The organism is Variovorax sp. LjRoot130 (assembly GCF_964253755.1).
GTDB lineage: Bacteria > Pseudomonadota > Gammaproteobacteria > Burkholderiales > Burkholderiaceae_C > Variovorax.
The window spans coordinates 1,903,151-2,013,802 of sequence record NZ_CAXURM020000001.1; the positions used below are offsets into that span (position 1 = coordinate 1,903,151).

102 protein-coding genes and 1 tRNA gene (1 of these 103 running past the window's edge) are annotated in these 110,652 nt (G+C 67.4%); 55 read left to right on the top strand and 48 right to left on the bottom strand.

Features of this window, described 5'->3' with window-relative positions; all coding sequences use genetic code 11:
- A protein-coding gene (locus ACSQ86_RS09675; protein ID WP_436308809.1) for an HsdM family class I SAM-dependent methyltransferase crosses the window boundary here: on the bottom strand, positions 1-828 show its start. 840 nt of this gene lie to the left of the window's left edge; 828 of the gene's 1,668 nt are visible here — the first part of the coding sequence; its start codon is at positions 826-828; its stop codon lies beyond the left edge, outside the window.
- Between the two features lie 130 nt (positions 829-958).
- On the opposite strand from ACSQ86_RS09675, the gene ACSQ86_RS09680 reads away from it, so the two are divergent.
- Positions 959-1,897 carry a succinylglutamate desuccinylase/aspartoacylase domain-containing protein gene (locus ACSQ86_RS09680; RefSeq protein ID WP_093102329.1) on the top strand — a complete coding sequence of 313 codons (939 nt, stop codon included), beginning with the start codon at positions 959-961 and terminating at the stop codon, positions 1,895-1,897.
- 14 nt (positions 1,898-1,911) lie between these two features.
- On the opposite strand, the gene ACSQ86_RS09685 is transcribed toward ACSQ86_RS09680, so the two are convergent.
- Positions 1,912-3,705 (bottom strand): glutamine--tRNA ligase/YqeY domain fusion protein, encoded by a 1,794-nt coding sequence (locus ACSQ86_RS09685; RefSeq protein WP_436303480.1) that lies wholly within the window; start codon positions 3,703-3,705, stop codon positions 1,912-1,914.
- A gap of 137 nt (positions 3,706-3,842) precedes the next feature.
- Here ACSQ86_RS09685 and ACSQ86_RS09690 point away from each other — a divergent pair, with 137 nt between their 5' ends.
- On the top strand, positions 3,843-4,205 hold the full coding sequence (locus ACSQ86_RS09690) for a hypothetical protein (protein WP_436303481.1): 363 nt from the start codon (positions 3,843-3,845) through the stop codon (positions 4,203-4,205).
- A gap of 77 nt (positions 4,206-4,282) precedes the next feature.
- On the opposite strand, the gene ACSQ86_RS09695 is transcribed toward ACSQ86_RS09690, so the two are convergent.
- Genes ACSQ86_RS09695 through ACSQ86_RS09710 form a run of 4 tightly spaced genes read right to left on the bottom strand, consistent with a single transcriptional unit; the run spans position 4,283 to position 7,032 of the window.
- Entirely contained in the window at positions 4,283-5,116 is an 834-nt protein-coding gene (locus ACSQ86_RS09695; protein ID WP_093102334.1) for a LytR/AlgR family response regulator transcription factor, read from the bottom strand.
- Positions 5,113-6,174, bottom strand: a complete 1,062-nt coding sequence (locus ACSQ86_RS09700; RefSeq protein WP_436306277.1) for a sensor histidine kinase — start codon at positions 6,172-6,174, stop codon at positions 5,113-5,115. The genes ACSQ86_RS09695 and ACSQ86_RS09700 overlap by 4 nt, the downstream gene beginning before the upstream one ends.
- Complete coding sequence (locus tag ACSQ86_RS09705; RefSeq protein ID WP_093102335.1) at positions 6,174-6,464, bottom strand: 2TM domain-containing protein; 291 nt, start codon at positions 6,462-6,464, stop codon at positions 6,174-6,176. Before ACSQ86_RS09705 ends, ACSQ86_RS09700 begins: the two co-directional genes overlap by 1 nt.
- 40 nt (positions 6,465-6,504) lie before the next feature.
- Entirely contained in the window at positions 6,505-7,032 is a 528-nt protein-coding gene (locus ACSQ86_RS09710) for a DUF6622 family protein (protein ID WP_093102678.1), read from the bottom strand.
- Positions 7,033-7,275: 243 nt separating this feature from the next.
- Between ACSQ86_RS09710 and ACSQ86_RS09715 the strand changes: the two genes are divergently transcribed.
- The 6 genes from ACSQ86_RS09715 to ACSQ86_RS09740 all read left to right on the top strand — a co-directional run bounded on the left by ACSQ86_RS09715 (position 7,276) and on the right by ACSQ86_RS09740 (position 18,356).
- Positions 7,276-8,559 carry an efflux RND transporter periplasmic adaptor subunit gene (locus tag ACSQ86_RS09715; protein ID WP_436303482.1) on the top strand — a complete coding sequence of 428 codons (1,284 nt, stop codon included), beginning with the start codon at positions 7,276-7,278 and terminating at the stop codon, positions 8,557-8,559.
- A 14-nt stretch (positions 8,560-8,573) separates the two neighbouring features.
- Entirely contained in the window at positions 8,574-11,699 is a 3,126-nt protein-coding gene (locus tag ACSQ86_RS09720; RefSeq protein ID WP_436308810.1) for an efflux RND transporter permease subunit, read from the top strand.
- A gap of 49 nt (positions 11,700-11,748) precedes the next feature.
- Entirely contained in the window at positions 11,749-15,006 is a 3,258-nt protein-coding gene (locus ACSQ86_RS09725) for an efflux RND transporter permease subunit (RefSeq protein WP_436303485.1), read from the top strand.
- Positions 15,007-15,013: 7 nt separating this feature from the next.
- Positions 15,014-16,444: an efflux transporter outer membrane subunit gene (locus ACSQ86_RS09730; RefSeq protein ID WP_436308811.1), complete on the top strand. Its 1,431-nt coding sequence runs from the start codon at positions 15,014-15,016 to the stop codon at positions 16,442-16,444.
- Between the two features lie 236 nt (positions 16,445-16,680).
- A complete protein-coding gene (locus tag ACSQ86_RS09735; protein WP_436303487.1) occupies positions 16,681-17,154 on the top strand; it encodes a hypothetical protein in 474 nt (157 codons plus the stop codon).
- Between the two features lie 8 nt (positions 17,155-17,162).
- Positions 17,163-18,356, top strand: a complete 1,194-nt coding sequence (locus ACSQ86_RS09740; protein ID WP_436303488.1) for a hypothetical protein — start codon at positions 17,163-17,165, stop codon at positions 18,354-18,356.
- Between the two features lie 23 nt (positions 18,357-18,379).
- On the opposite strand, the gene ACSQ86_RS09745 is transcribed toward ACSQ86_RS09740, so the two are convergent.
- On the bottom strand, positions 18,380-19,249 hold the full coding sequence (locus tag ACSQ86_RS09745; RefSeq protein ID WP_436303489.1) for a MurR/RpiR family transcriptional regulator: 870 nt from the start codon (positions 19,247-19,249) through the stop codon (positions 18,380-18,382).
- Between the two features lie 124 nt (positions 19,250-19,373).
- Between ACSQ86_RS09745 and ACSQ86_RS09750 the strand changes: the two genes are divergently transcribed.
- The 4 genes from ACSQ86_RS09750 to ACSQ86_RS09765 are packed head-to-tail and all read left to right on the top strand — an operon-like array spanning position 19,374 to position 23,166.
- Positions 19,374-20,702: an aspartate aminotransferase family protein gene (locus ACSQ86_RS09750; RefSeq protein WP_436303490.1), complete on the top strand. Its 1,329-nt coding sequence runs from the start codon at positions 19,374-19,376 to the stop codon at positions 20,700-20,702.
- A 29-nt stretch (positions 20,703-20,731) separates the two neighbouring features.
- A complete protein-coding gene (locus ACSQ86_RS09755) occupies positions 20,732-21,637 on the top strand; it encodes a transporter substrate-binding domain-containing protein (RefSeq protein ID WP_436303491.1) in 906 nt (301 codons plus the stop codon).
- Positions 21,638-21,646: 9 nt separating this feature from the next.
- Positions 21,647-22,288, top strand: a complete 642-nt coding sequence (locus ACSQ86_RS09760) for an aspartate/glutamate racemase family protein (RefSeq protein ID WP_436303492.1) — start codon at positions 21,647-21,649, stop codon at positions 22,286-22,288.
- A gap of 53 nt (positions 22,289-22,341) precedes the next feature.
- Positions 22,342-23,166, top strand: a complete 825-nt coding sequence (locus tag ACSQ86_RS09765; RefSeq protein WP_436303493.1) for an undecaprenyl-diphosphate phosphatase — start codon at positions 22,342-22,344, stop codon at positions 23,164-23,166.
- A gap of 16 nt (positions 23,167-23,182) precedes the next feature.
- Here ACSQ86_RS09765 and ACSQ86_RS09770 read toward each other — a convergent pair whose 3' ends face one another.
- From ACSQ86_RS09770 to ACSQ86_RS09810, 9 genes are all read right to left on the bottom strand, one after another.
- The gene (locus ACSQ86_RS09770) at positions 23,183-23,614 is read right to left on the bottom strand and encodes a hypothetical protein (RefSeq protein WP_436303494.1); all 432 of its coding nucleotides are present in this window, start codon (positions 23,612-23,614) and stop codon (positions 23,183-23,185) included.
- Positions 23,615-23,770: 156 nt separating this feature from the next.
- On the bottom strand, positions 23,771-24,574 hold the full coding sequence (locus ACSQ86_RS09775; RefSeq protein ID WP_093102356.1) for an alpha/beta fold hydrolase: 804 nt from the start codon (positions 24,572-24,574) through the stop codon (positions 23,771-23,773).
- Between the two features lie 5 nt (positions 24,575-24,579).
- Entirely contained in the window at positions 24,580-25,407 is an 828-nt protein-coding gene (locus ACSQ86_RS09780; protein WP_093102358.1) for a proteasome-type protease, read from the bottom strand.
- A gap of 24 nt (positions 25,408-25,431) precedes the next feature.
- Complete coding sequence (gene mutS, locus ACSQ86_RS09785; RefSeq protein WP_436303495.1) at positions 25,432-28,065, bottom strand: DNA mismatch repair protein MutS; 2,634 nt, start codon at positions 28,063-28,065, stop codon at positions 25,432-25,434.
- The gene (locus ACSQ86_RS09790) at positions 28,062-28,457 is read right to left on the bottom strand and encodes a type II toxin-antitoxin system VapC family toxin (protein ID WP_436308812.1); all 396 of its coding nucleotides are present in this window, start codon (positions 28,455-28,457) and stop codon (positions 28,062-28,064) included. Before ACSQ86_RS09790 ends, mutS begins: the two co-directional genes overlap by 4 nt.
- Entirely contained in the window at positions 28,457-28,669 is a 213-nt protein-coding gene (locus ACSQ86_RS09795) for an AbrB/MazE/SpoVT family DNA-binding domain-containing protein (protein ID WP_093102362.1), read from the bottom strand. Before ACSQ86_RS09795 ends, ACSQ86_RS09790 begins: the two co-directional genes overlap by 1 nt.
- 118 nt (positions 28,670-28,787) lie before the next feature.
- On the bottom strand, positions 28,788-29,303 hold the full coding sequence (locus ACSQ86_RS09800; RefSeq protein WP_436308813.1) for a hypothetical protein: 516 nt from the start codon (positions 29,301-29,303) through the stop codon (positions 28,788-28,790).
- 113 nt (positions 29,304-29,416) lie between these two features.
- Positions 29,417-30,256 (bottom strand): siderophore-interacting protein, encoded by an 840-nt coding sequence (locus ACSQ86_RS09805; RefSeq protein ID WP_436303499.1) that lies wholly within the window; start codon positions 30,254-30,256, stop codon positions 29,417-29,419.
- A 140-nt stretch (positions 30,257-30,396) separates the two neighbouring features.
- Positions 30,397-30,951 carry a PadR family transcriptional regulator gene (locus ACSQ86_RS09810; protein WP_093102367.1) on the bottom strand — a complete coding sequence of 185 codons (555 nt, stop codon included), beginning with the start codon at positions 30,949-30,951 and terminating at the stop codon, positions 30,397-30,399.
- A gap of 75 nt (positions 30,952-31,026) precedes the next feature.
- On the opposite strand from ACSQ86_RS09810, the gene ACSQ86_RS09815 reads away from it, so the two are divergent.
- On the top strand, positions 31,027-31,986 hold the full coding sequence (locus tag ACSQ86_RS09815) for an AraC family transcriptional regulator (protein ID WP_436303500.1): 960 nt from the start codon (positions 31,027-31,029) through the stop codon (positions 31,984-31,986).
- On the opposite strand, the gene ACSQ86_RS09820 is transcribed toward ACSQ86_RS09815, so the two are convergent.
- From ACSQ86_RS09820 to ACSQ86_RS09830, 3 genes are read right to left on the bottom strand one after another with little or no spacing between them, the layout of a single operon-like run.
- On the bottom strand, positions 31,987-33,306 hold the full coding sequence (locus ACSQ86_RS09820; protein WP_436303501.1) for a sulfatase family protein: 1,320 nt from the start codon (positions 33,304-33,306) through the stop codon (positions 31,987-31,989).
- Positions 33,307-33,314: 8 nt separating this feature from the next.
- Entirely contained in the window at positions 33,315-34,280 is a 966-nt protein-coding gene (locus tag ACSQ86_RS09825; RefSeq protein ID WP_093102371.1) for a Bug family tripartite tricarboxylate transporter substrate binding protein, read from the bottom strand.
- Between the two features lie 15 nt (positions 34,281-34,295).
- Positions 34,296-35,282, bottom strand: coding sequence for a Bug family tripartite tricarboxylate transporter substrate binding protein (locus tag ACSQ86_RS09830; protein ID WP_436303502.1), 987 nt, complete (start codon positions 35,280-35,282; stop codon positions 34,296-34,298).
- Between the two features lie 91 nt (positions 35,283-35,373).
- Between ACSQ86_RS09830 and ACSQ86_RS09835 the strand changes: the two genes are divergently transcribed.
- On the top strand, positions 35,374-35,865 hold the full coding sequence (locus ACSQ86_RS09835; RefSeq protein ID WP_093102374.1) for a MarR family winged helix-turn-helix transcriptional regulator: 492 nt from the start codon (positions 35,374-35,376) through the stop codon (positions 35,863-35,865).
- Here the strand turns inward: ACSQ86_RS09835 and ACSQ86_RS09840 are convergent.
- From ACSQ86_RS09840 to ACSQ86_RS09850, 3 genes are read right to left on the bottom strand one after another with little or no spacing between them, the layout of a single operon-like run.
- Positions 35,862-36,926 carry a mechanosensitive ion channel family protein gene (locus ACSQ86_RS09840; RefSeq protein WP_093102376.1) on the bottom strand — a complete coding sequence of 355 codons (1,065 nt, stop codon included), beginning with the start codon at positions 36,924-36,926 and terminating at the stop codon, positions 35,862-35,864. The genes ACSQ86_RS09835 and ACSQ86_RS09840 overlap by 4 nt on opposite strands.
- On the bottom strand, positions 36,926-39,160 hold the full coding sequence (locus tag ACSQ86_RS09845) for an FUSC family membrane protein (RefSeq protein ID WP_436303503.1): 2,235 nt from the start codon (positions 39,158-39,160) through the stop codon (positions 36,926-36,928). The genes ACSQ86_RS09840 and ACSQ86_RS09845 overlap by 1 nt, the downstream gene beginning before the upstream one ends.
- Positions 39,160-40,185, bottom strand: coding sequence for an inositol monophosphatase family protein (locus ACSQ86_RS09850; protein ID WP_093102379.1), 1,026 nt, complete (start codon positions 40,183-40,185; stop codon positions 39,160-39,162). The genes ACSQ86_RS09845 and ACSQ86_RS09850 overlap by 1 nt, the downstream gene beginning before the upstream one ends.
- An 88-nt stretch (positions 40,186-40,273) precedes the next feature.
- On the opposite strand from ACSQ86_RS09850, the gene ACSQ86_RS09855 reads away from it, so the two are divergent.
- On the top strand, positions 40,274-41,026 hold the full coding sequence (locus ACSQ86_RS09855) for an RNA methyltransferase (RefSeq protein WP_093102380.1): 753 nt from the start codon (positions 40,274-40,276) through the stop codon (positions 41,024-41,026).
- A gap of 35 nt (positions 41,027-41,061) precedes the next feature.
- Complete coding sequence (cysE, locus tag ACSQ86_RS09860) at positions 41,062-41,835, top strand: serine O-acetyltransferase (RefSeq protein ID WP_093102382.1); 774 nt, start codon at positions 41,062-41,064, stop codon at positions 41,833-41,835.
- 111 nt (positions 41,836-41,946) lie between these two features.
- Here cysE and mog read toward each other — a convergent pair whose 3' ends face one another.
- Entirely contained in the window at positions 41,947-42,543 is a 597-nt protein-coding gene (mog, locus tag ACSQ86_RS09865) for a molybdopterin adenylyltransferase (RefSeq protein ID WP_436290640.1), read from the bottom strand.
- On the bottom strand, positions 42,540-43,196 hold the full coding sequence (gene yjgA, locus ACSQ86_RS09870; RefSeq protein WP_436303504.1) for a ribosome biogenesis factor YjgA: 657 nt from the start codon (positions 43,194-43,196) through the stop codon (positions 42,540-42,542). The genes mog and yjgA overlap by 4 nt, the downstream gene beginning before the upstream one ends.
- A 58-nt stretch (positions 43,197-43,254) precedes the next feature.
- On the opposite strand from yjgA, the gene pmbA reads away from it, so the two are divergent.
- A complete protein-coding gene (gene pmbA, locus ACSQ86_RS09875) occupies positions 43,255-44,625 on the top strand; it encodes a metalloprotease PmbA (protein ID WP_436308814.1) in 1,371 nt (456 codons plus the stop codon).
- On the opposite strand, the gene ACSQ86_RS09880 is transcribed toward pmbA, so the two are convergent.
- The 11 genes from ACSQ86_RS09880 to nirB form a co-directional block, all read right to left on the bottom strand.
- Positions 44,622-45,086 (bottom strand): NUDIX domain-containing protein, encoded by a 465-nt coding sequence (locus tag ACSQ86_RS09880; protein WP_436308815.1) that lies wholly within the window; start codon positions 45,084-45,086, stop codon positions 44,622-44,624. The two genes, pmbA and ACSQ86_RS09880, sit on opposite strands and share 4 nt — an antisense overlap.
- Before the next feature lie 2 nt (positions 45,087-45,088).
- Complete coding sequence (locus tag ACSQ86_RS09885) at positions 45,089-45,553, bottom strand: GatB/YqeY domain-containing protein (RefSeq protein ID WP_093102389.1); 465 nt, start codon at positions 45,551-45,553, stop codon at positions 45,089-45,091.
- A gap of 98 nt (positions 45,554-45,651) precedes the next feature.
- Positions 45,652-45,864, bottom strand: coding sequence for a 30S ribosomal protein S21 (rpsU, locus tag ACSQ86_RS09890; protein ID WP_007833691.1), 213 nt, complete (start codon positions 45,862-45,864; stop codon positions 45,652-45,654).
- A 111-nt stretch (positions 45,865-45,975) separates the two neighbouring features.
- Complete coding sequence (locus ACSQ86_RS09895; RefSeq protein ID WP_436303508.1) at positions 45,976-47,178, bottom strand: NAD(P)/FAD-dependent oxidoreductase; 1,203 nt, start codon at positions 47,176-47,178, stop codon at positions 45,976-45,978.
- 59 nt (positions 47,179-47,237) lie between these two features.
- On the bottom strand, positions 47,238-48,368 hold the full coding sequence (locus tag ACSQ86_RS09900) for a sterol desaturase family protein (protein WP_093102392.1): 1,131 nt from the start codon (positions 48,366-48,368) through the stop codon (positions 47,238-47,240).
- 79 nt (positions 48,369-48,447) lie between these two features.
- Positions 48,448-49,236, bottom strand: a complete 789-nt coding sequence (cobA, locus tag ACSQ86_RS09905; RefSeq protein WP_093102394.1) for a uroporphyrinogen-III C-methyltransferase — start codon at positions 49,234-49,236, stop codon at positions 48,448-48,450.
- Positions 49,233-50,147 carry a DNA-binding protein YbiB gene (ybiB, locus tag ACSQ86_RS09910; RefSeq protein WP_436303509.1) on the bottom strand — a complete coding sequence of 305 codons (915 nt, stop codon included), beginning with the start codon at positions 50,145-50,147 and terminating at the stop codon, positions 49,233-49,235. Before ybiB ends, cobA begins: the two co-directional genes overlap by 4 nt.
- 86 nt (positions 50,148-50,233) lie before the next feature.
- Positions 50,234-53,035, bottom strand: a complete 2,802-nt coding sequence (locus tag ACSQ86_RS09915; RefSeq protein WP_436308816.1) for a nitrate reductase — start codon at positions 53,033-53,035, stop codon at positions 50,234-50,236.
- Positions 53,036-53,044: 9 nt separating this feature from the next.
- Positions 53,045-53,425 carry a nitrite reductase small subunit NirD gene (gene nirD / locus ACSQ86_RS09920; RefSeq protein ID WP_093102398.1) on the bottom strand — a complete coding sequence of 127 codons (381 nt, stop codon included), beginning with the start codon at positions 53,423-53,425 and terminating at the stop codon, positions 53,045-53,047.
- Between the two features lie 10 nt (positions 53,426-53,435).
- Complete coding sequence (locus ACSQ86_RS09925; protein WP_436308817.1) at positions 53,436-54,215, bottom strand: type IV pili methyl-accepting chemotaxis transducer N-terminal domain-containing protein; 780 nt, start codon at positions 54,213-54,215, stop codon at positions 53,436-53,438.
- Positions 54,216-54,238: 23 nt separating this feature from the next.
- Positions 54,239-56,671, bottom strand: coding sequence for a nitrite reductase large subunit NirB (gene nirB, locus ACSQ86_RS09930; protein WP_436308818.1), 2,433 nt, complete (start codon positions 56,669-56,671; stop codon positions 54,239-54,241).
- 58 nt (positions 56,672-56,729) lie between these two features.
- Between nirB and ACSQ86_RS09935 the strand changes: the two genes are divergently transcribed.
- Positions 56,730-58,436, top strand: a complete 1,707-nt coding sequence (locus ACSQ86_RS09935) for a protein kinase domain-containing protein (protein ID WP_436303512.1) — start codon at positions 56,730-56,732, stop codon at positions 58,434-58,436.
- Between the two features lie 32 nt (positions 58,437-58,468).
- Here ACSQ86_RS09935 and ACSQ86_RS09940 read toward each other — a convergent pair whose 3' ends face one another.
- A complete protein-coding gene (locus ACSQ86_RS09940; protein WP_093102404.1) occupies positions 58,469-59,746 on the bottom strand; it encodes an MFS transporter in 1,278 nt (425 codons plus the stop codon).
- 277 nt (positions 59,747-60,023) lie between these two features.
- Between ACSQ86_RS09940 and ACSQ86_RS09945 the strand changes: the two genes are divergently transcribed.
- Positions 60,024-61,277 (top strand): type IV pili methyl-accepting chemotaxis transducer N-terminal domain-containing protein, encoded by a 1,254-nt coding sequence (locus tag ACSQ86_RS09945; protein WP_436308819.1) that lies wholly within the window; start codon positions 60,024-60,026, stop codon positions 61,275-61,277.
- A gap of 21 nt (positions 61,278-61,298) precedes the next feature.
- Here the strand turns inward: ACSQ86_RS09945 and ACSQ86_RS09950 are convergent, their stop codons facing one another.
- The 4 genes from ACSQ86_RS09950 to ACSQ86_RS09965 form a co-directional block, all read right to left on the bottom strand.
- Positions 61,299-62,096 (bottom strand): ABC transporter ATP-binding protein, encoded by a 798-nt coding sequence (locus tag ACSQ86_RS09950; RefSeq protein ID WP_093102407.1) that lies wholly within the window; start codon positions 62,094-62,096, stop codon positions 61,299-61,301.
- A gap of 32 nt (positions 62,097-62,128) precedes the next feature.
- Positions 62,129-63,052, bottom strand: a complete 924-nt coding sequence (gene ntrB / locus ACSQ86_RS09955) for a nitrate ABC transporter permease (RefSeq protein ID WP_436303514.1) — start codon at positions 63,050-63,052, stop codon at positions 62,129-62,131.
- Positions 63,053-63,062: 10 nt separating this feature from the next.
- A complete protein-coding gene (locus tag ACSQ86_RS09960) occupies positions 63,063-64,307 on the bottom strand; it encodes a CmpA/NrtA family ABC transporter substrate-binding protein (RefSeq protein WP_093102409.1) in 1,245 nt (414 codons plus the stop codon).
- A gap of 319 nt (positions 64,308-64,626) precedes the next feature.
- Positions 64,627-65,928 carry a nitrate- and nitrite sensing domain-containing protein gene (locus ACSQ86_RS09965; protein ID WP_436308820.1) on the bottom strand — a complete coding sequence of 434 codons (1,302 nt, stop codon included), beginning with the start codon at positions 65,926-65,928 and terminating at the stop codon, positions 64,627-64,629.
- An 85-nt stretch (positions 65,929-66,013) separates the two neighbouring features.
- On the opposite strand from ACSQ86_RS09965, the gene tsaD reads away from it, so the two are divergent.
- Positions 66,014-67,066, top strand: coding sequence for a tRNA (adenosine(37)-N6)-threonylcarbamoyltransferase complex transferase subunit TsaD (gene tsaD, locus ACSQ86_RS09970; protein ID WP_436303516.1), 1,053 nt, complete (start codon positions 66,014-66,016; stop codon positions 67,064-67,066).
- Here the strand turns inward: tsaD and ACSQ86_RS09975 are convergent.
- Positions 67,011-67,742: an alpha/beta hydrolase gene (locus tag ACSQ86_RS09975; RefSeq protein WP_436308821.1), complete on the bottom strand. Its 732-nt coding sequence runs from the start codon at positions 67,740-67,742 to the stop codon at positions 67,011-67,013. The two genes, tsaD and ACSQ86_RS09975, sit on opposite strands and share 56 nt — an antisense overlap.
- A gap of 219 nt (positions 67,743-67,961) precedes the next feature.
- A complete protein-coding gene (locus ACSQ86_RS09980) occupies positions 67,962-68,333 on the bottom strand; it encodes an Hsp20/alpha crystallin family protein (protein WP_436303517.1) in 372 nt (123 codons plus the stop codon).
- Between the two features lie 122 nt (positions 68,334-68,455).
- On the opposite strand from ACSQ86_RS09980, the gene ACSQ86_RS09985 reads away from it, so the two are divergent.
- From ACSQ86_RS09985 to ACSQ86_RS10105, 25 genes are all read left to right on the top strand, one after another.
- Positions 68,456-69,742: a branched-chain amino acid ABC transporter substrate-binding protein gene (locus tag ACSQ86_RS09985; RefSeq protein WP_436303518.1), complete on the top strand. Its 1,287-nt coding sequence runs from the start codon at positions 68,456-68,458 to the stop codon at positions 69,740-69,742.
- A 20-nt stretch (positions 69,743-69,762) separates the two neighbouring features.
- Positions 69,763-70,920, top strand: coding sequence for a pyridoxal phosphate-dependent aminotransferase (locus ACSQ86_RS09990; RefSeq protein WP_436303519.1), 1,158 nt, complete (start codon positions 69,763-69,765; stop codon positions 70,918-70,920).
- Positions 70,921-71,131: 211 nt separating this feature from the next.
- The gene (gene rpsO / locus ACSQ86_RS09995; RefSeq protein WP_007837783.1) at positions 71,132-71,398 is read left to right on the top strand and encodes a 30S ribosomal protein S15; all 267 of its coding nucleotides are present in this window, start codon (positions 71,132-71,134) and stop codon (positions 71,396-71,398) included.
- Positions 71,399-71,606: 208 nt separating this feature from the next.
- Positions 71,607-73,898: a polyribonucleotide nucleotidyltransferase gene (gene pnp, locus ACSQ86_RS10000; protein WP_436303520.1), complete on the top strand. Its 2,292-nt coding sequence runs from the start codon at positions 71,607-71,609 to the stop codon at positions 73,896-73,898.
- A 79-nt stretch (positions 73,899-73,977) separates the two neighbouring features.
- Positions 73,978-74,976, top strand: coding sequence for an NAD(P)H-quinone oxidoreductase (locus ACSQ86_RS10005; protein WP_436308822.1), 999 nt, complete (start codon positions 73,978-73,980; stop codon positions 74,974-74,976).
- Between the two features lie 11 nt (positions 74,977-74,987).
- Positions 74,988-75,740, top strand: a complete 753-nt coding sequence (tpiA, locus tag ACSQ86_RS10010) for a triose-phosphate isomerase (RefSeq protein WP_436303522.1) — start codon at positions 74,988-74,990, stop codon at positions 75,738-75,740.
- Between the two features lie 39 nt (positions 75,741-75,779).
- Positions 75,780-76,205, top strand: coding sequence for a preprotein translocase subunit SecG (gene secG / locus ACSQ86_RS10015; protein ID WP_436308823.1), 426 nt, complete (start codon positions 75,780-75,782; stop codon positions 76,203-76,205).
- A gap of 119 nt (positions 76,206-76,324) precedes the next feature.
- Positions 76,325-76,409 (top strand) — tRNA-Leu (locus ACSQ86_RS10020).
- Positions 76,410-76,466: 57 nt separating this feature from the next.
- Positions 76,467-76,826 (top strand): NADH-quinone oxidoreductase subunit A, encoded by a 360-nt coding sequence (locus ACSQ86_RS10025; protein WP_093102424.1) that lies wholly within the window; start codon positions 76,467-76,469, stop codon positions 76,824-76,826.
- Between the two features lie 3 nt (positions 76,827-76,829).
- Positions 76,830-77,309, top strand: coding sequence for a NuoB/complex I 20 kDa subunit family protein (locus ACSQ86_RS10030; protein ID WP_021008163.1), 480 nt, complete (start codon positions 76,830-76,832; stop codon positions 77,307-77,309).
- A 13-nt stretch (positions 77,310-77,322) separates the two neighbouring features.
- The gene (locus tag ACSQ86_RS10035) at positions 77,323-77,931 is read left to right on the top strand and encodes an NADH-quinone oxidoreductase subunit C (protein WP_093102425.1); all 609 of its coding nucleotides are present in this window, start codon (positions 77,323-77,325) and stop codon (positions 77,929-77,931) included.
- A 7-nt stretch (positions 77,932-77,938) separates the two neighbouring features.
- Complete coding sequence (locus ACSQ86_RS10040) at positions 77,939-79,192, top strand: NADH-quinone oxidoreductase subunit D (protein ID WP_093102427.1); 1,254 nt, start codon at positions 77,939-77,941, stop codon at positions 79,190-79,192.
- A gap of 8 nt (positions 79,193-79,200) precedes the next feature.
- Positions 79,201-79,725: an NADH-quinone oxidoreductase subunit NuoE gene (nuoE, locus tag ACSQ86_RS10045; protein WP_436308824.1), complete on the top strand. Its 525-nt coding sequence runs from the start codon at positions 79,201-79,203 to the stop codon at positions 79,723-79,725.
- Entirely contained in the window at positions 79,722-81,065 is a 1,344-nt protein-coding gene (gene nuoF / locus ACSQ86_RS10050) for an NADH-quinone oxidoreductase subunit NuoF (RefSeq protein WP_170855467.1), read from the top strand. The genes nuoE and nuoF overlap by 4 nt, the downstream gene beginning before the upstream one ends.
- 20 nt (positions 81,066-81,085) lie before the next feature.
- Complete coding sequence (gene nuoG, locus ACSQ86_RS10055) at positions 81,086-83,239, top strand: NADH-quinone oxidoreductase subunit NuoG (protein WP_436303523.1); 2,154 nt, start codon at positions 81,086-81,088, stop codon at positions 83,237-83,239.
- The gene (gene nuoH / locus ACSQ86_RS10060; protein ID WP_436303524.1) at positions 83,236-84,312 is read left to right on the top strand and encodes an NADH-quinone oxidoreductase subunit NuoH; all 1,077 of its coding nucleotides are present in this window, start codon (positions 83,236-83,238) and stop codon (positions 84,310-84,312) included. The genes nuoG and nuoH overlap by 4 nt, the downstream gene beginning before the upstream one ends.
- Before the next feature lie 11 nt (positions 84,313-84,323).
- A complete protein-coding gene (gene nuoI, locus ACSQ86_RS10065; protein ID WP_093102433.1) occupies positions 84,324-84,842 on the top strand; it encodes an NADH-quinone oxidoreductase subunit NuoI in 519 nt (172 codons plus the stop codon).
- Positions 84,843-84,881: 39 nt separating this feature from the next.
- Positions 84,882-85,529 (top strand): NADH-quinone oxidoreductase subunit J, encoded by a 648-nt coding sequence (locus ACSQ86_RS10070; protein ID WP_436303525.1) that lies wholly within the window; start codon positions 84,882-84,884, stop codon positions 85,527-85,529.
- Complete coding sequence (nuoK, locus tag ACSQ86_RS10075; RefSeq protein ID WP_086922746.1) at positions 85,526-85,834, top strand: NADH-quinone oxidoreductase subunit NuoK; 309 nt, start codon at positions 85,526-85,528, stop codon at positions 85,832-85,834. Before ACSQ86_RS10070 ends, nuoK begins: the two co-directional genes overlap by 4 nt.
- Before the next feature lie 9 nt (positions 85,835-85,843).
- Positions 85,844-87,880: an NADH-quinone oxidoreductase subunit L gene (gene nuoL, locus ACSQ86_RS10080; RefSeq protein ID WP_436308825.1), complete on the top strand. Its 2,037-nt coding sequence runs from the start codon at positions 85,844-85,846 to the stop codon at positions 87,878-87,880.
- A gap of 27 nt (positions 87,881-87,907) precedes the next feature.
- A complete protein-coding gene (locus tag ACSQ86_RS10085) occupies positions 87,908-89,386 on the top strand; it encodes an NADH-quinone oxidoreductase subunit M (protein WP_436303527.1) in 1,479 nt (492 codons plus the stop codon).
- Positions 89,387-89,410: 24 nt separating this feature from the next.
- The gene (gene nuoN / locus ACSQ86_RS10090; protein WP_436303528.1) at positions 89,411-90,898 is read left to right on the top strand and encodes an NADH-quinone oxidoreductase subunit NuoN; all 1,488 of its coding nucleotides are present in this window, start codon (positions 89,411-89,413) and stop codon (positions 90,896-90,898) included.
- A 15-nt stretch (positions 90,899-90,913) separates the two neighbouring features.
- The gene (locus ACSQ86_RS10095; RefSeq protein ID WP_093102441.1) at positions 90,914-91,219 is read left to right on the top strand and encodes a DUF2818 family protein; all 306 of its coding nucleotides are present in this window, start codon (positions 90,914-90,916) and stop codon (positions 91,217-91,219) included.
- 1 nt (position 91,220) lies between these two features.
- The gene (locus tag ACSQ86_RS10100) at positions 91,221-91,811 is read left to right on the top strand and encodes an NUDIX domain-containing protein (RefSeq protein WP_093102443.1); all 591 of its coding nucleotides are present in this window, start codon (positions 91,221-91,223) and stop codon (positions 91,809-91,811) included.
- Between the two features lie 10 nt (positions 91,812-91,821).
- The gene (locus ACSQ86_RS10105; RefSeq protein ID WP_093102444.1) at positions 91,822-92,259 is read left to right on the top strand and encodes a DUF1178 family protein; all 438 of its coding nucleotides are present in this window, start codon (positions 91,822-91,824) and stop codon (positions 92,257-92,259) included.
- A 132-nt stretch (positions 92,260-92,391) separates the two neighbouring features.
- Here the strand turns inward: ACSQ86_RS10105 and ACSQ86_RS10110 are convergent, their stop codons facing one another.
- A complete protein-coding gene (locus ACSQ86_RS10110; protein WP_093102446.1) occupies positions 92,392-94,176 on the bottom strand; it encodes an ABC transporter transmembrane domain-containing protein in 1,785 nt (594 codons plus the stop codon).
- Between the two features lie 76 nt (positions 94,177-94,252).
- On the opposite strand from ACSQ86_RS10110, the gene ACSQ86_RS10115 reads away from it, so the two are divergent.
- The 10 genes from ACSQ86_RS10115 (at position 94,253) to ACSQ86_RS10160 (ending at position 104,877) form a co-directional block, all read left to right on the top strand.
- Entirely contained in the window at positions 94,253-94,780 is a 528-nt protein-coding gene (locus tag ACSQ86_RS10115) for a MarR family winged helix-turn-helix transcriptional regulator (RefSeq protein WP_436303529.1), read from the top strand.
- Entirely contained in the window at positions 94,761-96,233 is a 1,473-nt protein-coding gene (locus ACSQ86_RS10120) for an efflux transporter outer membrane subunit (protein WP_436303530.1), read from the top strand. Before ACSQ86_RS10115 ends, ACSQ86_RS10120 begins: the two co-directional genes overlap by 20 nt.
- Positions 96,234-96,261: 28 nt before the next feature.
- Positions 96,262-97,581 carry an HlyD family secretion protein gene (locus tag ACSQ86_RS10125; RefSeq protein WP_436303531.1) on the top strand — a complete coding sequence of 440 codons (1,320 nt, stop codon included), beginning with the start codon at positions 96,262-96,264 and terminating at the stop codon, positions 97,579-97,581.
- Between the two features lie 18 nt (positions 97,582-97,599).
- Positions 97,600-99,162, top strand: coding sequence for a DHA2 family efflux MFS transporter permease subunit (locus ACSQ86_RS10130; RefSeq protein WP_436303532.1), 1,563 nt, complete (start codon positions 97,600-97,602; stop codon positions 99,160-99,162).
- Between the two features lie 167 nt (positions 99,163-99,329).
- Positions 99,330-100,100: an ABC transporter ATP-binding protein gene (locus ACSQ86_RS10135; RefSeq protein WP_436290620.1), complete on the top strand. Its 771-nt coding sequence runs from the start codon at positions 99,330-99,332 to the stop codon at positions 100,098-100,100.
- Positions 100,101-100,811: an ABC transporter ATP-binding protein gene (locus ACSQ86_RS10140; RefSeq protein WP_436303533.1), complete on the top strand. Its 711-nt coding sequence runs from the start codon at positions 100,101-100,103 to the stop codon at positions 100,809-100,811.
- 22 nt (positions 100,812-100,833) lie between these two features.
- A complete protein-coding gene (locus tag ACSQ86_RS10145) occupies positions 100,834-102,027 on the top strand; it encodes an ABC transporter substrate-binding protein (RefSeq protein ID WP_436303534.1) in 1,194 nt (397 codons plus the stop codon).
- 34 nt (positions 102,028-102,061) lie between these two features.
- Positions 102,062-102,937: a branched-chain amino acid ABC transporter permease gene (locus tag ACSQ86_RS10150; protein ID WP_093102459.1), complete on the top strand. Its 876-nt coding sequence runs from the start codon at positions 102,062-102,064 to the stop codon at positions 102,935-102,937.
- Positions 102,938-102,949: 12 nt separating this feature from the next.
- Positions 102,950-103,936, top strand: coding sequence for a branched-chain amino acid ABC transporter permease (locus tag ACSQ86_RS10155; RefSeq protein ID WP_093102461.1), 987 nt, complete (start codon positions 102,950-102,952; stop codon positions 103,934-103,936).
- Between the two features lie 2 nt (positions 103,937-103,938).
- A complete protein-coding gene (locus ACSQ86_RS10160; protein ID WP_436303535.1) occupies positions 103,939-104,877 on the top strand; it encodes an SMP-30/gluconolactonase/LRE family protein in 939 nt (312 codons plus the stop codon).
- Between the two features lie 15 nt (positions 104,878-104,892).
- On the opposite strand, the gene ACSQ86_RS10165 is transcribed toward ACSQ86_RS10160, so the two are convergent.
- Genes ACSQ86_RS10165 through ACSQ86_RS10185 form a run of 5 tightly spaced genes read right to left on the bottom strand, consistent with a single transcriptional unit; the run spans position 104,893 to position 110,609 of the window.
- On the bottom strand, positions 104,893-105,936 hold the full coding sequence (locus ACSQ86_RS10165) for a lipocalin-like domain-containing protein (RefSeq protein WP_093102464.1): 1,044 nt from the start codon (positions 105,934-105,936) through the stop codon (positions 104,893-104,895).
- A gap of 2 nt (positions 105,937-105,938) precedes the next feature.
- Positions 105,939-107,009: a PLP-dependent cysteine synthase family protein gene (locus ACSQ86_RS10170; protein WP_436308826.1), complete on the bottom strand. Its 1,071-nt coding sequence runs from the start codon at positions 107,007-107,009 to the stop codon at positions 105,939-105,941.
- Positions 107,010-107,036: 27 nt separating this feature from the next.
- Complete coding sequence (locus tag ACSQ86_RS10175; protein ID WP_436308827.1) at positions 107,037-108,824, bottom strand: cytochrome c biogenesis protein DipZ; 1,788 nt, start codon at positions 108,822-108,824, stop codon at positions 107,037-107,039.
- Positions 108,825-108,849: 25 nt separating this feature from the next.
- Positions 108,850-110,166 (bottom strand): sensor histidine kinase, encoded by a 1,317-nt coding sequence (locus ACSQ86_RS10180; RefSeq protein WP_436303539.1) that lies wholly within the window; start codon positions 110,164-110,166, stop codon positions 108,850-108,852.
- A 23-nt stretch (positions 110,167-110,189) separates the two neighbouring features.
- A complete protein-coding gene (locus tag ACSQ86_RS10185; RefSeq protein WP_436303540.1) occupies positions 110,190-110,609 on the bottom strand; it encodes an organic hydroperoxide resistance protein in 420 nt (139 codons plus the stop codon).
- Between the last annotated feature and the right edge of the window lie 43 nt (positions 110,610-110,652).

Sequence of the window (110,652 nt, forward strand, 5' to 3'; positions counted from 1 at the left end):
GAAGAAGGTGGCGGTCTGCAGCGTGGAAAGCTGGTCGGCCGAGAGCTTGTCGCCCAGGCCGCGCAGGTGCGTCTTGCCGTCGAGCTCGGCCTCCGCGATGCCGCCGGGCGAGGAGTTCGCGAGCCGGATCTGGTTGTAGGCCACCACCAGAAAGCCCGCGGTGCCGGCGGCGGGGTCGTAGACCGTCTCGCCGACCTGCGGATCGACCATCTCGACGATGGTTCGGATGATGTGGCGCGGCGTACGGAACTGGCCCAGCTCACCGGCCTGCTTCATCTGGCGCAGCACGTGCTCGAACAGATCGCCCTTGGCGTCGGCATCGGCCTGGTCGAGCCGCAGGCCGTCCACCAGGCGGATGACCTGCGTCAGCACCGTGGGATCGTCGATGCCCAGGCGCGCGCCGCGCATGAAATCGTAGGCCGAGGCTTCGCCGATCTCGGCGAAGAAGGGAAACACCTCGTCGCGCACGAAGCGCACCAGCGCCTCGCCCGACAGCTCGCGCGACCAGAGCGACCAGCGAAAGCGGTTGCGCGGAACGGTCGGCTCGCCGGTGTGCAGCACGGTGGCGGGCAGGTTGCCTTCGCGCGCGGCCGGCACGAAGGCATTCAAGGGATTTCGGAGCTCCCACTCGCCATCGAACAGGCTGATGGGGCGCGTCTTCAGCATGCGGGCGCGTGCCTTGGCCTCGGCGTCGATGCCCTCGACGAGATAGAAGAAGAACAGGAAGGACAGCTGCTCGGCGTTGTTGACCGGGTCCGGGTAGCCACCGCCAAAAAGGTAATCGCGAATCTGGTCGATGGACCGTCGCATGTCGGCAGTCAGGGGCATGAGGGCAAGGCGCTCGAAGAATTTGTGTTTGTGGGTCACGAGTCTACGAGGCAATTGGGAGGGGGTTGACGGCCTCCACCGTGGCGGCGCGGCTGTAGCAAACTCAGGGACCTCTCAAGAACACCCCGCCATGCCTCCCATCCCGCCCCAGCTCGAAGTCACCCAGCCCGATCTTTCCGCCTACCGCCAAGGCAACACCGGCGTCGACTATGTCCACCGCTTCGAATCCGGCAAGCCCGGGCCGCATGTGCTGATCAACGCGCTGACCCACGGCAACGAGATCTGCGGCATGGCGGCCGCCACCCATCTGCTCGACAGCGGCGTGCGCCCGAAGACCGGCACGCTCACGGTGAGCTTCGCCCACGTGGAGGCCTACAACGCCTTCGACCCGGACCAGCCCTTCGAAAACCGCCAGCTCGTCCACAACCTGAACCGCATCTGGTCCGACGAGTGGCTGGACGGCCCCGAGGACAGCCCCGAGCTGCGCCGCGCCCGCGAACTGCGGCCCGTCGTGGCCGCGGCCGACCACATCCTCGACATCCACTCGACCAGCCAGCCCGTGGCGCCCTTCTGGGTCTACCCGGCCTTCGCGCGCAACACCGCGGTGGCGCTGGCGATCGGACGCCCCGCGATCCACCTGCTCATGCCCAAGGGCCTGGGCTCGGGCACGCCGCTGATCCAGCATGGCCGCCACGGCGAGGAGGAGAGCCCGGCCGGCGCAGCCATGGTGGTCGAGTGCGGCCAGCACTTCCTGCAGGCCACGGCCGACTTGGCCACCGCAGTGAGCCTGGATTTTCTGGCCCATTTCGGCCTGATCGAGCGCGACCCGGCCACGCCGGCGCCCGGACCGCAGCAGCGCTTTGAGCTGCTGGAAACGCGGATGGTCAAGACCGAGGAGTTCCGCTTCGTGCGCCCGCTGCTCGGCTTCGAGGTGTTCGCCAAGGGCGAGCTGATCGCGACCGATGGGGCGGAGGAGATTCGGGCGCTCTGCGAGGACTGCACCGTGCTCATGCCGGCGCGGGTGCCGATCGTGGGGCGGGAGGCGGTGTACCTGACGCGGCCGCTCTAGACCCCGGCGACCGGCTACTTGCCCCAGCTGTCCTTCATGCCGGCCGCGCGATTGAACACGAGCCCGTTGCCCTGGTGCGTGTCCAGCACGAAGTAGCCGTGCCGTTCGAACTGGAAGGCAGCGCCGCCGGCGGGCTTGGCCAGCGCGGGCTCGACATAAGCGCTGGCCGTGATCAGGCTCGTGGCGTTGAGGTCTTCCTCCAGTTCGCCGCCGCCCGGCTGGGGCGCAGCGAAAAGGCGTTCGTAGAGCCGCACCTCGGCCGGCACCGCATCGGCCGCCGCCACCCAGGTGATGTTTCCCTTCACCTTGATCGCATCCGCGCCGGGCGTTCCGCTCTTGGTGTCCGGCACCAGCCTGGCCTGCACTTCGACGAGCTTGCCGTCCGCGTCCCGCGTGCCGCCGGTGCATTCGATGACGTGGCCGTACTTGAGCCGCACCTTGTTGCCCGGGAACAGGCGGAAAAAGCCCTTGGGCTGCACGTCCTCGTAGTCGGTGCGCTCGATCCAGACCTCGCGGCCCAGCTTGAAGCTGCGCTTGCCCATCTCGGGGTGGTGCGGATGCACGGGGGCCGTGCATTCGTCCAAAAAGCCGGCGCCCATCAGCTCGTCCCAGTTGGTGATGACCAGCTTGACCGGGTCGAGCACGGCCATGGCGCGCGGGGCGATCGGGTCGAGGGTGTCGCGCAGCGCGGCTTCGAGGCTGGCGTAGTCTATCCAGCCGCCGGACTTGGTGACGCCCGAGCGTTCGCAGAAAAGCTTGAGTGCCTCGGGCGTGTAGCCGCGGCGGCGCAGGCCGGCCAGGGTCGGCATGCGGGGGTCGTCCCAGCCGTCGACATGGCCTTCTTCCACCAATTGGCGCAGCTTGCGCTTGCTGGTGATCACGTGGGTCACGTTGAGGCGCGCGAACTCGTACTGGCGCGGGTGCGGCGTGGCGATCAGGCCGCCTTCGGCCAGGCGGTCGAGCAGCCAGTCGTAGAAGGGGCGCTGATCTTCGAATTCCAGCGTGCAGATGCTGTGCGTGATCTGCTCCAGCGCGTCCTCGATCGGGTGCGCGAAGGTGTACATCGGGTAGATGCACCAGGTGTCGCCGGTGTTGTGGTGCGTCGCGCGGCGGATGCGGTAGAGCGCCGGGTCGCGCATGTTGATGTTGGGGCTTCCCATGTCGATCTTGGCGCGCAGCACGGCGGCGCCGTCGGCGAGCTGGCCGTCGCGCATGCCGCGGAAGCGCTCGAGGTTCTGCTCGGGCGTGCGGCTGCGGAAGGGGCTGTCGGTGCCCGGGGTGTTGAAGTCGCCGCGGGTGGCGCGGATTTCCTCGGCGCTCTGCTCGTCGACGTAGGCCAGGCCGGCGCCGATCAGGTACTCGGCCGCGCGGTACATGAAGTCGAAGTAGTTGCTCGCGAAGTAGACGTGCTCGTTGGGCGCGCCGAGCCGGGCCGGATCGTCGGCCAGCACAGTGTCGTATCCGAGCCACTTCACGGCGTCGCGGATGGCGTCGACGTACTCCTGCTCTTCCTTCTCGGGGTTGGTGTCGTCGAAGCGCAGATGGCACACGCCGCCGTATTCCCTGGCCAGCTCGAAGTTGAGCCAGATGCTCTTGGCGTGGCCGATGTGCAGATAGCCGTTGGGCTCGGGCGGGAAGCGCAGGCGCACCCGGGCCGGGTCCTGCATGCCCTGGGCATGGTGCGCCGCATCGCCGGGAGAACCGCCCCATTGGCGGCCGGCATAGTGGCCCTGTTCGAGGTCGTTTTCGATGACGTGACGCAGGAAATTGCTCGGTTTGGCGGTATCGTGGTCGGCAGGGGAAGTCATCCGTTCATTCTAGGTGGGCCCCTCGCGGCGTTACCTTTTGCAACTTTCTTCACCCAGCAATGTGAACCGAGTTCACAGTTGGCGCGTTCAATACAGGCATGGGCGATTTGCGCCCTCCCAACAAGGAGTCCCACAAAATGAGCCTCACTCGTTCCACTTTCTTCAAATGGGCTGCCGCCGGTGCGGTCGCAGCGGGCGCATTGTTCATGGCGGCCTCGGCCAATGCTCGCGGCGACGTGAGCTGGTCGGTCGGCATCAGCGCACCCGGTGTGGCAGTCGGCGTGGCGGCTCCGCCGGTGTACTACGCGCCGCCGCCGGTCTACTACCGTCCGGCTCCCGTGTACTACGCGCCGCCGCCGCCGGTCTACTACCGTCCGGCCCCCGTGTACTACGGCCCGCCGGCCCCGGTTTACTACCGTCAGCCGTATGGCTACTACCGTCATCACTACTATCGCGGCCACGGCCACGGCCATGGCCATGGTCACGGCCACTGGCGCTGAGCGCAGACAGATACGATTGCCTGCTGTCACATGAAAAAACCGGCCTCAGGGCCGGTTTTTTCATGGGTGCCTTCTTTTCACATGGCGCGAAACAGGTGGGCATAGAGGCGGCTGACCGGGATTTTTTCCCGGCGGCCACGCAGGGCCAGATGCAGTTTGCCGGCCTCGTCGCGGTGCACCGATTCGATGGCTTCGCTGCGCACCACCATGGCGCGGTGCACCTGCCAGAAGGCGCCGGCGTCGAGCTGCGGCAGCAACTGCTTGAGCGGCGTGCGGATCAGGTATTCGTGGCTGGCGGTCAGCACGCGCACGTACTTGTCGGCCGCCTCGAAGTACTGCACCTCGTCGATCGGGACCATGCGCACCGTGTTCCCGGAGGTGCCAGCCTCGCTGGCGGCGATCAGCTTGAGGGGCATCGCGCCCGCCGGAACCGCGGCCGCGCCGCCGGCCGTCGCCAGCAGCTTGCGCCATTGCGAGAGGGTGCTGGCCAGCGCGTCGTCGGCCGGTACCGCGGGGGAATTGCGAAGTTCCAGCGCGTCCTTCAGGCGCGCGACGGTGCGCTGCAGGCGTTCGGTCTGCACCGGCTTCAGCACGTAGTCGATGGCCTGGGCGTCGAAGGCGCGGGCCGCGTACTCGTCGTAGGCGGTCACGAACACCAGCTGCGGCATCGGTGCCTCGTCGGCGGGCCAGGCATCGGCCAGTTCGGCGGCGGCGGCCAGGCCGTCCTGGCCCGGCATGCGGATGTCGAAGAACAGCACCTGCGGCAGCAGGCGCAGCGCCTCACGTACCGCGCTCTGGCCGTCGCCCACGGTGGCGAGCACCTGCAGTTCGGGCCAGGCGGCGGCGAGTTCGGCACGCAGGGCCTGGGCCAGCAGCGGTTCGTCTTCGGCGATGAGGGCGGTGGGTTTCATGCAGGCAAGGGAAGGGTGATGGTGGCGCGGCTGCCGCCGGCTGGACCCGCGCTCAGGTCCAGCGAGCTTTGCGGGCCGTACACGGTGGCGAGCCGCTCGCGCACCTGCGCGAGGCCGAAGCCGCCATCTTCGGAGGGCGGCCGGGTGTTGTCGATGCCCACGCCGGTATCACACACGTCGATGAGGAGATTCCGGCCTTCGCGCCGCGCGCCGACCGCGATCTCGCCGCCTCCCACTTTGGGCTCGAGGCCGTGCCGGATGGCGTTCTCGACCAGCGGCTGCAGCAAGAGCGGCGGCACCGGCACCTCGCGCAGGTCCTCGGGCAGATCGAGCCTGTAGGCGAGCCGTGCGCCCATGCGCACCGACATCAGTTCGAGGTAGTCGCGCAGGCGCTGGAACTCGGCCGCCAGCGGATGCGCGAGCGCGCGCGAGCCGCTGAGCGTCACGCGCAGGTAGCTGTTGAGGCTGTCGAGCATGGCCACGGCGCGCGGCGGATCGGTGGTGATCAGCACGCGCAGGTTGGCCAAGGTGTTGAAGAGCATGTGCGGCTCGAGCTGCGTTTCGATCAGCTTGAGCCGCGCATCGGTGGCGTCGCGTTCGGCGAGGGCGATCTGCCCCTGGAGGTACTTGGCCTTGCCGCGGCTGTAGTAGTAGTAGCAGATCGCGATGGTCGCGACCAGCGTGATCATCAGCGTCGAGACCAGCCTGTCCGGCGAGAAGGTCCGGAACTCCAGCATCGGCTTGCCGGTCCAGGCATCGCCGATCGCGTTGCCGCCCAGAAAGCCGATCACGACGCCCGTGAGGACCAGCAGGATGCCCGGCAGGCCGAGCGGCCAAGGCTTGTCGCTGCGCCCGGCCAGCAGCAGGCGGCCGATGTCGATCACCAGCCAGCTGATCATCCCGATCGAGAACGAATAGATGAGCTGCGACACCCATCCGCCGCGGCCCGAAATGGCCAGCACCACCGCGATGACGCAGGAGAACACCGCGGTGGTTACGCCGTGCCGCAGCAGGTCCTTGAGATTCCCCGGTGTGAAGCTGCGCGTCAGCGCGTCGATCACCGGCGGTCTCCGCCGCGCAGCGCCTTGCGTTCGCGTTCGAGCAAACGGTCGTAGAGATTGCCGCCCGGGGCGACGAAGAACACCACCGCGCCGTGGATCAGGAGGCCCAGGCCCCAGCCGAGCAGCGGGTACATGGCCCAGTCCTGCCCGCGCGAGGTGGCCAGGAGCACGAGGAACAGGTTGACCAGCAGGTAGACGGTGGCATGGATGTACCAGCCCATCTTGGCGCCAGCACGGCGGCGGGCGAGCCGTTCCTGCGGATCATGGTTGGAGGAGTCGTCGTTCATGGTGTCGCCTCTTTGAAAGACAAGAAGATTCTGGCCGATCCTAGGCGCCTGCCGCCGGCAGTTCGGCCTGCGCGCGGTCGTTGCGAAGCGCCAGGGTCCACATCCGCAGCGCACGGGCTGCGAAGATGCCGCTCCCGCCGCCATAGAGCGCGCTGATGCCGAGCGCGAAAGCCGCCTGCTGCTTGAGTTCGGGATGCATCGCGAGCAGCACGCCGACCGCGTACTTGGTGAAGAAGATGCCCATCATGAGCGCCAGCGGCACCGCGCTGCCGGCGACCTGGAACCGGCGCGCCGCGGCGTCGTAGCGCGTGCCGGCGGGCAGCGGCCTCTGCAGCACGGTCCAGAGCATCAGCGCCGCCGCCCCGGCCCAGGCCATGAGCGCCATCGGCGAATCGCCGAAGCCGGAAAGAACGCCGTAGACCGACAAAGCGGTCATGGCGATCGGCATGAGGGCGATGCGGGTCAGGCTCACGCCACCGGCGAACAATTGCTTGGCGCCGAGCCACACGAGCATGGCGAAAAGCGCGAACACCCAGCGGGGGGTATGGGCCAGGATCTGGGCGAGCATCAGCATGTCGTTTCTCCGGGAAGTGGGGTCGGAAGTCGTCGATGGAGCGGACTGTGCCGGCCGGCCGCGGCGCCCGCCACGCCCTTGCGACGAAGCGCATCCGGACGGCGCGAGTTGCAATCCGTCGTCGCCGGATGCATAGGTCAACGCCGGCTTTACCGCGGCTTTACGGTTCGTAAGGACGGAGCGCTACGATTCGGCGCTCCACTCAGGGCTGCCTCCGTACTGCCCCTTTTTCGTCCGATGTCTTCCCCCACCCCCGAGCCTCCTGACGCCATCCCCGCCGGCCAACCCGTTCCCCGGCCGCCATCGCGCCGCCGGCTCTGGCTGGGCAGCCTGGCCGCACTGGTGCTGGTCCTGGCCCTGGGCGGCGGTGCCTGGTATCTGATCAAGCGCTCGAACGAACCGGCCGCCGGCCGTGGCGGCTTCGGCGGCGCGAGCTCTACCGTCGGCCACGCGGCTGCGCGCCGGGCCGAACTGCCGGTGACCATCGAGGCGCTGGGCACGGTGACGCCGCTGGCGACCATCACCCTCAAGCCGCAAGTCGGCGGCGTGCTCACCGAGGTGCTCTACACCGAGGGCCAGACCGTCACCAAGGGCCAGCTGCTGGCGCGCATCGATCCGCGCCCCTACGAGCAGGCGCTGATGCAGGCCCAGGGCACGCGCGTGCGCGACGAGGCGCAGCTCGAGGCCGCGCGCGTGACGCTGGCGCGCTACCGCACGCTGCTCACCCAGGATTCGATCGCGCGGCAGGACGTCGACACCCAGGCCGCGCTGGTCAAGCAACTCGAAGGCACCGTGACCACCGACCGCGCGTCCGAGGCTGCCGCCAGGCTCAACCTCGACTACACGCGCATCACCGCGCCGGTGGCCGGGCGCATCGGCCTGCGCACGGTCGACCTCGGCAACACGGTCACGGCCAATGCGAGCACCGGCATCGCGGTGATCACGCAGATGAACCCGATCGACGTGCAGTTCGCGGTGCCGCAGGACCGCCTGCCAGACATCCAGGCCCAGCTCGCCAAGGGTGTGCCGCTCACGGTCAAGGCGCTGGACCGCACGCGCAGCGCGACGCTCGACACCGGCACCTTCTCCACGCTCGACAACGTGGTCGACACCAGCACCGGCACCGTGAAGGGCAAGGCGCGCTTCGGCAATGCCGCCGTCACGCTGTTCCCGAGCCAGTTCGTCAATATCCAGATGACGCTGCGCACCGTGAACGCGATCGTGGTGCCGGTGACGGCGGTGCGCACGGGGCCCAACGGCAACTACGTGTACGTGATCAACGAAGACCGCACGGTTTCGATGCGCGCCGTCAAGCGCGGCGAGTCCACGGTCGACGTGGTGGCGATCACCGAAGGCCTCGAGGCCGGCGAGAACGTCGTGACCGAAGGTGGCGACCGCATCAAGGACGGCGCCCGCGTGCAGCTCCAGGGCGACAAGCCGGTGACCGGCCCGCGCCCCGGCGCTTCCGGCCCTAGAGGCCCGCGCGGCGAAGGCAGGCGCCAGCGGCCCGCGTCGCCCTGAACGAGGTGCTCTGAATGAGCCCTTCACGTCCTTTCATCGAGCGGCCGGTGGCGACCGCGCTCCTCATGGTCGCGATCGTGCTCGCGGGCCTGGTGGGCTTCCGCTTCCTGCCGCTGGCAGCCCTGCCGCAGGTCGACTACCCGACCATCCAGGTGCAGACGCTCTACCCGGGCGCCAGCCCCGAGGTGATGAGCCGCACCGTCACCGCGCCGCTGGAGCGCCAGTTCGGCCAGATGGCGGGGCTCGATCGCATGAGCTCCACCAGCTCGGCCGGCGTGTCCATCGTCACGCTGCAGTTCGCGCTCGACCAGACGCTCGACGTCGCCGAGCAGCAGGTGCAGGCCGCCATCAACGCCGGTGGCTCGCTGCTGCCGGCAGATCTGCCGGCGCCGCCGGTCTACGCCAAGGTCAACCCGGCCGACGCGCCGATCCTCACGCTGGCCGTGAGCTCCGAAACCATGCCGCTGACCGAGGTGCAGAACCTCGTGAACACGCGGCTGGCGCAGAAGATCAGCCAGGCGAGCGGCGTCGGGCTGGTCTCGCTCTCGGGCGGGCAGCGGCCCGCGGTGCGCATCCAGGCCGACACCAATGCGCTGGCCTCGGTCGGCATCGGGCTGGACACGCTGCGCACCGCGATCGCGGCGGCCAATGCCAACAGTGCCAAGGGCAGCTTCGACGGCCCGAAGCGCGCCTACACCATCAACGCCAACGACCAGCTGGTGGCGGCGGCCGATTACAAGAACCTGATCGTCGCCTGGAAGAACGGCGCGCCGGTGCGCATGAGCGACGTCGCGCGCGTGGTCGACGGCGCCGAGAACACGCAGCTCGGCGCGTGGGCCGCGCAGCGCAGCGAGAAAGCGAAGGACGACAACAGCACGGCGGCGCTGTACCCCGCCATCATCCTCAACGTGCAGCGCCAGCCGGGCGCCAACGTGATCGGCACGGTCGACGCGATCAAGAAGCAGCTGCCCGATCTCGAAGCCTCGCTGCCCGGTTCGCTCAAGGTCGAGGTGCTGAGCGACCGCACCACCGGCATCCGCGCCTCGGTGCACCACGTGCAGCTCGAGCTGGCGCTGGCGGTGGTGCTGGTGGTGCTGGTGATTTTCTTCTTCCTGCACAGCCTGCGCGCCACCGTGATCGCAAGCGTCGCGGTGCCGATCTCGCTCATCGGCACGCTGGGGCTCATGTACCTGCTGGGCTACAGCCTCAACAACCTGAGCCTGATGGCGCTGACCATCGCGACCGGCTTCGTGGTGGACGACGCGATCGTCATGATCGAGAACATCGCGCGCTACCTGGAGGAGGGCGATCCGCCCTTCAAGGCTGCGCTCAAGGGTGCGACGCAGATCGGCTTCACCATCATTTCACTGACGGTGTCGCTGGTGGCGGTGCTGATTCCGCTGCTCTTCATGGGCGACGTGGTGGGCCGGCTGTTCCGCGAGTTCGCGGTCACGCTGGCGATCACCATCCTCATCTCGGCCGTGGTTTCGCTGACGCTGGTGCCGATGATGTCGGCGCGTTGGCTCAAACCGCAGGCGGAAGAGGGCGGGCGCTTCGGCGCGCGGGTGCAGCAGTTCATCGATCGCGTGATCGCGCGCTACGACGGCTGGCTGCAATGGGTGCTGCGCCATCAGCCGCTGACGCTGGTGGTGGCGCTGCTCACGCTGGTGCTCACCGTGCTGCTCTACATCGCCATTCCCAAGGGCCTGTTCCCGACCCAGGACACGGGGCAGCTGCAGGCGCGCATCGAGGCGGCGCAGGACGTTTCGTTCGTGCGCATGGCCGAGCTGCAGCAGGCCGCGGCCAACGCGATCCTGGCCGACCCGGAGGTGCGCAGCCTGAGCTCGGTGGTGGGCGTGGACGCGGCCAACAACACGGCGCTCAACACCGGCCGCATGCTGGTGAACCTGCGCGCCGACCGCGGCAACCAGGAAGAGACCATGCAGCGCCTGCGCGAGCGCGTGCGCGCGGTGGCCGGTGTGGCGCTCTACCTGCAGCCGACGCAGGACCTGACCATCGATGCCGAGACCGGCCCGACCGAGTTCCGCGTCTCGCTCGAAGGCGTGGACACCACGACCGTGAACGAATGGGCGAGGAAGCTGGTGGAGCGCCTGCGCACAGTGCCGCAGGTGCGCAACCCGACCACCGATGCGGGCGCGCAGGGGATGGCCGCCTACGTGGACATCGACCGCAACACCGCTTCGCGGCTGTCGGTCACCGCCAGCTCGGTCGACGATGCGCTCTACAGCGCCTTCGGCCAGCGCATCGTGTCGACCATCTTCACCGAGACCAACCAGTACCGCGTGATCCTCGAGGCCCAGCGCGAGGCGCTGTCTTCGCCGCAGGGCCTGGGCAACCTGCAACTGCGCACCGGCGCGGGCACGCCGACGCCGCTGTCCTCGCTGGCGACCGTGCGCGAGCAGCTCGCGCCGCTGCAAGTCACGCGGGTCGCGCAGTACCCGGCCGCGACCGTGGGCTTCGACACCGCCTCGGGCGTGTCGCTCGGCAAGTCGGTCGCGGCGATCCGCGCCGCGGCCAAGGACATCGCGTTGCCCGCCAGCGTGGGCATGACCTTCCTCGGCGCGGCAGGGGCCTACGAGAAATCGCTGACCAACCAGCTGTGGCTGATCCTCGCGGCCGTGGTGTGCGTGTACATCGTGCTGGGCGTGCTCTACGAGAGCTACATCCATCCGCTGACGATTTTGTCGACGCTGCCTTCTGCCGGTGTCGGGGCGTTGCTGGCGCTGGTGGTGACCGGCAACGACCTCGGCGTGATCGGCATCATCGGGATCATTCTGCTGATCGGCATCGTGAAGAAGAACGCGATCATGATGATCGACTTCGCGATCGATGCGGAGCGCCATCAGGGCAAGTCGCCGCAGGAGGCGATTCACCAGGCGGCGCTGCTGCGCTTCCGGCCCATTCTGATGACCACGCTGGCGGCCTTGTTTGCCGCCTTGCCCTTGATGTTCGGGTGGGGTGAGGGGGCTGAATTGCGGCGTCCTCTGGGTTTGGCGATCTTCGGCGGGCTGGTGGTGAGCCAGGTGTTGACGCTGTTCACGACGCCGGTGATCTATCTTGCCTTTGATCGGATGGGGCGGAGATTCGGAGGAAAGCGTGAAGCAACGCATTCCGCTTGAGCCCCGTGCCCTCACCCCCGCCCTCTCCCAGAGGGAGAGGGAGTAAGGCATGAACCTCTCCAAGCCCTTCGTCGAACGCCCGATCGCCACGGTCCTGCTGACGATCGGCGTCGCCCTGGCCGGCATGGTGGCCTTCTTTGTGCTGCCGGTCTCGCCGCTGCCCCAGGTCGACTTCCCCACCATCTCGGTCCAAGCCAGCCTCGCCGGTGCCAGCCCGAGCACGATGGCATCGAGCGTTGCCACGCCGCTGGAGCGCCGGCTAGGCATCATTCCCGGCGTCAATGAACTGACCTCGACCAGCTCCAACGGATCGGCGCGCATCACGCTGCAGTTCGACCTCAAGCGCAACATCGACAGCGCCGCGCGCGAGGTGCAGGCGGCCATCAACGCGGCGCGCGTCGATCTGCCGGCCACGCTGCGCAGCAACCCGACCTACCGCAAGCGCAACCCGACGGCGGCGCCGGTCATGATCCTTGCGCTGACTTCCAAGACGCGCACGCCGGGGCAGATCTACGAGGCGGTGTCGAACATCGTGAGCCAGCGCCTGTCGCAGGTCGAGGGCGTGGGGGAGGTCGAGATCGGCGGCGGTTCGCTGCCTGCGGTGCGGGTCGAGCTCGAGCCCTTCGCGCTCAACCGCATGGGCATCAGCACCGAGGACGTGCGTGCCGCGATCCAGGCCAACAACGCGAACCGGCCCAAGGGCGCGATCGAGAGCGGCGACCGCCGGCTGCAGGTCTACACGCCCGCGGCGGGGCGACGCGCCGACGATTACCGCGACCTGGTGATCGCCTGGCGCAACAACGCCGCGGTGCGCCTGGGCGACGTGGCGCGCGTGATCGACAGCGTCGAGAACACGCGCACGCTGGGCCTGTTCAACGGTGCACCTGCCGTGGTCGTGCTGCTGACGCAGGAGCCCGGCGCCAACATCATCGAAACCGTGGATGGCGTGCGCAAGCTGCTGCCCGAACTGCGCACGCAACTGCCGCAGGACATCGATATCCAGGTCGCGTCCGACCGCACCAACTCGATCCGCGCCTCGCTGCGCGAGATCGAGTTCACGCTGATGGTCTCGATCGTGCTGGTGGTGCTGGTGGTGGGCCTGTTCCTGCGCAAGGCGCGCGCCACCATCATCCCGGCGGTGGCGACCGTGGTCTCGCTGCTGGGCACTTTCGGCGTGATGCACCTCTTGGGCTACAGCCTCAACAACCTGAGCCTGATGGCGCTCACGGTGGCCACCGGCTTCGTGGTGGACGATGCCATCGTGGTGCTGGAGAACACAGCGCGCCACGTCGAGGCCGGCATGAACCGCATGGAGGCGGCGCTGCGCGGGGCGCGCGAAGTCGGCTTCACGGTGCTGTCGATCAGCCTCTCGCTGGTGGCGGTGTTCATTCCGCTGCTGTTCATGGGCGACCAGGTCGGCCGGCTGTTTCGCGAGTTCGCGGTTACGCTGTCGGCGTCGGTACTGATCTCGCTCGTGATCTCGCTGACCACCACGCCGATGATGTGCGCCATGCTGCTGCGCAGCGAGGCGGAAGAGGGGCCGGCCAAGAAGCCCGGGCGCGTGCGCGCCTGGCTCGGCAGCCGCGCCGAGCGTGCCTGGCAGTGGACCCTGCGCACCTACGCCCACAGCCTGGACTGGGCGCTCGCGAGCAAAGGCGTCGTGATGGTGGTGCTGCTGGCGGTGATCGCACTCAACGTCTATCTCTTCAACGCCATCCCCAAGGGCTACTTCCCGCAGCAGGACAACGGGCAGCTCAACGCGGGCTTGCGGGCCGACCAGAGCATCTCGTCCGCGGCGGTCGCCGACAAGTTGCGCCAGGCCGTGGACATCATCCGCAAGGACCCGGCGGTCGACACCGTGGTGGGCTTCTCGGGCGGCGGCCGCGCGGGCGGCGGCTTTATGTTCGTGAACCTCAAGCCGGTGTCCGAGCGCACCGAGAAGACGGCCGCGGTGATCGACCGCCTGCGCCCGCAGCTCAACCAGCTCACCGGCCTGCGCGTGTTCCTGAACCCGGTGCAGGACCTGCGCATGGGCGGGCGCTCCAGCAACTCGAGCTACCAGTACACGCTCAAGAGCGACAACCTGAACGACCTGCGCGCCTGGTCGACCAAGCTGGCCGAGCGCCTGCGCCAGGAGACCACGCTGACCGACATCGACAGCGATGATGCCGACAACGGCGTCGAGACCTACGTCGAGGTCGATCGCGATGCCGCGGCGCGGCTCGGCGTGACCTCGAGCGCGGTCGACAGCGCGCTCTACAACGCCTATGGCCAGCGCTCGGTGGCCACCATCTACGACGAGCTCAACCAGTACTCGGTGATCATGGAATGGGCGCCGCGCTTCCAGCGCGCGCCGATCGCGCTCAAGGACCTGTACGTGCCTTCGACGCTGAACACCACCACCACAGCGAGCGGCGCGACCAGCACCAGTTCGCTGCAGGCCACCACCGACGCGACCACCGGCACATCGACCTCCACCTCGGCCAACCCGGCGTCGCGGACCTCGTCGGCCGGCCAGCAGATCGCGACCAGCACCACCAACATGGTTCCGCTCTCGGCCTTCGCCAAGCTCAGCGAGCGGGCGGTGCCGACCTCGATCGACCACCAGGACACCGAGCTCGCGAGCACCGTCTCGTTCAGCCTGGCCGAAGGCGTGAGCCTGGCGCAGGCCAAGCGCATCGTCGCCCAGGCCGAGGCCGACATCGCGATGCCGGTCAACGTGCGCGGCAGCTTCCAGGGCACGGCGCTGGCGGCGCAGCAGTCGCAGGCGCAGCAGCTCTTCCTGATCCTCGCGGCGCTGATCGTGATCTACATCGTGCTCGGCGTGCTCTATGAGAGCCTGGTGCATCCGGTCACGGTGCTGACCACGCTGCCTTCGGCCGGCGTCGGCGCGGTGCTGGCGCTGCTGCTGTTCCGCATGGAGTTCTCGATCATCGCGCTGATCGGCGTCTTCCTCCTGATCGGCATCGTCAAGAAGAACGCGATCCTGATCATCGACTTCGCGCTCGAGGCCGAGCGCGCGCGCGGCCTGAGCGCGCTCGAGGCGGTGCGCGAGGCCTGCCTGTTGCGCTTCCGCCCGATCCTGATGACCACGCTGGCGGCTGCGCTCGGCGCGCTGCCGCTCGCGATCGGCTTCGGCCAGGGCGCGGAGCTGCGCCAGCCGTTGGGCGTCGCGATCATCGGCGGCCTGATTGCGAGCCAGCTGCTGACGCTTCTGACCACGCCAGTCGTCTACGTGCTGCTCGACAAGCTGCGCCGGCGCCCGGCCAACGAAAAATACCTGAGCCGTGCCGCGAGCTCGGCATGAAGACCTGATGACGAAGAACAGAAGAACCCATCTGGCCCTGGCGCTTGCGGCCCTGCTCTCGGGCTGCGCCATCGGCCCCGCCTACGAGCAGCCCTCCACGTCCCAGCCCCCCGCATGGAAGGAGGCGGCCGCCGCCGAAGGCTGGCTGCCCGCCGCCCCGGCCGACGCGCTGGACCGCGGCGAGTGGTGGAAGCTGTTCGGCGACGCGGGCCTCGACGAGCTCGCGGCGCGCGTGCAGGTTTCGAACCAGAACATCGCCGCCGCCGTGGCCAACTATGCGCAGGCTCAGGCGCTGGTGCGCGAGCAGCGCGCGGCGCTGTTCCCGACCGTCACCGCGGACGGCAGCGCCCGCCGCTCCGGCGCGCGCAACACCTCGCCCACGACCGCGACCAGCGCCTCGCTGCAGGCCGACTGGGCGCCCGACGTCTGGGGCCGGCTGCGCCAGGCGGTCAGCGGTGCGCAGGCCAGCGCCCAGGCCAGCGAGGCCGACCTGGCCTCGGCACGCCTTTCGGCCGTGGGCGAACTCGCGACCAACTACTTCGCGCTGCGCGAAGCCGATGCCGAGCTGCAGCTGCTGGCCGGGACGCTCGAAGGCTACGAGCGCAGCCTGGGGATCGCGCGCAACCGCTACAACGCCGGCATCGCGGCCCAGACCGACGTGCTGCAGGCGCAGACGCTCTACGTCAACACCCAGGCCGAGCGTGTCGCCCTGCAGCGCACCCGCGACACGCTGGAGCATGCGATCGCGGTGCTGGTCGGCGCCGCGCCGGCCGAGTTCGTCCTGCGCCCGGCCGACTGGACGCCCGTCGTGCCCGGCATCCCCGTCGGCGTGCCCTCGACCCTGCTGCAGCGCCGGCCCGACATCGCCGCGGCCGAACGCGCGGTGGCGGCCGCCAACGCGCAGATCGGCATCGCCCGCTCGGCCTACTTTCCGAGCCTGACCCTGAACGCCGCGCTCAGCAGCAGCGCGAGCCGGGTCGGCGACCTGTTCAATGCCTCGAACATGCTCTGGTCGCTGGGCCTGTCGGTCGCGCAGACGGTGTTCGATGCCGGCGCCATCGGCGCGCGCGTCGATGCGGCCAAGGCGGCGCACCAGGCGGCCGTGGCGAGCTACCGCCAGATCGTGCTCACTGCATTCCAGAACGTCGAAGACCAGCTCACCGCAGGCGCCAGCCTCGCGCAGCAGGAGGGCTTGCGCCGCGAGGCCTCGGCCGCGGCCGACCTCACCGAGCAGCAATTCCTCAACCGCTACCGACAGGGCCAGGTGAGCTACACCGACGTGGTGACGGCGCAGGTCTCGGCGCTCAACGCGCGGCGCACGTTGCTGCAACTGCAGGTCAATCGGCAGAGCGCGGCGGTGGCCCTGATCCAGGCGCTGGGCGGGGGATGGCAGGTGGAATGGGCCGATTCGCAGCCTCGGACGCCGGCTGGCGGCTGAGCTTGCCCGGCCCGGCGCGCGCCGGGAGTCCCCCTCGACGTGGGTAGGCCATTGGCTGCAGGGCTATGCCTGCGCCCATGCGCCCATGCGCCCATGCGTCAATGGGGCAGCGCGGTGGCGCGCGGCTACATCCAATGCCTGCAGCGGACCGGCCTTGTGCACGATAGGCGCACCCCAGGAGACTCTCGACACTGCCTCCGAGCATTCGCCGAACGCACTACGAGAGGAGTCAGCCCATGCAGTTCGATCTCGAGGGTTCCGAAGGCCTGTTTCCGTTCGCGCCGCCGGATCCGTTCCCCTTTCCGCCGCCGTTTCCGGAACCGGGGCCCCGTTGGCCGCCCGACCGCTTCTTCCCGCCGCGCGAACTCGAACAGATTCGCTGGCCGATCAAGTACGGCCCGGCGCAGGTCAACATCCTGGTGGTGATCGACAGCGGCGGCGCATACGACGTTGCGACCGATTTCGGGCTTGGCGTCATGCTGCGGGACGCTTTCAATGTCGGCATGCCCGGTGGAACGCCGTTGCCGGCTGATCACCCGGCGTACGCGCGCTTCGCCTTCACGCTGGCGCACCGTTCGAACGGCGCGGGCACCACGCCCGGTTTCGATTCCTTCACTTTCAGCGACGCGAAGCGCCGTTCCACGAGGTCTGGCTGTTCGGGATCAGCGCCTCCGCGCCGTACCTGCAGGGGGCCGAGCTCGCCGCGCTGACGAAATTCATGGACAACGGCGGCGGCGTGCTCGCCATGGGTGACCACGAAGACCTGGGCCTCGGGCTGTGCGGCAACGTGCCGCGCGTCAAGAGCATGCGCAAGTGGTGGTTCGACGCGCCGCTGCCGCCGGGCGAACTCAAGGCGCCCGACTCGACCGATCTCACGCGCAACGACACCGTGCAATTGATCGCCGGCATCGACCCGGGCTTCGGAGGCCAGAGCGATTCCACGCCGCAGCCGATTTATCCCAGCTACAGGTACGGCCACAACTGGTGGCGTCCCTGGCGGCGCTATCGCTATCCGCACCCCGTGCTGTGCGGGCCGCGTGGCGCGATCACCGTATTTCCCGATCATCCTCACGAGGGCGATTGCATCGCGCCGGCGGCGCTCGATCCCGCTCACTATCCGGGCGGCGTGGCGCCGGAGGTCATCGCTCGCGGCCGCAACGTCGTTGGCAGAACGAAGGGCGGCTACACGATCACCGACCCGCGACAGTTCGGGCTGCTGGGCGCTTACGACGGCCATCGGCCCGCAGCCGGCGTGGGCCGGGTGCTGGTCGACTCCACCTGGCATCACTGGTTCAACATCAACCTGATCGGCCTCGACAACGTGCCGCACACCACGGCCTACAAGGACATCCTGGCCTTTTTCCGCAATGTTGCCGTCTGGCTGGCGCCGCGGGAGCGGCAGGAGCGCATGCGCCTGACTGGCCATGTCATCGGCCTCTTCACGCCGTACATGATCGAGCGGACGCTGACGGTTCGTGACTTGCGGCCGGAGATGTTCTATCCGATCGGCATCGAGGCCCGCGATGCGCTCGGTCGAATCGCGCCGCAGTGCCAAGTGGACATCTGGCTCTTCGAGCTGCTTGCGCCCCATCTGCCTCTCCTGCGCAGGCGCATCGAGCCGCCTGTCCCGGGCGAGCTGCCCGATCCATGGGAGTCCCTGGTGCTGGATCGCGTCGCGATGACGGCCCTGGGCGGCGCGATGGCGTCACTCGCGCTGGCGGCGCGCGAGAGCGACTACCGCGATGGCGACGCCGTGATCAAGTCGGCGGAAAAAATCATCGACAACGGGCTGCGCGAAGGGTTGGCCTACGCCGAGAAGGACCTGGCGATGATGGGCAAGAGGCTGCACGCGGCCGTCGGCAGCGCGCTGCTGCCGAAGAAAAAGGTCGACAAGAAGCCGAAGAAGAAATAGGAGGCCGCCGCGAGAGGCGCCAGTCACCCGCCACGCGGCCGCGGCGCCTGCAGGTAGGCACCCGATTCGAAGAGCTGCGATTCGGCCTCGTCGATGCTCCGGATCACCGGCTTGCCGGCGCGGCTGGCCAGCATCTCCACCAGCGCCTCGGTGACGGCCACGCCCGCCGCGACCGAGGGAAAGAAGGACGGGCTGTCGATCGCGAACAGCAAAGTCTCGTCCGCCAGCAGCGACAACGGCGAGGCGATGCTGTCCGTGATGGCCACGATGCGGCAGCCCACCGCCTTGGCGGCCTGCGCGACCTGCAGCGCTTCGCGCGAGTAGGGCACGAAGCTGGCGACCACCAGCGCGTCGCCCTTGGCGAAGGCGCGCTGCTGCATCTCGAGCGAGCCGCCCTGGCCGTCGACCAGATGCACGCTCGAACGGAACATCCGGTAGACGTAGACGAAGGAGAAGGCGATCGGAAAGCAGGCGCGAAAGCCCGCCGCGTGCACGGCGTTGGCCTTCTCCAGCACCGCGCAGGCCTTCTGCAGCGCCGCCTCGCTCTGGCGATGCGTGTTCTCCAGGTTGCGCCGCTGCACCTCGAACATCTCGCCGGCCAGGCCCTGGTCCTTGGCGCGGCCGATCAGGGTCTTGGCGCGCGCGCCGTAGGCGTCGGACGAGCCCAGGCCCATCTCGGCGGCCACCGCGTCCTTGAACTGCGGCCAGCCCGCGTAGCCCAGGAGCTGCGCAAAGCGCACCAGCGTGGCCGGCGTGCTGCCGGCGCGCGTGCCGACGCTGCGCATCGAGCTTGTCACCACGTCGTTCGGATGGTCGAGCACGTACTTGGCGACCTGCTGCAGGGCAGGGCTCAGGCTCTCGTAGCGCTGGCGGAGATCGTCCTTGACACCCATGGTTTGTCTTTCGTCGTTGGAACGAATGTACCGGATGGAACAGCGGTGTTTCATGGACTTCTTGACGGAACAAATGTTCCAAACAATAATTCAGTCAATACATTAGTTCCAGGCCTCGAACCGCATGACGCACGTCTTCCACCGCCACCTGCGCCACACGCCGCAGGTCGCCGTCGCCGCCCAGGGCATGACGATCCGCGACGCCGAGGGCCGGGAGTACCTCGATGCCTCGGGCGGCGCGGCGGTCTCCTCGCTGGGCCACGGCCATCCGGACGTGATCGCCGCGATGCATGCGCAGATCGACAAGCTCGCCTACGCCCACACCAGCTTCTTCACCAGCGAGGTCGCCGAGCAGCTCGCCGACGAGCTGATTCGCACCGCGCCCGAGGGCATGAGCCACGTCTACCTGGTGAGCGGCGGCTCGGAGGCCGTGGAGTCGGCGCTCAAGATGGCCCGCCAGTACTTCGTCGAGATCGGCCAGCCGCAGCGCACGCATTTCATCGCGCGCCGCCAGAGCTACCACGGCAATACGCTGGGCGCGCTCGCGGTCGGTGGCAATGCGTGGCGGCGCGCGCCCTTCGCGCCGATCCTGGTGCCGGCCACCCACGTTTCGCCCTGCTATCCCTACCGCGAGCAGCGCGCCGACGAAACGCCCGAGCAGTACGGGCAGCGCCTGGCTCATGAACTCGAAGCGGCAATCCTCGGGCAGGGGCCCGACAGCGTGATCGCCTTCGTCGCCGAAACGGTGGGCGGCGCGACCGCCGGCGTGCTGACGCCGGTGCCCGGCTACTTCAAGGCGGTGCGCGAGGTCTGCGACCGCTACGGCGTGCTGCTGATCCTCGACGAAGTGATGTGCGGCATGGGCCGCACCGGCACGCTCTACGCGAGCGAGCAGGAGGGCGTGGTGCCCGACCTCGTGACCATTGCCAAGGGCCTGGGCGGCGGCTACCAGCCGGTCGGTGCGGTGCTGGCGCAGCGGAAGATCGTGGAGGCGATGTCGCAGGGCAGCGGCTTCTTCCAGCATGGCCACACCTACCTCGGGCATCCGGTGGCCTGCGCCGCGGCGCTGGCGGTGCAGCAGGTGATCCATCGCGACGGGCTTCTCGCCAAGGTGCGCGCGGACGGCGAGGCCTTCGGCGCCATGCTGCGCGAGACGCTGGGCGCCCATCCGAACGTGGGCGACATCCGCGGCCGCGGCTTCTTCTGGGGCATGGAGCTGGTGGCCGAGCGCGCGAGCAAGGCGCCTTTCGCGCCGGCGCTGAACCTGCATGTGCGCATCAAGAAGGAGGCCATGGCGCAGGGCCTCCTGTGCTATCCCTTCGGCGGCACGGTCGACGGCAAGCTCGGCGACCACGTGCTGCTGGCACCGCCTTTCATCGCGACGCGGCAGGACCTGCGCGAGATCGCGACGCGGCTCGCGGCGTCCATCGACGCCGTCGTACGCGCCATCTGATTTCTTCCACCCTTCCGAGGAGCTTTCCCATGACCTTCCCACGCCTGTCGACCCTGGGCGCCGCGCTCGTGGCCGTCTTCACCCTGATGCCCCTGGCCGCCGTGCATGCGCAGGACGGCGGCACGCTCGCCAAGGTCAAGGCGAGCGGCACCATCACCTTCGGCTACCGCGAATCCTCCTTCGGCTTTTCGTACCTCGACGGCAATCTGAAGCCGGTGGGCTACAGCATCGAGATCTGCAACCGCATCGTCGAGGCGATGAAGGCCGAGCTCAAGATGCCCAGCGTCGAGATCCGCTACCAGGCCGTGACCTCGGCCAACCGCATTCCGCTGGTGGTCAACGGCACGGTCGACATCGAGTGCGGCAGCACCACCAACCTGGTCGAGCGCCAGAAGCAGGTGGCTTTTTCGCCCGACATCTTCCGCTACAACGTGCGCATGCTGGTGAAGGCCGATTCGGGCGTCAAGAGCCTTGCCGACCTGCAGGGCAAGACGGTGGTCACCACCACCGGCACCACCTCCTTCCGCCTGCTGCGCGAAGCCGACAAGGGCAAGAACCTCGAGGTGACCAACCTGGCCGGCAAGGACCACACCGACTCCTTCCTGCTGGTGGAGAGCGGCCGCGCCCAGGCCTTCGTGCTCGACGACATCCTGCTCGCCGGCCAGATCGCGAACGCGCGCAATCCCAAGGACTTCATCATCACCGGCGAGAGTCTGCGCACCGAGAACCAGTCGCTGATGTTTCGCAAGGACGACCCGGAATTCAAGGCGCTGGTCGACCGCGTGGTGGGTGGCATGATGAAGTCGGGCGAGATGGAGAAGCTCTACGCCAAGTGGTTCATGTCGCCGATCCCGCCCAAGAACATCAACATCAACTATCCGATGAATGCCGAGACGAAGGAGGCTTTTGCCAACCCGTCGTCGAAGGGCATCTGAACCTCGTTCATGACGCGCATCGCCCTGATCCATGCATTGAGCCACTCGGTGGCGCCGATCAACGCCGCTTTCGCGCGCGACTGGCCTGAAGCGCAATTGATGAACCTGCTCGATGACAGCCTCTCGGCCGATCTCGCGCGCGGCGGCCGAGGGCTCGATGAGGCGATGCATGAACGCTTCCAGCTTCTCGCGCAGTACGCGGTCGATACGGGTGCGAAGGGCATTCTCTTTACCTGCTCGGCCTTCGGCCCGTGCATCGAGGCGGTCGCACGGCGGCAAGCGGGCATGCCGGTGTTGAAGCCGAACGAAGCGATGGTCGCGGAGGCCGCGGCGGGCACAGGCAAGCTGGGGCTCATCGCGACCTTCCAGCCGACGCTCGACTCCATGCCGCCGGAGTTTCCGGCCGGCGTGGAACTCGAGCTCGCGCTGGCCGAAGGCGCACTCGATGCGCTGAACGGGGGCGATGCGGCGCGACACGATGCGCTCATCGCGAAGCAGGCCAGCGCGCTGCGCGACATGGGCTGCACGCGCATCGCGCTGGCGCAGTTCAGCATGGCGCGTGCCCGTGTTGCCTGCGAAAGCGCAGCGGGGCTGCCGGTGCTGACCACGGTCGACAGCGCAGTGCGCGCGCTGCGTGCGCGGCTGAGCTGAACGCCAACTGACTCCCGGCCTCGCGATAATCGGCGCTCTTACAAGGAGCGCGCGTGGATATCGTTTTGCTGGTCAAGGCCGCGATCATGGGCATCGTCGAAGGCCTGACCGAGTTCCTGCCGATCTCGTCGACCGGCCATCTGATCCTCGCCGGTTCACTGCTGGGATTGAACGGCGACAAGTTCAAGGTCTTCGAGATCGCGATCCAGACCGGCGCGATCTTCGCGGTCATCCTGGTCTACTGGCAGAAGATCCATTCGACTGTCGTCGCGCTGCCGCGCCAGCCGAAAGCGCGGCGCTTCGCGCTCAACGTGCTGATCGGCTTCCTGCCCGCCGTGGTGCTGGGGCTCCTGTTTGGCAAGCTGATCAAGGCGCACCTGTTCACGCCGGTGGTCGTGGCCAGCACTTTCATCATCGGCGGCTTCATCATTCTGTGGGCGGAGAAGCGGCCGCCGGGCTCGGTGCACATCGAGAACGTCGACGACATGACGCCGTGGGACGCACTCAAGGTCGGGCTGGTGCAGTGCTTTGCGATGATCCCGGGCACCAGCCGCAGCGGCGCCACCATCATCGGCGGCATGCTCCTGGGCCTGTCGCGCAAGGCGGCGACCGATTTCTCCTTCTTCCTCGCGATTCCAACGCTGATCGGCGCCGGCGCCTACAGCCTCTACAAGGAACGGGCGCTGATGTCTGCGGCCGACATTCCGCTGTTCGCCGTCGGGCTGGTTTTTTCGTTCGCGAGCGCCTGGCTTTGCGTGCGCTGGCTGCTGAAGTACATCAGCACGCACGACTTCATTCCCTTTGCGTGGTACCGCATCGCCTTCGGCATCGTGGTGCTGGCGACGGCGTGGAGCGGGGCGGTGGTCTGGGCTGACTAGGGCCTGTTAACAGGCCCTAGGCCGGCTTCGCGCCGATCAAGGTCTTCAGTTTCGCCTTGACGCGGGCGCCGACCGGCGTGCGGGTCTGGGCATGCTCGCGGCGCAGAGGTGCGAGGTTCCGGTTTCTGGGATCGGCCAGCATCACCGCGGCCAGGTAGGCCGACTGCCCGGCGGCCTTGGACAGCTCGCTCAGTTCGCTCCAGCCTGGTAGATGGCCGCAGGGAGCGGAAGGCTCTTCAAGGCGGACCAGCAGCGAACGCGTCACCTCCAGCAGCGCGCTGGCGGAGTTCAGGCAGAAATAGACGGCCGATTGCGCGGTCTGACTGCGATGGTTCGGAGCGTCGAAGAACATCGGATCGAACTCGCCGGACGGAAAGCACGGCGCCTGCCGCGCAGAACCTTCGACCTCGGACAGCATCTGCTCGATGGCCTGCAGCGTGCGATGCATGAGCTCGTTTTCGATCGGCGTGGGTGCCATGGCGAACCTGCTGAACCCTTGTGAACCTCGTGGAATCCGCTTGCAGTGTTGCTCTTTCTCGGGGCGGCGCACAGGGCCTGAAGAGCCAACCGGAGGGCCAAGCGCGCGGGCGTCTCGAATGGCCGTTCAGGCCATCAGGTTGCGCAGCGATGCTTCCGTTGCCGCGGCGGTAGCGATCGGCTTCTCCATCGGAAAAAGATGCGTGCCGTCGAGCATCATGATCCGCCCCTTGGTGACCTGCTGCGTCATCGTCATGCCCACGCGCCGCATCTCGACCGATTGACGCCCGCCGATGAAGGCCGCGTTGCACTTGAGCGGATGGGCGCGCAGCAGCGCGCCGAGGTTGTGGGGCACGGTGTCGTAGATCGCGGTCTCGATGTCGCGGTCGAAGCTCAAGGTGCGGGCGTCCTCCATGTCGAAGGTGCCGTGCTCGATGTAGTCGCGCAGCACGCGTTCGTCCCACTTCGCAAAAGCCTTCTTGCTGCGGAAGTGTTCGAACACCGCCTCGCGGTGCTCCCAGCTGTTGCGGCGCTTGCGGCTCACCATGCCGGGCGAGACGCTCTTCATCCACGGCGTGCGCTTCATGAGGCTCAAGGTGTTGGCCCGCCAGCCGCCGATGAGCGGCGAGTCGAGCAGCACCACGCCGCGCGCGAGCGCGGGATGCAGCGCTGCGCACATCAGGCTCAGAAAGCCACCCAGCGAATGGCCGACCAGGAACACCGGGCCGCCGGCCGCGTCGGCCCGCGTGCGCGCGAAGTCGGCCAGCTGCTGCACCAGGTGCGGCCAGTTGTCGGTGACGGGGTACTTCGGATCGTGGCCGAATTTCTCGATCGCGTCGATCTCGAAGCCGCGGTTGCGCAGGCTGTCGAGCATCACGCGGTACGTGCTCGCCGGGAAGCTGTTCCCGTGCGAGAAGACGATCGAAGGCATGCCCTTCAGATCAGCTTTTCTTCAGGTGTCGAGATCTTGCGCAGCGGGCTGTGGCGGGTCGCCGGCATCTTGAGCGGATGCTCGGTGTAAGCGTCGTCCCAGACCGGGTCCTCGATGCTGTCGAAGACTTCGCGCAGCTTCTGGCCCCAGCTGTTGTGCATCATCCGGTAGTAGGGGTTGTCGGCGTCGATGCAGACCACCTTGTCGGTTTCGAGCCGGTTGGCTTCATAGACCACGAGGTCGAGCGGCAGGCCGACGGAGAGGTTCGACTTCATCGTCGAATCCATCGAGACCAGCGCGCACTTGGCGGCCTCGTCCAGCGGGGTGTCGGGCGTCAGCACGCGGTCGAGCACCGGCTTGCCGTACTTGGATTCACCAACCTGGAAGTAGGGCGTCTCGTTGGTCGCTTCGATGAAGTTGCCGGCCGCGTAGACCAGGAACAGGCGCATGCCTTCGCCCTTGACCTGGCCGCCGAAGATGAAGGAGACGTTGAAGTCGAGCCCGGCGTGCTTGAGCGCCTCGGCGTCGCGGTCGTACACGTGGCGCACCGCCGAGCCGAGCACGCGCACGGCATCGAACATGCTCTTGGCATTCCAGATCGTGATCGGCGGGCTGTCTTCGGTCTCGCGCAGCTCCTCGATCTGCAGGATCTCGCGCACCGACTGCGAGATGCTCAGGTTGCCGGCCGACAGCAGCACCATGACGCGATCGCCCGGCTGCTCGTAGACGATCATCTTGCGGAAGGTGCTGATGTGGTCGACGCCCGCATTGGTGCGGGAGTCGGAGAGGAACACCAGTCCGGCGTTGAGTTTGATGCCGACGCAGTAGGTCATGAGGTCTTCTCGCACGAATCGGGCCTAGCCCTGTTCGCGCGCGTGGAGTGTCTTGAGTGCGTAGAGCGCTTCGAGCGCTTCGCGCGGGCTCATCGTGTCGGGGTCGAGCACAGTCAGCGCGGATTCTACGGCGCTCACAGGCGGTGCTTCCACCGCCGGCGGTGGCGCGAACAGGTCGACCTGGGCGCGCGTCTGGATCTGCTGGGCCTCCAGCGCTTCGAGGGCCTGGCGCGCATGATTGACCACGGCAGCCGGCATGCCGGCGAGCCGCGCGACCTGGATGCCGTAGCTCTTGCTGGCCGGGCCCGGCTGCATCTCGTGCAGGAACACGATGTCGCGGCCGGCCTCGGTGGCGCTCACGTGCATGTTGACGGCGCCGTGGTGCGTGGCCGGGAACTCGGTGAGCTCGAAGTAGTGGGTGGCGAAGAGCGTGAAGGCGCGCGTGCGGTCGTGCAGCTGCGCCGCGATGCCGGCGGCGAGCGCGAGGCCATCGAAAGTACTCGTTCCGCGGCCGATCTCGTCCATCAGCACCAGCGAATGGGCGGTGGCGCCGTGCAGGATCTGCGCCGCCTCGGTCATCTCGAGCATGAAGGTCGACTGCGCATTGGCGAGATCGTCGGCCGCGCCGATGCGCGTGTGGATGGCATCGATGGGCCCGAGCCGGCAGGCCTCGGCCGGCACGTGCGAGCCGATCGAAGCCAGTAGCACGATGATCGCGACCTGCCGCATGTAAGTCGATTTACCGCCCATGTTGGGGCCGGTGATCACCTGCATGCGTTGTTGAGGACCCATGCGGGTGTCGTTTGCAATGAATGCGCCCGATGATTTTTCTGCGAGGCGGGCCTCCACCACCGGATGGCGGCCCTTTGCGATTTCGATGCAGGGGTGGGCGACAAAGCTCGGTGCGCGCCAGTGCAGCGTGTGCGAGCGCTCGGCCAGCGCGCAGAGCGCGTCGAGCGTGGCCAGTGCGTTGGCGAGCCGGCCGAGCGCCGCGACCGAGGGCTGCAGCGCATCGAGCAGCTGCTCGTAGAGCCACTTCTCGCGCGCCAGGGCACGGTCCTGCGCCGACAGCGCCTTGTCCTCGAAGGCCTTGAGCTCGGGCGTGATGAAGCGTTCGGCGTTCTTCAGCGTCTGGCGGCGGCGGTAGTTGTCCGGCACCTTGGTGAGCGCACTCTGCGTGACTTCGATGTAGAAGCCGTGCACGCGGTTGAACTGCACGCGCAGGTTCGAGATGCCGGTGCGCTCGCGTTCGCTCGCTTCGAGCTGCAGCAGGTAGGCGTCGCTGTTCTCGCTGATGGCGCGCAGCTCGTCGAGCTCGGCGTCGTGGCCGTCGGCGATCACGCCGCCGTCGCGCACCAGCGCGGAAGGCTCGGGGCCGATGGCGGCCACCAGCAGTTCGACGCAACCGGACGGCGGCGCCAACTGCTCGGCGATGCGCGCGAGCAGCGCGGCCGAGCCGGGCAGGGCGGGCGCCAGCTCTTCGGCCTTGGCGAGTGCCATGTGCAGCGCGACCAGCTCGCGCGGACGCACCTGCCGAAGCGCAATGCGCGCGGCGATGCGTTCCACGTCGCTGGTGTTCTTGAGCCGATCGCGCAGCGTGCGCCACGGCGTCGCGGTGGCGCCGGGCGCTGTCGACTGCAGCGCGTCGATGGCTTCGAGCCGCGCCTCTGCATCGCCGCGCTCGCGCCGCGGCGCCAGCAGCCAGCGCTTGAGCAGGCGGCTGCCCATGCCCGTCATGCAGGTGTCGAGCAGCGAGAACAGCGTGGGCGAGTCTTCGCCGCGCAGCGTCTGCACCAGTTCGAGATTGCGCCGCGTGGTCGGCGGCAGCTCGATCAGCTCACCGTCGCGATCGACCGAAAGCCGTTGCACATGCGAAAGCGTTCTGCCCTGCGTGTGCTCCGCATAGCCCAGCAGCGCCGCGGCGGCCGCATGCGCGCTGGCCAGCGATTCGGCGCTCCAGGCGGCCAGGCTGTTGCTGCCCATCTGCTCGCACAGCTTGCGCTCGCCGAGGCCGCCGTCGAACTGCCAGGCGGGCCGCACCGAGAGCGTGAAGGGCGCGCCGTTGCGCGCGGCCTTCAGGCGCTGCTCGAAGCCGGGCGTCACCTCGGCGCTGTAGAGCAGCTCGCTCGGCGCGATGCGCGCGATCCAGGCTTCCAGCGCATCGGCGGGGCATTCGGCCAGCCGCAGCTCGGCGCCGGTGACGCTGAGCCAGGCCAGGCCGCAGAAGTTGCGCGTGCCGGCGTGCACCGCGAGCAGCAGCGAATCGCTCTTGTCGTTGAGGAGTTCGGTGTCGGTCAGCGTGCCCGGCGTGACCACGCGCACCACCTTGCGTTCCACCGGGCCCTTGGCCGCGCCGACCTCGCCCACCTGTTCGCAGATGGCCACCGATTCGCCGAGCTTGATGAGCCGCGCGAGGTAGGTATCGACCGAGTGGAAGGGCACGCCGCACATCACCACCGGCTGGCCGGCCGACTGCCCGCGCTGCGTGAGCGTGATGTCGAGCAGGCGCGCGGCCTTCTCGGCATCGGCGTAGAACAGTTCGTAGAAATCGCCCATCCGGTAGAACAGCAGCGTGTCGGGATGGTCCGCCTTGAGCCCGAGGTACTGGGTCATCATCGGGGTGTGCGAGGCGAGTTCGGGTGTGTCGCCTCGGCTCATGAGCGCTCCGTTTTCTGAAAGTACATCGTGTTGCGCAAGCCTTCGAAATGGGCATCGCAGGTCAGCAGATCAGCGCCCTGGTGTCGCGCCGTTGCGTAGACGATGGCATCCGCCGTCGCCAGCTTGTGCTCGCGGTGCAATTCGGCCGCGAGCAGTGTGATGGAGGTGTCCAGCGGCACGACCACGCATTTTTGCGTATAGGCGATAACCTGGTCCGCTTGTTCTTCGCCGACCTCGCGCATCAGCCATTTCGACAGTTCGAGCTGGACGATGGTTGGAACGATGCAGCGCGCTTTGTCGGGGAATTCCTTGCCGAGTTTCTTGCCGAGCGCGCTGCCGGTGAGCCATTCGATCCAGGCCGAGGTATCGACCACGCGCGTTGACGCGGCCATCAATAGCGGTCCTTGCGGTCGCGGTAGCCGTCTTTTCTTGCGCCCTTGGCGATGCCGGACAACTGGTCCAGTTCCGGCACCGGCATGACCAGCACACCTTTGCCCTTGGGAACGAAAACGAACTCCTGGCCTGCCTCCCAGTGCTGTTCTTCACGAACAGCCTTGGGAATGGAGATCTGGAACTTGCTGGACAGCGTCGCGGTGGCGGTCATTTCGTACCTCGAATTGATCGATGGGGATTCGGTAAGAATATACCCGCTTCCCGAGGCACGCCGACGAACGGGCGCCCGCTCGCGGCGGGCGCCCGTCACAAGGAGAACGAGGAGATGGCTACAGCTGCCCGCGGCGCCGGCGCGCGACGCGCACGGCGTCGACCCAGGTGTCGATGTTGAAGCGCTGGCCCGACTCCGCGATCCGCGCGCCGGTGATCTGGTGCAGCGGAATGCGGCGCAGGTCGCCCGGCAGTTCGCCGTGGCCGTGGAGGATCCTCTTCTGCACGTCGAGGTGATCGACCTGCATCGTGCACTCCGCCTTCTGGCCGCGGGGGTCTAAATAACGCACGTGGATGCGCGGCTGTTCGTCGACGATGGCATGTTCGCCCTTGCCCTGGATGAACCACTCGGGCAGGGTGTCGGGCGGCGAATCGCCGCTCACGCTCAGGCCGCCGCGCACGGTCGGGATCTCGAGCGGTATGTGACCCGATCGCACCCTGGCCGCCGCGATGCGGCGTTCGGTTTCGCGCCGCTCGGCGACGCGGTGCCACGCGATCCACATGATGACGAACAGGAGCAGCGCTCCCGTCAACAGCGCCACCAGGAACTGCCATTGCGCAAGTCCGATGTCCATCTGTCGGCTCCCAGGGATATAGCCATTAAGTATTCAACCTGGAAATTCTGGACGCGCGGGCATGGGGTGTCAAACGCCTTCAAGGCATAGGGCGTTCGGCCGGCCGCGCGGGCTCAGTCCTCGTGGGTGTCGTGGGTGGCCACGGCGCCGCGGCGCCAGTAACCCGAGGCCCGCATCCACTTGGGATGGGCGCCGCGTTCACCGACCAGATGGGTGCGCAGCGCCTTGGCGGCGGACGATTCGCAGGCCACCCAGGCATGGAAGTCGCCGGCCGGCAACGTGAGCTTGCGCAGCGCATCGAGCAGGCCGCTGCCGGTGCCCGGTTCGGCGCCGCGGCGGTGCACCCATTGCAAGTCCAGGCTGGCCCGGGTCTCGAAGGGGATTTCGTCGGCCTCGCTGTCGACCTCTGCCAGCACCACCGCGCGCGCGCCGGCCGGCAGCTCGGCCAGCCGGCGCCAGATGGCGGGCAGGGCGGTGTCGTCGCCGATCAGAAGGTGCCAGTCGAAGTTGGTCGGAACGATGAAGGAGCCGCGCGGCCCGCCCACGCCCAGCAGGTCGCCGACCTTGGCCTGTTCGGCCCACTGCGTGGCCGGACCGGCCTCGTGCAGCGCGAAGTCGACTTCGAGGGTGCCGGCCGCGGCATCGTGGCGGCGCGGCGTGTAGTCGCGCATGGTCGGCTTCGGGCCCTCGGGCCAGACCGGTCCGTCGGGGCCGACGGTCGGCACGGTGAGCGCGCCGGTCCCGGCATCGGGGAAAAAGATCTTGGCGTGATCGTCGAAGCCGAGGCTGGTGAAGCCGGCCAGGTCCTCACCGCCGAGCGTGATGCGGATCAAGTGCGGCGCCACGCGCTGCACCGCGCGCACCTCGAGCTTGCGAAAGCGAAGTTCATGGCGCACGCGGCGCGGCAGGCGGTCGGGGCCAGGAGAAGAAGGGGGAGAGGAAAGATAAGTCATGTCGTCGATTTCAGTTGTTGGCCGGTGAAGCCAGGCCCGTTCGGGGAACACCGCGGAACCGGCTTCGCCGGGCCGCTGGTGTTGCGCCCGGCGAGGGGGTTGGCGTAGCGACACGAAGTGCGCGAAGCCTGGGGGTGAACTCAAATCCTTTCAAGTTGTTGAGCGGCGCTGTCGAGCACCGCGGCGAATTCGTGGGCTTGTTGTTCGGTGAGGGGTTCGCGCGCGAGGCGCATGCGCATCGCGAGCTTGAGGTTCTCGATGGCGCGCACCACCTGCGGCGGCCGGCCGTGGCGCGGGCCTGCGCCGTCGACGCCGCCTTTCATGCGCGCCATCATCTCGTCGGTGATCTCGCGGTTGGCGGCAAGGAATTCGCGGCCGGCCTCGGTGATGCTGTAGCGCTTGCGGCCGCCGGCGTCGGCGAGGTCGACGCTCACGCAGCCCGTTTCCTCGAGGAGGGTGAGCGTGGGGTAGACGATGCCGGGGCTGGGGCTGTAGCGGCCGCCCAGGCGGTCCTCGATGGACTTGATCAACTCGTAGCCGTGGCTGGGCTTGTCGGCGATGAGCTGCAGCAGAACGAAACGCAGGCCGCCGTGGCCGAAGATGCGGCCACTGCCACCGCCGCCACGCCCGCCGGCCAAGCCGTCGCCATGGTCGCCGCGGGGATGGCCGTGCAGAAAGTGCTTGAAAGATCGCATTGGAATGGGCTCGATGTCGTTATCTGATTCAATAAAGATATATCTAAATATTATCTTAGTCAAGGCTTGAGACCGATGACCAGCCCGCGCCACACCTATGTCGCACGCATCAACCGCGTGATCGACCACATCGACGCGCACCTGGCCGACCCGCTCGATCTCGCGACGCTGGCTGGCGTCGCGCACTTTTCTTCCTGGCATTTCCATCGCGTATTCCAGGCCATGGCCGGCGAGACGCTGGCCGATTGCGTGCGGCGGCGCCGGCTGGAGGTGGCGGCGGCCCGGCTGCTGGGCCTGCCGCCCGAGCCGGTGCTGGCGATTGCGCTCGACGTCGGCTTCGGCTCGGCGGCGGTGTTCACGCGGGCCTTCAATGCGCACTTCGGCGTCACCCCCACGGACTGGCGGCGCGGCGCCTACCGTTCGTGGGCCGAACGCCGCCGCATCGAACTCGGCAAGATTCATCAAGCCGACCGCAAGGCGCATCAAGCCGTGGCCGAGGCTTTCCGACACGATGAACGTTCCTGGCCCAAGGGGCCTGTTCCTCGTTCAGGAGACAGCGAAATGAAGATCGAACTCAAGACCCTGCCGGAGGTCCGCGTGGCCTACATGCGGCACGTCGGCCCGTACGGCGACTCGGGGATCACGCGCACCTGGCAGCGCTTCGCCGCCTGGTGCGGCGAGCACGGCCTGATGGAACCGCGGCGCACGATGTACGGCGTCAGCCACGACAACCCCGACGTCACGCCGCCGGCGAAGTGCCGCTACGACGCCTGCATCGAGGTCGGCGAGGGGTTCCGGCCGGAGGGCGAGATCGGCGTGCAGACGGTTGGTGGCGGGCGCTATGCCTGCACCGAATTCACCGGTCCGTCGACCGAGATCCATACGGCCTGGATGAATCTGTGCGACTGGCTGCCGGACAGCGGTTACCAGCCCGCCGACGGCGCGCCGATCGAAATCTACGGCCGCGACTTCGAGATGGACGAGAAGACGGGGGCGTTCAACTGCACGCTGTGCATGCCGGTGCGGCCGCTCTGACTAGCGCTGCGGCATGTCCTTGACCGAGTAGCCGAGGCTCACGGTCGCGTCATGAGGGATGGGGGGCATGCCGGCGTTCCAGGCCTGCCAGGCTTCGCGCATCGCGGCCAGCCGTTCGGGCTCGCGCGGCGCCTGGTTGGCGCGTTCGCGTTCGTCGGCCGGGATGTTGAACAGGTACTCGTTGCCGTCGACTTGCAGGTACTTCCAGTCGCCGTCGCGCAGGGCGCGCTGATTGCGGTGGTTCATGCGCCAGTGCAGCGGGCGGCGGAAGCTCGTCGTCGCGTTGCGCAGCACGGGCAGGAGCGACACGCCGTCGAGCGGGTAGCTCGGGTCGGCCTTGGCGCCTGCCGCGTCGAGCATCGTGGTGGACCAGTCCATCGTCATGCAATGCTGGGCGCTCTCGGCGCCGCCGGCAGGTATGAGCGCGGGCCAATGCGCGATCCACGGCACCCGGATGCCGCCTTCGGTCAGGTCCATCTTGCCGCCGACCAGCGGCCAGTTGTCGGAGAAGCGTTCGCCGCCGTTGTCGCTGGTGAACACGACCAGCGTGTCGCTGGCGATGCCGTGTTTCTCGAGCGCCGCCAAGATCCAGCCGATGCCTTCGTCCATGTGGTGGATCATGCGGCGGTAGGTGTGGATGTTGCCGCCGGCCAGGTCGAACAGGTTGTTCTTCACTGTGGGCGCCTTGGCCGCGTCCTCGCGCGTTTCCCAAGGCCAGTGCGGCGCGGTGTAATGCAGGCTCAGGAAGAAGGGTGCATCCTTGTTCGCCATGCGCGCAACGTAGTCGACCGCGCGCCGCGAGAGCAGGTCGGTGAGGTAGCCGTCTTCCTTTTGATCTTCCTCGCCCGACCAGAGGTCGTGCCGGCCGCTCGAATCGCAATGCGTGAAGTAGTCGACGCCGCCCGACATCGAGCCGAAGAATTCTTCATAACCCGAACGCAGCGGACCGAAGGCCGGCGCAAAGCCCAGGTGCCATTTGCCGATGAGGGCCGTGCGGTAGCCCGCTTCGCGCAGCAGCGAGGGCAGGGTGGGATGCTCCGGCGGCAGGCCCAGCGTGGCGCTGCCGCGGCTCTTGCTGTTGATCGGCTCCTCGGCCGCGCCGCGAAGGCGGTACTGGTAGCGCGCCGTCATCAGCGCGAAGCGCGTGGGCGAGCACACCGGCGAGTTCGCGTAGCCCTGCGTGAAGCGGATGCCGTTCGCGGCCAGCCGGTCGAGCACCGGCGACACGGGCCCGAAGTCGGCATCGCGGCCGCCGTAGCAGCCGAGGTCGGCAAAACCGAGGTCGTCGGCGACGATGAAGATGATGTTGGGACGTTGCATGAAAAAGTTCAGGGTTGGTAGCCGGACTTCTGGACCACGGGCGCCCACTGGGCGCGGTAGGCCTTGAGCATGGCCGCCGTCTGCTCCTGCGTGCTGGCCACCGGCGTCATCAGCGAATCCTTGAAGCGGCGCACGGTGTCCGGGTCCTGCATGACCTCGCGGATGGCCTGCGACAGGCGTGCGACCTTCTCGCGCGGCATGGTCGCGGGCGCGAAGAAGGTGTTCCAGCCGGTGGCGACCAGGTCGAGCCCGGCCTCCTTGAAGGTGGGCACCTCGGGCGCGAAGGGCGAGCGCTTCGCGCCCGACATCGCGAGGATGCGGATCTTGCCGGCCTGGTGCTGCGGGATGACCACGTCCAGCGTGTCGACGGCGATCGGCACCTGCCCGCCGATCAGGTCGGTCAAGAGCGGGCTGGAGCCGCGGTAGCCGATCACTTGCGTCGGCACCTTGGCCTTCTCGCCCACCATGAGCCCGAAGAAGTGCGGCAGGCTGCCGGTGGCGGGCACACCGACGTTGGCCTTCTCGGGATTGGCCCGCATCCAGGCCAGCAGGTGCGGCAACTCGCGCACCGGCACGGCAGTCGCCACCGACAGCGCGAATTCGTAGTCGTTGACGTGCGAGACCGGCACGAAGTCGCGTTCGGCGTCATAGCCGTTGTCCTTGAAGACCAGCGGCGCCACGACCATCACGGCCGGGTTGGCCAGCATCAGCACGTTCTGCGCGGCGGGCGTGGCCTTGACCTGCTGGGCCGCGAGGCGGCCGCCCGCGCCGGGCTTGTTGTCGACCACGACCGGCACGCCGAGCTTGGCCTGCAGCTTGTCACCGACGATGCGCGCCACGCGGTCGGTCGCGCCGCCGGGCGCGTAGCCCACCACGATGCGCAGCGGGCTGTCCAGCGGCTGGGCCGCGGCGGCGCAGGCGATGGCGGCCAGGGCGAGGGTGCCGGTGAGCCGGCGAAGAATGTGTTTCAGCATGGAGAGGGTTCCCGTTCAGTCGTTGGCTTGGAAGTTCACGGCTCGCATGATGCCGCCCCAGCGCGCCGTGTCCTCGCGCATGGTCTTCAGCAAGGCCACGGCATCGTCGCCCACGGGGTACATGCCGTTCTGCAGCAGCTGCTGGCGCACTTCGCGCGCATTGACGGCGCGGGTGAATTCGGCCCGCAGCTTGTCGACGATGGGCTGCGGCGTGTTGCGCGGCGCGTAGTAGGCGAACCAGGCAGCTGCGACCACGTCCTTGTAGCCGGCCTCGGCGAAGGTCGGCAGGCTGGGCATCAGCGGCGAGCGCTTGTCGCCGCTGGTGGCCAGCACCTTCACGCGGCCGGTGGTCTGCAGCTGGAGCGCGCCGCCCACGGTGTCGAAGTAAACCGGCACGGTGCCGCCCATCACGTCCTGACGCGCCGGCGTCGAGCCGCGGTAGGCGACGTGGACCATCTTCAGGCCGGCCGCGCGGTTGAGCATCTCGCCGAGAAAGTGCGAGGGTGTGCCGGCGCCGTAGGAGGCGAAGCTCAGGTTGTCGCCCTGGCTCTTGGCCCAGGCGATGAACTCCGGCAGCGTGTTGGCGGGCACCTCCTTGTGGACCACCAGCGCCAACTCGAAGCGCGCTGCATTGATGATCGGCACGAAGTCCTTGATCGGGTCGTAGGAGAGATTGCGGTAGGCGCTCGGGAACATGGTCATCATGCTGGCGGTGCCGAGCAGCAGGGTGCGGCCGTCGGGTGGCGCGGTCTTCACGGCCTCGACCGCGATGCGGCCGGCCGCGCCGGAGCGGTTGTCGACCACCAGCGACCCGAGCGAGTCGCGCACCTCGTGCGCGATCGCCCGCGTCAGCACGTCCTGCGTGCCGCCGGCGGGCACGCCGATCAGCACCTTGATCGGCTGGCCGGGGCTGAAGGCAGCTTGGGCGCCGGCCAGCGGCGCGAGCGCGAGGCCGCCGAGCGCGGCAAGGGCCTGGCGGCGGTCGATCGAAGCAAAGGGCATGGTTATCGTCTCCTGGGTGTGCCGTGGCGCCGCACGACTCTAGAGGCTCGACAATCGATTGATCAAATCAACTGTTCTGCGGAAAAACCCGATGGCCGAAGCGCTCAGACCGCTGGACGACCTGCTGCTGTACCGGCTCAGCCGCCTGCTGTCGGTGGCCGGCGGCATGGTCATCCGCCTGTGCGAAGGCCGCTTCGGCATCACGCGGCGCGAGTGGCGCCTGATCGCGACGCTGGCCAGCCGCGGCGCGCTGGGCTCCTCGCAGCTCGCAGAGCATGCGCAGCTGGACCGTGCGCGCACCTCGAAGGCAGTGGGCTCGCTGGTGGCGAAGGGGCTGGTCTTGCGCACCCAGCCGGGCGGCGACCGGCGTCATGTGCTGCTGCGCCTCACGGACAAGGGCAGCGTGCTCTATGCCGAACTCTTTCCGCTCGTGTCGGCGATCAATGCGCAGCTCATGTCGGTGCTCGACGAGCGCGCCGCCGCGCAGCTCGACGCGTCGCTGTCGCGTCTGCAGGCGCAGGCCGAAGCGATGGCCGCCGACGCGGTGCTGCCCAAGGCCGACCGCGGGCGGCGCGGTCCCTAGGCGGGCGCGGCTTGCGGCGGGGCCGTGTCCTCGATGCGCAGCCTGGGCAGGAACTGCGGGTACTCGCGCTGCATGAAGTCGATCAGCCCTTCGCGCACCGTGCAGCGCAAGTCGAAGGCCAGCGACGAAGACGCCGCGGTGCAGAGCACGCGGATCTGCATGCTGCGCTCGGTGGCATCGGTCACGCGCAGGTTGAAGAAGCGGCCGTCCCATTCGGGCGCTGCCTTCACGATGCGCTCCGCCTCCTCGCGCAGCGGCGCGAGCGGCATGCCGTAATCGGCATGGATGAAGACCGAGCCGAGCAGCTGCGCGTCGTGGCGGGTCCAGTTCTGGAACGGCTTCTCGATGAAGTAGCTGAGCGGCAGGATCATGCGCCGGTCGTCCCAGATCCTGAGCACGACGAAGGTGCCGGTGATCTCCTCGACGCGGCCCCATTCGCCTTCGACCACCAGCACGTCGTCCATGCGGATCGGCTGCGCCAGCGCGATCTGCAGGCCCGCGATGAGGTTGCTGAACACGGGCTTGGCGGCCAGGCCCGCCACGATGCCGATCACGCCCGCCGAGGCCAGCAGGCTGGCGCCGACCTGGCGTGCGCCCGGAATGGTCATCAGCATCATCGCGCCGCCGGCCACCAGCAGCACCGAATTGGCGGTGCGCGCGAGCACGCGCGTCTGCGTGAGCACGCGGCGCGCCTGCAGGTTGTCGGTCACGTCATGGGGATGCTGGGCCAGCACGCCCTCGGCGAAGCTGTTGACGGCCCTGACGGTGAGCCAGGTGACCGCGGCAATCAGCAGCAGCCCGTTCAGGTGCCGGACGCTTCCGATGAAGCGCAGGTCGTCGGGCGCAGCCTGCCACACCATCTGGAGCGCCGCCAGCGGCAGCACGACGCGCGCGGCATTCTCGATGCCGATCAGCATCGCGAACAGCGCGGGCGTGGAACGGGTCACGCGCTTGAGCACGATGCCGCCGAGGCGGTGGACCAGCAGCGCGAGCGGCACGACGATCAGGGCGGCCAGGCAGGGGCCGAACCACGCATGGGCGAGCAGCATTTCCTTGTTCATCAGGCAGCCTTGGGGAGGTTCTCGTCCAGGGGTTGCAGGATGCGTGCCGCATCGTCGCGCAACTGCGCGGCGATGCCAGTCGCCAGGTCGAGCCGGCGCAGCAGCCAGGGGCTGACGTCGTTGTCGAAGGGATCGGGCAGCGGGATCGGCCCGGCCAGCGTGGTGGCGGAGGCGCTCTCCGGCATCACCGGTCCGGTCGTGGGCGCGCTGCCGATGGCGGCCTCGATGCGCTCGGCGGTGCGCGCGAGCGGCCCTTCGATCTCGGCTGGCGTGAGCCGGTCGCGCCTGAGCACCAGCATCGACTTGACCGCACTCAGCTGCGCCAGCAACTGGTAGCTGTGCGCCTGCAGGTGCTCGAGCGGCTCGAGCGGCGGCTGCACCGCGCGCGGTTCCGACAGCGAGCGCTGCGTGGCCTGCACCAGCGCCGAGAGGCTGTCGTAGGCCTCGCGGCGCGCGAGCCGCCATTCGAGTTCGGGGCTGGTGACCACCGAGCGCAGCTGGCCGAGGCCCAGCGCCAGCCGGGCATGGCGCGCCTGCGCCGTGAGCGTTCGCGCCACCAGCGCCGGAATCTGGCTGCGCTCCCACGAGGGCAGCACGTAGCAGAAGGCCCAGGCCAGCGCGGCGCCGATCAGCGTGTCGGCCACGCGCTCGAAGAGCGCGAAGGTCGGGCTCATGCCGACGTTCAGCATGTGGGCCTGGAGCAGGCCGAGCACGGTGGCGGCCACGGAGGTGACCAGGTAGCGCCGCACCGCAAAGCCGTGCGCAATCGCCTGCGCCACCGTCACCGCGGCCAGCATGCCCAGCGGCGAGGGATGCGCGGACAGCAAGGCCACCGCGAGCACGCAGCCCAGCAACGTGCCGGCCACGCGGCTGTTGCGCCGCTCCAGCGTTTGCGACAGGCTGCCGCGCAACACCACCACGATGGTCAAGAGGATCCAGTAGTCGTGCGAACCCCAGGGCAGCATCACCGCGATCGCGTAGCCGGTGGCAATGGCGAGCGCGGCGCGGATCGCATGGCGCAGCGGCGGCGCATCCCAGCGCCACAGCGTGAGAAAGGGGCGCAGCGACCACTCGGTGGGACTCACGAACATCTGCCAGTTGGCCCGCACCACCGTGAGGTCGGGCTCGACATCGCCGCGCGCCATGGCCACCAGGCGCAGCACTTCGTCGTTGATGTGGCCGATGCGGCTGGCCAGGCCGCGCGCAAGCATCGCGGGCGTCGGCCCGATCTGGCCGGCGGGCGGCGGCGCGTCTTCGTCGTCGAGGTGGATGGCCGCCAGCTCGGGACGGCGATCGGGCACCGGGGCAGGCTCGCGGCCCAGCAGCAGCGTATCGGCCAGCGCTTCAGTCTCGTCGGCCAGCTCGTCGAGCACGCGCTGCATCTCGCAGAGCGCCGCGGCATGGCCGGGATGCGCCTTGAGCGCGTCGAGGTCAAGTTCGCTGGCCAGCAGCAGGTCGCGCAGCTCGAGCACCAGCACCAGCATGCCGGCCAGCCGCTGCCGGCGCGGCGTGCGCGGCGATTCGAGCACGATGTCGCGCGTCGCCTGCAGTTGGTCGGCCAGCGCGGCCTGCTCGCGCAGCAGCTGGCCGAGCAGCGAGGCCGGCACTTCGCGCACGTCGCCGGAATCGTCCCTGGGCGTGAACTGCCGGGCCTCGGTGCGCATCAGCGCGGCCAGCGAAAGCAGCACGTCGGCCATCGCCTGCACGCGGTAGCGGCCGTTGAGCGCATGGTTGGCGAGCACCGCGTAGATCACGTAGAGGCCGGCCCCGATGCCGAAGTGCAGCGTGCGTTCGAGCGCTTCGGTCATGCCCGTGGGTGCGGGCGTGGCCATCGAGAAGATCATCGAGAACATGACCGCAATCGCGATCGGAATGCCGCGCTTGCCCCAGGCCATGGCGACGAAGGCCAGGAAGGTCGCCGGCACCAGCAGCAGGCCGAGGCGCAGCGGCGCCGAGTGCAGCAGCTGCACGAAAAAGAACAGCGGCAGCCCGATCAGCGGCGACGGCAGCATCTGCCAGAACTTGCCGCGGCGCGGGCCGGGCAGGTCGGGCGGGGCGGTGACGATCACGCCGACGGCGGCCGCCGAGGCGGCCAGGGCGCCCAGCAGCAGATGCACGCCGCCGGAGATCAGCATCAGCCCGAAGGCGACCGACAGGCCGTTCGCGACGTAATGCGAGAGCGCCACGCGCAGCGCGGCGCGGCCCCGGTCCGCGGTGGCGCGCTGCGCCCGCATCACTTGGCGTCGTCGTCGTCCAGGGCGGGCCCGACAGGCGACTCGCGGCGCAGGCGCGTGAGCTTGCGCGGCGCCGGCGCGGCTGCCGTGTCGGCCGGTGCCTCGGCATCGGTCTGCGCACCGACGACGGTGCTGCGCGCGTAGACGTCGCCCGGGTGGGCCGAGGGATCGACGGCGCGCACGCGGTCGCTGGCGCGCAGCTTGTCGTCGACGCTGGCGAACTTCGAGTACTTGCCCAGGATCGGCACCAGCTGGCCATAGATCCGCGGGGCGCCGGCAAGGCACTCGCGCTGCTCGAGGAAGTCGGGCTCGCCGGTGAAATTGCCGATCAGGCCGCCCGCTTCGGTGACGATCAGCGAGCCGGCCGCCACGTCCCAGATGTTGAGGCCGGTTTCGAAGAAGGCATCGGTGAAGCCGGCCGCCACGTAGGCCAGGTCGAGCGCGGCCGCGCCGGGGCGGCGCAGGCCGGCGGCGCGCGGCATCAGGTCGGCCATGATGGCCAGGTACTGCTTGAAGTTGTCGCCGGTGCGGAAGGGGAAGCCGGTCGAGATCAGGCACTCGTTGAGCCGCGTGCGCTTGCTCACGCGCAGGCGGCGGTCGTTCATGAAGGCGCCGCGGCCCCTGGTGGCCGTGAAGAGGTCGTTGCGGCTGGGGTCGTAGATGACGGCCTGCTCGACCTTGCCCTTGATCGCGAGCGCGATCGAGACGCAGTAGACCGGGAAGCCGTGAATGAAGTTCGTGGTGCCGTCCAGCGGATCGATGATCCAGACGTAGTCGGAATCCTTGGCGCCGTGCTCGGTGCCCGATTCCTCGGCCAGGATGCCGTGCCCCGGGTAGGCGCCGAGCAGCGTCTCGATGATCGCTCGCTCGCTCGCGTGGTCGACTTCGGTGACGAAGTCGTTGACCTGCTTCTGCGAAATGCGCACCGCTTCGACATCGAGCGCGGCGCGGTTGATGATGGCGCCGGCGGCGCGGGCGGCCTTGACGGCCACGTTGAGCATGGGGTGCAGGTTGGGGGACGACATTGGATTGTGGGAAGAACGGCGGGCGGCGCCGGAACGCGCCCTGGAATGCGGCCCGGCGATGCGGGCGGCGAGAATCGGGGGATTTTACATGCGCACCCGATTCATCCTGATCCAGACCAGCCACGCCGGCAACGTCGGTGCTGCCGCGCGCGCCATGAAGACCATGGGCTTCGGCGATCTCGTGCTGGTCGCGCCGCGCTGGGCCAATGTGCTGCGGCGCGAGGAGACCATCCAGCGCGCGAGCGGGGCGCTGGACGTGCTGGCCAATGCGCGCATCGTCGAGACGCTGGACGAGGCGCTCGACGGCGTCACCCACCTGTGCGCGACCGCGATGGTGCCGCGCGACTTCGGCCCACCCACGCGCACGCCGCGCGAGCACCTGGAGCCGCTCGCCAAGGATGAGGGGCAGCACGTGGCCTTCCTGTTCGGCTCGGAGCGTTTCGGCATGCGCAACGAGGATGTCTACCGCTGCCATGTCGCGCTCAGCATTCCGACCGATCCGAGCTTCGGCTCGCTGAACCTCGGCGCGGCGATCCAGGTGATTGCCTACGAATGGCGGCTCGCGCTGGGCGGCTACGCGGTGCGGGATGCCACCGCACCGGTCCAGGCGGCCGATGCTCAGGCCGTGGCTGGCATGCTCGAACACTGGGAGCGCTCGCTGGTGCAGATCGGCTTTCTGGACCCCGAGGCGCCCAAGAAGCTGATGCCGCGGCTGCAGCAGCTCTTCAACCGCGCGCAGCCGACGCCGGAGGAGATTCACATCCTGCGCGGCATCGCCAAGGCGATGGCGGATGCGTCGCAGAAAACCCCATCGCGCGTGCGCGATGACCCGAGCCCTTAGACTGCGCGGCCCATATAGCCATAACAAGAACATCCATGTTCTCGCGCCTGCGCTCCGACATCCAGTGCATCCTCGACCGCGATCCGGCCGCCCGGACGCGCTGGGAAGTGTTGACCCTCTATCCGGGCCTGCATGCCGTGGTGCTGCACCGCCTTGCGCACTGGTGCTGGGGCCATGGCCTGAAGTGGATCGGGCGCTTCATCTCGCAATGCTCGCGATGGTTCACCGGCATCGAGATCCATCCGGGCGCGATCGTCGGCGACCGCGTGTTCTTCGATCATGCGATGGGCGTGGTGGTCGGCGAGACCGCCGAGATCGGCGACGGCTGCACGATCTACCAGGGCGTGACGCTCGGCGGCACCTCGCTCTACAAGGGCGCCAAGCGGCATCCGACGCTGGGCAAGGACGTGGTGGTCAGTGCAGGGGCCAAGGTGCTCGGCGGCTTCGTGGTCGGCGACGGCGCCAAGATCGGAAGCAACGCCGTCGTGATCAAGCCGGTGCCTGCGGGCGCCACGGCAGTGGGCATTCCGGCGCGCATCATTCCGTCGAAGGCGGGCACCAGTGCCGACGTCACGACCGCCGACAGGAAGTTCACGGCCTACGGGATCACGATGGAAGACGACCCGTTGTCGCAGGCCATGAAGGGGCTGATCGACAACGCGTCGGGCCAGGATCACCAGATCGCGCTGCTGTGGCAGGCGATCGAGGCCTTGTCCGCGCAGCCCGGAAAGAAGGATTGCGTGCCGGGCGATGCGGCGCGGGAAGAGTGCTTCGAGGCGGAGCGCCTGACGCAGCTGGTGGGGAAGTGAACTTGCTCCCTCTCCCTCTGGGAGAGGGTTGGGGTGAGGGCGGGGCGTTGGGCCTTCGGTTGCATGCTTTGTTGAGGCCGGAGCCGGGAGTTCGCCCCGGCGAAAGGTGATTCAACGCGACCGGATCGCCGACTTCGGCCGGAACGCCTTGCACACCGATTCGTCGGTTTCCAGATAAGGCCCGCCGATCAGGTCGATGCAGTAGGGCACCGCGGCGAAGATGCCCGGCACCACCTGCGCGCCCTGGGCGTCCTTCAATCCTTCGAGCGTCTCCGCGATCGCCTTCGGCTGCCCCGGCAGATTGATGATCAGGCTGCGATCGCGGACGACCGCCACCTGGCGGGAAAGAATCGCCGTTGGCACGAAGCGCAGGCTGATCTGCCGCATCTGCTCGCCGAAGCCGGGCATTTCCTTGTGCGCCACGGCGAGCGTCGCTTCCGGCGTCACGTCGCGCAGGGCCGGCCCGGTGCCGCCGGTCGTCAGCACCAGCGAACAGCCGGCGTCCACCAGCTCGATCAGCGCCGCGCTGATGCCCGCCTGTTCGTCGGGAATCAGTCGCGGCTCGAAGCGGATCGGGTTGCGCAGCGCGCGCTGCAGCCATTCCTGCAGCGCGGGCAGGCCCTTGTCCTCGTAGACGCCGCTGGAGGCGCGGTCGCTGATCGAGACGATGCCGATGCGCACCGGGTCGAATGTGCCGACTTCGCTCATGCGTCCTCCTCGCGCGACTGTTCCGAGGCCTCGGCCGCATGGTCGTCGGTGCCATGCACGCCCAGCTGCGCGCGCACGATCTGGAACACCTCGCGGTAGGCCTTGCCCTGGCGCGGCGCCTCGCCGGGCGGTCCGGCCTTGATGTCCTTGCGCGCCTGACGCACCAGCGCGCGCAGCTGCTGGGCGTCGGTGCCGGGATGGGTTTCGATCCAGCCGCCGAGCGCGTCGTCGTCGGCAATCAGGCGGTCGCGCCAGCGTTCGGCGTCGTGCAGGATCGCGGTCTCCTGGGCCGGGCCGCGGTTCTGCTCGTCGAGTGCGCTGCGCACGGCGTCGAGTGTCGCCGCATCGAGGCCGCGCATCAGCTTGCCGATGAACTGCATCTGGCGCCGCTTGCCTTCGAAATTGGTGATGCGCTTGGCTTCTTCGATCGCGTCCTTCAGCTTCTCGCCGAGATCGAGTTTGTCGAGCAGGCCGGCGCGCAACGTGAGCAGGGCTTCGCCCAGCGCCTGCAGTTCGGTGCTTTCGCGCTTGAGATCGGTTCTGCTTGCTGCGTCGGTGCCCTTGAGCTCGCGCTTGAGCTCCAGATCGAGTTCGCTGCCTTCGGCCACGAACTGGCCGCGGACGAAGTAGCCTTTTTTGGGTTTGCGGGACATAGAGGCAATCGTTGGCCGCACCATCGGGAACAGGGGGCGCAAGTATCATAGCCAACACATGAGCACATCTTCATCGCGCGCCGATTCCGGCTTCGCCTACACCCGCCCCTTTTTCGAAAACCTGGTCGATTCGGCCCTGGCGCATGCCAAGAAGCTCGGCGCCACCGACGCCGGCGCGGAGGCGTCCGAGGGCTGTGGCCTCAGCGTCTCGGTGCGCAAGGGCGAACTCGAGAACGTCGAGCGCAACCGCGACAAGTCGCTCGGCGTCACGGTCTATGTGGGCCATCGGCGCGGCAATGCCAGCACTTCCGACTTCTCCGAGGCCGCCGTCGCGCAGACGGTGCAGGCGGCCTACGACATCGCGCGCTTTACGGCCGAGGATCCGGTCAGCGGCCTGCCCGACGAAGCGGACATCGTCACCGACCAGCCCGATCTCGACCTGTTCCATCCCTGGAACATCAGCAGCGAGCATGCCGCTGCGCTGGCGCTCGAATGCGAGGCCGCAGCACTGTCGACGGACAAGCGCATCACCAACAGCGAAGGCGCAGGCGTCTCGGCGCAGCAAAGCCATTTCTTCAGCGCCCATACGCGCGGCTTTCGCGGCGGCTATGCGAGCTCGCGGCACTCGATCTCGGTAGCGCCGATCGCCGGCAAAGGCGACGATATGCAGCGCGACGCCTGGTACAGCTCGATGCGCTCGGCCGAGGAGCTCGCGAGCCCGGCGGCCGTCGGGCGCTATGCGGCTGAACGCGCGCTGAGCCGCCTCAAGTCGCGCAAGATCAAGACCACTGAATGCCCGGTGCTTTTCGAGTCGCCGATGGCGGCCGGGTTGCTGGGCGGCCTGGTGCAGGCCACCAGCGGCGGTGCGCTCTACCGCAAGAGCAGCTTCCTGCTCGACTCGCTCGGCACGCAGGTGCTGGCCAAGCACATCGACGTGCTCGAAGATCCGCACATCCTGCGCGGCAAGGGCAGCTCGCCCTTCGACGACGAGGGCGTGACCACCCGCAAGCGCAAGGTGGTCGACGGCGGCCGACTCGAGGGCTATTTCCTGAGCACCTACTCGGCGCGCAAGCTGGGCATGAAGACCACCGGCAATGCCGGTGGTTCGCACAACCTCACTCTGAGCTCGCGGCTGACGAAGAAGGGCGACGATCTCGATGCCATGCTCGCCAAGCTCGGCACCGGTCTGTTCGTGATCGAGCTCATGGGGCAGGGCGTCAACTACGTGACGGGCGACTACTCGCGCGGCGCCAGCGGCTTCTGGGTCGAGAAGGGCAAGATCGCCTTTCCGGTGCAGGAGATCACGATTGCCGGCAACTTGAAGAGCATGCTGCTCGGCATCGAGGCGATCGGTGCCGATGCCTACAACTACGGTGCGAAGACCACCGGTTCGATCCTGGTGAACCGGATGAAGGTCGCCGGAAGCTAAACCGCGTCTGCGAGCAGCGCCTCGCGCACCCTGGCGATGGCGTTGAGGTAGGGCGTGGTGAAGCCGTCCAGAGGCGCATCGGGCGCCAACCAGCTGAAGCTGAAAACGAGCCCGTCTTCTTCCGGGCTGCCCATGGCCACGTGGTCGAAGGTCTCGGGCAGCGGCGATGGTGCGCGCATCAGGAACAGGTGCCAGAGCTGGGCATGCCGGTGCACGTTGCCTTCGATGCCGGCCTCGCATTCGCGGTCCAGCGTGCCCAGCGGCTGCAGTTCGCCGCGATAGTCGATGCCCGACTCTTCCAGCAGCTCTCGCCGCACGGCGTCTTCAGGCGCTTCTCCGGGCTCCACCGTGCCCTTGGGCAACTGCATGCTCTTGTCGCCGGGATGGTGGAAGACCAGCAGGCGGCCGCGGTCGTCCACCACGCAGGCGCAGGCCTTGTGGATCGCGGTGCGTGCCGTCATCCTCAGCCGCCCGAGAGCGCGGCCTTCACGGCAGCACTGACCTGGCCCATGTCGGCTTTGCCGGCCAGGCGGGTCTTGACCGCGCCCATCACCTTGCCCATGTCGCCGGGGCCCGCTTTGCGACCAAGTTCTTCGCCGAGTTCGGCCACGATGGCCCGGACCTCGGCCGCGATCTCGTCCGCGCCCATGCGCTGGGGCAGGTACACCTCCAGCACCTTGATCTCGGCGGCTTCCTTGTCGGCCAGGTCGGTGCGGCCGCCCTGGGTGAAGGCGGCGACCGAGTCCTTGCGCTGCTTGACCAGCTTGTCGACGATGGCCACGACCATCGCATCGTCGAGCTCGATGCGCTCGTCGACTTCCTTCTGCTTGAGGGCGGCGAGCAGCAGGCGGATGGTGCCCAGGCGCTCCGAGTCCTTGGCGCGCATCGCGGTCTTCATGTCTTCGGTGATCTGGTCCTTGAGACTCATGGCAGGCTTTCTTGACAGGCTAAAAACAAAAGCCGCGGCAGGTATCCCTGGCGCGGCTCTGAACCGGACGCTGGCTTCGGCGCCAGCGCGGCGGATGCTCAGTACAGCTTCTTGGGAAGCTGCATGCTGCGCACGCGCTTGTAGTGGCGCTTGACCGCTGCGGCCTTCTTGCGCTTGCGCTCGGCGGTCGGCTTCTCGTAGAACTCGCGGGCGCGCAGGTCGGTCAGCAAGCCGAGCTTTTCGATGGTGCGCTTGAAGCGGCGCAGCGCGACGTCGAAGGGCTCGTTTTCTTTAACGCGGATGGTGGTCATTTAAAAATCGGTCTTTGTTGAATTTGGCCTGGGGAAGATCGGGCCCCGGGCCGGGGTTCCTCAACTGAACATGGGGTAGGCCGTTGAGGGGAGGCCAAAGTTAGCCCGACATTATAGCGCGTGAGCGCAGGCATGGGCGCTGGCCCAGGCCCACTGGAAGTTGTAACCGCCGAGCCAGCCGGTCACGTCGACCACTTCGCCGATGAAATACAGGCCGCGCTGCTTGGATTCCATGGTTTGCGAAGACAGCTCGCGGGTGTCGATGCCGCCGGCCGTGACCTCGGCCTTCTTGTAGCCCTCGGTGCCGCTGGGGGTGATCTGCCAGCGTGCGATGCGCTCGGCCAGCGCGGCGAGCGCCCGGTCGGCCGCTTCGTTGATCGGACGCTGCAGCGCTGCGTCCTGCCCGACCCAGGCGTCCGCCAGCCGCGCGGGCACCAAGCCGGCCAGTTCGTTGCCGATGCGCTTGCGCGAGCGTTGCTTGGCCTCGCCGAGCGAGGCGCGCACGTCCACCCCCGGCGCGAAATCGATGGTGAGCGGGGCGCCCGGTTGCCAGTAGCTCGAAATCTGCAGCACCGCCGGGCCCGAGAGGCCGCGATGGGTGAAGAGCAGGTCTTCGAGGAAAACTGTGCGATCTTTCTTGGCGCCGGTTTCGATCTGCACCGGCAGCGCCAAGCCGGCCAGCTCGGCGTAGGGCGACCAGGCTTCGCCGCCGAAAGTCAGGGGCACCAGAGCGGGACGCGGCGCGACCACGCGCAGACCGAACTGCGCCGCGAGCCGGTAGCCGAAATCGCTGGCGCCGAGCTGGGGAATGGAAAGGCCGCCCGTCGCAATCACCAGCTTGGACGTCTGGACGCTGCCCCGGCTGGTTTCGATCCGATAGCCCCCTCCATCCGAGAACGCGATCTCGCCGACGCTGCAGGGCTGCCAATGCGCGACGCCGCCGGCCGCGCACTCGGCCAGCAGCATGTCGATGATCTGTTGCGAGCTGCCGTCGCAGAAGAGCTGGCCCTTGTGTTTTTCGTGGAAAGCGATGCCGTGGCGCTGCACCAGTTCGATGAACTGCTGCGGCGTGTAGCGCGACAGCGCCGAGCGGCAGAAATGCGGGTTGTCGCCGATGAAATGGCGCTGCGGCGCGCGCACGTCCAGGTCGCGGTTGGTGAAGTTGGCGCGCCCGCCGCCCGAGATGCGGATCTTTTCGGCGATGCGCTCGCCGTGGTCGATGAGCAGCACCTTCAGGCCGCGCTGGCCCGCCAGTCCGGCGCAGAAGAGACCGGCGGCACCCGCGCCGACGACCACCGCGTCGAACGCGGTCATTCAGCAAACCTCCGCGCTGCGCGCTGCGGTGCGAGCCCCTTCGGGCGGCAGGGCGGGACTCATCCCTTCCACACGAACGGGAACTTCAGCTGCTTGAAGAAGCCGTTGGGCACGTAGTCGCCGACCACGCCGTAGCGCTCTGGCCAGAGCCTGGTGCTCTTGACGGCCGTGCCGAAGAGATAGTCGAGAAAGGCGTAGTGCGCGGCGTAGTTCTTGTCGATCGCCTCGTCGTCCTGGCTGTGGTGCCAGTGATGGAAGTTGGGCGTGACGATGAGGTAGCGCAGCGGCCCGAGGCGCACGCTCACGTTGCAGTGGTTGAAGACCGCCTGGAAGCCGACCACCACGATGTAGGCGTCGATCACTTCCTTGCTGAAGCCCAGCACGTAGATCGGCGCTAGCACCAGCGTGCGCGTGATCAGCAGCTCGAGGATGTGCTGGCGCGAGCCGGCCATCCAGTCCATGCTCTTGACGCTGTGGTGCACCGCATGCAGGCGCCACAGGAGCGGCACCTCGTGGTAGGCGCGGTGCGTCCAGTACTGCACCAGGTCGGCCACCAGGATGATCAGCAGCACGCCGGCCCAGAAGGGCAGCCCCGCGATCCAGCCGCGCACGCCGTCGTTGGCGGCCCAGCCGAAGAGCTTGTGCACCAGCAGGTTGGTCGCCAGCAGCACGAAGCCCACGATCATGTGGTTGACGACGAAATGGTGAAAGTCCGTCTGCCACTCGGCGCGGAACACCGGCTGGTCCTTGCGGTGCGCGAACAGTTTCTCGATGAAGATGAAGATCAGCGAAGAGCCCAGCAGGTCGAGGATGAACCAGTCGAGCCCGATGTAGGGCGTGTTGTCGGCGAAGTCGTTGACCGGCACCTTGTGGCCGCCGAGCAGCGCCGCCGCGGCCACCAGCAGGAAGGCGAAGGAGGAGAGCCAGCGCGAGCGGTTGAAGATGATGTTCACCAGCGAGAGGCCGCCGGAAATCACCATCGCAACGAGCAGCACGATGCGCATCACGTCGACGTTGTAGCTGCGGCGCAGCTCGGGCGTGCTGAGGTACTGCGGGAAGTGGAACACGAGCACGCCCAGGAAGCACAGGATGCCCAGCGAGAGCGCGATGGTGCCGGTGACCAGGCCCTTGCCGCGTTGCAGCTCGCCATGGCTTTCGGTGAATTCATTGAGTTTTTCGAGCTCCAGCATCCTGATCTCCCGCCCGTGTTCGAGGGCTGGAGGATTCTAGGGGTGGCGCCGGAACGTGCCGACAGGCCGAACGGCCGATTCAGGTGCCGAAGCGCGTCGCCGGCAGGCCCGCCGCGGCAAGGCCGCGCAGCACGTCGCCGACCACGATCACGGATGGGCTGCCGAGCCCGGCTGCCGCCAGGTCGAAAGGCAGGCGCGCGAGCGTGGTCGCGATGTGGCGCTGCTGCGGCAGGCTCGCATGCTGGATCACGGCCACCGGCGTGTCGCCCGCCAGGCCGTGCAGCAGCTCGTTCTGGATATGGGCCACGCCCGTGACGCCCATGTAGATCACCAGCGTGAGCCGCGCGTCGCGCGCAGTGGCGGCCAACTGCCGCCAGTCGGTCGGATGCTGGTCGGCCGCATGGCCCGTCTTGGCGTGGCCGGTGACGAACACCACGCCCTGCGCGTGGTCGCGGTGCGTGAGCGGCACGCCCAGCGCGGTGACGGCGGCGAGGCCAGCCGTGATGCCGTTGATCACCCGCACCTCGATGCCTTCTTCGCGCAGGTGCTCCACCTCCTCGCCGCCGCGGCCGAAGATGAAGGGGTCGCCGCCCTTGAGGCGCACCACGGTCTCGCCCTCGCGCACCGCGGTGATCATGAGCCGCTCGATGAAGGCCTGCGGCGTGCTCCTGCAGCCGCCGCGCTTGCCGACATGGACGATGCGCGCGCCGGGCCGCGCGTAGGCCAGGATCTCCTCGCTGACCAGGTCGTCGACCAGGAGCACGGTGGCCGCCTGGATCGCCTTGACGGCCTTGATCGTGAGCAGTTCGGGATCGCCGGGGCCGGCGCCGACCAGGGTGCAGCTGCCGTGATGGGAAAGGGTGCTCATGGGTGCTCCACCTGTTGGGCCAACTGCAGGACATGCTCGACCTGCTGCGCGATCGCGTCCGGCACCGGCGCCTGGCCGGCCAGCACGCGCCGCGTGTAGTCGGCCGTGGTCTCGATGTCGATTTCTTTGGGCAGCCCGGGCACCTCGGCTTGCGTGCCGGGCTCCTGGGTCTGCAGTGCGACGCGCCGGCCGCGCACGAAGCCGTCGACCTGCGCGGTGCGGCGCGGGTCGGCCACGCTCTCGCCCTCGAGTCCGCGCGAGAGCAGGGCGGTCATGCCCAGCAGCTCGAAGGTCGCTGCCATGGACTCGGCGTAGGCGGGATGCGTGTAGCTGCCGACCACCACGCAGGCGCCTTGCGTCGGTTGCATCAGCTTGACCACGCTGTGGCCGGGGTTGCGCAGGCCGACCACGCGGCGCACGTCGAGCAGGCGCTTGAGGCCGGGGCTGAGCAGCTCGGTCGGTGCGAAGACCGCCTCTCCGTTCGCGATGGGCCGGATGGCCGCGAGCGGCTGCACGTCGAGGGCCGCGAGCACGTTGGAGGCCAGCACCCGGGTCGATTCGGTGGCCGCGCCATGCACCAGCACCGGCAGACCTTCGCGGGCCAGCAGCAGCGCGAGCAAGGGCGTGAGCACCGGCAGCCGGCGCGCGCCGTTGTAGCTGGGCAGCACCACCAGCGGCCGGCCGGTGGCGGGAAAGCGCGCCAGGCGCGCATGGGTGGCATCGAGAAAGCCGGCCATCTCATCCGGCGTCTCGCCCTTGATGCGCATGGCCAGGCAGAAGGCGCCGGTTTCCAGGTCGGTCACGGTGCCGTCGAGCACCTGGCCGAAGAGGTCCGCGGCCTGCTCGCGGTTGAGCGGCCGCGCGCCGCGCGCGCCGCGGCCGATTTCCTTGATGTAGTGGCTGATTCCCATGGGTAGGCCCATTGTCCCGCAAGGCTTATGCCGCAATACGGCTGCGCTTATGCCCTGGAAGGCAGGAAGGGAAGCCGTCCATGCGCTCATGATTGCTCGGCCAGGGCCGGTGCCGCGCTCGCGCGCACCATGCGCTTGAGCTCGGGCAGGCAGGAGCCGCAATTGGTGCCGCATTTCAGCGCGCCCTGCAATGTGGCGAGGCGATCGCCTTCGGGACCCGAAGCGGCCGCCAGGTGCTCGCCGATGGCGGTCTGCGTCACGCCGAAGCAGCTGCAGATGACCTTGCCGCGCGCCGCCACGCCGGCCGGGGCGGCGGCGCCGGGCTTGAGCAGCTGGCGGCCATAGGCCTGTGCGGGCAACTGGTCCTGCAGCAAGGTCTTGATCCAGGCCTCCGCACGCGTGTCGCCGGCCAGCAGGAAGCCTTCGAGGTGTGCGTCCTGGCCGTCGCGCACCAGCCGCGCAGCGCGCCGCTGCCCGTGCTTGGCATCGGCATAGCGCAAGGTGTCGGCGCCGCCGAGCCCCAACAGTCCCTCGATGCGGGCGAGCACATCGTTGGAAGGCGCGTCGTAGGCGGCCGCGCGAAAGAGGATGCCGGTGCGCTCCGGCCCGCTGCCCTCCAGGGCGCCGCCGGTGCCGAACGGGACGCAGCTGGCAAAGGGGAAGGACGGCATCAGTGCGCGCAGAGCCTCGCGGATGTCCAGGGACGCGTCCCGCGGCAGCCAGGCCACCGCCAGCAAGGACCAGGGCAGTTCGGCCTTGAGGATCTTGACGGCCGCGTGCTTGAGTTCGGGCTGCTTCGAATCGGGGCAGAAGGCCGGCGTCGTGAGCGCATTGACGCCGGCCAATGGCTCGCCGGTGCTGGAGCGGCCGCTGAGATATTCGCCGCCCCAGTGCATGGCGATGAACGCCTGGCTCATCCCCACCTCGGCGCTGGCCGCGACGGGCAGCACGATCGAGCCGCGCCGCGAGGTGACGTGCACCAGGTCGCCCTCCTTCAACTGGCGGCGCGCCATGTCCTGCGCATGCATCTGCACCGTCGGCTCCGCTGCGTGGCCGAACAGGCGGCCCAGCGTGCCGGTGCGGCTCATGCCGTGCCACTGGTCGCGCAGGCGGCCGGTGTTGAGCGAGAACGGAAAGCGCGCCTCGCGGGCTTCGGCCACCGGCTTGTAGGCGACGTCGGCAAAGCGCGCGCGGCCGTCGGGCGTGGCGAACACGCCGTCTTCGTAGAGGCGCGCACGGCCGGTGGTCTCGCCTTCGCGCAGCGGCCACTGCTGCGGCGCGGCCTCGAGCATCGCGTAGCTCATGCCGGTGATGTCGAGATCGCGGCCGCGCGTGGATTCGCGGTGCTCGTTCCACACGGCTTCCGCACTCGCATAGGGGAACAGCGTGTTCGCACGCGCCAGCCGTGTTTCGAGCCGGCGCGCGAAATCCATCGCGATGGCCCAGTCGTCGCGCGTCTCGCCCGGTGCCGCGACGGCCGGCCGCACCCGCGAGACGCAGCGCTCGCTGTTGGTGACGGTGCCGTTCTTCTCGCCCCAGGTGGTGGCCGGCAGCAGCAGGTCGGCGAAGTCGCAGGTGGCGGTGGTCGAGAAGGCTTCCTGCACGACCACGAATTCGCAGCGTTCGAGCGCGCGGCGCACGGTGGCCTGGTCGGGCATCGACTGCGCGGGGTTGGTGCAGGCGATCCAGAGCGCGCGGATCTCGCCGTCGGCGGCGGCCTGGAACATCTCGACTGCGGTCTTGCCGGGCTTCTCCGGCACCGAAGGCACGCCCCAGAGAGCGGCGACCTCGGCACGATGCTGGGGGTTGGCGAGGTCGCGGTGCGCCGACAGCAGGTTGGCCAGGCCGCCCACTTCGCGGCCGCCCATCGCGTTGGGCTGCCCGGTCAGCGAGAAGGGGCCGGCGCCGGGCCTGCCGATCTGCGCCGTCGCGAGGTGCAGATTGATCAGTGCCGCATTCTTGGCGGTGCCCGACGACGATTGGTTGAGGCCCTGGCAGTAGAGGCTCAGCGTCGCGGCCGAGGTGGCGAACAGGCGCGCGGCCTGCAGCAGGTCGTCCTTGGAGATGCCGCAGACCTGCGCCACGCGATCGGGCGTGCAGTCGCGCACGGTGGCCTTGAGCGCCTCGAAGCCGCTGGTGTGGGCGGCGATGTAGCGCGCATCGGTCCAGCCTTCCCACAGCATCAGGTGCAACATGCCGTTGAAGAGCATCACGTCGGTGCCCGGCTGGATGGCCAGGTGCAGGTCGGCGATCTCGCAGGTGTCGGTGCGGCGCGGATCGGCCACGACGATCTTCATCGCCGGGTTGGCCGCCTTCGCATCCTCGATGCGGCGGAACAGGATCGGATGGGCCCAGGCGGTGTTGCTGCCGGCGATGAACAGGCACTCGGCGTGCTTCAGGTCGTCGTAGCAGGCCGGCGGCGCGTCGGCGCCCAGCGTTTTCTTGTAGCCGGCCACCGCGCTGCTCATGCACAGGCGCGAATTGGTGTCGATGTTGTTGGTGCCGATCAGGCCCTTGGCCAGCTTGTTGAAGACGTAGTAGTCCTCGGTGAGCAACTGGCCCGAGACGTAGAAACCGACGGCGTTCGGGCCTTGCTCGCGCACGACCTGGGCGAACTTGTCGGCGGCCGTGTCGAGCGCAGTGTCCCAGCCGACGGCCTCGGGCGCCACACCGCGCTCGGCACGCCGCATCGGCTGCAACAGCCGCGTCTGCCGCGTGACCGCCGCGCTGGCGGTCAGGTGCAGCGTCGAGCCCTTGGTGCACAGGCGGCCGAAGTTGGCCGGGTGCTCCGGGTCGCCGCGCACGCCGGTGATCTGCGCGCCATCGGATTCGATGATCACGCCGCAGCCGACACCGCAGTACGGGCAGGTGGAGCGTGTTTCGTTCATGGCATGCCTTCAGGCTGCGACGGAGCGCTTCGGTCCCGCGACGGGGCGTTCGAGATCGGTGGCATGCGTCGCGAGTTCGCCTGCATCCAGATGGACCACACCGTCCGCGACCTTCACCGCGAAGCGCGGCGTGCATCCTTCATCCGGCGATTTCGCGCAGCCGTCGTCGAGCCCGATCGCCCAGTTGTGCAGCGGGCAGGCCACGCTGGTGCCGAACACGATGCCCTGGCTCAGCGGGCCGCCCTTGTGCGGGCAGCGGTCGAGCAAGGCGAAGACCTGGTTCTCGGCATTGCGGAATACCGCCACGTCCACGCCCGCAGGTCGTGCAACGCGTCGCGCGCCGAGCACGGGGATGTCGTCGATGCGGCAGATGACTTTCCATTCACTCATGGGGGTCTCTCTAGGTTTTGAGGTTGGAATACAGGCCGGTGATGCGATCCATGATCGCCAGCAGGTTCTCGCTGGTGACGAACACGTCGGACATGAGCTTGGGCGACGCGCTCGCGCCTTCCAGACGCTGAAGGCCGTGGTTGAAGAACACCCACTGCGCGTCGGCCAGCACCAGCTCCTCCTTGATCTGCGTCGTGACCTCGGGCGCACTGCGCAGGGTTTCGAGTGCTGCAACGAACTCCGAGCGCGCCTTGGCGATCTCGGCCGCACTGCCCGTCGGGTCGATCTGCAGGGCACTGGCCAGGTAGAACTTGGCCATGCGTTGCGACAGCATGCGCTGGCGGCCCGCGATGTTGACCAGCTTGCCCACCGACTTGCCCGAGGCCGCTTCGTACTGCACCGTGCCCTGGTGCGCCAGGGCGAGCACGGCAGCATCCAGCTTGACGACCTTTGCCGCTTCGCTCTTGCCGGGTGTGGGGCCCGTCAGTTCTCTCTTGAAATCGTTCCAGGCACCGTCGAGCGTGTCGTAGGTGCCGCGGATGGTGGGGGTAGGCGCGAAGGTCTTGAGCTCCACCAGTTGGCGGTCGAACAGGGCGATGGACCGGTCCAGCACCTGCTGGGCGTTGCGCGTCTCCACTTTTTGCACCAGCGCCAGGTAGGCCTTGCTCGCACGCTGCGAGAGCATGCGCTGGCGCCCCGCCTTGTTGATGGCGTCGTTGAGGTCGGCCACCTGGGCGCGTGCGCCCAGGCCGATCAGGGCGGTCGAGGCGATGAAGAGCCGTCTTTTCAAACCACTTCTCCGGCTTGCGGTTTTCATGCCGCCAGCGGCGTGAACTGCCGCACGTCGACCGAGGCCTGGCTCGACTCGAACCACGGATCGGGTTCGCCGTCGAGTGCAAACTGCAGTCGCTCCCACAGCGCCTTGCGGCCTTCGGCGTCCTCGAGAATCTTCTTCTTCACATAGTCCAGGCCCACACGGCCGATGTAGTGCACCGTGCGCTCGAGGTACCAGCCCTCTTCGCGGTAGAGCTGCAGGAACGCCCCCGCGTACTCCATCACTTCCTCGGAGGTCTTGACCTTCACGAGGAACTGCGCCACCTCGGTCTTGATGCCGCCGTTGCCGCCCACGTAGAGTTCCCAGCCCGAGTCGACGCCGATCACGCCCACGTCCTTGATGCCGGCCTCCGCGCAGTTGCGCGGGCAGCCCGAGACCGCGAGCTTGACCTTGTGCGGCGAGTACATGGCCCACAGCGCGCGCTCGAGGTCCTTGCCCATCTGCGTCGAGTCCTGCGTGCCGAAGCGGCACCACTCGCTGCCGACGCAGGTCTTCACCGTGCGCAGCGACTTTGCGTAGGCAAAGCCCGAGGGCATGCCGATGTCCTTCCAGACGTTCTCCAGGTCTTCCTTCTTCACCCCTAGGAGGTCGATGCGCTGTCCACCGGTGACCTTGACGGTCGGGATCTTGTACTTGTCGGCCGCGTCCGCAATGCGGCGCAGTTCGTCGGGCGTGGTGTGGCCGCCCCACATGCGCGGGATCACCGAATAGGTGCCGTCCTTCTGGATGTTGGCGTGGCTGCGCTCGTTGATGAAGCGGCTCTGCGGGTCGTCCTTGGCCTCCTTGGGCCAGGTCGAGATCAGGTAGTAGTTGACGGCCGGGCGGCAGGTCGCGCAGCCGTTGGGCGTGCGCCAGCCGAGGCCGCGATAGACCTCATCGTGCGTGAGCCAGTGTTCCTTGCGGATCGCGTCGCGCACGTCCTGGTGGCTGGCGTCGGTGCAGCCGCAGACCGCCTTCTTCTTCGGCGTGGCCGAGTAGTCGCCGCCGGCGGTGAACATCAGGATCTGTTCCACCAGCCCGGTGCACGAGCCGCAGGAGGCGCTGGCCTTGGTGTGCTTCTTGACCTCTTCGAGCGTGAACAGGCCCTTGTCCTTGATGGCCTTGCAGATGGTGCCCTTGCTGACGCCGTTGCAGCCGCAGACCTCGGCGTCGTCGGGCATGCTGGCGGCCTTGCTGTGGCCTTCGTGGCCGGTGTCGCCGATGTTCGATTCGCCGAACATCAGCTTGTCGCGGATGTCGCTCACGCTGCGGCCGTCGCGCAGCAGCTTGAAGTACCAGCTGCCGTCGACCGTGTCGCCGTAGAGGCAGGCGCCGACCAGCTTGTCGTCCTTGATCACCAGCTTCTTGTAGACGCCGCCGAAGGGGTCGCTCATCACGATCTCCTCGGTGCCTTCGCCGCCCATGAACTCGCCGGCGCTGAAGAGGTCGATGCCCGTCACCTTGAGCTTGGTCGAGGTCAGCGATCCGAGGTAGCGGCCGATGCCGAACTGCGCGAGATGGTTGGCCGCCACCTTGGCCTGCTCGAACAAGGGTGCGACCAGCCCGTAGGCGATGCCGCGGTGGGCCGCGCATTCGCCCACCGAGTAGATGCGCGCGTCGGTCACGGTCTGCATGGTGTCGGTGACCACGATGCCGCGGTTGCAATGCAGGCGCATCTTCTCGGCCAGCTCGACGTTGGGCCGGATGCCCACGGCCATCACGACCAGGTCGGCCGCGACCTCGGTGCCGTCCTTGAAGTGGATGGCCGCAACGCGTCCTTCATCGTTGCCGACCAGCTCCTGCGTCTGCGCGCCGATCAGGAACTTGAGCCCGCGGTCTTCCAGCGACTTCTGCAGCAGCTTGCCCGCCACGTCGTCGAGCTGGCGCTCCATGAGCCAGGGCATGACATGCACTACGGTCACGTTCATGCCGCGCAGCATCAGGCCGTTGGCCGCTTCCAGGCCCAGCAGGCCGCCGCCGATGACCACCGCGTTCTTGTGCGTCTTCGCGGTCTCGATCATGTAGTCGGTGTCGGCGATGTCGCGGTAGGCGATCACGCCCTTCAGGTCCTTGCCCGGGACGGGCAGCATGAAGGGGTTGGAGCCGGTGCACATCAGCAGGCGGTCGTAGGCGGCCTCGGTGCCGTCCTCGGCCCGCACGATGCGCTTGACGCGATCGACCTCGACCACCTTCTTGCCGGCGTGCAGCGTGATGTTGTTCTCGGCGTACCACTCCCAGCTGTTGAGCACGATCTCGTCGACCGTCTGCTCGCCGGCGAGCACCGGCGACAGCAGGATGCGGTTGTAGTTGGGATGCGGCTCGGCGCCGAAGACGGTGATGTCGTAGAGATCGGGCTCGATCTTCAGCAGCTCTTCGAGCGTGCGCACGCCGGCCATGCCGTTGCCGACCATCACGAGTTTCATCTTCTTCATGGGGTGGGACCTTTCAAGCAAAGAGGGGGCTCGCGGCTTGCGCGGACAATCGCGCGCCATGAGCTTCGAAGTAGAGATCGGCTACAGCAGCCACCGCGGGCCGCGCCCGCAGAACGAGGACTTCGCCGGCGCGGTGCATGCGCCGCGCGGCGAGGAGTCGCGCGGGCTGATCGCGGCGATCGCCGACGGCGTTTCTTCGGGCGGCCACGGGCTGGAGGCGGCGCAGACCACCGTCATCGGCCTTCTGGGCGACTACTTCGCCACACCCGACACCTGGGAGCCGACGGTCGCGATGGACCGACTGATCGCCGCCCAGAACGCCTGGCTGGCCGATCACAACCGGCGCCGCCGCCAGGACAGCGCCATGACCACGCTGACCGCCCTGGCCCTGCACGGGCAGAGCTACACGTTGGCCCATGTGGGCGACACGCGCGCCTGGCGCGTGCGCAAGGGCGAGGGCGCGGCCATGCAGTTGAGCGTCGACCATGCGCTGGACCATCCCGACCTGCGCAGCCGCCTGACGCGCGCGGTGGGCCTCGACGACCACGTGCGCGTCGACTACATGCAAGGCGAGCTGCGCATCGGCGACTGCTTCGTGCTCAGCACCGACGGCGTGCACGGCGTGCTGAAGCCTGCGCGCGTGGCCGAGCTCGCGCTGGCCACCAATGCGCAGCAGGCCAGCGACGCGCTGGTCGACGCGGCGATCGCCGCCGGCACCCGCGACAACGCCACCGCGCTCGTCATCCGCGTGCTCGGGCTGGATGCGCGCCAGCTGCACGACGAGCTGGGCGATGCGCGCCGCCTGGATCCGCCCGCGGCGCTGAAGGTGGGCGAGGTGCTGGACGGCTACGCGATCACCGCGCTGGTCGCCGACACCGGCGTGCACCGGCTCTACCAGGCGCGCCATGTGCCCACCCGCGCGCTGGTCGCGCTCAAGACCCTGCACCCTTCGCGCGCCAGCGACCCCGAGGAGCGCGCCATGCTGGCGCACGAGGCCTGGCTGGGCCTGCGCGTGGGCGGGCGCGGCGAGCCCGGCTTCGTGCGCGTGCACGAACGCGCCGACGACGCCAGCGCGCTCTACACCGTGTTCGACTGGCATGGCGGTCGCACCGTCGAACAGATGTTGCGCTCGGGCATGCGCCCGGCCGTGGCGGAGGTGGTGGCCGCCGCGGTCCAGATCTGCAAGAGCCTGGGCCGGCTGCACCGCCACGGCGTGGTGCATCGGGACATCAAGCCCGGCAATCTGCACCTGGGCGACGACGGCTGCTGGCGCATCCTCGACCTGGGCGTGGCGCTCTCGGGCCGCGAGGGCGCGGCGCAGCGCGAGCTGCATGCCGGCACGCCCAGCTTCATGAACCCCGAGCAATGGGAGGGCGTCGCGCCCGATGCCAGCAGCGACCTGTTCGCCCTCGGCGTGGTGCTGTACCAATGGCTGGGCGGGCGCCTGCCTTACGGCGAGATCGAGCCCTACCAGATCGCCCGCTACCGGCGCGATCCCGTAGCGCTCTCGCGCATCCGGCCGGACGTGCCGATCTGGCTCGACCATCTGGTGCGCAAGGCGGTGGCGCGCGATCCGCGGCAGCGCTTCGAGACCGCCGAGGAGATGCTGCTGGCGCTCGAACGCGGCGCGGCCCGCCCGGTCGGCGCGCCGGCCGCCACGCCGCTGGTGCGGCGCGATCCGGCCCTGCTGTGGAAGATCGCGCTGGCCGCGTCGCTGCTCTTCAACGCGCTGCTCGTCTACTGGCTGCTGTTCCTGCCGCGCTGAGCGCAGGAGGGAGGAGGGGTGGCGCATGGGCATCACCGTCCGGCGCTGCGGCGCAGCGGCCGGACCGGCCGGTCGCCCTCGCCGGCTGGATCGACCGGCGTGCTGCGTGCGCGGCCGCCCTTCTCGGCCCAGGTCCGCGTCCAGCGGATCTGCATGACCCGCATGACGCCCAGCATCACCAGGGCCAGCACTGCAAACAGCATGAAGCCCCACATGTAGGTGCCCAGGTACTGCTTCGACAGGCCCATCGCATTGGGCACCAGGCCGCCGCCCAGCGCGCCGATCTCGCCGATCATCGAGCCGGCCACGGCCGTGGTCGTCGGCCAGCGCAGCGGCACCAGCTGGAACAGCGCGCCGTTGCCCGCGCCCAGGGCGGCAAAGCACACCATCAGCAGCAGCGTGGTGATCGCGAGCGAGCCGGAGGAGAGCCCGATCAGCGCCAGCGAGACCGCCGACACCACCAGCACCAGCGTCAGCGTGTTGACGCCGCCCCAGCGGTCGGAGATCCAGCCGCCCATCACGCGCACCGCCGCGCCCATGAACGCGGCCAGCATCGTCAGCTGGCCCGCCTGCACCTTGCTCACGCCGAACTGGTCGTAGTAGTAGGAGGGCAGGAAGGTGGTGAGGCCGATGAAGCCGCCGAAGGTGACGCCGTAGATCAGGCTGAAGGCCCAGCCGTCCTTTTCGAACAGGCAGGCCACGTGCTCGCGCAGGCCGGCGTGGCTGTCGACGTCGGGCGGCTCCTGCGCGAACAGCACCATCACCGCCATCGGCAGCAGGATGGCCACCGCCGCGACGCCGTAGACGGCCTGCCAGCCGAGCCATTGCGCCAGCGGCGGCGCGACCAGCACCGACAGCGCCGTGCCCACGTTGCCGGCGCCCACCAGCCCCATCGCCAGGCCCTTGTTCTGCGGCGGGAAGGAGCCCGAGCCCAGCGACAGGGCCACGCCGAAGCTGGCGCCCGCGATGCCCAGCAGCACGCCCATGGCCAGCAGGTCGTTGAAGCTGTGCACCATGAAGAAGCCGAACAGCATCGCCACCGCGATCAGCCCCATCTCCACCAGCGTGGCGTTCTTGCGCCCGATGTACTGCGACAGGATGCCGAGCGGAAAGCGCATCAGCGCGCCGGCGATGATCGGGATCGACAGCATCAACCCCATCTGCGCGGGATTCAACTGGAAGGCCTCGCCGATAAAGGGCGCCATCGCACCGTTCAGCACCCAGATGCAGCACGAGAACATGAAGTAGAAGAAGGCCGCGAAGAGGGTGGGTGCGTGCCCGGAGCGCAGGAATGATTTGAAGCTGGACATGGCGGTGGCAATGCGTAAAGCATCCGCACAGCCGTGGCGCGGCTGCGTGGATGGGCGATGAATAGGAGTTTCCCGCCGGGAGCCGGCGGAATGGATGGGCGGTGAGCGAGTCCCTGCCGGGACCCGGGTCGGCGCGGAGGCCGAGGACTTCACCAAAGCGGTGCTTCGTTACACCGTGCCTTCCCTTACGCAAGATGCGTGCCTGCCGCGAGAGGCTCGCTTCGCCTATGCTGCGCTCGCCCCCCTCGTTCGCGACCCAACTTCCATGATTCGACTCTTGCTCGTCTTGCCTGACTCCGATGCCGAGGTGCTGAGCCAAGTGCTGGCGGGCGCGGATGCCGCCGCCATCGGCTTCAGCACCTGCGACACGATGGTGCAGGAGGCCGCCATGCTCGCACCGCAACAGGTGCTGATCCACAGGCCCGCATCGATCCCTGACCTGCAGGCCGCCCTGCATACCTGGGCTGGCGCTCCGCCGCATCCGGTCGTGGTGATCAGCGAGCCGCTGTCGCCAGAAGTGCATGAGGCGCTCGTCGAGCTGGGCGTGCACGCCTGGTCGTGCGCCGAAACCCTGGATGCACAGAGCCTGCGCGCCGTGCTGGCGCGCGCGCAGGCGCGCTGGCAACGCGAGGCTGCGCTGCGCGACACGCTGGCGCGCTCGCTCGCCCATCTCGACGAGCGCAAGTGGGTGGACCGCGCCAAGGGGCTCCTGATGTCGGCGCGCGGCATCGGCGAGGACGCCGCGTTCGGCATGCTGCGCGGTGCAGCGATGCACGCCAACCTGCGGGTCGGTGAACTCTCGCGTTCGGTGGTCGAGGCGGCCCAGTGGGCCGAGGCGATCAACCGTGCCGGGCAGTTGCGCATGCTCTCGCAGCGCCTGGTGCGCCTGGCGGCGCAGGCGCTCGCGGATGTGGATGCGCGGCGCAGCCGCAGCCTGCGCGCGCAGTCGGTCGAGCGGGTCAAGGACAACCTCGATCACCTGGCTTCCCTCCCGCTGGATCCGACCTCGATGCAGGCGCTGGCGGCCGTGCGCTCGGCATGGGATGCCATGGATGCGGCGCTGTCCTCGCGGCTGTCCGCGGCCTCGCTGACCGCCATCGACGCCAGCGGCGAAGACCTGCTGGTCGCGGCCGAGGCGCTCACCGACGTGCTCGAATCCTCCGCGGGCCGCAGGGCCTTGCGCATCGTCAATCTCTGCGGGCGGCAGCGCATGCGCGCCCAGCGCCTGGCCAAGGACGCGCTGCTCGCCGCGATGCTGCCCGAGGGCGCGTGGAGCGCGCGCCTCGCGCCCACCATGGACACTTTCGAGGCCTCGCTGCTGGAGCTGGAGCGCGCGCCGCTGAGCTCGCCCGAGATCCGCGACGCGCTCCATGGCGCCCGCGACGAATGGCTGCGGCTGGTGCGCGGCGTGCGCCATGCCGACCGGGCCGAGGGGCGCGCCGATCTGGTGCGCGCCAGCGAGGTGCTGGCCGATACCTTCGACCGGCTCACCGCCTCGTACGAACACAGCCTGCAGGTCATCATGTCCTGAGCCTGTGTTCGGCCTGCTCGCTCAGGCCGCAACCTTCTCCACGTGCGCCTGGCGCGTGTAGAGAAAGTCGATTACGGCCTTGCGGGCGTGCACGTAGACGGGGTCTTCCGCGAGCTCGACGCGGTTGCGCGGGCGCGGGATGTCGACTGCCAGCACCTCGCCGATGGTGGCGGCCGGGCCGTTGGTGAGCATGACGATGCGGTCCGACAGGAGCACCGCCTCGTCGACGTCGTGCGTGACCATCACCACCGTGCTGTGCGTTTTCTGCACGATGGCCAGCAGCTCGTCCTGCAACTTGGCGCGCGTCAGCGCGTCGAGGGCGCCGAAGGGCTCGTCCATCAGCAGCACCTTGGGTTCCATCGAGAGGGCGCGCGCAATGCCCACGCGCTGTTTCATGCCGCCGGAGATTTCGCCGGGGCGCTTCTGCGCGGCCGGCGTGAGGCCGACCAGCGCGAGCGCCGCTTCGGTGCGCGCCCTGAGCTGCGCCTTGTTCTCGGTCGAAGCGAACACGCGCTCGACGGCGAGGTAGACGTTCTCGTAGCAGGTGAGCCAGGGCAGCAGCGAATGGTTCTGGAACACCACCGCGCGCTCGGGCCCCGGGCCCTTGATCTCGCGGTTGGCGCACAGCAGCACGCCCTGCGTGGGCGTGGTGAGGCCGGCGATCAGGTTCAGCAGCGTGGACTTGCCGCAGCCCGAATGCCCGATCAGCGTGATGAACTCGCCCTTGGCCACCTGCAGGTTGATGTCGCGCAACGCGAGGAAGCTGCCCTTGGGCGTCTTGAAGCGCTGTTCGACGTCGTGGATTTCGATGTACTTCATGATGGACCGATCGTCCTGAGCTTGTCGAAGGGTCATGCCTTCACCTCTTCGAACGTGAATGCGGTGGCGATCCGGATCAGCGCGAACTCGAGCACGAGCCCGACCATGCCGATGACGAAGATCGCGATGATGATGTTGGCGACGTTGAGGTTGTTCCACTCGTCCCAGACCCAGAAGCCGATGCCGACGCCGCCGGTCAGCATCTCGGCCGCCACGATCACCAGCCAGGCGGTGCCGACCGCGAGGCGCACGCCGGTCAGCATGTAGGGCAGCACGGCGGGGAACAGGATCTTGGTGAGGATCTTCCACTCGGAAAGATTGAGCACGCGCGCCACATTCATGTAGTCGCTGGGCACGCGCTGCACGCCCACCGCGGTGTTGATGATCATGGGCCAGATCGAGCAGATGAAGATGGTCCAGATCGCGGCCGGGTTGGCGCCCTTGAAGACCAGGAGGCCGATCGGCAGCCAGGCCAGCGGCGACACCGGTCGCAGCAGGCTGATCAGCGGATTGAACATGCGCGAGAGGAACTCGAAGCGACCGATCGCGAAGCCGGCCGGGATGCCGACCGCGGCGGCCAGCCCGAAGCCGAGCGCCACGCGCTGGAGCGACGAGAGCACGTTCCAGCCCACGCCCTGGTCGTTGGGGCCCTTGCTGTAGAAGGGATCGCTGAACACGGTCAGCGCCTGTTGCCAGACGGCGGCCGGCGACGGGAAGCCGGTGGTGCTTTTCAGCGCCACGAGTTCCCAGATCAGGACCAGCAACGCAAAGCCAAGGATCGGCGGCAGCACGCGCAGCCAGATCCAGCTGAAGTCGCGCGGGGCGCGGGGCGTGGTCTCTTCCTGCGCGGGCTCTGCAGGCGGGACGGAGGCGGCCGCGGACTTCCTGGCGGCTGCCGGCGTGGCGAGCTGCCCCTGGGCAGCCTCGAGCGGGGAGTGAAAGACGGCACTGACCATGGCGGGCTCCTCAGGCATTGACCTTGAACGACTCGGCGTACTTCTTCGGATCCTTGCCGTCCCACACCACGCCGTCGATCAGCTTGCTGCTGCGCATCGTGTCCTTGGGAACGGAGGTCTTGGTCGCGGCTGCAGCCTGCTTGTAGATGTCGATGCGGTTGATCTCCGTGGCCACCTTGAGGTAGTCCGGATGCTCCTTCAGCAGGCCCCAGCGCTTGTGCTGCGTGAGGAACCACATGCCGTCGGAGAGGTAGGGGAAGGTCGCCGCGCCGTCGTTGTAGAACTTCATGTGGTTCGGGTCGTCCCAGTTCTTGCCCAGGCCGTTGGTGTAGCGGCCCAGGATGCGCTGGTTGATGGCGTCCACGCTGGTGTTGACGTAGCTCTTGTCGGCGATGGTTTCGGCCATCTTGTTCTTGTTCTGCAGACCGGCGTCGATCCACTTCCCGGCTTCGAGAATCGCGGCCGTCACGGCGCGCGCCGTGTTGGGGTATTTCTTGACGAAGTCGCCGGTGGTGCCGAGCACCTTCTCGGGATGGTCCTTCCAGATGTCCTGCGTGGTGACGGCCGTGATGCCGATGCCGTCCATGATCGCGCGCTGGCCCCAGGGCTCGCCGACGCAGTAGCCGTCCATGTTGCCCACGCGCATGTTGGCAACCATCTGCGGCGGCGGCACGGTGATGACCTTGGCATCCTTCAACGGGTTGACGCCGTTGGCGGCCAGCCAGTAATAGAGCCACATCGCGTGGGTGCCGGTCGGGAAGGTGTGGGCGAAGGTGTATTCGCCTTTCTCCTTCGCCATCACCTTGGCCAGCGAGGCGCCGTCGACCGCGCCCTTGTCGGCCAGTTTCTTCGACAGCGTGATCGCCTGGCCGTTGTTGTTGAGGGTCATCAGGATGGCCATGTCCTTCTTCGGCCCGGCGGTGCCGAGGTGCACGCCGTAGATCAGGCCGTAGAGCACGTGGGCGAAGTCGAGCTCGCCATTGACCAGCTTGTCGCGCACACCGGCCCAGCTGGCTTCCTTGCTCGGCACGATCTTCACGCCGTACTTCTTGTCGATGCCGAGCACCGAGGCCATGACGACGCTGGCGCAGTCGGTCAGCGGGATGAAGCCGATCTTGACTTCCTCCTTTTCTGGCTTGTCCGAGCCTTGGGCCCAGACGGCTGCGCGCAGGGCGGGGTCGAGCCCGACCGCGCCGATGGCGGCGGCTTGCAGCACGCGGCGGCGATTCAACTTCGGTTTCAGCAAATCGGTCATGGGGCGAGCTCCGGAATGAAGAAAAGACAAAAAGCACAAAACAAAAAAGGCGTCCCGACCACGCACGGGCCGCTCGATAACGAGCCCTTGCGGGATGGGGACGCCTTTGTCCGGTTCGGTGGGTCGCACCCGCCGTTGGATGCCACCTGCCTGAAGACCCTTGCAGGTCTATGCAGGTTTGTTAAGCAAACTGCGTGCCAGCAGTTCAGAGGGGTGGTTTGCTATCAAATCGATAGCCTCCGAAGTCCGCGTCGTGAGGCAAGAGGCGCCGAATCCCTTGAACTGCGATCGAAGCACAGTTGTTGTGCAGCGCACCAATTCAGGTGCGAGGCGCCCGGGACGCCGGCTCGCCGGGCAGGTATTCGGCCATCGAGAGCACCGATTCGGCGACGTCGACCAGCCTGCGGTTCTGGCTCATGGCTGTCTGGCGCAGCATCTTGTGCGCCTCCTCCTCGCTGAGGCGGCGGTGTGCCATCAGCAGGCCCTTGGCGCGTTCGACCAGCTTGCGCTCGTTCAGGGCCGCGCGCACGGTGTCGAGTTCGTCGCTCATCGCCTGCAGCCGGTGCGACTGCTCCTGCACCATCTCCAGAATCGATCGCTCGAGCTGCCGGCCATAGGGCGTGGCTGAACCCATGGTTTGCGGGTGGCCCGGCGCGTCTGCAGCGGGCTGCTCGTCGAAGAAGACTGCCGCCGGTGTACCCGCCTCGCGCGCCAGCTTGGCCAGCAGCACGTCATGGGCCTGCAGCTCGGCCCGGGCCTGGCTCGTTTTCTGTTCGCAGATCCGGCGCAGGTCGGCGGCCAGGCGCTCTTCGATCGATTGCATGGCGTCGATGCGCCGGCTGCAGCAGTCGAACCAGGTCTGGCTCAGTTCGGTATCGAGTGCCACGCCGGCGGGTGCCGCGCAGGCGATGCGGCGCAGCCGTTCCTGCTCCGCCAATTGGGCGGGGGATTGACTGCTGCGCCAGAGCTCGGCGATGCGCGCGCCCGAGAACTCGGCGAAGACCTGGAAGCAGCGCTCCTGCGATTCGATCAGATGCAGCCATTGCTGCTGGCGCGCGCTGTCGTTGTGGCCCGAGGCGAAGGCCGCGGCGCCGCAGGCGCGCTCCTGGCCGGCGAACTCCTTGCCCTGCATGAAATTGAACATGGCCACCAGCTGACGAGAGATTTCCGGGTCGGTGGCGCCGTCCGCGGCCTCGAACACGACTGCGAGCAGCCCTGCGATCAGCTTGACGAAGGCGGCCGTCGCCTCAGCCGGGCTGAGCTCCAAGGCGCCGACGCGACGGCGCAGCTCGGGCAGGCCCTCGAGGCCCGGCAGCACCCAGGCGATGCGGCTGAACAGGCGCGCACCGTTGCCGATGCGGCCCGCGTCGGCCTCGAGCTGATCGAACGAAGCGCGCACCGCCTCTTCCACGCGCAGGCATTCGGCGATCTGCTCGCTGCGCTGCGAGACGAAACGGTGGCCACGCGACGCCAGCAGCACGTTCGAGATGCCGCGTTCGCGCTGCAGCGCATGGACCAGGCGGCCGATCGTGCCGACCAGCGCGCTGGTGCGGGCGAGCTGCTCCAGCGCGTCGATTTCGCAGCGCAGGGCGGCCATCAGAAAGCTCAGTCCGGATTTCATCGTGGGGCGGCATGGCTGAAGAGCCATCCTAAGGACATGCAGCAACATCCGTGCCCCGACATCGTGCGCACCCTACACTCGTCGCATGTTTGTATTGGGAATCGAATCGTCCTGCGACGAGACCGGCGTGGCCCTGGTCGAATCCGGCGCGAGCGGCTTGCCGCGCCTGGCCGCGCACGCGCTCCACAGCCAGATCGCGATGCACCAGGCCTATGGCGGCGTGGTGCCCGAGCTGGCCAGCCGCGACCACATCCGGCGCGTGCTACCCCTGGCGCAGACGGTGTTGTCCGAGGCCGCCCGCTCCCTGCCCGAGATCGACGTCGTCGCCTACACGCGCGGGCCGGGGCTGGCCGGCGCGCTGCTGGTGGGCGCCGGCGTGGCCTGTGCACTGGGCGCGGCGCTTGGCAAGCCGGTGCTGGGCGTGCATCACCTGGAAGGCCACCTGCTGTCGCCCTTTCTCAGTGCCGATCCGCCCGAGTTCCCCTTCGTCGCGCTGCTGGTCTCGGGCGGTCACACGCAACTGATGCGGGTCGACGGCGTGGGGCGCTACGAGCTGCTCGGCGAGACCATCGACGACGCAGCAGGCGAAGCCTTCGACAAGAGCGCCAAGCTGATGGGCCTGCCCTATCCTGGCGGCCCCTGGCTCGCCAAGCTGGCGGAGGAGGGCGACGCCGCGGCCTTCAAGCTGCCGCGGCCCCTGCTGCACAGCGGCGACCTCGACTTCTCCTTTGCCGGCTTGAAGACGGCGGTGCTGACGCAGGCCAGGAAACTCGGCGGCGAGCTCGAAGCGCGCAAGGCCGATCTGGCCGCCTCGACCCAGGCCGCGATCGTCGACGTGCTGCTGAAGAAATCACTGGCCGCCATCGAGCAGACCGGGCTGGACCGGCTGGTGGTGGCCGGGGGCGTGGGTGCCAACCGGGCTTTGCGCGAACAGCTCAATGCGGCATGCGCGAAGCGCGGCGTGCGCGTGCACTACCCCGAGCTGCACCTGTGCACCGACAACGGCGCCATGATCGCGATGGCCGCCGCGATGCGCCTGCAGGCCGGCCTGGGGCAGGCGAGCGAGCGCTATGCCTTCGACGTCAAGCCGCGATGGCCACTGGCTTCGCTCTGCGCGCCGGAGCCGGAGTTCGGGTAGTCGCGCCTTTCTTGCCGTGCGAGGGCAGCGGCAGCACCTCGAGCACCTTGCGCCAGAGTTGCGACCACTGCGGCCAGTCGTGGCCGCCTTCGATCGTGAACACGCGCCCGGCAGGCAAGGCCTCCGCCAGCAGGCGGTGATTGGCGGCGAAGCGGTCGGCGAGGCCGAAACCCAGGTACAGCGGCGGCAGGCCCTTGGCGGGCTTGGAGGCCGCGTACTGCTGAAGCCAGGGCCAGAGCTTGCGATCGACCTCCTGGTCCGGCGGCGGGCCTTCGGGCGCCTTCCAGGCGCGCAGGCCGCCGGCCTTGTGGATCTCGGCGCCGACCGGCCGCCGTCCGAGGTAGGGCGCCAGCGCCACGATGCCGTCGACGGCGCCGGGCTTGGCCAGTTCGTGGATCAGGGCGCCGAAACCGCCGATCGAGATGCCCACCAGCCAGATCGACTTGTAACCCGTCGCACGCTGCGGCCGGAGGATGTCGTGATGCAGCCGCTCGATGAAGGTCTGGTCGTAGTAGTACGACACGTCGGCGTCGACGAGCAGGGCGTCGGCCGCCAGATCCCGCTCCCTGACCGCGCTGATGAAGCCTTCGCGCTCGAACTCTTCAGGCTTCAGGAACGCGCCCGGCAGGAACACCAGCAAGGTGTCCGACCGTGAATCGTCGTGAGCAAGTTTCAAGTGCGTTTTCATGGCGCTTCGTCGAGCGCCCGAGACTTCTTTCTGCTGCCCGCAGTCAAGGTATCGAACGCCAATTAGGAGGAAAGCATTTGAAAAAAACGCCACAAATGTGACGTTCTCTGTACTTATTTTGAGTTCAGAAATGAATCAGGTCGGCAACAAAAAGTTACCGGCCCGATTACCTTCTTGCGTCTTCCAAGCTTCTGAAACAATTTCGTATCAGTTGATGGCGAGCTGGGCGGCGTTGCTGACGGGGACCAGCTTGCCCAATTTCAGAGTCAGTACGCCATTCTCGAGCTTGGCTTCGCTGGTGGCGACCTCGATGTCCTGCGGCAGTTCATAAGCGGCCTTGAATTGGCGTTTTGCATCTGCCTTGCTTTCGATGCGAACCACGGCACCTTCGATGCCGATCGTCAGGTCTTCGCGCGAGAAGCCCGGAACGTCCATCGTCAGCGTCCAGGTCTTTTCGTCCTGTTCGACATTGAGCGAGCGGCGCGCGGCGGAAAAGGCATCGTTCACGAAGCGCTCGAGGCGCTGGTCATAGGCGCGCGGCACGAAGCGGGCGGTGCGAATTGCGGGTGCAAAAAACATGATGGGAACTCCTGAATGAACACAATGGGGACAAGAATGTGTGTCCCTTACACTGCGCGGCGTTTCAAACAACACAAGTGCCGCTTGCCACCTCATCTAGGCGCGGCGGGAGGCGTTTCAAGATGAGTTTTTCCAGCTTTATTTGGCGCCGCAAGGCCTTGAAATTCGCCGCTATGGCGCTATGCGCGGCGGCGCTAGCGCCGGTGTATGCGCAGCCCGCGCCGCCGCCGATCCGGCTCGCGCTGATCGAGAGCATGAGCGGGCCCTTCGCCAACACCGGCGAAGCGGTGTTCCGCAACCTGCTGTGGGCCGTGGAGCGCGTGAATGCGCGCGGCGGCGTCAAGCTGCCCGGCGGCGCCCGCTTTCTGCAGCTGGACCGCTATGACAGCAAGGGCCAGAACGAGGAGGCGCTGTCGGCGCTGCGCGCGGCCATGGACGACGGCGCGCGCATCGTGCTGCAAGGGAATTCGTCGGCTACGGCGGCCGCACTGGTGGACGCCATCGAGAAGAACAACGAGCGCGACCCGTCGCGCCGCGTGCTGTTCCTCAACTACTCGGCGGTCGATCCGGTGCTCACCAACGAGCGCTGCAGCTTCTGGCACTTTCGCTTCGACGCGCATGCCGACATGCGCGTGACGGCGCTGATGGACGTGCTGAAGAACGACGCAGCGCTCAAGCGCGTCTACCTGATCGGGCAGGACTACAGCTTCGGCCAGGCCGTGCTGCGCGAATCGAAGCGGCAGCTCGGCGCGCTCCGGCCGGATGTGCAGATCGTCGGCGACGAGTTGCATCCGATGGGCCGCGTGAAGGACTTCGCGCCCTACGCCAGCAAGATCCTCGCGAGCGGCGCGCAGGCCGTGATCACCGGCAACTGGGGCAACGACCTCACGCTGCTGGTGAAGGCGGCGCGCGAGGCGGGTTTCAACGGCAGCTTCTACACCTTCTACGGCAACGCGCTCGGTGCGCCGGCGGCCATCGGCGATGCCGGCATCGGCCGCGTGGTCGCTGTGGCGGATTGGTTGCCGAACGTGCAGACGCGAGAGTCCGAAGCCTTCTACCGCGCCTTTCGCGAGCGCTTCCCCAAACCGGCCGAGGATTACGTGCACATGCGCATGCAGTTGCTGGTCGAGTCGCTGGCCCAGGCGGTCGAACGCGCCGGCAGCGTCGACACCGTGGCCGTGGCGCGCGCGCTCGAAAAGGCCGAGGTCACGCTGGCGGGCCAGAGCGGCCGCATGCGCGCCGCCGATCACCAGTTCCAGCAGGCCCTGGTGGTCGGCGTGATGGACAAGCAGGGCACGCCCGGCGTGAAGTTCGACGTCGAAGGCTCCGGCTACGGCTTCCGCGTCGTGAGGACAATCCCTGCAGAACGGGCCGAGATGCCCACCAGCTGCAAGATGCAGCGCTCCTGAATTTCCAAGGAACAGACACGATGCGCCAAGCCATCCACAACCTCGAAGCCTCCAAGATCCGTGAGGTCGCCAACGCCGGCCTGGGCCGCAGCGACGTGCTGGCCTTCTGGTTCGGCGAGAGCGACGAAGTGACGCCCGAGGTGATCCGCCAGGCGGCGATCGATTCGCTGCAACAAGGAGAAACCTTCTATACCCACAACCTGGGCCTGCCGGAACTGCGCGAGGCCGTTGCGCAGTACATGAGCGGGCTGCATCCGGCGATCGAGGCCTCGCGCATCGCCATCACCTCGGGCGGCGTCAATGCGCTGATGCTGGCGGTGCAGGCGCTGGTCGATGCGGGCGACGAAGTGGTCGCGGTCACGCCCGTGTGGCCCAACCTGACGGCGCAGCCCGCGATCCTCGGTGCGCGCGTGCGTTCCGTGCCGCTGGTGCCGAAGGCAGGGCAATGGACGCTCGACCTCGACGCGCTGCGCACCACGGTCACGCCGGCGACGAAGCTGCTCATCGTCAACGCGCCGAACAACCCGACCGGCTGGACCCTTGCGAGCGCGGAGCAGCAGGCGATCCTCGACCACTGCCGTCAGACCGGCACATGGATCCTGGCCGACGAGGTCTACGAGCGGCTCTATTTCGACGCCACGCCGAAGGGATGCGCGCCCAGCTTTCTGGACATCTCGACGCCGGACGACCGGCTCGTCGTCGCGCACAGCTTTTCCAAGAGTTTCCTCATGACCGGTTGGCGCCTCGGCTGGCTGGTGCTGCCGCCGGTGCTGATGGACGGCATGGGCAAGCTGATCGAATTCAACACTTCCTGCGCGAGCGTGTTCACCCAGCGCGCCGGCATCGCTGCGCTGGCGCACAGCCAGGAGATCACGCCGCGCGTGGTCGCGCACCTCAAGGCCTGCCGCGACACGCTGGTGCCCTTGCTCGCCGACATCCCGGGCGTCCAGGTGGCGCCCGCGCGCGGCGGCATGTACGCATTTTTCAAGCTCGAAGGCTTCGACGATTCGCTGGCGCTGGCCAAGCGCCTGGTGGCCGAGGCCGGGCTCGGGCTTGCGCCGGGGAGCGCTTTCGCACCCGAGGCGCAGGGCTGGCTGCGCTGGTGCTTTGCCTCGAAGGATCCGCAACGCCTGGTGCAGGGCGTCGAGCGGCTCAAGACCTGGCTGGCAGCCCGATAGTCGTTCGGGTTTTCATGCCAGGGATGCCACCGATCCGGCTTTGCCGGTCGGTCGGCATCGCCCCCGGTAGGGGGAAGGCGCGCGCGACACGAAGTGCGCGAAGCCCGGGGGCGGGTTATAATCCCAAGGCTTTGCATGCCGCAAGGCGCACGGCGGGTGCAGTTCCAGCGCCCGCCGCAAGTCAAACATTCCGGAACAGGAAAATCATCAAATGATCGCAGCCTCCATCAAGGCGGAAGTTGTCAAGGACAACGCCCGCGCCGCCAACGACACCGGCAGCCCCGAAGTGCAAGTCGCACTGCTGACCGCCCGCATCAACGAACTCACCCCGCACTTCAAGACGCACGCCAAGGACCACCATGGCCGCCGCGGCCTGCTGCGCATGGTGAGCCGCCGCCGCAAGCTGTTGGACTACCTCAAGTCCAAGGACGCCGACCGCTACACCGCGCTGATCGCCAAGCTGGGTCTGCGCAAGTAGGGCCGAATCGCATGCAAGAACGCCTGGGTTAGTCCGCTAGCTCAGGCGTTTTTTACTTCGGAGCCGCCAAAACAGAGCGAAGCTGTGTCATTCCAACGAAGTTCTCGCCGAATTTCTCTGGAATGGCATCGTGTTCTGGAAAGCGCTCCGGCCCCGCGGGGTCTGTGATCACCACAGGCAAACCCGCTAATCAAAACAGGAGCTAAACATGAGTCTCTTCAACAAAGTCACCAAGACCTTCCAGTGGGGCGGCAAGACCGTCGTTCTGGAAACCGGCGAAATCGCCCGCCAGGCCAGCGGCGCCGTGATCGTGGACATCGAAGGCACCGTCGTGCTGGCCACCGTCGTCGCTTCCAAGGCAGCCAAGCCGGGCCAGGATTTCTTCCCGCTGACCGTCGACTACATCGAGAAGACCTATGCCGCCGGCAAGATCCCCGGCAGCTTCTTCAAGCGCGAAGCCAAGCCCAGCGAACTCGAGACGCTGACCTCGCGCCTGATCGACCGGCCGATCCGCCCGCTGTTCCCCGAGGGCTTTTTGAACGAAGTGCACGTGGTGATCCACACGCTGTCGCTCAATCCCGAAGTCGACGCCGACATCGCCGCCATGATCGGCACGAGCGCCGCGCTGTCGATCTCCGGCATTCCCTTCAGCGGCCCGATCGGCGCCGCGCGCGTGGGCTATATCAACGGTCAGTACGTGCTGAATCCGGGGCAGACCGAGCGCAAGGATTCGCAGATGGACCTGGTCGTCGCCGGCACCGAAGCGGCCGTGCTGATGGTCGAGTCCGAAGCCCTGCAGCTGAGCGAGGAAATCATGCTCGGCGGCGTGGTGTTCGGCCATGAGCAGGCCAACATCGCGATCAATGCGATCCACGAACTCGTGCGCGACGCCGGCAAGCCGGTGTGGGACTGGCAGCCGCCGGCCGAGGACGAAGCCTTCGTCGCCAAGGTCAAGGGTCTGGCCGAAGAGAAGCTGCGCGCCGTCTACCAGATCCGCAGCAAGCAGGCTCGTACGCAAGCCCTGCGCGAGGCCAATGCCAGCGTGATGGATGCGCTGAAGGAAAGCGGCGAGCCCTTCGACGCCGGCAAGGTCAACGACCTCCTGTTCGCGATCGAATCGAAGATCGTGCGCAGCCAGATTCTCTCGGGCGAGCCGCGCATCGACGGCCGCGACACGCGCACCGTGCGTCCCATCGAGATCCGCAACGGCGTGCTGCCGCGCACCCACGGCTCGGCCCTGTTCACGCGAGGCGAAACCCAGGCGCTGGTCGTGACCACGCTCGGCACCGAGCGCGACGCGCAGCGCATCGACGCGCTGGCCGGCGAGTACGAAGACCGCTTCCTGTTCCACTACAACATGCCTCCCTTCGCCACCGGTGAAGTGGGCCGCATGGGCTCGACCAAGCGCCGCGAAGTCGGCCACGGCCGTCTGGCCAAGCGCGCCCTCGTGGCCTGCCTGCCGACCAAGGAAGAGTTCCCCTACACGATCCGCGTCGTGTCGGAAATCACCGAGTCGAACGGCTCCTCGTCGATGGCTTCGGTCTGCGGCGGCTGCCTCTCGATGATGGACGCCGGCGTACCGATGAAGGCGCACGTGGCCGGCATCGCGATGGGCCTGATCAAGGAAGACAACCGCTTCGCCGTGCTGACCGACATCCTGGGCGACGAGGACCACCTGGGCGACATGGACTTCAAGGTGGCCGGCACGACCAACGGCATTACCGCGCTGCAGATGGACATCAAGATCCAGGGCATCACCAAGGAAATCATGCAGGTCGCCTTGGCGCAGGCCAAGGAAGCGCGCATGCACATCCTGGGCAAGATGCAGGAAGCGATGGGCGAGGCCAAGGCCGAAGTCTCGAGCTTCGCGCCGCGCCTGTTCACGATGAAAATCAACCCCGAGAAGATCCGCGACGTGATCGGCAAGGGCGGCTCGGTGATCCGCGCGCTGACCGAAGAGACCGGCACGCAGATCAACATCGACGAAGACGGCACCATCACCATCGCTTCGACCGACCCGGCCAAGGCCGAAGCGGCCAAGAAGCGCATCGAGCAGATCACGGCGGAAGTCGAGATCGGCAAGACCTACGAAGGCCCGGTCACCAAGATCCTCGACTTCGGCGCACTCATCAACCTGCTGCCCGGCAAGGACGGCCTGCTGCACATCAGCCAGATCGCGCACGAACGCGTCGAGAAGGTGACCGACTACCTGAGCGAAGGCCAGATCGTGAAGGTCAAGGTGCTCGAGACCGACGAGAAGGGCCGCGTCAAGCTGTCCATGAAGGCGCTCACCGAGCGTCCGGCCGGCATGGAGTTCAGCGAGCGTCCGCCGCGCGAAGACCGCGGCGAGCGTCGCGAGCGTGGCGATCGCCCGCCGCGTGCCGAGCGTGCACCGCGCTTCGACAACGCCGAACGCGGCGAGCAAGCTGGCGAGCAGGCGGTGGCGGTCGAACAGGACCCGCGGCCGCAAGAGCCCAACGGCGGCGACCGCCAGCCCTGAGAGGCGAGGGCGGTGACGCCTTTGCCGTCATTTCACCGTGCGTCTGCCCGCCAGGGCGGGCGCTGCAGCGGAGAAAAGCATGAAAGCCATTGAAATCACTTCGTACGGCGCCCCCGAGGTGCTGCGCGTGGCCGAGCGTCCCGCGCCGGTCGCGGGCGCGGGCGAGTTGCTGATTCGCGTGGCCGCGAGCGGCGTGAACCGCCCCGACGTGCTCCAGCGCACCGGCAACTACCCGGTGCCGCCGGGCGCTTCGGATTTGCCGGGGCTCGAGGTCGCGGGCGAGATCGTTTCGGGCGATGCCGCCGCGATGCGCGAGGCTGGCTTCGCCGTCGGCGATCGCGTCTGCGCGTTGATCGCGGGCGGCGGCTATGCAGAACTCTGCGTGGCGCCCGTGGCCCAGTGCCTGCCGGTGCCCAAGGGCTGGAGCGATGCCGAGGCGGCTTCGCTGCCAGAGACCTTCTTCACCGTGTGGAGCAATGTGTTCGATCGGGCCCGATTGCAAAAGGGCGAGACTCTGCTGATCCAGGGCGGCTCGAGCGGCATCGGCGTCACGGCCGTCCAGCTCGGCAAGGCCTTCGGCGCGACGGTGATCGTGACGGCCGGCAGCGACGACAAGTGCGAAGCCTGCAGGAAGCTCGGCGCCGACCATGCGATCAACTACAAGACGTCCGATTTTGTCGAAGAGGTCAAGCGCCTCACCGGCGGCAAGGGCGTTGACGTGGTGCTCGACATGGTGGCCGGCGCCTACGTGCCGCGCGAGATCGAATGCATGGCCGAGGACGGCCGGCTCGTGATCATCGCAGTGCAGGGTGGCACAAAGAGCGAATTCAATGCGGGCCTGGTGTTGCGCAGGCGGCTCACGATCACCGGTTCGACTCTGCGCCCGCGGCCGGTGGCATTCAAGGGTGCGATCGCGAAGGCCTTGCGCGAAAAAGTCTGGCCGCTGCTCGAAAGCGGCGCCGTCAAGCCCGTGATCCACAGCACCTTCGCCGCACAGGGCGAGCCCAGCGGCGCGGCGCAAGCCCACGTCCTGATGGAATCGAACCAGCACATCGGCAAGATCGTGCTGACCTGGTGAACAAGACAGACATGACGACAAAGAAAAAGCTCATCGCCGGCAACTGGAAGATGAACGGCAGCCTCGCGGCCAACGAGGCGCTGGTGAAGTCTCTGCTGCAGGGCGTCGGCACGCCTTCGTGCGACATCGCGGTGTGCGTTCCGACGCCGTACCTGGCGCAGGTGCAGGCGCTCGTCGCCGGATCGCCGATCGCGCTGGGCGCGCAGGACGTGTCGGCGCAGCCGCAAGGCGCATTCACCGGCGAGCAATCGGCGGCCATGCTGAAGGACTTCGGCGTGCGCTATGCGATCGTGGGCCACTCGGAGCGCCGCCAGTACCACGGCGAGACGGACGAACTGGTGGCGGCCAAGACCGCCGCTGCGCTCGCGAACGGCATCGCGCCCATCGTCTGTGTCGGCGAAACGCTGGCAGAGCGCGAGGCAGGGCACACCGAAGAGGTCGTGAAGCGTCAGCTCGCGGCGGTGATCCATGTCAATGGCCACTGCATCAGCGAGATCGTCGTGGCCTACGAGCCTGTCTGGGCCATCGGCACCGGCAAGACCGCGACGCCCGAGCAGGCGCAGGCCGTGCACGCGCTGCTGCGCGCGCAACTGCATCACGCGGCGAGCGAACACGCGGCAGGCATCCGCATCCTTTACGGCGGCAGCATGAACGCCGCCAATGCAGCCGAACTGCTGGCCCAGGCCGACATCGACGGCGGCCTGATCGGCGGCGCTTCCCTGAAGGCGCCCGACTTTTTGCAGATCATTGCTGCGGCACGCTGAGACCAGCGCAGCCGCGAACGAATTTAGGAGTTAGAACGAATGAACGTGGTCCTCAATATCCTGGTGGGTGTACAGATGCTCACCGCACTCGCGATGATCGGCCTGATCCTGATCCAGCACGGCAAGGGTGCCGACATGGGTGCGGCCTTCGGCAGCGGCAGTGCGGGCAGCCTGTTCGGCGCCAGCGGCAGCGCGAACTTTCTTTCGCGCACCACCGGCGTTCTCGCCGCCGTGTTCTTCGCATGCACCTTGCTGCTCGCCTATTTCAGCCATGCACGGCCGACGGGCGGCGGCAGCCTGCTCGAGCGCGCCACGATCGGCGCGCCGGCGCCTGCCCCCGCACCTTCGGGCCCGGCATCGCAGATTCCTTCCGGCAACGCACCTGCTGCGGCACCGGGCACGAATGCACCGGCTTCGGCGCCTGCTGCACCGGCTTCGGGCGCTGCGCAGATCCCGACCAAGTGATCCTGTCGTTTTCGATGCGGTCACCGAGCGAAAACGACTTCATTTCAGGGTAAACTCTAAAGCTGTCCGGAAAGCCAAAACCCTATCGGGTTCCTCATGCCATCCGGACACACAAAACCGCGGTCGTGGTGAAATTGGTAGACACGCTATCTTGAGGGGGTAGTGGCGAAAGCTGTGCGAGTTCGAGTCTCGCCGACCGCACCAAATCTCGCCGGCAGGAAGCTTCATCTTCCTGTCGGCGTCAAGCGGTAAAAGACCCCGATGAACCTCGATTCCTACCTTCCCGTCCTGTTGTTCATCCTGGTCGGAGTCGGTGTCGGCGTCGCACCGCAGGTTCTCGGTTACATCCTCGGCCCCAATCGGCCCGACGCTCAAAAGAACGCGCCCTACGAATGCGGCTTCGAGGCCTTCGAAGACGCGCGCATGAAGTTCGACGTGCGCTACTACCTCGTGGCGATTCTCTTCATTCTTTTCGACCTCGAAATCGCCTTTCTCTTCCCGTGGGCGATCGCGCTCAAGGAAATCGGTCCGGTCGGTTTCTGGGCCATGATGATTTTTCTCGCCATCCTCGTCGTGGGCTTCGTCTACGAGTGGAAAAAGGGCGCGCTCGACTGGGAATGAACAATGGCCATTGAAGGCGTCATGAAGGAAGGCTTCGTCACCACCACCTACGACTCGGTGGTGAACTGGGCCAAGACCGGATCACTGTGGCCGATGACCTTCGGCCTCGCATGCTGTGCGGTGGAAATGATGCACGCGGGTGCCGCGCGCTACGACATCGACCGCTTCGGCATGCTGTTCCGCCCGAGCCCGCGCCAGTCCGATCTGATGATCGTGGCCGGCACGCTGTGCAACAAGATGGCGCCGGCGCTGCGCAAGGTCTACGACCAGATGCCCGAGCCCCGCTGGGTGCTGTCGATGGGCTCGTGCGCCAACGGCGGCGGCTACTACCACTACAGCTACTCGGTCGTGCGCGGCTGCGACCGCATCGTGCCGGTCGACGTCTATGTGCCGGGCTGCCCGCCGACCGCCGAGGCGCTGCTCTACGGAATCATCCAGCTCCAGCAGAAGATTCGCCGCACCAACACGATCGCGCGTGCCTGAGAAGCGAGAGACGATGACCGACTTTGCTATTTCTCCCGAGGCACTGCAGACCCAGATCGCCGAAACGCTTGGCGCCAAGGCCAAGAGCGTCACCCTCGCGCTCGGCGAAGTGACGGTGGTGGTCGGCGCGGCCGACTATCTGGAAGCCGCGACCCTGCTGCGCGACGCGCCCGGCTGCCGCTTCGAGCAGCTGATCGATCTCTGCGGCCTGGACTACTCCGACTACCGCGAAGGCGAGTGGGAGGGCGAGCGCTTCTGCGTGGTGACGCACCTGCTTTCCGTGAGCCTCAACCAGCGCGTGCGCCTCAAGGTGTTCGTGCCCAACGAAGATCTGCCGGTGATCGATTCGCTGACCGGCATCTGGAACGCCGCCGGCTGGTTCGAACGCGAAGCCTTCGACCTCTACGGCATCGTGTTCGAAGGCCATGACGACCTGCGCCGCATCCTGACCGACTACGGCTTCATCGGCCACCCGTTCCGCAAGGACTTCCCGGTCTCGGGTCATGTCGAGATGCGCTACGACGCGGAGCAGAAGCGCGTCATCTACCAGCCGGTCTCGATAGAGCCGCGCGAGATCACGCCGCGCGTGATTCGCGAAGACAACTACGGCGGATTGCACTGAGACCGACATGGCCGAAATCAAGAACTACACGCTGAACTTCGGACCCCAGCACCCCGCGGCGCACGGCGTGCTGCGCCTGGTGCTCGAGCTCGACGGTGAAGTCATCCAGCGCGCCGATCCGCACATCGGGCTCCTGCACCGCGCGACCGAGAAGCTCGCCGAGACACGCACCTACATCCAGTCGCTGCCCTACATGGACCGGCTCGACTACGTCTCGATGATGAGCAACGAGCACGCGTACTGCCTCGCGATCGAGCGGCTCATGGGCCTCGACGTGCCCATCCGCGCGCAGTACATCCGCGTGATGTTTGACGAGATCACGCGCCTCTTGAACCACCTTCTGTGGCTGGGTGCGCACGGCCTGGACTGCGGTGCGATGAACATGCTCATCTACTGCTTCCGCGAGCGCGAAGACCTGTTCGACATGTACGAGGCGGTGTCGGGTGCGCGCATGCACGCGGCCTACTATCGGCCGGGCGGCGTCTACCGCGACCTGCCGGACGCGATGCCGCAGTACAAGGTCAGCAAGATCAAGAATGCGAAGGCGATCGAGCGCCTCAACCAGAACCGCCAGGGTTCGCTGCTGGACTTCATCGACGACTTCTGCAAGCGCTTCCCGAAGATGGTCGACGAGTACGAGACGCTGCTCACCGACAACCGCATCTGGAAGCAGCGCACTGTTGGCATCGGCGTGGTAACGCCCGAGCGCGCGCTGAATCTCGGCTTCACCGGCCCGATGCTGCGCGGCTCGGGCGTCGAATGGGATCTGCGCAAGAAGCAGCCCTACGAGGTCTACGACCGCATGGATTTCGACGTGCCGGTGGGCAAGACCGGCGACTGCTACGACCGCTATCTCGTGCGCGTCGAGGAAATGCGTCAGGCCAACCGCATCATCCAGCAGTGCTCGGCCTGGCTGCGCGTCAACCCGGGCCCGGTGATCACCGACAACCACAAGGTCGCGGCGCCGGCGCGCGAGTCGATGAAGGCGAACATGGAGGAACTGATCCACCATTTCAAGCTCTTCACCGAAGGCTTTCACGTGCCCGAAGGCGAGGCCTATGCCGCCGTCGAGCATCCCAAGGGCGAGTTCGGCATCTATCTCGTGAGCGATGGCGCCAACAAGCCCTACCGTCTGAAGATCCGCGCTCCGGGCTTCCCGCATCTGGCGGCGCTCGACGAGATGTCGCGCGGCCACATGATTGCCGACGCGGTCGCGGTGATTGGCACCATGGACATCGTGTTCGGCGAGATCGACAGGTGAGCGAACGAATGACCACCCACAGCATCAACCAGGCGCCGCTTTCGGCCGCCACGCTGGAGCTTTTTGCGCGCGAGGTCGCCAAGTACCCGCCGGCAGGCAAGCAGTCGGCCGTGATGGCCTGCCTCGCGATCGTGCAGAAGGACGAAGGCTTCGTCAGCGTGCAGCGCGAGCGCGAGATCGCCGCCTACCTGGGCATGGCGCCGATCGCGGTGCACGAGGTCACGACCTTCTACAACATGTACAACCAGCAGCCGGTGGGCAGGTTCAAGCTCAACGTCTGCACCAACCTGCCGTGCCAGCTGCGCGACGGCGCGGTGGCGCTGGCTCATCTCGAGAAGAAGCTGGGCATCCAGATGGGCGAGACCACGGCGGACGGCATGTTCACGCTGCAGCAGAGCGAGTGCCTCGGCGCCTGCGCCGATTCGCCTGTGATGCTGGTCAACGACCGCACCATGTGCAGCTTCATGAGCAACGAAAAACTCGATCAGCTGATCGACGGCCTGCGTACCTCGACGGCGGAGGGTGCGCAATGATGACGCCCGAACAAGTGCTCTCGCAGTTCCAGGCCACCGGCGTCCAGACCTGCTTTCACGACCGCCATATCGAGCCGCAGATCTATGCCGGTCTCGACGGCACCAACTGGCGCCTGGCCGACTACGAAGCGCGCGGTGGCTACAAGGCGCTGCGCAAGATCCTCGGCGAAGGCATCACGCCCGAGCAGGTGATTGCCGAGGTCAAGGCCTCGGGCCTGCGCGGCCGCGGCGGCGCGGGCTTCCCGACCGGCCTCAAGTGGAGCTTCATGCCGCGCCAGTTCCCGGGCCAGAAGTACCTGGTCTGCAACTCGGACGAGGGCGAGCCCGGCACCTGCAAGGACCGCGACATCCTGCAGTTCAACCCGCACATCGTGATCGAGGGCATGGCCATCGCCGCCTATGCGATGGGCATCAGCGTGGGCTACAACTACATCCACGGCGAGATCTTCCAGACCTACGATCGCTTCGAAGAAGCGCTGGAAGAGGCGCGCGCCGCCGGCTTCCTGGGCGATGCCATCCTGGGCAGCAGCTTCAATTTCCAGCTGCATGCGTCCCATGGCTTCGGCGCCTACATCTGCGGCGAAGAAACCGCGCTGCTCGAATCGCTCGAGGGCAAGAAGGGCCAGCCGCGCTTCAAGCCGCCGTTCCCAGCGAGCTTCGGGCTCTACGGCAAGCCGACCACCATCAACAACACCGAGACTTTCGCTGCGGTGCCGTGGATCATCGTCAACGGCGGTCCGGCCTACCTCGAATGCGGCAAGCCGAACAACGGCGGCACCAAGATCTACTCGGTCAGCGGCGACGTCGAACTGCCCGGCAACTACGAAGTGCCGATGGGCACGCCGTTCTCGAAGCTGCTCGAACTCGCCGGTGGCGTGCGCAAGGGCCGCCAGCTCAAGGCCGTGATTCCTGGCGGCTCGTCGGCGCCGGTGCTGCCGGCCTCGATCATGATGGAGTGCACGATGGATTACGACTCCATCGCCAAGGCCGGCTCGATGCTGGGCTCGGGTGCGGTGATCGTGATGGACGACAGCCGCTCGATGGTCGAGTCGCTCAAGCGCCTCTCGTACTTCTACATGCACGAGTCTTGCGGCCAGTGCACGCCGTGCCGCGAAGGCACGGGCTGGCTCTGGCGCGTGGTGGACCGCATCCACAACGGCCACGGCAAGCCGAGCGACATGGAGCTGCTCAATTCGGTGGCCGACAACATCCAGGGCCGCACCATCTGCGCGCTCGGCGACGCCGCCGCGATGCCGGTGCGCGCCATGATCAAGCACTTCCGTCACGAGTTCGAGGCCTTGATCCCGGGCTACGTCCCGAAGGCACCCGTCAAAGCCTGAGCGCGAAAACACATACATATATGGTTGAAATCGAACTCGACGGCAAGAAGGTCGAAATCGTCGAAGGCAGCATGATCATGCATGCGGCCGACAAGGCGGGTACCTACATCCCGCACTTCTGCTATCACAAGAAGCTCAGCATCGCGGCCAACTGCCGCATGTGCCTGGTCGACGTCGAAAAGGCGCCCAAGCCGATGCCGGCCTGCGCCACGCCGGTGACGCAGGGCATGATCGTGCGCACGAAGAGCGACAAGGCGATCAAGGCCCAGCAGTCGGTGATGGAGTTCCTGCTGATCAACCATCCGCTCGACTGCCCGATCTGCGACCAGGGCGGCGAATGCCAGCTGCAGGACCTGGCCGTCGGCTACGGCGCTTCGTCCTCGCGCTACGAAGAAGAAAAGCGCGTGGTCTTCCACAAGGACGTGGGCCCGCTCATCAGCATGGAAGAGATGAGCCGCTGCATCCACTGCACGCGCTGCGTGCGCTTCGGCCAGGAAGTGGCCGGCGTGATGGAGCTCGGCATGTCGCATCGCGGCGAGCATGCCGAAATCGAAACCTTCCTCGGCGATTCGGTCGACTCCGAGCTCTCTGGCAACATGATCGACCTCTGCCCCGTGGGCGCGCTCACCAGCAAGCCCTTCCGCTACAGCGCCCGCACCTGGGAACTCTCGCGCCGCAAGTCGGTGAGCCCGCACGATTCGACCGGCGCCAACCTGATCGTCCAGGTCAAGAACAACCGCGTGATGCGCGTGGTGCCGCTCGAGAACGAAGAAGTCAACGAATGCTGGATCGCCGACCGCGATCGCTTTTCGTACGAAGCATTGAACGGCCCCGAGCGCCTCACGCAGCCGATGCTCAAGCAGGGCGGCCAGTGGCAGCAGGTCGACTGGCAGACCGCGCTCGAGTACGTGGCCAATGGCCTGAAGCAGATCAAGACCGACCATGGCGCGCAGAGCATCGGCACACTCGCCAGCCCGCACAGCACGCTCGAAGAGCTGCACCTGGCCAAGCTGCTGACGCACGGTCTCGGCAGCGGCAACATCGACTACCGGCTGCGCAACGCCGAGTTCAACGCCTTCGAAGGCGTGCGCTGGCTCGGCACCTCGATTGCATCGCTGTCGCAACTGCAGCGCGCGCTCGTGATCGGCAGCAACCTGCGCAAGGACCATCCGCTGTTCGCGCAGCGCATTCGCCAGTCGGTGCGCAAGGGTGGCGTGCTGAGCGCGCTGACCTCGCCCGAACTGCTGGCCGACGACGAAGCCTGGGCCATGCCCGTGGCGAACGCCGTGCGCGTGGCGGCACAGGACTGGGTGGATGCGCTGGCCGAGATTGCCGGCGCGGTTGCCGCCAGCACCGGCGTCGCGGCGCCCGTGGCCAGCAGCGATGCGCCTGGCGATGCAGCCAAGGCCATCGCAGCGTCGCTGCTCGGCGGCGAGCGCAAGGCTATCCTGCTCGGCAATGCGGCCGCTCACCATGCCGACGCCGGCGCGCTGCTGGCGCTGGCGAACTGGATCGGGGCCCAGACCGGCGCAACCGTCGGCTATCTCACCGAGGCCGCCAATACGGTCGGCGCGCAGCTGGTCGGTGCCCTGCCCAGGGACGGCGGCCTGCACGCGGGCGACATGCTCGCAGGTGGACTCAAGGCGGTGCTGCTGCTCAACACCGAGCCGGTGTTCGATTCGGCGGCCGCCGAATCCGTGATCGAGGCACTCACGCACGCCCAGATGGTCGTGACGCTGAGCCCCTTTAAGGCCAATCTCGAATTCAGCGACGTGCTGCTGCCGATCGCACCCTTCACCGAAACGCCGGGCACCTTCGTCAACGCCGAAGGCCGCGTGCAGAGTTTCCATGCGGTCGTAAAACCGCTCGGCGAAGCGCGTCCGGCCTGGAAGGTGCTGCGCGTGCTGGCCAACCTGCTGGGCCTTTCGGGCTTCTCCTTCGAGTCGACGGCCGATGTGCTGGCCGACATCGACGCAGGCGCCAGCGTGCCGCCCGACAAGCTGAGCAATGCCACCGCAGCCCGTCTCGACGGTGAACGCGCCGCCCATGCTGCGCCGCCGGTGGCGGCAAGCATCTACCAGCTCGACTCGATCGTCCGCCGCGCGCCGTCGCTGCAACTGACGGCCGACGCGCGCGCGACGCACATCGCGGCCGCGCAGGAGGTGTTCGCATGATCGACACCCTGCACGGCTTCGGCCAGGGCCTGGTCGCGGCCCACTGGTGGACCGGCGTCGCCTGGCCGGTGATCTGGACCTTGATCAAGATCGTCGTCGTGGTGCTGCCGCTGATGGGCGCGGTCGCCTACCTCACGCTGTGGGAACGCAAGGCCATCGGCTTCACGCAAATTCGCCTGGGCCCCAACCGCATCGGTCCGCTGGGCCTGCTGCAGCCCATTGCCGACGCGCTCAAGCTCCTGACCAAGGAAATCATCCTTCCCACGGTCGCGAACAAGGGCCTGTTCCTGCTCGGCCCGATCATGACCATCATGCCGGCGCTGGCCGCCTGGGTCGTGATTCCGTTCGGTCCCGACGTCGCGCTGGCCAACATCAATGCCGGCCTGCTGTTCGTCATGGCCATCACCTCGCTCGAGGTCTATGGCGTGATCATCGCGGGCTGGGCCTCGAATTCGAAGTACGCGTTTCTCGGTGCGCTGCGCGCCTCAGCGCAGATGGTCAGCTACGAAATCGCGATGGGTTTCTGCTTCGTCGTCGTGCTCATGGTCTCGGCCAGCCTCAACATGACCGACATCGTGATGGGGCAGGGCAAGGGGAATTTCGCCTCGATGGGCATCGGCTTCCTGTCGTGGAACTGGCTGTCGCTGCTGCCGATCTTCCTCGTCTACTTCATCTCGGGCCTGGCCGAAACCAACCGCCATCCCTTCGACGTGGTGGAAGGCGAATCGGAAATCGTCGCCGGCCACATGATCGAGTACTCGGGCATGAGCTTCGCGATGTTCTTCCTGGCCGAGTACGCCAACATGTGGCTGGTCTCGATCCTGTGCGCGGTCCTGTTCCTCGGCGGCTGGCTGCCTCCCTTCGACTTCCTCGGCTTCATCCCGGGCTGGATCTGGCTGGGCATCAAGACCTTCGTCGTGGTCACCATGTTCCTGTGGGTCCGCTCGACCTTCCCGCGCTTCCGCTACGACCAGATCATGCGGCTCGGCTGGAAGATCTTCATTCCGGTCACGCTGGTGTGGCTGGTGGTGGTCGGCGCCTGGATGCAGACCCCGTACAACATCTGGAAATAACTGGAATCGCCATGTCTGCGCACACCGCAACCTCGCCGGCGCCGTTTTCGCTCAAGGACTTCCTGTCCAGCTTCATGCTGGTCGAGCTGTTCAAGGGGCTCGCACTGACCGGCAAGTACGCCTTCAGCCGCAAGATCACCGTGCAGTTTCCCGAAGAGAAGACGCCGCTGTCGCCGCGCTTCCGCGGCCTGCATGCACTGCGCCGCTACGAGAACGGCGAAGAGCGCTGCATCGCCTGCAAGCTCTGCGAGGCCGTCTGCCCGGCGCTCGCGATCACCATCGAATCGGATGTGCGCGACGACGGCTCGCGCCGCACCACGCGCTACGACATCGACCTGACCAAGTGCATCTTCTGCGGCTTCTGCGAAGAGAGCTGCCCGGTCGACTCCATCGTCGAAACCCACATCTTCGAATACCACGGCGAAAAGCGCGGCGACCTGTACTTCACCAAGGACATGCTGTTGGCCGTGGGCGACCGCTACGAAAAAGAAATCGCCGCCAACAAGGCGGCGGACGCCAAGTACCGCTGAAGCGGGACTGGCCCGAACTTCAAAAAACCAACCCGATCCATGGACGTCAAGACCGGCCTGTTCTACCTGTTTGCCGCGGTGCTGCTTTTCGCGGCCTTCCGCGTCATCACCGCGCGCAACCCCGTGTATGCCGCGCTCTATCTGGTGCTTGCGTTCTTCCAGGCATCGGCCATCTGGCTGCTGCTGCGCGCCGAGTTCCTGGCCATCTCGCTGGTGCTCGTCTACGTCGGCGCGGTGATGGTGCTGTTCCTGTTCGTCGTGATGATGCTCGACATCAACGTCGACGCGCTGCGCGAGGGCTTCTGGAAGCACTTCCCGCTCGCGGCTGGCGTCGGCGCGCTGATCGCGCTCGAAATGGCCGCGGTGCTGATGGGCGGCTTCCGCCTCGCCGAGCCGAAGACCGCCATGGCCTCTGGGCCGGGCACTTCCAACACGCTCGAACTCGGCAAGCTGCTTTACACGGAGTACCTCTACCCGCTGGAGATCGCTGCCGTCATCCTGCTGGTCGCCATCGTCGCGGCCATCGCGCTCACGCTGCGCACCCGCAAGGACAGCAAGTACGTGAACCCGTCCGACCAGGTGCGCGTGAAGGCGCGCGACCGCGTGCGCATCGTGAAGATGCCCGTCACGCGCGCGGCGCAGCCTGCTGCTGCAGAAACACCGGCAGCCGGGGAGACCAAGGCATGACGCTCACGCTCGGACACTTTCTCTCGCTGGGTGCGATGCTTTTCGCGCTGTCGGTGATCGGCATCTTCCTGAACCGCAAGAACCTGATCGTGCTCTTGATGTGCATCGAGCTGATGCTTCTTGCAGTCAACGTGAACTTCGTCGCCTTCTCGTACTTCCTCGGCGACATGCACGGCCAGATCTTCGTGTTCTTCATCCTGACCGTGGCCGCGGCGGAGTCCGCGATCGGGCTGGCGCTGCTGGTCCTCTTGTTCCGCAACAAGTCGAACATCAACGTCGACGAACTCAACGCGCTCAAGGGCTAGGACTGACATATGAGCGCAACTCTCTCCGCATCCGCACTGCTGGCCGTGCCGCTGGCGCCCCTGGTCGGCTCCGTGCTGGCCGGCCTGTTCGGCACCAAGTTCGGCGGCAACCACATCGGCCGCCGCATCACGCATTCGCTGACCATCCTCGGCGTCTTCATCGCTTTCGTGATCTCGGCCATGACGCTCAAGAGCGTGGTCGCCGACGGCGCCCGCTTCAACGCCACCATCTACGAATGGATGGTGGTCGGCGGCCTCAAGATGGAAGTCGGCTTCTTGGTCGACGGCCTCACCGCGATGATGATGTGCGTCGTGACCTTCGTGTCGCTGATGGTGCACATCTACACCATCGGCTACATGGAAGAAGACGAGGGCTACAACCGCTTCTTCGCCTACATCTCGCTCTTCACCTTCTCGATGCTGATGCTCGTGATGAGCAACAACATGCTGCAGCTGTTCTTCGGCTGGGAGGCGGTGGGCCTGGTGTCCTATCTGCTGATCGGCTTCTGGTACAACAGGCCGAGCGCGATCTTCGCCAACCTCAAGGCCTTCCTGGTCAACCGCGTGGGCGACTTCGGCTTCATCCTCGGCATCGGGCTGATCGTCGCCTACGCCGGCACGCTGAACTACGCCGAGGCCTTCGCCAAGGCCGACGCGCTCGCCAAGCTGAGCTTCCCCGGCACCGAGTGGATGCTGATCACCGTGATCTGCATCTGCCTGTTCATCGGCGCGATGGGCAAGAGCGCGCAGTTCCCGCTGCACGTGTGGCTGCCCGATTCGATGGAAGGCCCGACCCCGATCTCGGCGCTGATCCACGCCGCGACCATGGTGACGGCCGGCATCTTCATGGTGGCGCGCATGTCGCCGCTGTTCGAGCTCAGCGACGCGGCGCTTTCCTTCGTGCTCGTGATCGGCGCGATCACCGCGCTCTTCATGGGCTTCCTGGGCATCATCCAGAACGACATCAAGCGCGTGGTCGCCTACTCGACGCTCTCGCAGCTCGGCTACATGACGGTGGCGCTCGGCGCCTCGGCGTACTCCGTCGCCGTGTTCCACCTGATGACGCACGCCTTCTTCAAGGCGCTGCTGTTCCTCGGCGCCGGCTCGGTGATCATCGGCATGCACCACAACCAGGACATCCGCTGGATGGGCGGCGTGCGCAAGTACATGCCGGTCACCTGGATCACCTCACTGGTGGGCTCGCTGGCGCTGATTGGCACGCCTTTGTTCGCGGGCTTCTACTCGAAGGACAGCATCATCGAAGCCGTGCACGAAAGCCATCTCTGGGGCGCGGGCTTCGCGTACTGGGCGGTGCTGGCTGGCGTGTTCGTCACGGCCTTCTATTCGTTCCGCATGTACTTCCTGGTGTTCCATGGCAAGGAGCGCTACGACCAGAATCCCGAGAACAATCACCACGGCGACGATGCGGAACCGGATCCGCACGGTCATCACACCGATCACAGCGTGCCGCACGAGTCGCCCTGGGTGGTCTGGCTGCCGCTGGTGCTGCTGGCCATTCCCTCGGTCGTGATCGGCTACATGACCATCGATCCGATGCTCTTCGGCGGCTTCTTCAAGGACGCGATCATCATCGACGAGAGCAAGCACCACGCGATGAAGGAACTGGCCGAGGCCTTCCACGGCCCGATGGCGATGGCCCTGCACGGCCTCACTGCCGCGCCGTTCTGGCTCGCGCTGGCCGGCGTGGTGATGGCCTGGTACATGTACCTCGTCAATCCGGCGCTGCCGGCGGCGATCAAGCGCGCCTTCGGTCCCGTCCATCGGCTGCTCGAGAACAAGTACTACATGGACTGGATCAACGAGAACCTCATCGCGCGCGGAACGCGCGCGGTGGGCACCGGTCTCTGGAAAGGCGGGGACCAGGGGGTCATCGACGGCGCCATCGTCGACGGCTCGTGGAAGGCGATCGGCCGCGTCGCCGGCGTCGTGCGCTGGATGCAGTCCGGCTACATCTACCACTACGCGTTCGCGATGCTGATGGGCATCTTCCTCCTCATGACGTACTTCGTCTGGTTCAACAGGTAAGCGCAAAGCGCCGGAGATAAAACAAAAATGGGTTTGTTGAGCCTTGCCATCTGGGTGCCGATCGCGTTCGGCGCCGCGCTGCTGGCCTTCGGTAAAGACGAGCATGCGAACGGCGTGCGCTGGATCGCGCTGGTCGGTTCGATCGCGAGCTTCCTGGTCACCATTCCGCTGTACACGCGCTTCCAGACCGGAACCGCCGCAATGCAGTTCGTCGAGAAGGGAAGCTGGATCGAGCGCTTCAGCATCCACTACCACGTCGGCCTCGACGGCCTGTCGCTGTGGCTGGTGCTCTTGACCGCGTTCATCACGGTGATCGTGGTGATCTCCGCGTGGGAGGTGATCACCGAGCGCGTCAACCAGTACATGGGCGCCTTCCTGATCCTTTCGGGCCTCATGATCGGCTCCTTCTCGGCGCTCGACGGCATCCTGTTCTACGTTTTCTTCGAAGCCACGCTGATCCCGATGTACCTGATCATCGGCATCTGGGGCGGCCCCAACAAGATCTACGCGGCCTTCAAGTTCTTCATCTACACGCTGCTCGGCTCGCTCCTGATGCTGGTCGCGCTGATCTACATGTACAACAAGTCGGGCGGCAGCTTCGACATCCTGAGCTGGCACAAGCTGCCGCTCAGCGCGAGCGCGCAGACCTTCCTGTTCTTCGCCTTCTTCGCGGCCTTCGCGGTCAAGGTGCCGATGTGGCCGGTCCATACCTGGCTGCCCGACGTGCACGTCGAGGCGCCCACGGGCGGTTCGGCCGTGCTGGCCGCGATCATGCTGAAGCTCGGCGCCTACGGCTTCCTGCGTTTCTCGATGCCGATCGCGCCCGATGCTGCGCACGAATGGGCCTGGCTCATGATCGGGCTGTCCCTGATCGCGGTGATCTACGTCGGCCTGGTGGCGCTGGTGCAGCAGGACATGAAGAAGCTGGTGGCCTATTCGTCCGTGGCGCACATGGGCTTCGTGACGCTTGGTTTCTTCATCTTCAACGAGCTCGGCGTGTCGGGCGGCATCGTGCAGATGATCGCGCACGGCTTCGTCTCTGGCGCGATGTTCCTCTGCATCGGCGTGCTCTACGACCGCGTGCACTCGCGCCAGATCGCCGACTACGGCGGCGTGGTCAACACCATGCCCAAGTTCGCGGCCTTCGCGCTGCTGTTCGCCATGGCCAACTGCGGCCTGCCCGCCACCGCCGGCTTCGTCGGCGAATGGATGGTGATCCTCGGCGCGGTCAAGGCCAATTTCTGGCTCGGCCTGGGCGCCTCCACGGCGCTGATCTTCGGCGCCGCCTACACGCTGTGGATGTACAAGCGCGTCTACCTCGGGCCGGTGGGCAACGACCATGTGAAGGAACTGAGCGACATCAATGCGCGTGAGTTCCTCATGCTGGGCTTGCTCGCGGCCGCGGTGCTGTGGATGGGCATCTATCCCAAGCCCTTCACCGACGTGACGAATGCCTCGGTGGCCGAGCTGCTGCGCCACGTGGCGACGCCCAAGCTGCCCCAATGAGTCCAAGCTGAACAAGAGAACGAGATGATTGACAAACTCAGCTGGATGACGATCTACCCCGAAGCGGTGCTGCTGGTCATGGCCTGCATCATCGCGCTGGTCGATCTGTCCACGACCAGCACGCACCGCACGCGCACCTACGTGCTGACGCTGCTCACGCTTGCCGTGGTGGCCTTTCTCACTGCGCTCCAGGCCACCGAGGGCAAGACCCACTACGGCTTCGCCGGCATGGTCGTGAGCGACCCGATGGGCAACTGGCTCAAGTGCTTCGCGACGCTGGCGCTGATGGTCACGCTGGTCTACGGCCGGCCCTATGCGGCCGACCGCGGCATGCTGAAGGGCGGCGAGATGTTCACGCTGAGCATGTTCGCCTTGCTCGGCATCTTCGTGATGATCTCGGGCAGCAACTTCCTTCTGATCTACCTCGGGCTCGAACTGCTCACGCTGTCGAGCTACGCGCTGGTCGCGCTGCGTCGCGACAACGCGGTGGCCAGCGAAGCCGCGATGAAGTACTTCGTGCTCGGCGCCATGGCCAGCGGCTTCCTGCTCTACGGCATGTCGATGATGTATGGCGCGACCGGTTCGCTCGACACCAACGAGGTGTTCAAGGCCATCGCGAGCCGCAAGGTCAACCACCAGGTGCTGGTTTTCGGGCTGGTGTTCATCGTCGCCGGCCTGGCCTTCAAGGTCGGCGCAGCGCCTTTCCACATGTGGGTGCCCGACGTCTACCAGGGCGCACCGACCGCGGTCACGCTGATGATCGGCTCGGCGCCCGAGCTGGCGGCCTTCGCGATCATCATCCGCCTGCTGGTGGAAGGCCTGCTGCCGCTTGCGATCGACTGGCAGCAGATGCTCGCCTTGCTCGCCATCGCATCGCTTCTGGTCGGCAACCTGGCGGCCATCGCGCAGACCAACCTCAAGCGCATGCTGGCCTATTCGACCATCGCGCAGATGGGCTTCATGCTGCTGGGCCTGGTGGCGGGCGTGGTCAACAACAACACCTACAACGCGCAGTTCGCCTACAGCGCCTCGATGTTCTACATCGTGACCTACGTGCTGACCACGCTGGCGAGCTTCGGCATCATCCTGCTCTTGGCGCGCGAAGGCTTCGAGAGCGAGGAGATCACCGATCTCGCCGGCCTCAACCAGCGCAGCCCGCTCTATGCCGGCGTGATGGCGCTGGCCATGTTCTCGCTGGCCGGCATTCCCCCGCTGGTCGGCTTCTACGCCAAGCTGGCCGTGCTGCAGGCGCTGATCGCGTCGGGGCAGGGCCTGTACATCGCGCTGGCGGTGTTCGCGGTCGTGATGTCGCTGATCGGCGCCTTCTATTACATCCGCGTGGTCAAGGTCATGTACTTCGATGCGCCGGTCACCGCGAGCACGGTGTCTGCGCCGCGCGACGTGCGCACGGTGCTGACGATCAACGGCGCGCTGATCCTGATCCTCGGCATCGTGCCGGGGGGGCTCATGACGCTCTGCGCGCAGGCGATCGTGGCCACGCTGGCCAACTAGCAGGGCCTGCCCTAGGTGTCGCAGGGCGCATCGGTCTGGGTCGTGCTGCTGGTGGCGCTGGCGGCGGCCAATCTGCCCTTCGTCAACGAGCGGTTGTTCGGGCTGGTGCCGCTGTCGGCGCGCACCAAGTCGCTGGGCCTGCGACTGGCCGAACTCTTGCTTCTCTACTTCGTGGCCGGCGGCGTCGGCCTCCTGTTCGAACGCCGCGCGGGCCAGATCGCGCCGCAGGGTTGGGAGTTCTACGCCGTCACCGGCGCGCTTTTCGTCGTGCTGGCCTTTCCCGGCTTCACCTGGCGCTACCTGCTCAAGCATCGGAAATGACATGGACGACGCACATCTGAGGGAAGAGGGCACGAACAGCGAGCTGCTGTTCAAGGGCAATTTCCTGCACGCCAAGCGCGACACCGTGCGCCTGCCCGACGGCAAGAGCGCGACGCGCGAATACGTGATCCACCCGGGCGCGGTGGTGGTGGTGCCGCTGCTCGATGACGGCCGCGTCGTGCTCGAGCGGCAATACCGCTACCCGATCGGCCGCGTGATGACCGAATTCCCGGCCGGCAAGCTCGATGCCGGCGAAGATCCGCTTTTCTGCGGCCAGCGCGAGCTGATCGAGGAAACCGGCTACAGCGCGCGCGAATGGGCCCACGCCGGCGCCATGCACCTGGCGGTGGCGTACTCGACCGAGATCATCCACATCTACTTCGCGCGCGGCCTGTCGCTGGGCGACCGGCAGCTCGACCACGGCGAGTTCCTCGACGTCATTACCGCCACGCCGGACGAGCTGTTCGGCTGGTGCCGCGACGGCACCGTGTCCGACGCCAAGACGCTGACCTGCACGCTCTGGCTGCAAAACGTCCTGTCGGGCGCATGGGCGCTCGACTGGCAAACGCCCGCCGCACCCGCCGGCGCCTGATAATCCGCGCATGAAGGTCCTCAACCTCCAATGCGCCCACGGCCACGGCTTCGAGGGCTGGTTCGCGTCCAACGAGGCGTTCGAGACGCAGCTCGCCGGCGGCCTCGTGTCCTGCCCGATCTGTGCCGACACGGCCATCACCAAGCTGCTGGCCGCGCCGCGCCTGAACCTCGGCAGCCCCAAGCCGCCTGCCGAAGCGCCGAGCGCCCCTGCCGCCGAGAGCTCGCCTGAAGCACGCTGGATGCGTGCGGTGCGCGAGGTGATGGCCAAGACCGAAGACGTCGGCGAACGCTTCGCCGACGAGGCCCGCAAGATGCACTACGGCGAAGCCGAGGAGCGCGGCATCCGCGGTCAGGCCACGCGCGAGGAAGCGCAGACCCTGCTCGACGAAGGGATCGCGGTGTTTTCGCTGCCCATCCCGCCCGCCCTCAAAGAAACTCTGCAGTAAAGCTCTCCCCCAGGCTTGCCCACTTCGTGTCGCCGCCAACCCCCTCACCGGGGGCAACACCAGCGGCCCGGCAAAGCCGGTTCCGCGGTGTTCCTGGTATAGCGAATGCGAGTTGGCTGCCTGCCGGTGTGCCTACGAGGTGAACTGCAGCGCCGCGAGGCGCGCGTAGACGCCGTTCTGCGCGACCAGCGTCGCATGCGTTCCCTGTTCCACGATGCCGCCGTGGTCGAGCACCACGATGCGGTCGGCCTTCTGCACCGTCGCGAGCCGGTGGGCGATGACCAGCGTGGTGCGGCCCACCATCGCGGATTCGAGCGCGGCCTGCACCATGCGCTCGCTCTCGGCATCGAGCGCGCTGGTGGCTTCGTCGAGCAGGAGCAACGGTGGGTTCTTGAGCATCGCGCGCGCGATCGCGATGCGCTGGCGCTGCCCGCCCGACAGGCGCACGCCGCGCTCGCCGAGGAAGGTGTCGTAGCCCTCGGGCAGCGCCTTCAGAAATCCGTCGGCAAAGGCGGCGCGCGCGGCGGCGTGGACTTCTTCGACGCTCGCATCGGGCCGGCCGTAGCGAATGTTTTCCAGCGCGCTGGCCGAGAAGATCACTGCGTCCTGCGGCACCAGCCCGATGCGCGTGCGCAGTTCGTCGAGTGACAGCTCTGCGAGCGAAGTGCCGTCGAGCGCGATGCGGCCCGATTGCGGGTCGTAGTAGCGCAAGAGCAGCTGGAACACCGTGCTCTTGCCCGCGCCGCTCGAGCCCACCAGCGCCACGGTTTCGCCCGGCGCCACCGCGAGGCTGAAGTCGCGCAGCGCCGGGGTGCCGGGCCGCGAGGGGTAGTGGAAGGTGACGCCCTCGAAGCTGACCGCGCTGCCGGCGGCGGGAACCACCGCCTTGGCCGGCTGGGCCGGCGAGACGATGACCGGCCTGGCGTGCAGCAGCTCCATCAGGCGCTCGGTGGCGCCGGCCGCGCGCAGCAGGTCGCCGTAGACCTCGCCGAGCACCGCGGCGGCACTGGCCAGGATGATCACGTAGACCACCGTCTGTCCGAGGTGGCCGGCCGTGATGTCGCCGCGCAGCACCGCCTGCGTGCCCTGGTACAAGCCCCACAGCAGCGCCGCCGAGGTCGCGATGATGATGAAGGCCACCAGCACCGAGCGCGCCTTCGTGCGGCGCACCGCGGTGCGGAAGGCGTTGTCGGTGGAGGCGTCGAAGCGGGCCGCTTCGCGCGCTTCGGCCGTGTAGCTCTGCACCACGGGAATCGCATTCAGCACCTCGGCCGCGATGGCGCTCGAATCGGCGACGCGGTCCTGGCTGGCCCGCGAAAGCCGGCGCACGCGGCGGCCGAACCACATGCTCGGCAGCACCACCAGCACCAGGATGCCGAGCACCTGCACCATCACATAGGGGTTGGTCCAGATCAGCATGGCCAGCGCGCCGCTGCCCATCACCGCGTTGCGCAATCCCATGCTGAGCGAGGAGCCCACGACGGTCTGCACCAGCGTCGTGTCGGCCGTCAGGCGCGACAGCACTTCGCCGGTCTGCGTGGTCTCGAAAAAAGCCGGGCTCTGGCGCAGCACATGGGCGTAGACCGCGTTGCGCAGGTCAGCCGTGACCCGCTCGCCGAGCCAGCTCACGGTGTAGAAGCGCGCCGCCGAGAAGATGCCGAGCGCCACGGCCACGGCGAACAGGGCCAGGAAATGCTCGCGCAGCGCCATGGCCTGGGCACCGCGGTCGGCGGCGATCAGGCCGCCATCGATCAGGCCGCGCAGGGCCAGCGGGAACACCAGCGTGGTCGCCGCCGCCAAGACCAGAAACACGGCAGCCAGCAGGATCTGGGTGCGGTAGGGGCGCAGAAAAGGGGTCAGCCCGGTCAGTGATTTGGGAGAGCCCTTGGCGAGCGAGGGCGAAGCGGGGGAAACCATGACTTCGATTCTAGCCAACGCTTGCCGCCTCAAAGGCAGCCTTGACAATAGTTGTCGCGACAACTAATATCGCGCCATGTCCGATTCCCCAAGCCCAGGAGCCGTACCGCCGGCCGCCGGCTTCTACAAGCCGGAGAATTACCAAGCCGAGGAAAGCGTCGGCCACATGATGCGCCGCATCACGACCCTCGTGAGCCAGGCGGTCGCCAGCGACATGTGGGAACCGGGCGCGCCCACCTTTCCGCAATGGGCGCCGCTCTACAAGCTCCACCTGGGCCACGCCACCACCGTCGCGGAACTCGCGCGCGAGTGCCAGCTCGACACCGGTGCCATGACGCGCCTGCTCGACCGTCTCGAGGCCAAGGGCCTGTGCCGGCGCGTGCGCTCCGTTTCCGACCGGCGCGTGGTCAACATCGAACTGACCGACGAGGGCCGCGCCGCCGCCCGACAGGTACCCCATGTCCTATGCCGCGTGCAGAACGAGGCGCTTGCCGGCTTCACCCGTGAGGAGTGGGTGCAGCTCAAGGGCTATCTGCGCCGCATCCTCGACAACGCACAGGCCGTCGCGGCCCGTGGAGAAAAAGATGAATCCGCTTCTTCCTGAGTTCGCGCGCCGCCGCGCGATCGCCATGGCCGCTGCCTTGGCGGTCCTTGTTCTGGCCGGTTGCGCCGACATGGCGCACATCGATTCGCACGCGAAGCTGCGCGATGCCGATTCACTGGGGCTGGGGAGCGCGCAGGCCGCACCTGCCGTCGACAGCCAATGGTGGCTCGGCTTCGGCGATGCCCAGCTCAACGCCCTGGTCGGCCAGGCGCTGGAAGGCAATCCCAATCTGCAGGTCGCGCGTGCGCGCCTTGCCCGCGCACAGGCCTCGACCGCCATCGCCGAGGCGGCCGGCAAACCGCAGATCGACGGCGAGCTCGATCTCACGCGGCAGAAGTTCAGCGGCAATTACATCTACCCGTCGCCGCTCGGCGGCTCGATCCAGGAGACCGGCACGCTGCAGCTCAATGCCAGCTGGGAGCTCGACTTCTTCGGCAAGAACCGCACCGCGATCGAGGCGGCCATCGGCAGCGCGAATGCCGCGGCCGCCGATGCCGACGCCGCCCGCGTTCTTTTGGCCAGCAACATCGCACGCGGCTATTTCCAGTGGGCCCGGCTGAACGACCAGCTGGCCGTGGCCAGGCGCACGCTGGCGCAGCGCGAAGAAACGCTGAAGCTGGTGCGCGACCGCGTCTCCGCCGGGCTCGACACGCGCCTCGAACTGCGCCAGAGCGAAGGCGGCCTGCCGCAGGCGCGCCAGCAGATCGAGTTCTTGAGCGAACAGATCGCGCTTGCGCAGCACGCGCTGGACGCGCTCGTCGCCAAGCCGAATGCGACGCAGGGCTTGGCCCCGCCAGCGCTCGGCGGCATCCGGCCGATCGCGCTGCAGCCCACGATCCCGGCCGACCTGCTGGGACGGCGCGCCGACATCGCGGCCGCGCGCTGGCGCGTCGAAGCCGCCACCAGCGATGTCGCGAACGCGAAGACGCAGTTCTATCCGAACATCAACCTCGTGGCCTTCGCCGGCTTCTCGAGCATCGGCTTCGACAGCTTGGTCAAGTCCGGCAGCCAGCAGTGGGGCGTGGGCCCGGCCATCCGGCTGCCGATCTTCGAAGGCGGCCGGCTGCGCGCCAACCTGCGCGGCAAGGCCGCCGATCTCGACGCCGCGATCGAGAGCTACAACGCCTCCGTGCTCGATGCGGTGCGCGACGTCGCCGACCAGGTCGCCAGCGCGCAATCGGTGACGCGCCAACAGGCCGAGCAACGCGACGCGCAGAGCGCGGCCGAAGCCGCCTACGACATCGCCGTGCAGCGCTACGGCGCCGGCCTCGGCAACTACCTCAACGTGCTGACGGCAGAGACCTCCGTGCTCGCGCAGCGCCGCGAAGCGGTCGACCTCGCCGCGCGCGCCCTCGACACGCAGGTCGGCCTGGCCCGCGCGCTGGGCGGCGGCTGGCAGCCCGCCACTTCGACCACCGCTGCGGCCGGCACGACACCGACCCCGCATCCCTGAACACCGCGCGAAACCGAAAGACATCTCCATGGACAGCAAGGACAACACCGACACGACCGTCCCGGCCCAATCCGTCGCCGAGGCGGCGCCTTCCAGCAACAAGCGCCGCCGCGCGCTGACCGCACTCGCCTCGGTGGTGGTGCTGGCCGGCGCCGGCTGGGGCCTCTACGAATGGCTGGTCGCGAGCCACTACGAGTCGACCGACAACGCCTACGTGCAGGGCAACGTGATCCAGATCACGCCGCAGATCGGCGGCACCGTGATGGCCATCATGGCCGACGACACCGACCTCGTGAAAGCCGGCCAGCCGCTGGTGCAGCTCGATCCGGCCGATGCGAAGGTCGCGCTCGACCAGGCCGAGGCCGCGCTCGCGCAGACGGTGCGCCAGGTGCGCACGCTGTACGCCAACAACGGCTCGCTGGCCGCGCAGGTCACGCTGCGCCAGTCCGACATCGTCAAGGCGCAGAGCGACATCGCGCGCGCCCAGGACGACCTGAAGCGCCGTCAGGCGCTCACGGGCAACGGCGCGGTGTCGAAGGAAGAACTCAACCACGCCGAGACGACGCTCGCCAACGCGAAGAGCGCGCTCGCGGCGGCGCAGGCCGGCGTGGTCTCGGCGCGCGAACAGCTCGCGAGCAACCAGTCGCTGACCGAAGGCACCAGCGTCGAGCAGCACCCGAGCGTGCTGGCCGCCGCCGCCAAGGTGCGCGAGGCCTATCTCGCGACGCAGCGCGTCGCGATGCCGGCGCCGGTCGAAGGCTACGTGGCCAAGCGCACCGTGCAGCTCGGCCAGCGCGTCGCGGCCGGCACGCCGATGATGTCGATCGTGCCGCTGAACCAGGTGTGGGTCGACGCCAACTTCAAGGAAGTGCAGCTGCGCAGCATCCGCCTCGACCAGCCGGTGAAGCTCACGGCCGACGTGTACGGCAAGAAGGTCGAATACACCGGCCGCGTCGCCGGCCTCGGCGTCGGCACCGGTGCCGCCTTCGCGCTGCTGCCGGCGCAGAACGCCACCGGCAACTGGATCAAGGTGGTGCAGCGGGTGCCGGTGCGCATCGCGCTTGACCCCGAGCAGCTCAAGGCCAATCCGCTGCGCGTGGGCCTCTCGATGGATGCCGAGATCGACGTCACGCAGAAGGGCGGCAAGATGCTCGCCGACGCGCCGCGCGCCAGCGCGCTGAGTCAGACACAGGTCTACAGCCGGCTCGACCAGGGCGCCGACGCCGAAGTGCAGCGCATCATCGCGGCCAACATGGGCCGCGGCGCAGCGCTCGCGAGCACGGCGCGGCCCGCGGGCAGTGCCGCCTCTGCGGCAGGTGCATCGCCCTCGCACGTCAACCCGATCTGATTCGACGGCTTGCGCACGATGGCGACCGCTTCGGCTCTTCCCGCACCCCTGCCGCCGCTCGAGGGCTCCGCCCGGCTGTGGGGCACGATCGCGCTCTCGGCCGCGACCTTCATGAACGTGCTCGACACCTCGATCGCCAACGTCTCGCTGCCAGCCATCTCCGGCGACCTCGGCGTCAGTTCGACGCAGGGCACCTGGGTCATCACCAGCTTCGCGGTGGCCAACGCCATCGCGGTGCCGCTCACCGGCTGGCTCACGCAGCGCTTCGGCCAGGTGCGCCTGTTCATGGCCAGCGTGCTGCTGTTCATCATCAGCTCCTGGCTTTGTGGGCTGGCGCCCAACATGACGACGCTGATCGCGTTCCGCGCGCTGCAGGGCTTCGTCGCCGGGCCGATGATTCCGCTGTCGCAGACGCTGCTGCTGTCGAGCTACCCGAAGGCCAAGGCAGGGCTTGCGATGGCGATGTGGTCGATGACCACGCTGGTCGCGCCCGTGATGGGGCCGCTGCTCGGCGGCTGGATCACCGACAACATCTCCTGGCCCTGGATCTTCTACATCAACATCCCGGTGGGCCTGCTTGCCGCCGGCATCACCTGGGGCATCTACCGCAAGCGCGAGAGCACGACGCGCAAGGTGCCCATCGATGCCATCGGCCTCGGGCTGCTGGTGCTGTGGGTGGGTTCGCTGCAGCTGATGCTCGACAAGGGCAAGGAACTGGACTGGTTCCATTCGGCCGAGATCGTGACGATGGCGGTGGTGGCGGTGGTCGGCTTCGCCTTCTTCCTGGTCTGGGAGCTGACCGACAAGCACCCGGTGGTCGACCTCTCGCTCTTCAAGCGCCGCAACTTCTGGTCGGGCGCGCTGGCGACGGCGGTGGCCTACGGCCTGTTCTTCGGCAACGTCGTGATCCTGCCGTTGTGGCTGCAGCAGTACATGGGCTACACGGCGACGCAGGCCGGCATGATCATGGCGCCGGTGGGCCTGCTCGCGATCGTGTTCTCGCCGATCGTCGGCCTCACGGTCAGCAAGATCGATCCGCGCCGCTACGCCACCTTCTCCTTCCTGGTGTTCGCGCTGGTGCTGTGGATGCGCTCCAACTTCAACACCCAGGCCGACTTCTGGACCATCATGATCCCGACCGTGATCCAGGGCGTGGCGATGGCCTTCTTCTTCATTCCGCTGGTGACGATCACGCTGTCGGGCCTCGCGCCCGATCGCATCGCGGCGGCTTCGGGGCTGTCGAACTTCGCGCGCATCACCGCGGGCGCCATGGGAACCTCCATCGCCACCACGGTGTGGGAGAACCGCGCCGCGCTGCATCACGCGCAGCTGGTCGAGTCGGTCAACCAGGGCAATGCGGCCGCGAGCAGCGCGATGGCCGGCCTCGGCAGCAGCGGCTTCAGCGCCGATCAGGTGCTGGGGCAGCTCAACCGCATCGTGGACCAGCAGTCCTTCATGCTGGCCGCGAATGATGTGTTCTATGCATCGGCGGTGCTGTTCCTGCTGCTGATTCCCTTCGTCTGGCTGGCCAAGCCGACGCGCGCTGCGGGTGCCTCCGATGCAGCCGCCGGCGCCCACTGACGCTCTCTTCCAACCAGCTGACGCTGGTTGCAGTGCAGCATAGGCATTTGCCCCAGTAGGCAAGTTTGGTTACCGCTGCAAACAATGCGGTCCGCGCAACCATGGTGGTGCGCTCAGATGGACCGCATGACTGATCTTTCCTGCCAGCACACGGGCGACCGCGCGAGATGAGCGACATCATTCTCGAAACACGCCAGCTCACCAAGGAATTCAAGGGCTTCACCGCGGTCAGCAAGGTCGATCTCTCGGTCGTACGCGGATCGATCCATGCCTTGATCGGCCCCAACGGCGCCGGCAAGACGACCTGCTTCAACCTGCTGACCAAGTTCCTCGAGCCCACTTCGGGAACCATCCTGTTCAACGGGATGGACATCACGAACGAGCGCCCGGCGCAGATTGCGCGGCGCGGCATCATCCGCTCGTTCCAGATCTCGGCGGTGTTCCCGCACCTGACCCTGCTCGAGAACGTGCGCCTGGGCCTGCAGCGCGCGCTCGGCACTTCCTACCACTTCTGGAAGAGCGAGAAATCGCTGAAGCCCCTCGATGAGCGCGCCCGCACGCTCTTGGCCGAGGTGGGGCTGGAAGAACTCGCCGACGAGCAGACCGTGAACCTGCCCTACGGCCGCAAGCGCGCGCTCGAGATCGCGACCACGCTTGCGATGGAGCCCGAGCTGATGCTGCTCGACGAGCCCACGCAGGGCATGGGCCACGAAGATGTGCACCGCGTGGCCGAACTCATCAAGCGCGTGTCGGCCGGCCGCACCATCCTGATGGTGGAGCACAACATGAGCGTGGTCTCGACCATCGCCGACACCATCACGGTGCTGCAGCGCGGCGCCGTGCTGGCCGAGGGGCCGTATGCCGAAGTCTCGAAGAATCCGCAGGTGATGGAAGCCTATATGGGCACCACCGACGGCCAATTGCAAGGAGCGCATTGAATGGCCGTTCCTGCACTCGAAATCAAGGACCTCCACGCCTGGTACGGCGAGTCGCATGTGCTGCATGGCGTCGACATGGTGGTGCAGCCCGGCGAGGTGGTCACGCTCCTGGGCCGCAACGGTGCGGGGCGCACCACCACGATGCGGGCCGTTCTGGGCCTCACCGGCGCGCGCAAGGGCAGCATCAAGGTCGGCGGCGTTGAAACCATCGGCATGCCCACGCACCGCATCGCGCACCACGGCATCGGCTACTGCCCGGAAGAGCGCGGCATCTTTGCAAGCCTGTCGGCCGAGGAAAACCTGCTGCTGCCGCCCGTGCTGAAGGGCGCAGGGCAGGGCATGTCGGTGGACGAGATCTACGCGATGTTCCCCAACCTGGCCGAGCGCCGCAACAGCCAGGGCACGCGCCTGTCGGGCGGCGAGCAGCAGATGCTGGCGGTCGCGCGTATCCTGCGTACCGGCGCCAAGCTGCTTCTGCTCGACGAGATATCCGAAGGCCTGGCGCCCGTGATCGTGCAGGCGCTGGCCCGCATGATCCACATGCTGCGCGGCAAGGGCTACACCGTGGTCATGGTGGAGCAGAACTTCCGCTTCGCGGCGCCGCTGGCCGACCGTTTCTACGTGATGGAGCACGGTCGCATCGTCGAGAAGTTCGGCGCAGCCGAACTCGAAGCCAAGATGCCGGTGCTCCATGAACTGCTCGGCGTCTGATCATTTTTCTGAAGGAGTCAACATGAAAACGCAACTCACCGCACTCGCGCTGGCCATCGGCGCACTGGCCCTTGCTTCCGGCGCACAGGCGCAGGACAAGGTCACGATCGGGTTCGTGACCGACATGTCGAGCCTGTACGCGGATCTGGAAGGCAAGGGGGGCGCCACGGCGATCCAGATGGCAATCGACGACTTCGGCGGCAAGGCGCTCGGGAAGCCGATCGAGCTGCTCTCGGCCGACCATCAGAACAAGGCTGACATCGCCGCCTCCAAGGCGCGCGAGTGGATCGACACGGCCGGCGCCAGCATGATCTTCGGCGGCACCAATTCCGGCGCGATGCTTGCGATAGCCAAGGTGGCGCAGGAGAAGAAGCGCGTGTTCTTCACCAATGGCGCGGCCAGCTCGGCGCTCACCAACGAGCAGTGCACCCCGTACACCGTGCACTACGCCTACGACACCGTGGCGCTGGCCAGGGGCACCGGCGGCGCGGTGGTCGATACCGGCGGCAAGACCTGGTTCTTCCTGACGGCCGACTACGCCTTCGGCCATGCGCTCGAAGCCGACACCGCCAAGGTGGTGAAGGAAAAGGGCGGCACGGTGGTCGGCGCGGTGCGCCATCCAACCAACGCCTCGGACTTCTCGTCCTTCCTGCTGCAGGCGCAAAACTCCAAGGCGCAGATCCTGGGTCTGGCCAACGCCGGCGGCGACACCATCAACTCGATCAAGGCCGCCAAGGAATTCGGCATCGGCAAGACCATGAAGACGGCGGGCCTGCTGGTGTTCCTGACCGACATACACAGCCTTGGCGTGAAGAACACGGAAGGCCTGCTCCACACGACCAGCTGGTATTGGGACCTGAACGACGACACGCGCAAGTTCGCGGCCCGCTACTTCGAAAAGACCAAGCGCATGCCCACCGACATCCAGGCGGCCGACTACTCGGCCACCACGACCTACCTCAAGGCGGTCGAGGCGGCCAAGTCGACGGATGCCGACAAGGTGATGGAACAGCTCAAGAAGCTGCCCATCAACGACTTCTATGCCAAGGGCACCATCCGCGCCGATGGCCGCATGGTGCACGAGATGTACCTGGTGGCGGTCAAGTCGCCGGCCGAGTCGAAGAAGCCCTGGGACTACTTGAAGGTGGTCAAGACGCTGCCGGGCGACCAGGTCTTCACGACAAAAGCCGAGAGCAAGTGCTCCCTCTGGAAATAAGCTGACTCACTGATCTCGTTCATCGCCTTCCCGTATGCAAATTTCACTGCCTGCCCTGCTGAGCCAGCTCCTTCTCGGGTTGGTCAACGGATCGTTCTACGCGATCCTGAGCCTTGGGCTCGCAGTGATCTTCGGCCTGCTCAATGTGATCAACTTCGCGCACGGCGCGCTGTTCATGCTGGGCGCCGTGCTGACCTGGATGGCGATGAACTACTTCAACGTCAACTACTGGGTGATGCTGGTCGCGGCGCCGATCATCGTCGGCCTGTTCGGCGTGCTGATCGAGCGGCTGCTGCTGCGCTGGATCTACAAGCTCGATCATCTCTACGGTCTCCTGCTCACGCTCGGCCTCACGCTGCTGATCGAAGGCGTGTTCCGCTCGGTCTACGGCGTCTCGGGCCTGGGCTACGACGCGCCCGATGCGCTGTCGAGCGCCACCGATCTCGGCTTCATGGTGCTGCCCAACTACCGTGCCTGGGTGGTGGCGGCCTCGCTCGTGGTCTGCTTCGCGACCTGGTTCGTGATCGAGAAGACGCGGCTGGGCGCCTACCTGCGCGCAGGCACCGAGAACCCGCGCCTGGTCGAGGCCTTCGGCGTCAACGTGCCGCTGATGATCACGCTGACCTATGGCTTTGGCGTCGCGCTCGCGGCCTTCGCGGGCGTGCTGGCGGCGCCGGTGATCCAGGTCTCGCCGCTGATGGGGCAGAACCTCATCATCGTGGTGTTCGCGGTGGTCGTGATCGGCGGCATGGGCTCGATCATGGGAGCCATCTTGACCGGGCTCGGCCTCGGCGTGATCGAGGGCCTGACCAAGGTCTTCTATCCCGAGGCATCCTCCACCGTCGTGTTCGTGATCATGGTCATCGTGCTGCTCATCCGGCCGGCCGGCCTGTTCGGAAAAGAAAAATAAGACGCGAGCCGCATGAAAAAGCTATCCCTCGTCATCTACCTGCTGCTGCTCGTCGCGCTGATCGTGGCGCCCTTCGCCGGCGCCTACCCGGTGTTCGTGATGAAGCTCATGTGCTTCGCACTGTTCGCCTCGGCTTTCAATCTGCTGCTCGGCTACACCGGGCTCCTGTCTTTCGGCCACGCGGCCTTCCTCGGCGGCTCGGCCTACGTGGCGGGGCAGGTGATGAAGGTCTGGGGCCTGACGCCCGAACTCGGCCTCATCGCCGGCACGCTCACTGGCGCCTTGCTGGGCTGGCTGTTCGGCGTGCTGGCGATCCGCCGTCAAGGCATCTACTTCGCGATGATCACGCTGGCGCTGGCGCAGATGATGTTCTTCGTCGCGCTGCAGGCCAAGTTCACCGGCGGCGAGGACGGCCTGCAGGGCGTGCCGCGCGGCCGGCTCTTCGGCCTGCTCGATCTGCAGAACGACCTCACCATGTACTACGTGGCCCTGGCGATCGTGGTCGCTGCCTTCCTGCTGATCGTGCGCACCATCCATTCGCCCTTCGGTCAGGTGCTGAAGGGCATCAAGGAAAACGAGGCACGCGCGCTCTCACTGGGCTACGACGTAAGCCGCTTCAAGCTGCTGGCCTTCGTGATCTCGGCGGCGCTCTCGGGCCTGGCCGGTTCGCTCAAGACCCTGGTGCTGGGCTTCGCCACCTTGTCCGACGTGCACTGGACCGCGTCGGGTCAGGTCATCCTGATGACGCTGGTGGGCGGCCTGGGCACGCTCTCCGGCCCGCTGGTCGGCTCGGCCGTGGTGGTGCTGCTCGAGAACAAGATCGGCGAGTTCGGCAACCTGCTCGCGCGCATCACCACCATCGACTGGTTCAACACCCTCGGCGAGTCGGTCACCATGGTCACCGGCCTGATCTTCGTGATCTGCGTGCTGGCCTTCCGGCGCGGCATCATGGGCGAGATCATCGCCTTCGTCGAGCGGCAGCGCGGGCCGCGCGCCTAGCCATGTGGCAGCCCGCTGAACGTTACCCCGATCCTGCCGTCGAAATCCTCGACCCGCGCTTCGCGAAGTACCGCATCACCAGCGCCGCCGTCGAGCGGCTGGCGAGCGGCTTCCGCTGGGCCGAAGGACCGGTGTGGTTCGGCGACGGCCGCTACCTGCTGTGGAGCGACATTCCCAACAACCGCGTGATGCGCTGGGACGAGGAGACCGGTGCGGTCAGCGCGTTCCGCAAGCCCTCGAACTTCGCCAACGGCCACACGCGCGATCGCCAGGGGCGACTCGTCAGCTGCGAGCACGGCACGCGGCGCGTGACGCGCACCGAGTACGACGGCAGCATCACCGTGATCGTCGACCGCTTCGAGGGCAAGCGGCTCAATTCGCCCAACGACATCGTCGTCAAGTCGGACGATTCGATCTGGTTCACCGATCCGCCCTTCGGCATCCTCGGCCACTACGAAGGCCATGCGGCCGAGGCCGAGCTGCCCACCAACGTCTACCGCGTCGACAGCCGCACCGGCGAGGCCACGGTGGTGTGCGGCGACGTCAACCGGCCCAACGGCCTGTGCTTCTCGCCCGACGAGCGCCGGCTCTATGTGGTGGAGTCGGGCACCTTGCCGCGCCGCATCCGCGTGTTCGACTTGAGCGATGACGGCCGCCGGCTCCAGAACGACCGCGTGTTCCTGCAGACCGAGATGGAGGGCTCGCCCGATGGCTTCCGCTGCGACGTCGACGGCAACCTGTGGGCCGGCTGGGGCACCGGCGAAGGCCGCGACGGCGTGATGGTGTTCGCGCCCGACGCCACGCCGATCGGGCGCATCGCATTGCCCGAGCGCTGCGCCAACCTGTGCTTCGGCGGCATCGCGCGCAACCGGCTCTTCATGGCGGCGAGCCAGTCGCTCTATGCGCTCTACGTCAACACGCAGGGTGCGCGCGGCGGTTGAGGCGCCTCACATGCCTCACATGCGAAGGGCCTGCGCGTAGCCGGTCATCTCCAGATAGCCGCGGCCGACGCGCCGCCCGCCGTCGTCCTGCAGATCGCTCAGGCCTTCCCAGTAGACGGCGCCGGTCGAACCCCGGCTGTCGAGCTCCTGATCGTCGAGCAGTGCCTGCACCCTGAAGACGCCGGCCGGCGTCTGGATGCGCCATCGGGTCGGGTAGGCCGCGCGCGTGCGCGGGCTGGTCCAGGTGCTTTCGGCGTCGAAGCGCAGTTCGTCGTGGCCGAACACGCGCAGCGTTCCGTCGGCGCTGCGCAGCGACCCGCCGAACCACAGGGCTGTGCCGTCGCGCCGGCGTATGCGAAAGGCCATCAGTGCGCCGCCGTCGTCGAGGTTCATGCCGATCCAGTCCCAGCCGGCCGCATCGGGATGTAGGTAGGCTTCGCTCCACTCGTGATCGAGCCATGCCTTGCCCTGTACGTCGAAGCCGCGGCCTTGCAAGGTGAGGCGGCCCTGCGTCGCGAGCTGCGGTTCGCTGTAGTAGTAGCTGGCCTGCTCGGCATCGGGGCCCTTGCGCGAGAGGCCGTCCTTGCCTTGCAGCAGCACCGGCTGGGTGGCTGAAAAACGCAGGTCGAGCCCGAAGCCCTCGGCCGGCAACTTGGCCGTGTAGCCCTCGGCATCGCGCTTCAGCGTCCAGTTGCGCAGCCGGACGTCGGTGCCCTCTTCGGCGGCCGACGCCACGCCGAAGCCCGCACGCGCGATGCGCTCGTCGTGCCAGAGCTTGCGGCCTTCAAGATCGGTGAGTGCCGCATGCGCAAAGATCAGCTGACGCGCCGCGAAGTCCGAGCGCATTGCCTGCGTCGCAACGACCCGCGAGCGGAAGAAGGTGAGCTGGAAGCCGAAGTCGCGTGCCCCGGCCTGCGCATGGCCGGTGATGTACCACCACTCGGTGCGCAGATCCGAATGGCTGCCGAAGTCGCGTGGAAACTGCAGCATGCGCGGCGGCAGCGCCCATGCCGCCGGCGCCGCGAGTGCCGACAGAAGCACTGTACGGCGCGACAGCATGCTCAACTCGCCAGCAGTGCGTCGACGCGCTGCTGCGCCGCGCTGCAATCGCCGAAGGCATTCGCCACCCACGCCGCATCGTGGTAGCTCGGCAGGTAGCGCTCGCCCGCATCGCACAAGAGCGACAGGATCGAGCCTTGCCGCCTCGCCGCGCGCATCTCGCCGGCCAGCGCCAGCATGCCGATGAAGTTGGTGCCGGTCGACGGGCCGACCTTGCGGCCCAGCAGCGCCGAGAGCGCGCGCATCGCGGCGATCGAGTCGGTGTTCGGCACCTCGATCATGCGGTCCACCAGCGAAGGGATGAAGCTGGCTTCCACGCGCGGCCGTCCGATGCCCTCGATGCGCGAGCCCGGCGCCGTCAGCGTCGCGTCGCCGGTGCGGTGGTAGGCCGCGAACACTGAGCCCTCGGGATCGGCCACGCAGACCTGCGTGTCGTGGCAGCGGTAGCGCACATAGCGCCCGATGGTCGCGCTGGTGCCGCCGGTGCCGGCGCCGACCACGATCCAGGCCGGCACCGGGTGCCGCTCGTGCGCCATCTGCTGGAACATGCTCTCGGCGATGTTGTTGTTGCCGCGCCAGTCCGTCGCGCGTTCGGCGTAGGTGAACTGGTCCATGTAGTGGCCGCCCGCGCGCTCGGCAAGCGTTCGGGCTTCGTCGTAGACCTCGGCCGCGTGGTCGACGAAATGACACTGGCCGCCGTAGAAGGCGATCTGTGCGATCTTCTCGGGCGAGGTGCTCTTCGGCATCACGGCGATGAAGGGCAGACCCAGCAGTCGTGCGAAGTAGGCCTCGCTCACCGCGGTCGACCCGCTCGAGGCCTCGACGACCGTGGTGCGCTCGCCGATCCAACCGTTGCACAGCGCGTAAAGGAAGAGCGAACGCGCCAGCCGGTGCTTGAGGCTGCCGGTCGGGTGCGTCGATTCGTCCTTGAGGTAGAGGTCGATGCCGTGCGCGGCGAAGGCCGGCAGCGGCAGGGGGATCAGGTGCGTGTCGGCGCTGCGCTGGTAGTCGGCCTCGATGCGGCGGATCGCGCTGCCGAGCCAGAGGCTGTCGGGAGGGGAGGCATGGGTCACGCCGACGAGTCTACAAGCCCTGTGCGCTCAACCGAAGGTGAACGCGTAGGCCTGCGCGCCGGCGTCGAGGAATTCGATCTCGAACAGGCGGTCGTTGCCGGGCGACGCCTGGCGGACGAGCTGGTAGAGCCGCTGCCCGTCGATCGTTCCGTTGCCCTGGGCGTCGATGTCGAAGCCGTGGTCCGTGAGCGGCGGCTTGCCGTCCACCAGCACCTTGAAGCGCACCGGTTTGCCGTCGGCCGAGGGCCCGAGCACCAGGTGCACGTCGCGCGCATGGAAGCGCAAGGCGATGCGGCCGTTGGCGCGGTTCGCGACTACGCGCTCGCGTTCCACCGTCCAGTCGCCGGCGAGCGCCCAATGGTTCGTTCGCAGCGAAGCGGCAGCCTGGTAGGCGTTCGCGCGATCATTCGCGATGCCTCCCGGCGAAGCGAAGCCGTGCGTGCGTTCGTAGCCCAGATAGGTTTCTCCGGACAACGCGGGTGAAGCGCCCGGCGCGGCCTGGACGCCTTCGCCCTGCGGCGCGACCAGCCCGGCCGGAACATGGCTTCGCCCAGCCTCGGCCAGCAGTTGCTGGATGATTCGTTCCAATTTCTCGTACCGGTTCTCTCCGAACTGGTGATGGCGGATGCGCCCCTCTGCATCGATGAAATAAAAGGCGGGCCAGGCCTGGTTGTCGAAGCCGCGCCAGATGGCGAAGTCGTTGTCGATGGCGACCGGAAAGTCGATGCGAAGGTCCTTCGCCGCCCGGCGCACGTTGGCCGGGCGCTTCTCGAACGCGAACTCGGGCGCATGCACGCCGATGACCACCAGGCCCGCATCCTTGTACTTCTCCGACCATGCGCGAAGGTAGGGCAGGGTGCGCAGGCAGTTGATGCACGAGTAGGTCCAGAAGTCGACCAGCACCACCTTGCCACGCAGGTCTTCGGTCGTCAGCGGGGCGGAGTTGATCCACTCGGTCGCGCCAGCCAGTGAAGGAAAGACGCCCTCGATTCCGAGCATTCGCGCGGGTGCCGGTTCGCGGGCGGCTGCCGTCGGGATCAGCCCGGTCTCCTCGGGACGGAGGCTCGTATCGGGGGGCTGCGGCTTCTGGCGCTCGATCTTCTCGACGAGCGCCTGCTCCAGTGCCGACGTGGTGCCGACCGAGAGCCGGGCGAGCAAGCCAGTGTCCAGGCCCAGTGCGATGGCGGTGACACCCACCAGAACTGCCGCACCGGCGCCACGCCGGATCCACTCGCCCGTGTGGAGCGATCCCTTCAAGGCCGCGAACACGCGCCCGCCGAACAGCAGCGCTGCCGCCAGCGAGGTGCACGCGCCGGCCGCATAGGCCAAGAGCAACAGCGAGGTGCCGACGCTGGCGCCATTGAGTGCTGCGCCGGTCAGGATCAAGCCGAGGATCGGACCCGCGCAGGGCGCCCAGAGCAGGCCCGTGCCCACGCCCAGCAGGAGCGGCGAAAAAACGGAAGGCCGCGCGGAAGTCCCATCCGCCTGGGAGTCGGACAGGCGGATGCCGAGCGCGACGAGCGGCCTGCTCAGACGGTCGGCCACGGTCGGGAACAGCAGCGTGACGCCGAACACCGCAAGCAGCGCGATCGCGGCGTAGCGCCCGTACTCGTTGAGCTCGACCACCCAGCCGCCGCCCACCGCGGCCAGCGTGGCGATGGCGGCAAAGGCCAGCGCCATGCCGAAGAGAAGGGGCAGGCCGTGCGATCGGAACGGCCGGTCGGCGCGCGCGAACACGAAAGGGAGCACCGGCAGGATGCACGGGCTCAGGATGGTGAGCACGCCGCCCAGGTAGGCCACGATCAGAACGAGCATGATGTTTCTCGATGAGGTGCTGCGGTCAGGCCGCGCCGGGTTTGAACAGGGTCACGCGGGCTTCGAGCCCGCCTTCGCTGCGGTTGTGCAGGCTGAGCTCCGCGCCCATCGCCATCGCGAGCTGGTGCGCGATGGCGAGTCCCAGGCCCGTGCCGCCGGTGCTTCGGTTGCGCGAGCTTTCGACCCGGTAGAAGGGCTTGAGCACGGCCTCCAGCTCGTCGGGCGGGATACCCGGTCCGTTGTCGAGCACCGCGACGACCAGCCGGTCCGCCTCGGCATGCACCCGCACGCGCACGTCGCTGCCGAACTTCAATGCGTTGTCGATCAGGTTCACGAGGATCCGGCGCAGGGCATTGGGGCGCGTCACGATCGGCGCGTCGATGCGTCCCTCCAGCTGCACGGCCTGGCCCGAGTCCTCGTAGTCGGCGACCATGCTTTCGAGCAGCGCATCGGCATCGATGCGCAAGGGCGGTTCCGTCGCGCCATGCAGCGTGCGCGCATAGGTGACGCCTTCTCTCACCAGCGCGTTCATGGCATCGAGGTCCTGCCGGAATTTGAGCTGGTCCTTCTCGTTGTCCATCAACTCGGTGCGCAGCCGCATCCGGGTGATCGGCGTCTGCAGATCGTGCGAGATCGCAGCCAGGATCTCCACGCGCTCGGCCATGTAGCCGGCGATGCGCCGCTGCATCGCATTGAAGGCGCGTGCCGCGTGCGCCACTTCGGTGGGGCCTTCTTCGCCGAGCGTCCGGGCCTTCAGGTCGGGCCCGAGTTCGTCCGCCGCCGCGGCGAGCCGCGCCAGCGGCCGTGTGACCAGCCGCACCGCGAACCAGGCGCAGACGGCCAGCACCACGAGCTGGATCGCCAGCAGCCACATGACCCAGTTCGACACCGGCATGCCTACCCGTCTTGCATCGACGATCACCGGGCTGCCGTCCGCCAGCTTCACCTGGATCCGAAGGCCTTCGGTCGGTTCGGCGACCTGTGCCACCTTCACGACCTCGAACGGATGCAGCGCGTTGACGATGGCGGCGGCGAACTCCTGCACCAGCGGCGTCGCGGGCGCGGGGCCCGTGACGCTGCCGTCCAGCATGAAACGGTAGTTGCGCCGCTCCAGCCGGCCCAGCCAGCTCGCGCGCTCCGCGGCGGGCAGGCGATCCAGGATGGCGATCGAACTCGCGATGTCGCGCTCGATGCCGCTCATCATCAGCTCGCGCAGCGCCATGCTGCGCTCGTAGCGGATCGCTGCGAAGGTCAGCAACTGCGCGATCGCGAGGCCCACGACGATGATCAGCGTTACGCGGGAGAACAGCGAGCGGGGGATCAGCCGGCGCATGGTGGGCATGGATGGGTTATAGACCCCGCCGCTCAGACCAGGTTGATCTCGACGCCGATGTTGCCCCGCGTGGCTTTGGAATACGGGCAGGTCTGGTGTGCGGCATCGACGAGGACCTGGGCGACTTCGCGCTCCACACCGGGCATGCTGACCTTGAGTCGGGCCTGCAGGAAGTAGGCGCCGTCCGTGGTGCCCAGGTCGACTTCGGCGTCGACGGCGAGGTCGGCCGGGAGCTTGACCTTCATCCCGGCCGCAGCGATCCCGATCGCGCCGATGAAACAGGCCGACCAGCCGGCGGCGAACAGTTGCTCGGGATTGGTGCCGCTGCCCGCGGTGCCGGGAGACGAGAGCTTGATGTCCAGGCGGCCATCGGAACTGCGGGATTCGCCGTTGCGACCGCCCGAAGAGGTGCGGGTCTTGCCGGTGTAGATGACTTTCTCGATGCGTGTCATGGTGGATTCCTTGGTTGGTTGAAGAACTGACGGCACGATTGTT

What these genes read in the sequence shown, in the direction of transcription:
- ACSQ86_RS09680 (WP_093102329.1), top strand. Translation starts at nt 959, where the DNA reads ATGCCTCCCATCCCGCCCCAGCTCGAAGTCACCCAGCCCGATCTTTCC.
- ACSQ86_RS09845 (WP_436303503.1), bottom strand. Translation starts at nt 39,160, where the DNA reads ATGCGGGCGCAGCGCGCCACCGCGGACCGGGGCCGCGCCGCGCTGCGC.
- ACSQ86_RS09740 (WP_436303488.1), top strand. Translation starts at nt 17,163, where the DNA reads ATGGACAACGGCGGCGGCGTGCTCGCCATGGGTGACCACGAAGACCTG.
- ACSQ86_RS09820 (WP_436303501.1), bottom strand. Translation starts at nt 33,306, where the DNA reads ATGCAACGTCCCAACATCATCTTCATCGTCGCCGACGACCTCGGTTTT.
- mutS (WP_436303495.1), bottom strand. Translation starts at nt 28,065, where the DNA reads ATGAGCCGAGGCGACACACCCGAACTCGCCTCGCACACCCCGATGATG.
- ACSQ86_RS09950 (WP_093102407.1), bottom strand. Translation starts at nt 62,096, where the DNA reads ATGAAGTACATCGAAATCCACGACGTCGAACAGCGCTTCAAGACGCCC.
- ACSQ86_RS09885 (WP_093102389.1), bottom strand. Translation starts at nt 45,553, where the DNA reads ATGAGTCTCAAGGACCAGATCACCGAAGACATGAAGACCGCGATGCGC.
- nirD (WP_093102398.1), bottom strand. Translation starts at nt 53,425, where the DNA reads ATGAGTGAATGGAAAGTCATCTGCCGCATCGACGACATCCCCGTGCTC.
- ACSQ86_RS09980 (WP_436303517.1), bottom strand. Translation starts at nt 68,333, where the DNA reads ATGTTTTTTGCACCCGCAATTCGCACCGCCCGCTTCGTGCCGCGCGCC.
- ACSQ86_RS09800 (WP_436308813.1), bottom strand. Translation starts at nt 29,303, where the DNA reads ATGGACATCGGACTTGCGCAATGGCAGTTCCTGGTGGCGCTGTTGACG.
- ACSQ86_RS09750 (WP_436303490.1), top strand. Translation starts at nt 19,374, where the DNA reads ATGACGCACGTCTTCCACCGCCACCTGCGCCACACGCCGCAGGTCGCC.
- ACSQ86_RS10100 (WP_093102443.1), top strand. Translation starts at nt 91,221, where the DNA reads ATGGACGACGCACATCTGAGGGAAGAGGGCACGAACAGCGAGCTGCTG.
- ACSQ86_RS09830 (WP_436303502.1), bottom strand. Translation starts at nt 35,282, where the DNA reads ATGCCCTTTGCTTCGATCGACCGCCGCCAGGCCCTTGCCGCGCTCGGC.
- ACSQ86_RS09720 (WP_436308810.1), top strand. Translation starts at nt 8,574, where the DNA reads ATGAGCCCTTCACGTCCTTTCATCGAGCGGCCGGTGGCGACCGCGCTC.
- ACSQ86_RS10180 (WP_436303539.1), bottom strand. Translation starts at nt 110,166, where the DNA reads ATGCCCACCATGCGCCGGCTGATCCCCCGCTCGCTGTTCTCCCGCGTA.
- mog (WP_436290640.1), bottom strand. Translation starts at nt 42,543, where the DNA reads ATGAGCGAAGTCGGCACATTCGACCCGGTGCGCATCGGCATCGTCTCG.
- nirB (WP_436308818.1), bottom strand. Translation starts at nt 56,671, where the DNA reads ATGAAGAAGATGAAACTCGTGATGGTCGGCAACGGCATGGCCGGCGTG.
- yjgA (WP_436303504.1), bottom strand. Translation starts at nt 43,196, where the DNA reads ATGTCCCGCAAACCCAAAAAAGGCTACTTCGTCCGCGGCCAGTTCGTG.
- ACSQ86_RS09775 (WP_093102356.1), bottom strand. Translation starts at nt 24,574, where the DNA reads ATGCCTTCGATCGTCTTCTCGCACGGGAACAGCTTCCCGGCGAGCACG.
- ACSQ86_RS09695 (WP_093102334.1), bottom strand. Translation starts at nt 5,116, where the DNA reads ATGAAACCCACCGCCCTCATCGCCGAAGACGAACCGCTGCTGGCCCAG.
- nuoL (WP_436308825.1), top strand. Translation starts at nt 85,844, where the DNA reads ATGAGCGCAACTCTCTCCGCATCCGCACTGCTGGCCGTGCCGCTGGCG.
- ACSQ86_RS09935 (WP_436303512.1), top strand. Translation starts at nt 56,730, where the DNA reads ATGAGCTTCGAAGTAGAGATCGGCTACAGCAGCCACCGCGGGCCGCGC.
- ACSQ86_RS09855 (WP_093102380.1), top strand. Translation starts at nt 40,274, where the DNA reads ATGCGCACCCGATTCATCCTGATCCAGACCAGCCACGCCGGCAACGTC.
- ACSQ86_RS09835 (WP_093102374.1), top strand. Translation starts at nt 35,374, where the DNA reads ATGGCCGAAGCGCTCAGACCGCTGGACGACCTGCTGCTGTACCGGCTC.
- ACSQ86_RS09965 (WP_436308820.1), bottom strand. Translation starts at nt 65,928, where the DNA reads ATGAAATCCGGACTGAGCTTTCTGATGGCCGCCCTGCGCTGCGAAATC.
- ACSQ86_RS09790 (WP_436308812.1), bottom strand. Translation starts at nt 28,457, where the DNA reads ATGGCCGCGTCAACGCGCGTGGTCGATACCTCGGCCTGGATCGAATGG.
- ACSQ86_RS09755 (WP_436303491.1), top strand. Translation starts at nt 20,732, where the DNA reads ATGACCTTCCCACGCCTGTCGACCCTGGGCGCCGCGCTCGTGGCCGTC.
- ACSQ86_RS10115 (WP_436303529.1), top strand. Translation starts at nt 94,253, where the DNA reads ATGTCCGATTCCCCAAGCCCAGGAGCCGTACCGCCGGCCGCCGGCTTC.
- ACSQ86_RS09715 (WP_436303482.1), top strand. Translation starts at nt 7,276, where the DNA reads ATGTCTTCCCCCACCCCCGAGCCTCCTGACGCCATCCCCGCCGGCCAA.
- ACSQ86_RS10085 (WP_436303527.1), top strand. Translation starts at nt 87,908, where the DNA reads ATGGGTTTGTTGAGCCTTGCCATCTGGGTGCCGATCGCGTTCGGCGCC.
- pnp (WP_436303520.1), top strand. Translation starts at nt 71,607, where the DNA reads ATGAGTCTCTTCAACAAAGTCACCAAGACCTTCCAGTGGGGCGGCAAG.
- ACSQ86_RS09880 (WP_436308815.1), bottom strand. Translation starts at nt 45,086, where the DNA reads ATGACGGCACGCACCGCGATCCACAAGGCCTGCGCCTGCGTGGTGGAC.
- secG (WP_436308823.1), top strand. Translation starts at nt 75,780, where the DNA reads ATGAACGTGGTCCTCAATATCCTGGTGGGTGTACAGATGCTCACCGCA.
- ACSQ86_RS10175 (WP_436308827.1), bottom strand. Translation starts at nt 108,824, where the DNA reads ATGCTCGTTCTGATCGTGGCCTACCTGGGCGGCGTGCTCACCATCCTG.
- ACSQ86_RS09780 (WP_093102358.1), bottom strand. Translation starts at nt 25,407, where the DNA reads ATGACCTACTGCGTCGGCATCAAACTCAACGCCGGACTGGTGTTCCTC.
- ACSQ86_RS10130 (WP_436303532.1), top strand. Translation starts at nt 97,600, where the DNA reads ATGGCGACCGCTTCGGCTCTTCCCGCACCCCTGCCGCCGCTCGAGGGC.
- ACSQ86_RS09745 (WP_436303489.1), bottom strand. Translation starts at nt 19,249, where the DNA reads ATGGGTGTCAAGGACGATCTCCGCCAGCGCTACGAGAGCCTGAGCCCT.
- ybiB (WP_436303509.1), bottom strand. Translation starts at nt 50,147, where the DNA reads ATGGGAATCAGCCACTACATCAAGGAAATCGGCCGCGGCGCGCGCGGC.
- ACSQ86_RS10005 (WP_436308822.1), top strand. Translation starts at nt 73,978, where the DNA reads ATGAAAGCCATTGAAATCACTTCGTACGGCGCCCCCGAGGTGCTGCGC.
- ACSQ86_RS09895 (WP_436303508.1), bottom strand. Translation starts at nt 47,178, where the DNA reads ATGACCGCGTTCGACGCGGTGGTCGTCGGCGCGGGTGCCGCCGGTCTC.
- pmbA (WP_436308814.1), top strand. Translation starts at nt 43,255, where the DNA reads ATGAGCACATCTTCATCGCGCGCCGATTCCGGCTTCGCCTACACCCGC.
- ACSQ86_RS09805 (WP_436303499.1), bottom strand. Translation starts at nt 30,256, where the DNA reads ATGACTTATCTTTCCTCTCCCCCTTCTTCTCCTGGCCCCGACCGCCTG.
- ACSQ86_RS10040 (WP_093102427.1), top strand. Translation starts at nt 77,939, where the DNA reads ATGGCCGAAATCAAGAACTACACGCTGAACTTCGGACCCCAGCACCCC.
- cysE (WP_093102382.1), top strand. Translation starts at nt 41,062, where the DNA reads ATGTTCTCGCGCCTGCGCTCCGACATCCAGTGCATCCTCGACCGCGAT.
- ACSQ86_RS10150 (WP_093102459.1), top strand. Translation starts at nt 102,062, where the DNA reads ATGCAAATTTCACTGCCTGCCCTGCTGAGCCAGCTCCTTCTCGGGTTG.
- ACSQ86_RS09725 (WP_436303485.1), top strand. Translation starts at nt 11,749, where the DNA reads ATGAACCTCTCCAAGCCCTTCGTCGAACGCCCGATCGCCACGGTCCTG.
- nuoI (WP_093102433.1), top strand. Translation starts at nt 84,324, where the DNA reads ATGTCTGCGCACACCGCAACCTCGCCGGCGCCGTTTTCGCTCAAGGAC.
- nuoE (WP_436308824.1), top strand. Translation starts at nt 79,201, where the DNA reads ATGACCACCCACAGCATCAACCAGGCGCCGCTTTCGGCCGCCACGCTG.
- ACSQ86_RS09825 (WP_093102371.1), bottom strand. Translation starts at nt 34,280, where the DNA reads ATGCTGAAACACATTCTTCGCCGGCTCACCGGCACCCTCGCCCTGGCC.
- ntrB (WP_436303514.1), bottom strand. Translation starts at nt 63,052, where the DNA reads ATGGTCAGTGCCGTCTTTCACTCCCCGCTCGAGGCTGCCCAGGGGCAG.
- ACSQ86_RS09900 (WP_093102392.1), bottom strand. Translation starts at nt 48,368, where the DNA reads ATGCTGGAGCTCGAAAAACTCAATGAATTCACCGAAAGCCATGGCGAG.
- tpiA (WP_436303522.1), top strand. Translation starts at nt 74,988, where the DNA reads ATGACGACAAAGAAAAAGCTCATCGCCGGCAACTGGAAGATGAACGGC.
- ACSQ86_RS09990 (WP_436303519.1), top strand. Translation starts at nt 69,763, where the DNA reads ATGCGCCAAGCCATCCACAACCTCGAAGCCTCCAAGATCCGTGAGGTC.
- ACSQ86_RS09685 (WP_436303480.1), bottom strand. Translation starts at nt 3,705, where the DNA reads ATGACTTCCCCTGCCGACCACGATACCGCCAAACCGAGCAATTTCCTG.
- cobA (WP_093102394.1), bottom strand. Translation starts at nt 49,236, where the DNA reads ATGAGCACCCTTTCCCATCACGGCAGCTGCACCCTGGTCGGCGCCGGC.
- ACSQ86_RS09960 (WP_093102409.1), bottom strand. Translation starts at nt 64,307, where the DNA reads ATGACCGATTTGCTGAAACCGAAGTTGAATCGCCGCCGCGTGCTGCAA.
- ACSQ86_RS09795 (WP_093102362.1), bottom strand. Translation starts at nt 28,669, where the DNA reads ATGACCGCCACCGCGACGCTGTCCAGCAAGTTCCAGATCTCCATTCCC.
- ACSQ86_RS09815 (WP_436303500.1), top strand. Translation starts at nt 31,027, where the DNA reads ATGACCAGCCCGCGCCACACCTATGTCGCACGCATCAACCGCGTGATC.
- nuoG (WP_436303523.1), top strand. Translation starts at nt 81,086, where the DNA reads ATGGTTGAAATCGAACTCGACGGCAAGAAGGTCGAAATCGTCGAAGGC.
- ACSQ86_RS10155 (WP_093102461.1), top strand. Translation starts at nt 102,950, where the DNA reads ATGAAAAAGCTATCCCTCGTCATCTACCTGCTGCTGCTCGTCGCGCTG.
- ACSQ86_RS10140 (WP_436303533.1), top strand. Translation starts at nt 100,101, where the DNA reads ATGGCCGTTCCTGCACTCGAAATCAAGGACCTCCACGCCTGGTACGGC.
- nuoF (WP_170855467.1), top strand. Translation starts at nt 79,722, where the DNA reads ATGATGACGCCCGAACAAGTGCTCTCGCAGTTCCAGGCCACCGGCGTC.
- ACSQ86_RS09985 (WP_436303518.1), top strand. Translation starts at nt 68,456, where the DNA reads ATGAGTTTTTCCAGCTTTATTTGGCGCCGCAAGGCCTTGAAATTCGCC.
- ACSQ86_RS09730 (WP_436308811.1), top strand. Translation starts at nt 15,014, where the DNA reads ATGACGAAGAACAGAAGAACCCATCTGGCCCTGGCGCTTGCGGCCCTG.
- ACSQ86_RS09735 (WP_436303487.1), top strand. Translation starts at nt 16,681, where the DNA reads ATGCAGTTCGATCTCGAGGGTTCCGAAGGCCTGTTTCCGTTCGCGCCG.
- ACSQ86_RS09940 (WP_093102404.1), bottom strand. Translation starts at nt 59,746, where the DNA reads ATGTCCAGCTTCAAATCATTCCTGCGCTCCGGGCACGCACCCACCCTC.
- ACSQ86_RS09760 (WP_436303492.1), top strand. Translation starts at nt 21,647, where the DNA reads ATGACGCGCATCGCCCTGATCCATGCATTGAGCCACTCGGTGGCGCCG.
- ACSQ86_RS10120 (WP_436303530.1), top strand. Translation starts at nt 94,761, where the DNA reads ATGAATCCGCTTCTTCCTGAGTTCGCGCGCCGCCGCGCGATCGCCATG.
- ACSQ86_RS10070 (WP_436303525.1), top strand. Translation starts at nt 84,882, where the DNA reads ATGGACGTCAAGACCGGCCTGTTCTACCTGTTTGCCGCGGTGCTGCTT.
- ACSQ86_RS10160 (WP_436303535.1), top strand. Translation starts at nt 103,939, where the DNA reads ATGTGGCAGCCCGCTGAACGTTACCCCGATCCTGCCGTCGAAATCCTC.
- ACSQ86_RS10025 (WP_093102424.1), top strand. Translation starts at nt 76,467, where the DNA reads ATGAACCTCGATTCCTACCTTCCCGTCCTGTTGTTCATCCTGGTCGGA.
- ACSQ86_RS10185 (WP_436303540.1), bottom strand. Translation starts at nt 110,609, where the DNA reads ATGACACGCATCGAGAAAGTCATCTACACCGGCAAGACCCGCACCTCT.
- rpsO (WP_007837783.1), top strand. Translation starts at nt 71,132, where the DNA reads ATGATCGCAGCCTCCATCAAGGCGGAAGTTGTCAAGGACAACGCCCGC.
- rpsU (WP_007833691.1), bottom strand. Translation starts at nt 45,864, where the DNA reads ATGACCACCATCCGCGTTAAAGAAAACGAGCCCTTCGACGTCGCGCTG.
- ACSQ86_RS09850 (WP_093102379.1), bottom strand. Translation starts at nt 40,185, where the DNA reads ATGTCGTCCCCCAACCTGCACCCCATGCTCAACGTGGCCGTCAAGGCC.
- nuoK (WP_086922746.1), top strand. Translation starts at nt 85,526, where the DNA reads ATGACGCTCACGCTCGGACACTTTCTCTCGCTGGGTGCGATGCTTTTC.
- ACSQ86_RS10145 (WP_436303534.1), top strand. Translation starts at nt 100,834, where the DNA reads ATGAAAACGCAACTCACCGCACTCGCGCTGGCCATCGGCGCACTGGCC.
- nuoN (WP_436303528.1), top strand. Translation starts at nt 89,411, where the DNA reads ATGATTGACAAACTCAGCTGGATGACGATCTACCCCGAAGCGGTGCTG.
- ACSQ86_RS09840 (WP_093102376.1), bottom strand. Translation starts at nt 36,926, where the DNA reads ATGAACAAGGAAATGCTGCTCGCCCATGCGTGGTTCGGCCCCTGCCTG.
- ACSQ86_RS10030 (WP_021008163.1), top strand. Translation starts at nt 76,830, where the DNA reads ATGGCCATTGAAGGCGTCATGAAGGAAGGCTTCGTCACCACCACCTAC.
- nuoH (WP_436303524.1), top strand. Translation starts at nt 83,236, where the DNA reads ATGATCGACACCCTGCACGGCTTCGGCCAGGGCCTGGTCGCGGCCCAC.
- ACSQ86_RS09690 (WP_436303481.1), top strand. Translation starts at nt 3,843, where the DNA reads ATGAGCCTCACTCGTTCCACTTTCTTCAAATGGGCTGCCGCCGGTGCG.
- ACSQ86_RS09915 (WP_436308816.1), bottom strand. Translation starts at nt 53,035, where the DNA reads ATGAACGAAACACGCTCCACCTGCCCGTACTGCGGTGTCGGCTGCGGC.
- ACSQ86_RS09710 (WP_093102678.1), bottom strand. Translation starts at nt 7,032, where the DNA reads ATGCTCGCCCAGATCCTGGCCCATACCCCCCGCTGGGTGTTCGCGCTT.
- ACSQ86_RS10110 (WP_093102446.1), bottom strand. Translation starts at nt 94,176, where the DNA reads ATGGTTTCCCCCGCTTCGCCCTCGCTCGCCAAGGGCTCTCCCAAATCA.
- ACSQ86_RS10165 (WP_093102464.1), bottom strand. Translation starts at nt 105,936, where the DNA reads ATGCTGTCGCGCCGTACAGTGCTTCTGTCGGCACTCGCGGCGCCGGCG.
- ACSQ86_RS10105 (WP_093102444.1), top strand. Translation starts at nt 91,822, where the DNA reads ATGAAGGTCCTCAACCTCCAATGCGCCCACGGCCACGGCTTCGAGGGC.
- ACSQ86_RS10125 (WP_436303531.1), top strand. Translation starts at nt 96,262, where the DNA reads ATGGACAGCAAGGACAACACCGACACGACCGTCCCGGCCCAATCCGTC.
- ACSQ86_RS10135 (WP_436290620.1), top strand. Translation starts at nt 99,330, where the DNA reads ATGAGCGACATCATTCTCGAAACACGCCAGCTCACCAAGGAATTCAAG.
- tsaD (WP_436303516.1), top strand. Translation starts at nt 66,014, where the DNA reads ATGTTTGTATTGGGAATCGAATCGTCCTGCGACGAGACCGGCGTGGCC.
- ACSQ86_RS09770 (WP_436303494.1), bottom strand. Translation starts at nt 23,614, where the DNA reads ATGCATCGCACGCTGCAGGCCATCGAGCAGATGCTGTCCGAGGTCGAA.
- ACSQ86_RS09810 (WP_093102367.1), bottom strand. Translation starts at nt 30,951, where the DNA reads ATGCGATCTTTCAAGCACTTTCTGCACGGCCATCCCCGCGGCGACCAT.
- ACSQ86_RS10035 (WP_093102425.1), top strand. Translation starts at nt 77,323, where the DNA reads ATGACCGACTTTGCTATTTCTCCCGAGGCACTGCAGACCCAGATCGCC.
- ACSQ86_RS09705 (WP_093102335.1), bottom strand. Translation starts at nt 6,464, where the DNA reads ATGAACGACGACTCCTCCAACCATGATCCGCAGGAACGGCTCGCCCGC.